This window comes from Proteiniphilum sp. LBM24028 (genome assembly GCF_056629195.1).
Window position 1 is genome coordinate 403700 of the sequence record NZ_CM152817.1, and the last position, 115343, is coordinate 519042.

The following is a 115343-nucleotide window of genomic DNA, read 5'->3' on the forward strand; positions in this document are numbered from 1 at the left end:
GATCATTCAGATGACTGACACCTATATTGTAGGGGTGAAAAATATTACTACCAATGAACCCTATTTCATGGGTCACTTTCCGCAGGAGCCGGTGATGCCGGGCGTTTTACAGGTGGAGGCCATGGCACAGACCGGCGGCTTGCTTGTCCTGGCAGGGCTCGATGAGCCGGAGCGATATTCTACTTATTTCCTGAAAATCGACAACGTGAAGTTTCGCCATAAAGTGGTCCCGGGCGACACGCTTATTTTCAGGGTGGAGCTTACCAGCACAATGCGCAGAGGCATTGCCACCATGCGGGGACTGGCATTCATTGGTGACAGGGTGATCTCTGAAGCAGACTTCACGGCCCAGATTATCAAAAATAAATAATATAACTGATACAAAGAATATGAATAGTGTATCAACCATGGCTTTTGTACATCCTGAAGCCAAGTTGGGAGAAAATGTGATTGTGGAACCTTTTGCATATGTTGACAGGAACACCGAAATTGGTGACGGGTCGAGGATCATGATGCACGCGACGGTACTCGATGGGGCACGTATCGGGAAAAATTGTACCATCTTCCCGCATGCTACCATAGCCGGTATCCCGCAGGACCTTAAGTTTCAGGGAGAGGAGACAACAGCCATTATTGGCGACAATACATCCATTCGTGAATGTGCTACCGTAAACCGCGGTACAGCATCAAAAGGCTTTACCAGCGTGGGCAACAACTGCCTGATTATGGCATACAGCCATGTGGCACATGATTGCGTGTTGCATGACCATGTGATATTGGGAAATGCCACCCAGCTTGCCGGTGAAATAGAGATTGATGATTATGCAATTATCAGCGGTGGCACCCTGGCGCACCAGTTCTCTAAAATTGGCCCTCATGTGATGATTCAGGGAGGATCCAAAATATCGAAGGATATTCCTCCTTATGTGATGGTAGGTCGTGAGCCGATTACCTACGTGGGATTGAATATTGTGGGACTGCGCCGCCGTGGATTTTCTAGCGAGCGGATCAACGCTATACAGGAGATTTACAGGTATCTTTACCTCTCGGGATTTAATATATCCCAGGCAATGGAACGCATTGAACAGGAGCTACCTCCCTCGGAAGACCGCCTGCTAATCCTTGATTTTGTCCGCTCTTCGAACCGTGGAATTGTCAGAGGTAATATGGAAGGATAGCCATATGTGTGGCATTGTATTTCCGGCAGAGTGGTACCCCCAGAGTGGAGTGCTTGTTACGTGGCCGCATGCGGGTACCGACTGGTGTAATATGCTGGAGGAGGTAATAACGTGTTACGTAGCCTTTTCGAAGGAAATACTAAAGCGTGAAAAACTGCTGGTGATAGTTCCTCCTTCGCTCAACGTGAGACAATATTTCTGCGATGAGGAGCAAAAAAACCTGATCTGTGTGGAGGCGGAAAGTAACGACAGCTGGTCACGTGATCATGGTGCCATCTCTGTTTTTATTGATGGCAGACCCACCCTGATCGATTTTGGATTCAACGGCTGGGGATTGAAGTTTGCAGCCAATCTCGATAACCTTATCACCGGAAAATTATTTGATAAGGGAACCTTTAAACCGGAGACAGATTATCAAAACAGACTGGATTTCATCCTGGAGGGAGGTTCCATCGAATCAGACGGTAAGGGCACCATACTCACTACCGCGTGTCTGCTGGCACCCAACCGCAACCAGCCCCTGACACAGGAACAGATCGATGACTACTTAAAAAAAACATTCGGTGCAGAGCGTATTCTCTGGCTTCACCATGGTTATCTGGCGGGAGATGATACCGACAGTCATGTTGATACACTTGCCCGCTTCTGTGATGAGGAAACAATTGCTTACGTGAAATGTGACGATGAGAACGATGAACATTTCGGCGAACTGAAAGCCATGGAAGCCGAGCTGAAGTCGTTTGTTGCATATAACGGCAAACCGTACAAACTGGTTCCACTGCCGATGGCCGATGCGGTATTTGAAGAGGGACAACGTCTTCCTGCCACCTATGCCAACTTTTTGATCATCAACAAGGCCGTGCTACTTCCATACTACGGAACCCCGAAAGATGAAATCGCAACAAAACAGCTACAGGAAGTGTTTCCAGACAGGGAGATCGTGGGAGTCGACTGCCGGGTACTTGTCAGACAACACGGATCGTTGCACTGTGTGACGATGCAGTTCCCGGATGGAATCATCTGAATAACGGCCAGTAATCAGCTTTGGTAGTGGAAGATATCAAGGACAGCGGTTTGGAAAGTAGTAATCAGCTTTGGTAGTGATTTAAAACAAAGGACATCGTTTTGATGTTTAAAAAAGAGAATTATTAAACCATGATACGATGAAGATAGGAATTATTCAGCAAGCCAATTCATTCGACAGGGAAGAAAATATAAAGCGTTTGCAACAAAAGATCAGACAGTTGGCCGCCGGTGGTGCAGAACTAATTGTCCTGCAGGAACTACACAATGGTCTCTATTTTTGTCAGACGGAAGACGTAGCTGTATTTGACCAGGCCGAATCCATTCCCGGCCCTTCCACCAATTCATTTGGTAGTCTGGCAAAGGAGGAAAATGTGGTGATTGTACTCTCTCTCTTCGAAAAGCGTGCCCCCGGTATTTACCATAATACGGCTGTAGTCATTGAAAAGGATGGAACTATTGCAGGCACGTACCGTAAAATGCATATTCCGGATGACCCTGCCTATTACGAGAAATTTTACTTTACGCCGGGAGATCCGGGAATTTATCCGGTTGAAACCTCAGTGGGAAAACTGGGGGTACTGGTATGCTGGGATCAATGGTATCCCGAGGCAGCACGCCTCATGGCGCTGGCCGGTGCCGAAGTGCTGATTTACCCTACTGCCATCGGTTGGGAATCGACCGACAGTGAAGAGGAAAAAATGCGCCAGCAGGATGCATGGATTACCATCCAAAGGGCACATGCTGTGGCAAACGGAATACCGGTTATTTCTGTAAATCGTACAGGTTACGAACCCGATCCTTCAGGTCAGACAAATGGTATTCAGTTCTGGGGAAATAGCTTCGTCTGTGGACCGCAGGGAGAATTTTTATACCGGGCATCTGACGACACTGAAGTGGTGAAAATTGTGGAAATAGACCGTGCACGGACTGAAAATGTGCGTCGTTGGTGGCCTTTTTTCAGAGACAGACGGATAGATGTTTATGCAGATCTGACCAAACGTTGGATCGATTAAAACAAAATAAGACCGCCCATTTGAGCGGTCTTATTTGATACACACTTAATCAATAAATTATCTGCGGGAAGAAGATCTTTCAGATCGGGCACTTTCATTGCTTCTGTTGCTGGATACCGCGCTTCTACTACTTCCTGAACTGCTTTCTGACCTTACTGTCGTACTTCTGTTACTTGAGGTACTGCGTTGCGGACTTACCGATGCACTTCTGCTGCTGCCTCTTGAACCACTTTCTGGTCTTACCGTTGCACTCCTGTTGCTTGAAGTACTACGTTGCGGACTTACCGTCGCACTTCTGTTACTACTTGTGGGGCTGCTTCCCGATCGTACTGTGGCACTTCTGTCATTAGGAGCGCTACGTTGTGGACTTACCGTCGCATTTCTGTTACTGCCGGAGCGTGTTGAGGAAGCATTCCGGTCCACACTTCCGTTACGACTATTGCTCGAGCGATCCGTCGTAGCTGCGCTTCGTTCATTCTGAATACTCCGGTCTCTTGTTGATGTCTTCACTGTGGCGGAGCGCTCTGTGTTGCTTCTGGTGTTGCTGTTCAATATGTTTCTGTCTCCGGCATTCCTTACGTTGGTATTGCTCCTGTCCGTATTCGCACTCCGGCCGGCGGTCGACCTGTTATCAGCAGATCTCACATTCGTACCTCCGTCCCTTGATACGTCAGGACGATAGACACTTACTGTGCTGTTGCTGACTCTGGTCGATCTTCCGGAGCGGTTATTCGTGCTCTCAAGCTTGTGAATAGTGGCTGTTCTGCCGGTGGTACGTTCGTAGTCCCTGGCACTCGGTCCGCTGTAATAACGGTTGTCGTTGTATACGTATGTATTGTTGATGATCGTAGTCCGGTTGTATATGGCCGGGCTATAACGGTTGTAATATCGGTGCATATTACGGTGGTACATATACCTGTTAGGCAGAAACGTCCAGTAAAGTCCGGGAATGTCAATGTTGATATTGATATGGAGTCCGGGACCCATAGGCGCCCATCCGTAGTATCCGCCGCCGCTTCTCCAGCTTACCCAGGCAGGTGCCCATTCATAACCGGGGATCCATGCCCATCCATAGTAATCGTCATAATACCACCTGCCATAATGGAAGGGGGCCCAGCCCCACGAATAATCAGATACCCAGGTGTTGCCGTAATCTGTCATCACCCAATATCCGTTGGTTGCGTACGGATGAAAGTTTCTTCCAGCATTCGGAATCCATACCCTGCCATATCGGCCGTTATTGATCCACCTGCCGTGAGGTCTCAGTTCATTATAGAAAACATTGAAGGAGACGCCTCCGTTATTTCCATAATAATTATCATCGTAATTACCGTTGTAATATTCATTGTCATAATCGCCGTAATCGTCGTATCCCTGAGAATACAGACTTCCCTGTGAGGAAAAGCAAGACGTAAATATTAAAGCAACTATTGTGAGAATGAATGGATGTCTGTAAGCTTTCATATGCGTCCGTTGTTAAAGGGTGAAACTTCTTGTTTTATCATTAAGACCCTCTCTCTACAAAATGGTTTAACACATATGTCTGATATTTCTCAACCATCCAGACAACCGCCGGCCGCCGATCGCTTCTTCCCAAGCCGCTTTCCCTGATAATCTTCTACTATCAAAGCTGAAAGCTGATCACTTACCGCTTTATTTAAATACCTGATCGATCCCGGAGAAACCCATGAAAGCCATGGCGATGATGCCGGCAGTAATCAGTGCGATGGGTATCCCTTCCATAACTTTAGGGATTTTTGTGAGTGCCATTTGCTCGCGTATGCTGGAGAAAATAATCAGCGCCATGGCATAGCCAAGCGCAGTGGCAATGGCGTAGATAACCGATTCGAGCAGGTTGTAATCTTTTTGTATTACCAGAATGGCTACACCCAGGATTACGCAGTTGGTGGTGATGAGCGGCAGGAAGACACCCAGCGCCTGGTAAAGTGCAGGCGATATCTTTTTGAGTACGATCTCCACCATTTGCACCAGAGCTGCAATGACAAGGATGAAAGTGATGGTCTGCAGATATTCCAGTCCATACGGTTCCAGAACACCTTTTTGTAGCAGAAAAGTGACGAGAGTGGCGATAGTTAATACAAAAGTCACTGCCAATCCCATACCTATCGCTGTGTCCACTTTTTTGGATACACCCAGGAATGGGCAGATTCCCAGAAACTGGGAGAAAACGACGTTGTTGACAAATATGGCGACGATGATAATTCCGATAAGTTCCATGGTCATTTGTGTTGAAGCTTATTAAAGATTGCAATGAGGTATCCGAGAACGATGAATGCTCCCGGTGCAAGTACGAACAGCAAGGATCCATACCGCTCGGGGTAAATGTTTGTGGAGAATATTTTTCCCGTACCCATCAATTCGCGTACGGCACCCAGTACCGTGAGGGAGAGGGTGAATCCAAGCCCCATGCCGGCACCGTCAAATATGGAGGCAAACACTCCGTTTTTTGAGGCAAAGGCTTCCGCGCGGCCCAGCACGATACAGTTCACTACGATCAGCGGGATAAAGATGCCGAGGCTGTCGGCCAATGCAGGCACATAGGCATTCATCACCATCTCGATAATGGTTACAAAGGTAGCGATGACTACAATGTAGGCAGGAATACGTACCATGTCGGGAATCACGTTCTTTAGCATGGATATCACCATGTTGGAGCAGATCAGGACAAACATCGTGGCCAGTCCCATGCTCATGCCGTTGATGGCCGAACTGGTGGTAGCCAGCGTGGGACACATTCCCAGTAGCAGCACAAAGGTGGGATTCTCTTTGATGATGCCGTTGATAAGTACTTTCAGGTTGTTATTCATGACTGTTATCCTCCTTTTTTATTTCCCCTGCTTCGTCGTTTGATTTTCCGGCTGCATTTTTGGGTGATGCACCCGAGTAGGCATTCTCCCTGCTTTCCGAATAAGCCTGATAAGCTCTGTTCACAGCTTCCAGAAACGCGCGTGAGGTAATGGTCGATGCAGTGATGGCATCCACCTCGCCACCATCTTTCGAAACGGCCAGCGCTCCTTGTGAGAGGTCTCTACCAATGACCGACTGTGAAGGCTTCTCTTTGTTTTTGAACCAATCCGTCATTTTGGAACCCAATCCCGGAGTTTCGGCATGCTGCAGAACAGCGTAATTGATGAGACGGTCTTCCATATCAAAGCCTATCATGATCTGTATTTCTCCGCTAAATCCGTTGTTGGAAGAGCTATTCACTGCATATCCCACCACTTTGTCACCCTTCTTTGCCGGGTATACAAGCAGTGAATCACCCGTTCCTACAGGCATCCTGTAGGCCTCGGCCACCGGATCGTTGTCAAATGCAGGTACTACCTCACTGATCGCATTCTGCAGCTTCATTGCCTTGGCATCGGCAATGGGCTTTGCGGTCATCTTGTTCACTTGTGCCAGCAACACGGCTACCGTGAGGCAGATGATCGAGAGCGACAGGAACATATTTTTTAAAGTCGATTGTAATTTAGCCATGTTTTACTACCTCCCCGAATCGTTTTGGTGATGTGTAATTATTGATGAGCGGCGTGAGGGCATTCATCAGCAGAATGGCAAATGAAACCCCTTCGGGATAAGCGCCCCAGAGGCGGATGGCCACGGTGACAAAGCCTATCCCGACACCATATATCAGCATTCCTTTCCTGGTCATGGGTGACGTCACGTAGTCGGTCGCCATGAAAATAGCCCCCAGCATCAACCCTCCCGAAAAAAGATGAATAAGCGGGTGGTAGAGCGTTATAGGATCGAAGATATAGAGAATCCCGGTAAATAGGGCTACTGTAGCCATGATAGAAATCGGTATATGCCAGGTAATGGTCTTTTTCCAAAGCAGGTAAAGCAACCCCAGGAGCAGTGCCAATGCACTCATCTCGCCCAGTGATCCTGCTTCCGTTCCCAGGAACATAGCCTGAAGTGAGGGCAGTGATTCCGGGGCAAGCTTCAGATTCCCCAGTACGGTGGCCGAACTGACGGCATCGGTTGTCCCGGCCGCATCGGCAATTACAGGCCATGTGGTCATCTGGGCGGGAAAAGAAATCAGCATAAAAATACGGCCTGCGATGGCCGGATTAAATATGTTATTTCCCAGTCCGCCAAAAGAGAGTTTTACCACGCCAATGGCAAACAGACTACCTAGTGCCAGTATCCACAATGGTAGATCGGAAGGCACGTTGAATGCCAGCAGTACTCCGGTGATAATGGCAGAACCGTCGGTCACTGTGGGCGTTTTCTTCAAGATGTATCTGACGATCAGATACTCAAATCCTACGCAGAATAATACCGCGCAGGCCGTGATAATCAGCGCATCGAGCCGGAAAACATACAATGACACCAGAAAAGCCGGAATGAGTGCTATGAGCACATTGTACATGTTTTTTTCAATGGTGTCCCCACTGTGCACATGCGGTGAGGGGGAGACAATCAGTTTTTGTTCCATATCTTGAAATGCTTCTTGCGTTAATTTTTTCTTGCCCTGATGATCCCGTTTACCTTACCTTTTCCCAGGCGGATGTAATCGAGCAGCGGCCGGTCGGCCGGACAGGTATAACTACAGGAGCCGCATTCGATACAGTCGATGATATGTTCTTTTTCGGCTCTGTCCCATACTTCATACTCGGTAAGGTTCATCAGCAGTGTAGGGTTCAGTCCCATGGGGCAAACGCTTATGCACCTGGCGCAGCGAATACAGTCCTTCATGGTCTTACGCTTGGCTTCAAGGGTGGGTATGATCAGGATTCCCGATGTTCCTTTCGACACGGGTATATCGATACTTGCAAGCGCTTTTCCCATCATGGGGCCGCCGCTGACTACCTTGCCAGTCGTTTCTGGCAGTCCGCCTGCTACATCAATGAGTTTGTTCAGCGGTATTCCCACCCGCGACAGGATGTTGCAGGGTTGTTTTACCTCTTTCCCGGTGACCGTGACCACTCTTTCTATCAGTGGCTTGTTCTTTTGTACAGCTTCATAGATCGCAAATATGGTGCCCACGTTTTGGACGACAGCACCCACCGAGATGGGGAGGGCGCCGCTGGGTATCTGACGGCCGGTAAGGGCATCGATTAGTTGTTTCTCGCCTCCCTGAGGATATTGTACTTTCAGTGGTTGCACGGTGATCCCGTCATATTCTTTCACCTTTTGTGTGAAAAGCCTGATGGCGTCCTGTTTGTTGTTTTCTATACCGATGACTGCTTTTTGAACATTTAACGCCTTCATTACTATGGTAGTGCCGACCAATATTTCATCGCTCTTCTCCATCATCAGCTGATGATCGGAGGTAAGCCATGGTTCACATTCCACCCCATTGATAATGAGTATCTCAGCCTTTGTGCCGGGAGGAGGCGTGAGCTTTACGTGAGATGGAAAGGTAGCACCACCCATACCCACGATGCCTGCCGTAGCGATCTTGTTGAGAATCTCCCCGGGGGCGAGGTCACAGGCCCTTTTTAAGTCTGGTGAACGGTCGACCGATGCCTCCCACTCGTCTCCTTCCACCTTGATAAAAACGGAGTCTCGCTTATATCCGCTGGCGTCGAGTGATTTATCGATTTTCAGTACGGTGCCTGAGACCGGTGAATGGATGTTTGCCGAAACAAACCCTACTGATTTGCCTATGAGGGTGCCAACCTTCACATTGTCACCTTTCTTGACAACAGGCTGACAGGGAGCACCAATGTGCTGCGACAGCGGGATGATCACCTGGTCGGGAATGACAATGGGTTGTATTGCCTTTCCGGCCGATATTTTCTTTTCTTTAGGGTGAATACCGCCGATACGGAATGTTTTTAACATATAATTCTGTTTTCTTACACGATTACGGTAGCCTCTTCCTCTTTGGGTGTCGGTGGGGTTTCCTTGCGGGGTGGGAAGTTCAGCTCCAGGATAGATTTGGTAGGACATACCGGGACGCATTTGCGGCACAGGCGACATTTGTCGTCGATGATAAATGCAAGGTTGTTTTCGATGGTGATGGCCTCAAAGGGACATGCCTGCTGACATTTGCTGCATCCGATACAAGCCACGTCACAAGCCTTTTTGGCAACACCGCCCTTGTCCTTATTGACACAACTCACGTAGATGCGGCGTGATTTGGGTCCCTGTTTACGGAGCTCGATGATATCCTTGGGACATGCCTTCACACAGGCACCGCAGGCGGTACATTTATCTTCCACTACTTCCGGAAGCAGGGTCACGGGATTGATGTGGATCGCATCGAAGGTACAGGAATCCACGCAATCACCCAGCCCCAGGCAGCCGAAAGAACAGCCTGTGTCACCACCATACAGGGCCGAGGCGATGGTGCAGTTTGAAGCACCATCATAGAGGTTAAGACGTGGACGAGAGTCGCACGTACCATTACAGCGGACGACCGCTATCTTTTTCGCTGCCACGGGCGCCTTCCTGCCAAGGAGGGCAGCCACTTTGTCCATCGTATCCTGTCCTCCAACGGGGCAAAAGAGATCTTCCATCGACTCAGCCTTCACACATGCCGAAGCGAATGAGGCGCATCCCGGAAAACCACATCCCCCACAGTTGGCAGCCGGTAAAGAGTCCTGAACCTCTTGTATGCGAGGATCCTCTTCCACCTTGAACTTTTGTCCCACCATGTATAGGATGGCCGCGCTTCCGGCGCCAATGGCGCCCAGTGTAGCAACGGCAGTTAGTAGTACACTCATATTCGATGATTAATTTGTTTTTTTAATACTGAATCTGAAAGTGTTCGCCATCTTATGACGCAACAGATAGAGAATGAAATAATAGGGTACCAGAACCAGGATGGAGCCAAGGGCTGCTTCTGTTTCGTTGAAGTGCCATACCGTGGTGCTCAGCACCAGCATCCCGATCAGCAGAATCAGGGGAAAAACAAAGGCCCACAGCACCGCTTTATAGCCGACAGAATTCCTGCCGGACACAACCACCCGTTCCTGTTCGCGGTAGAGACCGCTGTTATCAGAAATGTCTACCAGCTTCTCTTTCATATCGGCAGCTGTACAGGCACCTTTGGCATGGCAGGCACTGCATGCCGACTGCTGTAAAATACGGACGATGATATGATTTCCGCTGATTTTTTCGATAACTCCCTCGTGTTCAATCATGCAACTGTGGTAAATTGAATCCGACTATTCTCTTCTGTTTTTTCGAACTGCAAAGTTAAGGATTATTTTTGTGATTCGGTAATATTTTATTGAACTAAAAGCAGCCTTGAATGTTGTACACTAATTGAGGTTTTATAAGATCAAAATGTCATAAATCCGGAGGGAAATGTGTAAATATCTTATTTACATAAAGGGTAGTTAAGGCTTTTATTGTGAACAGCTACGGTTTTACACGAACATTTTTCCGTACAAATTTGTTAAAAAGCGGATCGCAGCATTTTGTAGATTCATCAATTATATATTTAATATACCTGAATTGTATGATATTCGATATTGATATGATCCATGATGTGTACGCACATCTGCCGGAAAAGATTAAAGCGGCTAAGAAAGTTTTACAACGACCCCTTACGCTGACTGAAAAGATTCTCTTTGCCCATCTCTCGCCGGGGACCCCGCTAAAGGACTATCAGCGTGCAAATGATTATGTGGATTTTGCTCCCGACAGGGTGGCCATGCAGGACGCTACCGCACAGATGGCGCTGCTGCAATTGATGAATTCAGGTCGCAACACCGTAGCAGTTCCTTCCACCGTGCACTGCGACCACTTGATTCAGGCTTACAGGAATGCGGAAGAAGACCTTCAAACAGCCAATATTACTAACCGGGAGGTGTTTGAATTCCTGCGCGATGTGTCCAACAAGTACGGAATAGGTTTCTGGAAGCCGGGTGCAGGTATCATCCACCAGGTAGTGCTGGAGAACTACGCTTTTCCGGGAGGAATGATGATTGGTACCGATTCGCATACGCCCAATGCGGGAGGGCTGGGTATGATTGCCATTGGTGTGGGCGGTGCCGATGCCGTAGATGTGATGGCGGGCCTGCCATGGGAGTTGAAGATGCCTAAACTGATTGGCGTGAAGCTTACTGGCAAACTATCGGGTTGGAGCGCTCCCAAGGATGTGATACTGAAGGTGGCTGGTATCCTTACCGTGAAAGGAGGTACCAATGCCGTTATTGAATATTTCGGCGAGGGCGCTGCCTCGATTTCTGCAACTGGCAAGGGAACTATCTGCAACATGGGAGCCGAGGTGGGAGCAACAACCTCCATCTTTCCTTTCGACCATAAGTCTGCTGCCTACCTGGAACAGACTGGCAGAAAAGAAGTGGCAGACGCGGCACGCGCAATCATGGAATACCTGCAGCCTGATCCCGAGGTGGAGGCTAACCCGGAAAAGTATTACGATCAATTGATAGAGATCAATCTCTCCGAGCTTGAACCCCATATCAACGGGCCGTTCACGCCTGATGCCGCCTATACTATCTCCGAGTTTGGCGAGGCGGTGAAGAAAAACAATTACCCCCGCAAAATGGAGGTGGGACTCATTGGATCATGTACCAACTCTTCCTATGAAGATCTTACCCGTGCCGTCTCCATCGTAAAGCAGGCGCGTGACAAGCATGTTCCGGTGAGGGCACAGTTCCTTATCAATCCCGGCTCGGAACAAATACGGTATACCGCAGAGCGCGACGGCATCCTGCAGGTGTTTGAGGAGGCAGGTGCCACCATCATTGCCAATGCATGCGGCCCCTGTATTGGTCAATGGAAACGAAGTGAAGAGGCTACGGAGCGCCCCAACTCCATCGTCACCTCATTCAATCGCAATTTCGCCAAGCGCAACGATGGCAATCCTAACACACATGCCTTTGTGACATCGCCCGAGCTGGTGGCTGCGCTGACTATCGCAGGCGATCTCTGTTTCAACCCGCTAACCGACACACTGGAGAATGCTGAAGGGAAACAGGTGAAACTTACCGAACCTACCGGCTATGAGATGCCACCTCTTGGCTATGAAGTGAAAGATGCGGGTTACCTTGCACCGTCGGCTGACGGCAGACAGGTGGCAGTATCCATTGATCCGGATTCAAACAGACTGCAGAAACTGGAACCATTCCCCGCATGGGATGGGAAGGATTTTAGTAACTTGCCACTGCTGATAAAGGTGCAGGGAAAATGTACCACCGACCATATATCGATGGCGGGTCCCTGGCTTCGTTTTCGCGGACACCTCGACAACATCTCCGACAATATGCTCATTGGTGCGGTAAACGCTTTCAATGAAAAGACCAATGCCGTCCTCAATCCCGACACCATGGAACATGAATCGGTGCCTTCGTTGGCACGAAAGTTTAAAGCTTTGGGAGTTGGTTCGGTCGTAGTGGCCGAAGAGAACTATGGCGAGGGATCGAGCCGCGAACATGCCGCCATGGAACCGCGCCACCTGAATGTAAAAGTGATTCTGGTAAAGTCATTTGCCCGTATTCATGAAACCAACCTCAAAAAACAGGGCATGCTTGCCCTCACCTTCGTAAACAAGGACGACTACAACAAGGTGCAGGAGCAGGATAAGATCAGCGTGACGGGTCTTGCCGGGTTCGCTCCCGGAAAGAATCTCACTATTGAACTGTTGCATCCCGATGGATCAAAGGATACCTTTGAGGCAGCCCACACCTACAATAAACAGCAGATAGCATGGTTCAGGGCGGGTAGTGCACTGAATGCAATGAAAAAGTAAACAAAACCTTCATACTGATGGCTCATGCAAATAACCAAACAAGATGACCGGCTCCTCGTACCTGATCATCCCCTGATTCCTTTTATTGAAGGTGACGGGATTGGCAAAGAGATCACTCCCTTTGTTCAGCAGATCATCGATGCAGCAGTCGGAAAAACATACGGAGGTAAACGAAAGATCGCCTGGATAGAGGTGCTGGCGGGAGAGAAGGCTTATAACAAGGTGGGTAGCTGGCTGCCTGCAGAGACAATGGAGATGTTCCGCAACAATTTCGTTGGAATCAAAGGACCGCTTACTACGCCTGTGGGAGAGGGTATCCGTTCTTTGAACGTGGCGCTGCGCCAGGAACTCGATCTCTATGTATGCCTGCGTCCGGTACGCTGGTTCCGGGGTGTAGCCACTCCCCTGTTACATCCCGAGAAAGTGCATGTCACCATTTTTCGTGAAAATACCGAAGATATCTACGCCGGCATAGAGTGGGCTGCCGGTACTCCCGAAGTGAAAAAGGTACTGACCTTCCTGAAAGAGGAGATGGGTGTTGCAAATATCCGTTTTCCGGAGACCACCTCCATCGGAGTGAAGCCGGTGTCGTTGGAGGGTTCCGAGCGACTGGTACGTGCTGCCATTCTCTACGCACTGGAAAATAAGCTGCCTTCCGTCACGTTGGTACACAAGGGTAACATCATGAAGTTTACAGAGGGTGGCTTCAAGAAATGGGGATATGCGCTTGCCGAACGTGATTTTCCGGACCAGACTTTCACCGAGCACCGCTTCAACAGTATAAAAGCCGAAAAAGGACTTGATGTGGCAGTGGCAGCTTACAACCAGGCTCTCTCATCGGGCAGGGTTTTTATCAAGGATGTCATAGCAGATGCATTTCTGCAGAATACCTTGTTGAAACCCGAAGAATACTCTGTCGTAGCTACTCTTAACCTGAATGGTGACTATATTTCGGATCAGTTGGCTGCCATGGTGGGCGGAATAGGCATCGCTCCCGGTGCCAATATCAACTACCGTACCGGTCATGCTATCTTCGAAGCAACCCATGGTACGGCTCCCGATATTGTAGGGAAAGAAAAGGCCAATCCCTGCTCCCTGCTTCTTTCCGGTGTCATGATGCTGGATTATATGGGATGGCGCGATGCAGGAAAACTTATCACCGAGTCGCTCGAAAAGCTTTTCGAAGCGGGTTACGCGACACCTGACCTGGCACGCTTCATGGAACAAGGTAAACCACTGACTACATCACAATTTTCACAAAAGGTAATAGAAAACTTGTAAGAAAAAGAGGAAAAAGTAAACAAAAGAGACTGAATGAATGTTAAAACAAAAGCCATCCTGAAACCGGCTCCACAAAACATTTGTAGTATCACAACAAAACAAACAGACAGAAAATATGGATAATGAACAGTTGACGAAAATTTTATCGGATTCCATCGCTTTCACGAGCAATATAGACAAGGAGCTTTTTCCAAAAATGGGTGTAAAGCGTGGCCTGCGAAATGAAGATCATTCGGGCGTACTCGCGGGTCTCACCCGTGTGGGTGACGTGGTAGGATATGAGAGACAGGAGGATGGAACCCTGAAGCCTATACCCGGAAAACTTTATTACAGGGGTATGGACGTGGAAGAGCTGGTGAAAGGTATTCAATCTGAAAACAGACTTGGTTTTGAAGAGACAACCCATCTTCTTCTTTCCGGAAAACTGCCCACCCTGGAGGAACTGGACGCGGTGAAATCACTCCTTGCGCATACCATGCCACTGAATCATACGGCAACCATGAATATCCTTTCGCTAAAGGGTAAGAATATCATGAATATCCTGGCCCGGAGTGTACTGGAACTGTATGCCTACGATGAAAACCCGGATGATATCTCACCGGAAAACCTTGTACGCCAGTCGGTGAACCTTATTGCAAAGTTTCCCACCATCATTGCCTACGCATATCAGGTGCTGCGTCACGATCAGATGGGGCGTTCGCTGCATATCCGTCATCCCTATGAAGACCGCTCCGTGGCGGAAAACTTCCTCTTTATGATGAAGGGGCGCGATAAATATACCGAATTGGATATTAAAATACTCGATCTCGCGTTGATCCTGCATGCCGAACATGGCGGAGGAAATAACTCCACCTTCTCAGTGCGGGTTACCAGCTCCACGGAAACAGATACCTATTCGGCCATCGCTGCAGGAATAGGTTCCCTCAAGGGACCACTCCATGGTGGTGCCAACATCAAGGTGCAGGGAATGCTCCAGGATATGAAAAAGAATGTGAACGACTGGAAGAGTGTGAGTCAGATCGACAATTATCTGTTAAAGATTCTCCGCAAAGAGGCATTCGACCGTACGGGTCTTATCTATGGTATAGGGCATGCGGTATACACCATCAGCGATCCCCGGGCTGACCTGCTGAAGGCTATGGCGCGCGAACTGGCTATAGAGAAGGGACGTCTCGAAGAATTTGAATTCATGGAGTTGATTGAACAACGTGCAGTGGAAGTGTTTCTCGGTTTCAAGAAGGAAACAGCAAAAGCAAGAACCTGTATCAACGTGGACTTTTATTCGGGTTTCGTGTATGAGGCCATAGGGCTTCCCAGTGAAGTGTTTACACCGCTGTTTGCCATGGCCCGCATTGTGGGCTGGTCTGCACACCGCATCGAGGAACTGAATTTCACAAGCAAGCGTCTTATCCGTCCGGCATACAAGAACGTCCGCGAAAAACAACCCTTTGTTCCCATTAATGAGAGATAAAGTATATGCAAAAGATAAAAGTCCAAAATCCGGTCGTGGAGATCGATGGAGATGAAATGACCAGAATTATCTGGTCATTTATCAAAGAGCAGCTCATATTGCCGTACCTCGACCTGGATGTCAAATATTTCGATCTCAGTATCCAAAACAGGGATGCCACCGACGACCTGGTGACCATTGATGCGGCAGAGGCAATCAAAAAATACAATGTGGGAATCAAATGTGCCACCATCACGCCCGACGAGGCACGTGTAGAGGAGTTTGGCCTGAAGAAGATGTGGAAGTCACCCAATGGCACCATCCGAAATATCGTGGGTGGTACCGTCTTTCGGGAGCCTATCATCTGCAGCAATATCCCCCGCTACGTGCAGGGGTGGACCGAGCCCATCATCATCGGGCGTCATGCTTTTGGAGATCAGTACCGTGCGACTGACACAGTGATCAAAGGAAAGGGTAAACTCACAATGACCTTCACCGGTGAAGATGGCGAGACACGAAGCTGGGACGTTTTCAACTTTCAGGGCGATGGCGTGGCCATGGCGATGTACAATACCGACGAGTCGATATATGGCTTTGCCCGTTCCTCATTTCAGATGGCACTGGCAAAGAAGTATCCGCTCTACATGTCCACAAAAAACACCATTCTCAAAGCATACGACGGACGTTTCAAGGATATCTTCCAGGATGTATATGAAAATGAGTTCAAGGAATTGTTTCAGGAGGCCGGTATCACCTACGAACACCGGCTGATAGACGATATGGTGGCCTCAGCCATGAAATGGAGCGGAGGCTTTGTATGGGCCTGCAAGAACTATGATGGAGATGTGCAGTCCGACACCGTAGCCCAGGGTTTCGGTTCACTGGGCATGATGTCTTCCATCCTGGTTACACCCGATGGCAAGACAGTAGAGGCCGAAGCGGCGCACGGCACCGTCACGCGCCACTTTCGACAGCACGAACAGGGAAGGGAGACCAGCACCAACCCTATCGCCTCTATCTTTGCATGGACGGGCGGACTGGCACACCGGGGAAAGCTCGATCATAACCCGGAACTGATCAATTTCTGTCAAAAACTGGAAGAGATATGCGTGAAAACGGTAGAAGGAGGCGAAATGACAAAGGATCTTGCGTTGCTGGTACATGGTAATGATGCCTCACGTGATACCTGGCTTACCACACAGGAGTTTCTGCAGGCATTGAAAAGAAACCTGGAAAAGAGTTTTTAGCTTTCTGTTTCATGATATAAAGTTGTTTATATTCAATGGTCTACGCATTGGCGTACCAGGCGTGATAAAAATCAGGAGCGGCCAGACGGTCGCTCCTGCTAATAAAATACTGAACCAGTGGTATGACCATTCCCCTTTTGATATTTCAAAAGAGGGAATGATGATTAATCCTCCTTTTCCTGTTCTTCGTAAGCTTTCAGTAACTTATCCTGCACATCGGAAGGCACCAGTTCATAATTGGAGAACTTCATGGTGAAAGAAGCCCTGCCTCCTGTCACGGAGCTCAGTGAGGTGGAGTAGTTGCCCATCTCCTTCAGAGGTACCTTCGCCTTCAGCTTCTCAAACCCTTTTTCACTCTCCATACCCATGATAATGGCACGGCGTCCCTGCAGGTCACTCATTACATCTCCCATATAATCTCCCGGTACAGATACGGTTACGTCGTAAACAGGCTCTAGGATTTTAGGCCCTGCATTTTTGAAGGCGGTACTGAATGCATTTCGCCCGGCAAGCATAAAGGAGATTTCATTGGAGTCTACCGGATGCATTTTGCCGTCGTAGACAATTACCCGCACGTCGCGGGCATAGGATCCGGTGAGCGGTCCCTGTTCCATGCGTCCCATGATCCCTTTCAGAATGGCCGGAAGAAAACGGGCATCGATGGCACCACCCACAATACTGTTGACAAACACCAGTTTGCCACCCCAGTCAAGGTCTATTACCTGCGTGTCGCGATTCTGGATCTTGAATTCCTGCCCGTTGAAGCGGTATATTTCCTGAACAGCCATCCCCTCGGTATATGGTTCCACAATGAGATGCACCTCCCCGAACTGACCGGCACCACCAGACTGCTTCTTGTGGCGATAATCGGCGCGTGCCGACTTGGTGATAGTTTCACGGTAAGGAATTTTTGGTTCCAGAAATTCTATCTCTATCTTGTCGTTGTTCTCGAGGCGCCACTTCAGTGTTCTCAGATGAAACTCGCCCTGTCCCGAGACGATTGTCTGCTTCAGCTCCTTCGATACTTCCACGATCCATGTAGGATCTTCCTCCTTCATGCGTGTGAGTGCTTCGCTCATCTTCTCGGAGTTGGATTCGTTTACCGCTTTGATGGCTCTGCGATAGCGGGGTTCAGGATATTTGATAAAACTGAACAGATGCTCGGCTCCTTTGGCATTGAGCGTATTGCCGGTACGCACATCTTTAAGTTTCACTGCTGCGCCAATGCTGCCTGCCTGCAACTCTTCCGCCTTGTTGCGGATTTGTCCGGCCACGGTATATATCTGTGCCAGGCGTTCTTTGGAACCGCGGTTTATATTGGCAAGATCGTCGCCTTCCTTCACTTTTCCCGACATCACCTTGAAATAGGAAACCTCCCCGATGTGGGGTTCTACTGTTGTCTTGAAGAAGAAGAGGCTTGTGGGTGCCGTAGCATCTGCTTTTACTTCTTTACCCTCACTGTTTACCGGTGCTGTTACATCGGTAGGAGAAGGGGCCACCATACTCAGGAAGTTCATGAGCCGGTGCACCGCCATATTCTTCTCTGCAGAGGCACAGAAGAGTGGAAACAGCATGTGACTCACCATTCCCTTGTGAATACCGTCGCGCATCTCCTCTTCGGTAAGTGAGCCCTGATCGAAATATTTCTCCATCAGTCCCTCGTCGTTCTCGGCTGCTGCTTCGAGGAGAGCTTGATAATATTCACTGGCTCGTTCCTGCTCACTTTCGGGAATTTCAAGCACATCGGGAGCCGTGCTTCCCGGCTTCCAATGGTAGTACTTCTGCTTCAGTACATCCACTATACCATCAAATGCAATTCCGTTACCTGTGGGGTATTGCACCGGCACCACCTTGCTGCCATAGAGCTCCTTGAGGTTAGCCAGTGTATTTTCATAATCTGCTTTCTCATGATCCATGCGGTTTATCAATAGTACAAGCGGTTTCTTCATTTCGTCTACGTAACGGAACTGGTTGATGGTCCCCACGCCCACACCGTTAGCTGCATCAATGAGCATCAGTGCCATGTCGGTGACATTAAGCGCTGAGACCACGCCACCCACAAAATCATCCGACCCGGGGCAGTCGATAAAATTCATCAGTTTTTCTTTCCACTCGTATGAAAAAAGGGTGGAAAAAACAGAATAACCATACTCTTTTTCCACGGGAAAATAATCGCTCACGGTGTTCTTCCCGTCGATGGTACCACGTCGTTTTATAAGACCACACTCGTAAAGCATAGCTTCAGCGAGGGTGGTCTTACCTGAACCCGCATTGCCAATAAGGGCAATGTTTTTAATTTCATTTGTTTTGTAGACTTTCATACGATTTTTTATTTTTATATTGTATATAGTATGGAACTCGCAGTAATAATACTCTTTTTGTGAGAATAATTTTGACAAAGTCGATTACTTCGTAATTCATGCCCGTTTCATGATTAGAAAATTTTTTTAAAAAATGTGTCACATTGATCAGTATCGCGTTGAGAAAACGTTGGGTATTGATCATTTATACTATTCGAAAAAAGGCAATAAAAATGACTTTGCGTCGGCGAAGACTCACAAAGTCATCATGTCTTAATAGCGCTTGCAATTTATAAAAATAGGGTGAGAAAGAAAAATGTTATATTTATGTTATACAACATATATTGATGCATGGATGTTGAAAGGTGTTAATTCAGGAAACATTCCCGGGTCCTCAAATGTTTACCTACAGAATAAAAAACGTATGTAAGCGGTGCCAGGCTGACAAGTGGCACAAAAATAATCAAATAGCGGGAAAGAGATGAACCAACAACCAGCCCGGCATTACAGCCAATCCATCGAAGATATTTTACAGCAGGCGGGTGCCGATCTTCATTCGGGACTCTCCATGGAGACAGCAGAAGAGCGTCTTGCAGAGTACGGACCTAACCGGCTTGAATCGACAAAACTAAAATCACCATACATCATTTTTTTTGAACAATTTAAAAGCAGCATGGTGCTTATCCTGCTGGTGGCAGCCATTATCTCGGCGGTGATTGGTGTGATGGAAGGGGAGGGGCTGGTGGAAACCTTCGTAATACTGGCTATTCTGGTTGTGAATGCGATCATCGGTACCATACAGGAACTGAAGGCGCAGTCGTCGCTTGAAGCGCTTAACAAGATGAGTTCACCCCACTCGAAGGTGTTGCGTGGAGGACAGGTGGAGGAGGTGATTTCCACTGATATTGTCCCGGGCGATATTGTGGTACTTGACACAGGTGATATCATTCCAGCTGATCTGCGGTTGATTGAAACTGCAAACCTGAAAATACAGGAATCCGCCCTTACGGGTGAATCGGTACCGGTAGAGAAGAACAGCGGGACACTTGAAGATATGGAAATTCCGTTGGGAGATCGTAATAACATGGCTTTTTCTACCAGCATGGTCACTTATGGGCGGGGCAAAGGTGTGGTTATTGCTACCGGTATGCGTACTGAGGTGGGCAAGATTGCCCATATGCTACAAAATACGCAGGCAACGGAGACACCCATGGGCAAGCGGCTTGAACAGTTGGGTAAGGTGTTGGGGTATGTGGCGCTGGGTATCTGTGCTTTTATTTTCCTCGTGGGATTGTTGTATGGAAACGACTGGCTGGAGGTGTTGATGATGGCGGTAAGTCTTGCCGTGGCAGCTATCCCCGAAGGACTGCAGATTGTATCAACGATTGTGCTGGCTATTGGTGTGCAACGCCTGGTGAAATTGAATGCCATCGTGCGTACCCTGCCGTCGGTGGAGACGCTGGGAAGCACCACGGTGATCTGTTCCGACAAAACCGGCACACTCACGCAAAACAGGATGACTGTGGTGGAAGGATGGAGCGGAGGCAACCGGATCGATTTTCGTAATGATCCTCCTGCCGGAGAGCTTGACAGCAATGTGAATCTCCTTTTACAGACGGCACTTTTGTGTACTGATGCCCATCTTAAGATACTGGCAGACGGCAAACACGAAACATCCGGAGATCCTACCGAGACAGCAATTGTGGACGTGGCACTCGGAATGAAGAAAAACAAACTCATACTGGAGCAGCAGTTTCCCCGGGTGGAGGAGGTGCCTTTCGATTCTGAAAGAAAACGAATGTCCACCATCAACAGGATGGGAGAAGGATGTTTTCGCATCCATGTGAAGGGAGGACTCGATGAAATACTGGATGTCACTTCGCAAATACTCATACATGGAACAATTCGTCCTATTACCGATGAAGACCGTGAAATCATTCATAAAGAGAATCTCCGGATGGCAAAATCGGCCCTAAGGGTGTTGGGTGTGGCTTATAAGGATATGGATTCCGTTCCCCCAGAGGTGACTGTGGACACGGTTGAAAAAGAACTTGTTTTTGTGGGATTACTTGGAATGATTGATCCGGCCCGGCCCGAGGTAGTGGAGGCGGTCAGAAAATGCCGCACGGCCGGTATACGGCCCGTGATGATTACCGGAGACCATAAGATTACGGCTATAGCCATCGCCTCGGAGATTGGTATTTATAGGGATGGAGATAAGGGTATCACCGGTTCCGACCTTGAGGAAACATCGCAGGATATGCTCAACCGCACGGTACAGGATTATTCGGTCTATGCCAGGGTGGCTCCCGAACATAAAGTACGTATTGTACAGGCATGGCAGTCGCAGGGCGATATTGTGGCCATGACCGGCGATGGTGTGAATGACGCGCCGGCACTCAAGCAGGCCGACATCGGCGTATCTATGGGCATTGTGGGAACGGAAGTAGCTAAAGGTGCTTCAGATGTAATCCTTACTGATGACAATTTTGCCACCATCGTAGGCACTGTGGAAGAGGGACGTCGTATCTACGATAATATTCTGAAAGCCATACAGTTTCTGCTGTCTGCAAATGTGGGAGAGATACTTCTGATCTTTATTGCCTCTATCTTTAATATCGGCAACCCGCTCTCACCCATTCTTATTTTATGGATCAATCTGGTGACCGATAGTCTGCCGGCATTGGCGTTGAGCATGGATCCGGCGGAAAAAGATATTATGACCCGCAAGCCGAGGAATCCCAGGAAGGGTTTTTTTACAAAAGGAATGATTTGGAGAATCTTCTACCAGGGAACAACTATCGGGCTGATTTCACTGGCAGCCTACATTATGGGATATGTAGACGGCGGTCGGCCACTTGGACAAACCATGGCTTTTGCCGTACTGGGTTTCTCCCAGTTGTTACATGTACGTAATTTGCATTCCAACAAGATTTCATCTTTCCAAACCAGCCTGTGGAGCAATAAACCACTGCTGGGAGCTATCTTTCTCTCCACACTGTTATTGTTACTTGTTTTGCTTATTCCCGGAGTTATGTTTGTTTTTGGAGTGGTGGAGATGGACAGTACGCACTGGCTTTACGTGGTCGGTTTGTCGCTGCTTCCCATCGTGATTGTTGAACTGATGAAATTATTCAAAATAAATCATTCCAGAGATGAGTATTAAAAATGGGAAATCCCGTCACTGCAGTGCTCAAAAAAGTGACTTAAATAATCTTAAATTGCGCATTTCGTTAGTTTTCGTGCATAAAACCGAATAATTTTTGTATTTTTGACCTCTAAAAATTGCATTCTTGTGTTAATTCCGTTCATTCTAGCTCAGTCGGGTTATCGGGTTATCCTTGTGCGATAGTAAATTATAACAAATACATATGGAAAATTTAAATGAGGCATTAGGCCTCTTGGCCATTGGTATGATCATGGTGATTATTGTACTTTGGCTGGTGGTGGGACTTGGAAATCTGGTAATCAATTTCACCAACAGATTTATACCGGATGAGAAAAATCATGGAGACGCCAATAAACCTGAGAGGCAAATTCATTCAAAAAAAATGGCTGCCATCGTGGCTGCCGTCGATATGATTACACATGGTCGCGGGAAGGTGGACTCGGTTCAGAAGAAATAAATTAAAACATTATATATGGCAAAAGAGATAAAATTCAGTCTCTTATACAGAGACATGTGGCAGTCATCGGGAAAGTACGTACCTACGGTGGAACAGCTTACAGAAGTAGCTCCCGCAATCATAGAAATGGGATGCTTTGCGCGTGTGGAGACCAATGGTGGCGGGTTTGAACAGATCAACCTGTTGTTCGGCGAAAATCCCAATACGGCTGTCCGTAAGTGGACCAAGCCTTTCCATGAGGCCGGTATTCAGACACATATGCTGGAGCGTGGGCTAAACGGGATTCGGATGACACCGGTACCTGCCGATGTACGCCGGCTGATGTTCCAGGTAAAAAAGAAGCAAGGTACCGATATTGCCCGGTCGTTCGACGGGCTGAACGATCCGCGCAACCTGGAGAACTCCATCCGGTTTGCCAGGGAAGCGGGGATGATCTCCCAGGCGGCCCTGAGTCTCACCGTTTCGCCCGTGCATACGGTCGAATATTATACCTCGCTGGCCGATACGCTAATTGAAATGGGCGCCGACGAAATCTGTGTGAAAGATATGGCAGGCGTAGGTCGCCCGGCAAGCATTGGCATGATCATCAAAAACATCCGGGAACGCCACCCACAGATCCCGGTGCAATATCACGGCCATGCAGGCCCCGGCTTCCAGATGGCATCTATTCTGGAAGCTGCCCGCGCAGGGGCGGAGTACATCGATGTGGGCATGGAACCCCTCTCGTGGGGTACAGGTCATGCCGATGTGCTGGCGGTGCAGTCGATGCTGAAGGATGCCGGTTTCAACGTGCCGGAAATTAATATGCAGGCATACATGAAGGTGCGTTCGTTGACGCAGAAATTCATGGATGACTTTCTGGGCTACTACATCGATCCCAAAAATAGGGTGATGAACTCGCTGCTCATTGGCCCCGGGTTGCCGGGCGGCATGATGGGAAGCCTGATGGCCGATCTCGAGAACAACCTTGCTTCCCTCAACAAGTGGAAAGCAAAGAACGGACAGCCTGAACTCACACAAGACGACCTGTTGATCAAGCTTTTTGACGAGGTTACCTATGTGTGGCCCAAGGTGGGGTATCCCCCGCTGGTCACTCCATACAGCCAGTATGTGAAGAATCTCGCGTTGATGAATGTGCTGCAGCTTGAAAAGGGCAAGGAGCGCTGGTCTATGATCGCCGACAATATCTGGGACATGATCCTGGGCAAGTCCGGCAAGCTTCCGGGGGAACCCTCTACCGGAATCGTGGAGTTGGCAAAGCAGCAGGGACGTGAGTTTTATACCGGCAACCCGCAGGATCTTTATCCCGATCAGCTGGACGAGTTCAGGGCTGAGATGCAAAAGAAGAACTGGGATTTGGGTCAGGACGACGAAGAGTTGTTTGAATTGGCCATGCATCCCGAACAATACAGAGCATACAAATCGGGTGATGCCAAACGCTCTTTCGAGGCAGATCTGGCAAAGCGGAAAGCAGAAAAGGCCGCACAGTCAGCCCCTGCCGTTCCGGTAGACGCGGCAGTCAATGGAAACGGTTTTCAGCCAAAAAGACTGGTGGTGACCATCGACAACGAGGAGTACGTGGTAAATATTTCATACCCCGATGGAGAAAGTAACGGTACCCAAACTGCCGGAGCCTCCGCATCTGCCGTACAGACAGACATGTCACCCTCCGTGCAAAAGCCTGTGGTACCCGTTCCGTCGTCCAGCGGAGAAGTGAAAGAGGTGATTTCGCCGCTTGAGGGAAAATTTTTTCTTACCAAAGATTCGTCGGAGACTCCGCTGAAAGTGGGGGATACCGTGAAAAAAGACGATATCGTCGGATACATTGAATCGATGAAAACATACAATGCTGTCGCTGCCGAAGAAAATGGTGTGGTGACAGAGATCTGTTTCGCCAACGGTGATTCCGTAGATGAAGATGACATACTTATTAAAATGCAATCATGATGGGTGAATTCTTTTCTAACATAGTGGAAGTAACCGGCTTTGGTCTTGTCGACTGGGGCACTGTCCTGATGTGGGTCATCTCCGGGATGCTATTATATATGGGTATTTTTAAACAGTATGAGCCCTTGTTGCTGGTGCCCATTGGGTTTGGCGTACTTCTGGCGAACCTCCCCGGTGCAGGGCTGGCGGTTGTCGAGAGTAACATGGTTGTGAATCCTGACGGAAGCCTGATGAACCTGCCCGAGATAGCATCCAAGTATGGCATCATTAATTTTCTCTATTACTCTCTTATCAAGTCAGGTATTCTCCCTCCCGTCATCTTCATGGGGGTGGGGGCTTTGACCGATTTTGGTCCGATGCTGAGAAACCTGAAACTAGCCTTCTTTGGTGGTGCGGCACAGATTGGTATCTTTACGGTGGTCATCCTTGCGGTACTGATGGACTATTCGTTGCCTGAGGCGGCCTCCATGGGTATTATCGGAGGAGCCGACGGACCTACTGCCATCTACACCACCATCAAGCTGGCGCCACACATGCTGGGTCCCATTGCCATTGCTGCCTATTCCTACATGGCGATGGTTCCGGTAATCATCCCCGCCGTGGCAAAGCTGCTGATGACAAAAGAGGAGTTCGCCATTCACATGAAGAAGATGGACAAGCAATATCCTCCGAAAAACGAGATCAAACATCTGAGGGCAGTCAAGATTATTTTCCCTATTGTACTGACGCTGGTCGTTTCTGTGCTTGTACCTTCTGCCGCTCCTCTCATTGGTATGCTGATGCTGGGTAACCTTTTAAAGGAAATAGGCCCCAATACAGCACGTCTGGCAGATGCCGCTTCCGGCCCGATCATGAATACCGCCACGGTATTCCTGGGGGTGTGCGTGGGGGCGACCATGCCAGCCCTTGTATTTCTCCGTTGGGAGACCATTGGAATTCTTGTATTGGGTTTGTTTGCTTTCGCAATCTCTATAGGTGGAGGTATTTTGGCCGTGAAGCTTTATAACAAGGGAGCGAAGAAGAAGATTAACCCGCTAGTGGGCGCTACCGGCCTGAGTGCTGTACCCATGGCATCGCGTGTAGCCAACGAGCTGGCGCTGAAATATGATAAATCGAATCACATCCTGCAGTACTGTATGTCCAGTAACGTTTCAGGCGTGATTGGCTCGGCTGTAGCTGCTGGCGTGTTGATCGCCTTCTTGGGTTAATAGTGGCAAAATTCGTGAGGTGTGTGTCTTACCTGCCATACACCTCACGAATTGCTTCCGCAATCACCGGAACACCGCGGCGGATGGTTTCCACGTCGGTGTTGCAGAAAGACACCCGCATGTGGTCGTTGCGGATTCCGTCGGGATCGAATGTCTTTCCGGTGACAAAGACCACCCCATTTTCAATCGCTTTTTTCAATACATCGGTTGCATCGCAACCTTCAGGCAGTTGTAGCCATGCATAGAATCCTCCGCGGGGCTTTTCAAATGTCACATACTTCGGCAGGCAGGCTTCCAGTGTCTCAATCATGGCCACTCCTCGTTTTTTGTACTCCTCCCGGACCTGGGCGACATAGGTGTAAATATGTCCCTCACGGATAAATTTGTCCGCAATGACCTGTGAGATGCTGGGCGAGCAGGCGTCGATAGATTGTTTGATCAACTCGCACTTCCGGTAGACCGATTCGGGCACAAGCATCCATCCGAGACGCAGTCCGGGTCCCAGTATCTTCGAGAATGAACCCGTAAAGCAAACATCTATTCCTTCCGGATCCATTGTTTTGATCAGCTGCATCTTTGGCAGGTCCTCCTCGTAAAAATAGAGGTCGCTATATACATCGTCCTCAATGATGGGTATTTCCTTGTTTTTCAGTAGTTTAACCATCTCCTGTTTTACTTCCGGTGAGTAGATGATTCCTGCCGGATTGTGAAAGTTGGGTGCATAGTAGAGAAATTTCGGTTTGATAGATGTGCTTTCCAATCTTTTTTGCAACTGATCTATTTCCATCCCGTCACTCATCAGCGGTACGGTAATCAGTTCGGCCTGGCAGGCACGAAAAGCTGACAGTGCCCCGATAAAGCTGGGTGTCTCCACCAGCACCGGATCTCCCGGGTCTATGAAAGCCTTTGCCAGGATATGAATTGCCTGAAGTGAGCCGGTTGTGATGATCAGTCGGTTATTTTTCATCGGGAGTCCCTTTGTCTCCAGATAGCCCGACAATGACTCAAGAAGAGTAGGAAGGCCGGTTGTCGGACCGTACTGCATGGCGGTCTGCTTCTCTTTTTCTGTGAGCGAGTTGTAAATTTTGTCCATGATCATGAGCGGGAACAACTCGTTGCCCGGCATACCACCGGCGAAGGAGATCATATCGGGAGCCGTGGCAAGACTCATCAGATCGCGGATTTCTGATGAACGGAGATTGGTTGTACTATTTGAAAATCGGGGCATAGTTTTTTTTAGTTGTCAGCAGTTGGCTTTTAAGAGTAAATTTACTTCCTTCAGTGGTTAGGAATTGGCTTACAGTTGGTAAATATCGACTTGAGAGAGAAGTTGCAGATTGTTCTTCTCCAGTACTCCGCTCATTTGTGAGATATCTGCGCCACGAATGACCGCCAGTGCCACATCGTTGTTGGAGAAAGCATACATATAATCCACGTTGATATTTTCTGCAGTCAAGATCTCCAGAATGCGATAAAGTGACCCCGGTTTGTCGGGGATATTCACACAGACTACGTCGGTGAGTCCTATGGAAAAACCAGCCTTCTCCAGTATTTTTTTTGCCAGTTCGGGCCTGCCCACTACCATGCGTACAATACCATAATCGGCCGTTTCTGCGACGCTGAGCGCGGTAATATTCACGTCGTTTTCAGCCAGTATCCGGGTCAGTTCAGTGAGTCTCCCTGAACGGTCTTCCAGAAAAACAGAAAGTTGTTTGATGTGCATTTTATTTTCGGTTTCGGCTTTCAGCTTTCAGCTCTTGAGGAGCAAACATGAAGCTTTCAGCGGTTGGTATGTTAGTTTTAGTCTTTAGCTATCATCAGTCAGCTCTTTGAAACAATGTTGTCTTTAGCGACGGAAGTACATTACATTAATTAGCACTGTCGGTGGTCGATCACCCGTTTGGCTTTCCCTTCCGATCGTTCGATACTGTGCGGTTCCACCAGGCGAACTTTTGCACTGATACCCAACGTTGATTTAATATTGTGGTCAATGCGCTGTCGTATGCCTTCAAGTTCGCGGATACTGTCGGACCAGTTTTTTTCATCTATCTCCACCAGTACCTCCATTGTATCGAGATTGTTCTCCCTTTTGATAATCAGCTGATAGTGAGGCGTAGTTTCGGTCATCTCCATAAGTACCGATTCTATTTGCGAGGGGAAGACGTTTACACCACGAATGATAAGCATGTCGTCGGTACGCCCCAAGCATTTCTCCATGCGTACCAGAGTTCGCCCGCAGTCACATTTCTCCCTGTGAAGCCGGGTGAGGTCGCGTGTACGGTAACGCAGAAGAGGCATGGCCACCTTACTCACCGGTGTGAAGACCAACTCACCCAGTTCACCATCGGGCAACACTTCCAATGTTTCGGGATGGATGATCTCCGGGATAAAGTGATCTTCAAATACATGGTTGCCGCATTGGCAGGCGCATTCCATCGATACACCCGGTCCTATCACTTCACTCAGCCCGTAAATGTCATAGGCTTTGATCTGCAGCAGCTGTTCAATTTCTCTGCGCATCTCGTGAGTCCAGGGTTCCGCACCAAAAACACCAATGCGGAGTTTGATCTCTTCCGGAGCGATTCCTTCTTTACGGATACTTTCACCCAGATGTGCCGCATAGGATGGCGTACAGGCCAGGATGGTTGCCCGAAAGTCGGTCATAAATTGTAGTTGCTTTTTGGTGTTCCCGGTCGATATGGGAATCACGGTGGCGCCCACTTTTTCAGCCCCGTAATGCAGTCCCAGTCCTCCCGTAAATGGCCCGTAGCCATAGGCAATCTGGATGGTATCACCACTGTGTATGCCAGCCATGGTGAGGCTGCGTGCTACCACCTCAGCCCATATCTCCAGATCCTGTTGCGTATAGCCCACCACCGTGGGCTTCCCTGTGGTACCACTTGATGCGTGGATTCGCACAATCTCGCTTTGCGGTACGGTGAACAGTCCAAAGGGATAGTTATCGCGAAGATCGGTTTTTGTGGTAAAGGGCAGATATTTCAGCTGATCCACACTTCTGATGTCGCCGGGTTCTATGCCTGCCTCCTTCAACTTGTTATGATAAAAAGGTACGTTGTCGTAGATTCGGTGAATCATCGCAGTGAGGCGTCCACTTTGTATCTCGTACAGTTGTTGCCTGTCGGCACATTCAATGTCGGAGTTCCAGGTCATCTTATTTTTGTGCATAATCTTTTCCGAGTCTAAAGGCGTTCAGGTTCGTCGCAATGATTTTTTCTCCTTTATCGGCAAAATAAGTGGCGATTGCTTTTTCCAGTTCTGTTGCTTCCATACCGGTGTAAGGTGCTGCGGCACCCAGCATGGCTACGTTGTATGTCTTCACATTCCCGGCCTCCGTGGCGATTGCTCCCGCGTCTATCAACAGACAGGAGGCAGATTCTCGTATATGGTTCAATAGTCCTGTTTTGTCGGGGTAGTTCCGGATATTTTCATAGGATTCCGTTGATGTGACGATGACTCCTCCCGGCGATAGGAAAGGAAGGTATCGTAACGACTCCATTGGTTCAATAGAGAGGATCAGATCTGCTTTCCCGAGAGGAATCAGATCCGAGTAAATTTCTTCAGTGGAGATGCGTAGGTGTGACTCAACGGCGCCGCCGCGTTGACTCATGCCATGTACTTCTGCCTGCTTCACGTGAAGACCCAGATTCATGGCTGCCAGATCTATGATGGATGCGATGGTGAGAATACCTTGTCCACCTACTCCGGCAATAATGATGTTTTTTTGCATTGTTTTTTTTGTTTTTTCAATGTCTGTACACATTCTCGTTGTGAAATGATCACCGAGACGCCTTCGTAATCAAGTTCTTCTTTGAGGATGGCTCTATTCTCATCCAGATTCTTTTTCAATGGAATAATTAACCTGATATGCTCTTCCTCCACGCCCAGCCCTTTACAGATATCGAAGAACCTTCCGGTGCCGGCTGAATTCTGTCCACCAGTCATGGCTGTTGTATCATTGTCGGATATAATGATGGTGACTGGCGAACGGTCGTTCACCGCATCCAGCAGTCCCGTCATCCCCGAGTGGGTGAAGGTGGAGTCGCCAATCACGCAGACTGCCGGTCGAATGCCCGCATCGGCAGCACCTTTGGCCATGGTGATGGAAGCTCCCATATCTACGCAGGTACTGATGACACTATAGGGAGGCATTGCTCCAAGCGTGTAGCAACCTATGTCGCCGAAGACCTGCTTATGTGGATAGGATTCCATTGCCATGTTGAGAGCATCGAACAGGTCGCGGTGACCGCATCCCTGACAGAGCATCGGTGGCCGTGGCACGACAATTGCAGGGATCGTTTTCACTTCCGGAGTCTGTAAACCGAGTGCTTTCGCCAGCAGGGCGGGAGAGAGTTCCCCCGTACGTGGCAATGTCCCGTCGAGTCGTCCCCGGAACTTCCGGTTGCCGAAATAACCTTTCAGCAGTTCCTCATATACCGGGTATCCTTCTTCCACAATCAGGATATCGTCATATTGATTACAAAATGCTTTTATTTTCTCCTCAGGCAACGGATATTGCGATATTTTCAACAGAGGGATTTGCAGTTCGTAGCTGCTGATTATTTCCATGGTGTAGTTGTAACCAATGCCGAATGCGATTACAGCTTTGTTTCCAATTCCTTCTTTTACCTTGTTATAGGGGGAAGATTCCGACAATAAAACCAACTCCTGCTGTTTTTCCAGCAATTGCTGATAGTTTCTTCGGGCATTTGCCGGCAGCAGGATCCATTTTCCTTTTTCTTTCGAAGGATCCAGCCTGTTTTGTGGACGTGTTTCCGTTTTTGTAACCACTGCTCTGGAGTGAGAGAGCCGGGTGGGTATACGTAGCAGTACGGGCAGTGCTGTCTGCTCGGACAGGTCGAAGGCATACCGCGTTATCTGATAAGTTTCCTGCTGATTTGCCGGTTCCAGCACCGGTATCAGGGCAAATTTGCCATATACACGGCTATCCTGTTCGTTCTGGGAGGAGTGCATGGAAGGGTCGTCGGCTACCACGATCACCAATCCGCCATGTATACCTGTGACGGAAGAGTTCATAAATGCATCGGCAGCAACGTTCAGTCCCACATGCTTCATACATACCAGGCTTCGCTTGCCGGCAAACGACATGCCCAGCGCAGCTTCATAAGCCGTTTTTTCATTTGTCGCCCATGCCGAACGAACAAAGGGGTCTCTTGCCTGCGGCGATTTTTGTATGTATTCGGTTATTTCTGTCGAAGGTGTGCCGGGGTAGGCATAGACACCCGATATGCCCGCATCCAGTGCCGCCTGTGCAATGGCTTCAGCACCCAATAGCAATTGTTTGTTCATATTCCGGATAACCCGTTTTTGCGGATATTGCTGGTTGTTGTTTCGTTTTATTGCAAAAACGGTCTTTAAGGTTGCAAAATTACAAAAATAATGAGTTGAAAACTACAGATATTTGTAATTAGAATGATTCTATATTTGTATAAAAAACAAAAGCGGACCAGAAATGTCCGCTTTTGGATAGTGATATGGTTTGAAAGAATATTAATCTTCTGTCCTGCGAGGGCGGTCTTGATGTTCGCCATGCGGATTATCTTCTTTCGGAGGACGCGGAAGCAATACTTTTCGGGAGAGTTTGAATTTTCCCGTCCGCGGGTCAATATCGATCAGTTTTACCTGTATCCTGTCTCCCTCTTTGATGCCTGCATCTTCCACTTTTTCGAGTCTTTTCCAGTCGATTTCGGATATGTGGAGCAGTCCGTCCTTTCCGGGTAGAAATTCACAGAATGCGCCGTAGGGCATCACAGAGCGTACGGTAGCTTCGTATACTTCGCCTACTTCGGGTACGGCCACAATACCTTTGATCTTGTTCATGGCTGCATCGATGGAAGCTTTGTTGGTAGCAGATATTTCCACCCGTCCCTTGTTGTCAATCTCTTCAATGGTGATGACGGCACCGGTCTCTTCCTGAATGCCCTGGATGATCTTTCCACCCGGGCCAATCACGGCGCCTATGTAGTCTTTCGGTATCTCAATCACTTCGATGCGCGGTGCATGTGGTTTCAGATCGGCACGCGGTTCTGAAAGTGTTTCCATCATTTTGCCCATGATATGCTCGCGTCCTGCCTTGGCCTGAGCCAATGCTTTCTCCAGGATCTCGAAAGAGAGTCCGTCCACCTTGATGTCCATCTGTGTGGCAGTAATTCCGTCTTTGGTGCCGCATACCTTGAAGTCCATATCTCCAAGATGATCCTCGTCTCCGAGAATGTCGGAGAGAATGGCATAGTTCTGTCCCTTGTTCTCTGATATCAGTCCCATGGCGATGCCGCTGACCGGTTTTTTGATTTTCACGCCGGCATCCATCAGTGCAAGTGTTCCCGCGCAGACGGTGGCCATGGAGGAAGAACCGTTTGATTCCAGAATGTCAGATACCACGCGAACCACGTAGGGATATCCCTGTGGGATCATCCGTTTGAGTGCACGGTGGGCCAGATTGCCGTGACCGATCTCGCGACGGCCGGTACCGCGTTGCGGACGAGCTTCGCCGGTGGAGAAGGGTGGAAAATTATAGTGGAGCAGGAAACGGTCCGAGCTGTGTACGAGCGCATCATCGATCATCTTTTCGTCGAGCTTCGTTCCCAGTGTAACGGTTGTAAGCGACTGTGTTTCACCGCGGGTAAAGAGTGCCGATCCGTGTGGGCCGGGAATAAAGTCCACTTCGCTCCAGATGGGGCGTATTTCGGTGGTCCGGCGTCCGTCGAGTCGTTTACCCTCGTCGAGGATGCTACGACGCATCGCCTCTTTTTCCACTTCGTGGTAATAGCGGCCTGCAAGTGGTGCTTTTTCTTCGCGCTCATCTTCAGGGAGCGCCTCCATGAAGTCGGCCAGGATGGTCTCAAATGCTTCCATGCGCTGGTGCTTGTTCGGATTTTGTGATGCTGCCACCTCATAAGCACGTCCGTAGCATTTATCCCACACCAGTTTACGCAATTCGTCGTCGTTATCTTCGTGGTTGTAGGTGCGTTTTACTGTTTTGCACACTGCTTCGGTCAGTTCAATTTGAGCCTGGCAGTGTTTTTTGATCTCCTCGTGTGCCACTTTGATGGCTTCGAGCATTTCGGCTTCCGACACTTCATTCATTTCACCTTCCACCATCATGATGTTGTCGAGGGTGGCACCCACCATAATGTCGATATCGGCTTTAGTAAGTTCCTTGAAAGTGGGATTAATCACATATTTTCCCTCGATACGGGCTACACGTACTTCTGAAATTGGTCCGTTGAAAGGTATATCGGATACCGCCAGTGCGGCAGAGGCGGCGAGGCCGGCCAGTGCATCGGGCATATCTTCGCCATTGGAGGAGAAGAGAATCACATTTACAAAAACATCGGCATGGTAATCGTCGGGGAAGAGAGGACGGAGGGCTCGGTCTATTAGCCTGCTGGTCAATATCTCAGAGTCGGAGGGTCTGCCTTCTCTTTTCAGGAATCCACCCGGAAAACGTCCGGCGGAGGCAAACTTCTCCCTGTATTCTACCTGTAAAGGCATAAAGTCGGTTCCCGGGGTTGCATCTTTTGCTGCGCAAACGGTTGCCAATATCATCGTGTCACCCATGCGAAGGGTTACGGATCCGTCGGCCTGTTTTGCCAGTTTCCCTGTTTCCAGCGTGATTTCGCGGCCGTCAGGCAGCATAATACGCTTAACTATTGGATTTGTCATAAATAAAAATTATTTTTCTATACATCTAAAATCCCACAAAGTTACACAAAGTTTTGGTTTATTGAGACATCATCACTTTAAAAATTATCTTCAAGCAGAATCATACAATTCAGCGATCCCTTAAGCGGATAAAAAAGACAGGAACGTCTGTGAAAGACGTTCCTGCTTTCCGGAAGTAGAATTTAAACCTATCGCATTTTTACGATATAAACTGACTAAAGCTGTTATTGTAATCTGTTTAATTCTTTTCTCCGTGTACTCTTTATTTGGCAACCTCCACGCGGCGGGCCTTGATGGTAAGCGCTTCCTCACCCGAAGTTTTGGGATCTTCACCGGCTCCCAAGGTCGAAAGCCTTGAGGCACTGATTCCTTCTCCGGTGAGGTAGTTCTTCACAGATTCGGCTCTGCGGAGCGACAGTTTGTCGTTGTATGCATTGGATCCCTTATGGTCTGTATAGCCGGTAATCACCACGTCGGTATCACCAAATTCCTTCAAAGCAGCAACGATGACACTGAGTTCGGATGCATATTTCTGGGTATCCAGTACGTCGCTGTCGAAAGCAAAGTATACCGGTGGCAATTGCGGGAACTCTTTCATCACTACTGGCGCCGGTGTAGGTTCCGGTGCTGGTTTGGGTGCCGGTGCCGGCGTAGGTGCCGGTGCCGGTTGAGGTTCATAATATACCGGTTCTGTCCGGGTATAGGTTTTCCCCAGATTAATTTTAAACCCTGCCAGGGCATTAAACTGCCAGTCGGGGTTATCTGCCTTTTTGGAATTGAAATGATCATCCAGCAAATTTGCGCTCCCTTCCAGTGTGAGAGCTACCGCCTCGCTCAGACGGAAATTGATGCCCAGTCCGAAGCGTCCACCCAGGAATCCTTTACTGTCTTCCCAAAGATATTCCAGATTATAATCGTTGGTATTCAGTCCGGTGGCGCCATTTTCAAAACCGTAGGCATAGGCACCTCCCACGAAAAGGTAAGGATTGACCGCTCTTTCAGGATTGTAACTGCTCAAAAGAGTGGCCAGATCGAGAACAAGGTCGATATTTCCCTGTACAAATTTGAAATCGTACACTTGAGCCGGAGCCACCCATCCACCTTTGGCCTGCCATCCGGAGGCGCCGATGCGCATCCCGAACATGGGCGTAAACTGATAACCCAGATTGAGTGCCGCAGCCGGCGAGATCAGGTCTGTAAATTTTGCTTCACCCAACGTATGGGCTGCACCACCCTGCAGTTGCAGGGTCGCATGGGATTTGAATACGGTTTTTCCTTCTTCCTTTATTTCTTTTTCCTGTGCTGTAACAAACAGGGGAAGAAGAACCAATGCGAACATATAGATAAAAATCTTTTTCATCAGCTCTTTATTAAATTTTAATAAACTATTTTGTTAATGACAAAACCACATTTGCAGTGTTCAGCTGATCATCCCTGTCCTGTGGAGTTCCAAATAGATAAGGTATTCTTTAAGGCTCCTGGCTCTTTTGCCATGTGCTATACGATATGCCTTCCATCCAGTCATGTTATGTTTTTTTCCCAGTTGCTTATAGAACTCCCGTTTCTCACTAAAGAGATATTGAAAGTAAGCTTTGTTCATTAATTATTGAAAATTAGATAAATAGTGCTGTACAAAAGGGAAAAGACGTCCATACTTTATGGACGTCTTTTCCTTGAATTGATTGATCGACTAATTGGGTGTCATGTCAAATACTTTCGGTACAACGAAGGTATATTGATGACCAAAGTTATCGGTCAATGTTACTTCCAGTTTGGTTGGAACCGGACCTGCAGGTACAGAAGTGATCACTGCAGTGAAATTGATTGTACCAGGAGCACCGGCTGAAGGAACAAAATACTCGTTGGCAACGGTAAAGTTGGCTCCGGTCAGTACTCTCAGACCTGTGATGGTGAACGTTCTGCCGTCTTGTAGTGCAGGTGCTGTATTGGTAAGGTTGATACGTGCACCGGCGGGAGGCATGGCAGTGATGTTGGTCAACGGATAACCTGTCAGATTGGCTCCGTATTTCAATACAGGCGTGTTGGCCTGGTTTGTACCAGCATACAACCAGTCGCTCAGATCCTGTACATAAGAACGGAATTCAACCTTGAGTGCCGGAGTACCGGTCCAGTTCAGGTTATAGTTTACACCAGTTCCTGCAGGTGATGCTGCATTGTATTTCACCGGTCCATAATTCCTCGACAGTGTCAGATTGTAGATCTTGCCATGTCCGGGAGCAGCTGCCGGCAAATAAGGAACGCCGATTTCTGCGACAGGAATATTTGCTGCAGTTATTCCGAAGGCCGGTGTGGTTGCTGCTAAATTCCAATTCGGCAGAGATACAGCCGGGTAGGTGGATCCGTTAGTCACAACCAGGTCGGTCATCGTGGCAGGCACATTGAGAGCGGTTGTTACGTCATAATAAAGAGAAGGCATCGGATAGCCATACACAACCTGTTCACCATTCACATCGTGATGGATATTGGTCTTGTAGGTGATTCCCAGGTCAGCGGTCGGCAATACCTTAGCCAATGTCAGTGTGGAGATGTGTACAGGGATACCCGCACCATTCTTCAATGTCAATGTACCGGTATAGGTCATGTTTTCTTGCAGGTCGGCCGGGATTACTCCGATGATCTGCAGTTTCTTTGTTGCAGCCCAGGTTGCCACTGGATTATTGTTGTTATCCAGTCTCTGGATATTGGCAAATGTCAGTGCCACACTATGGCCGATGGTCATGGTGAACTCTTCACTTGCTATGGCAACGCCTGCAGGAGGTGTAAAGGCAACGATAGTTGACGGAACTGCAACACCCGCACCTATTGGAGCAGTGATTACCTGCTGGAATGCAAGTGTGGTAGAAGCACTGGCGCCTACACCCACGTAGAATGATTTTCCATCGGGGTCAACCAATGTGCCATCCCAGTTCACAGCATATACACGGAAACCGATAATGTCGCCTGCAGCAGCAGCAGCATTGATTTTCAACTTCGCTACTTCGTTGGCCTTCAATACTGTGTTCAGCCCTTCGATGCTGGGTTCATAAGCGTTCCATGCATTAAGCTCGGAAGGAATACTCTCAACAGCATATTTTTTATCCAACGTTACATAGTAAGCATATATCTCACCGGCATTAGCACCGCTTAGTCTGACATCAAATTCTTTGCCCAGTTCCACGTTCAACAACGCTGCACCGGTTCTGTTATCAGCAGCGTCTGCAATCAGGTTGGTACCGGCTGCAGTCCATGCAGTATTCCAAGCCATATCATTAAGGTTCGTGGCTGATACCGGATCAAGAATACCATAACGGTTCCGAATAGCGGTGTGGTTTGTCCATGGAGCCGTTGTGTTACTTCTGGCTTGGAAAACCAAGTCATTAGGTGCATTTTGGCTATTGTAGATTGGAGAGATATCATCCGCTGACAGTGCAATACCGAAATCAGAAACAACAAAACGATCTTCGGCATCGTCACCTTCGTCAATCGTATTTTCTATTGCCAGGGCAAAAAGATACTGTCTGACCGGTGCAGGACTTTGAATCAGGTTTCTGAATGCAGCCAGGTTTGCCGATGTAGGTAATTCGAAAGTGATATCCCAAAGGCCGGTAACGGTAGGAGTAGCGCGGGTCAACAGCGGAGTGGCACGCACGGCTGCTGAGGCGTATACGTAATCGTTAATCTGGGCATTGGCATCGCTGCGGATCAGTTTAATCTTATCCAGCATATTGCTCAGGTTGGCATTTGCAGGACTTACTTTTACAGTGATTTTAACACCTGCTGTAGCTTGTCTCTGTCCTGTTACGAAAGAGATGGGATTTGTCATACCCGCACCAAAGGTGTAAGTCACTCTTGCAGGTGTAGTTGTGAAGTCAAGATCTCTGTCTCTTGTCCAAACGTCGTCACCATCATAATCAAAAGTTATGTCGGTGATCATGCTGTTGATCTTTGCAAAATTCATGATATTCAACGAAGCGTTGATGTCTCCAATTTGGTCATTGATTGCATCAAGGGCGTCCGAAAGACCTTCCACGTCATCAGCGAGCGCATCCAGATCTTCCTGGGTAGCCGCAGCATCTAACTTAGTTTTCACAGTTACCATGTCAGCTTTGATAGCATTGATGGCATCCACTACAAAATCGGGGCTGCCAGGCTTCAGGTATTTATCCAGGATGGCCTGTTGCAGGGCAATAGCAGCTTTGTTGGCAGCTATTTGAAGTTCTGCGGCGGTCATCTTTGTCTTCAAGGAACTCACATCGCCTTGCAGCACCGTGATCAGCCCTGCATTTGCGGCGATCTTATCGTTCAATTCTTTCAACGTGCCGGTGTAACCACCCTTGAGCGCATTGATCTGGGCTGTTGTTTCGGCCTTTGCTGAGTTGATCGCTTCCGTTTTGGCAGCAGCCACGGCAGCGGCAACTTCACTGTCGGTAGCGGCGGCGGCAATTTGCGCCTTCAACGTATTCAACTCTGCCACGGCAGCTGTCAATGAACTTTTGGCAGCAGCAAGATCGGTATCCAATCTGCTGATGTCATCATCATAGTCTTTACATGAGGTAACTGTCACAAATGCGCCAATTACTGCAAAGATAAATAGCTTAAAAAATAACTTTTTTTTCATACACTAAAAAATTTAAAAATGATAAATAAAATATTTCACTAAAGTGTTTATTTGGAAATTGATTTTTTTTTTATTGACTGAAAAAACAAATTGGTCAAGGTGGGTTGGGCTTCGTTGACCGCATGTTTTCCGTTAAATTTGTATATCAGCGTGTCCTCCTTTCGTTTTTTGTCTCTTTCATCAGGTACGTTTACAAACTCGTAGTTCGGAATAAACTGCACTTCTATAGCACCGAATTCAATCATATCATCGGTGTTGGTAAATTCCATGCATATCTTTAGCAGCATGCTTTTTTTTGCAATCACGTGACAGGCAGAGCTGATCACACTGATGGAAGGAATATTTTCCGCTATTTTATCATCGTGGATAACTTCAGCAGTCACCGGTTCCCTTTGTTCCACCAGGCGGATGTGTGATATACGGCTTTGAATACCTGAAAGGTGATAGGCCACTTTTATTTCCGTAAGCAGACTTCCTTTTGGTACCGGTAGCATCAGATAAACCCATTTCGCTTCTCCCGGCTCGGTGACGGTAATCTGTACACCGGGGTGAAACAAGAATGGATAACCGATCCTGATGGTGGGATCGCCCGTTACAAAACCAATCGCATGTAGCATAAGGGTTTGCGGAATCTGGGAAGATCTTTTAAAGAAATGCTTATTGGCCATTTTGTGCTAATTTTTCCATTCAACTTTACGGTTTACCGTAACATCCGATCAGGTTGTTCTGCACCGGTTTACTCCGTTTTTTCGAATGACATATCCAGCAATGTTTTCTTAAACTCGGGCGAGGGGGTAAAAACAACCCGCATATTCTTAATATTGTCGGCAGTGAATTCTGTGGGGGCATTTACTCCCTCACTGGAAAGAGAAAGCCGTAATGTGCCAAAGTTGTTTAAATTCACGCTATATCCTTCAATCAGGTATCGCGGTATTTCATCAACCATATTTTCGATCACATTCATTACAGCGCCCCGTGTGAGAGACGATTTGCCTGCGATACCCTTACTCAGCTGGTAGTTGTTTATGGTACCCGCTTTCACAGGGCTCGCATACCACTTGCGTTTGGTTTCGGGTTCCAGTGGATTCGCTTTTTGTACAAGTCTATACTTCATATATGCATATTTAATTGTTTGTTTCGCTTTTTCTGCCGACGGAGGATTTCCCCTGGATCTGTTGTGCTAAAAGATTGAATGTTACCACTCTTTTACAGTTTATTTCATTTTTATTACGTTTGGAGCATTCTCTTTGTACGCTTATCGTTTATGCTCTGACCGTTTGCCGTTTTTTAAGGGATTTCCTTTTTATCCCGCTCCGTACGTTTGGAAAATGTGAGGTGTCCTTTCGTCCGCTCTTTTATTTCGAACGCAAACATACGCTTTTGTCCTATTAACGGTTAGGACTTATTTTGTTAAATATAGCATAAAACACGCTTTAACATTCCAAGTACTTAGTACCATCTGCGCATATATTTATTAAAATAATTGATATACAGATTATTGAAGATGCTAATGTGTCCTAATTATATAATTAAATCATCCCTTATTTTGTTTATTTGCCTGCTGTTCGAGCTTTTCCACTTCCGCTTTTTAAGATGAATATTTAAATAACATTTCACCCTTTAGAGCATTTGTTTCATAAGCATTTAATGGTTTATATCGTTTAGGCGACAAAGGTAAATAATTCCCTAAGCCGTCTGCAAACAGCATTTTGCACATGGTAAAAATATATTTGCTTTCGATAAAAAAAGAAAAATATTTTTTACGAATGTATTGCTCTACGTAAATTTATGTTAAGCAGAGCATTGCTATATATCTGTTATGCAGATTATTTATGTGTGCCCAGGATAAAAAATATGTTGTGGGTAAAATACAATGCCCAACGATCCTCAGACAAGAGCACCGGTTGTAAAAAATAGAATGACGAATCGTGAATTATAAGTTTACAGGGAGTCGCTTGTACTGTGATGGGGTGACTCCGGTCATTTTTTTAAAAACGCGTGAAAAGTAGTTTACATCATATACGCCGCATTCAGCTGCCACTTCGCCGATCGTTTTATGCTGTGAAGCCAGTATTTTTTTTGCAAATGAAAGCTTAACCTGTAAAATATAGGTGGATGCTGGATACCCTGTGGTGACGTTCAGCTTTTTATTGAGTTGGGAGACACTGATAGCCAGCTCCTGTGCCAGCTTTTTGGAAGAGAAATCGGGATTTTTCATTTCTCTGTAGATGATATCTGTGACATGGCGCAAAAATACTGCGTTAACATTGTCATTGAATTCACCCTTTTCATCTTTGATTACAGTTCTGTGGTATTTATCCTTTAACAGATTGCGCGATTTTAGCAAATTCTCCACAAGAACTAGTATTTCCTCAGCCTGGAACGGTTTCTTGATATAGGCATCAGCGCCACATTTCAGTCCTTCAATATAATCCTGTTCCTCGTTTTTGGCTGATATTATGACGACGGGAATATGGCTGAGCAGGGGAGAATTCTTAATTTCCCGGCATAGTTCAAGCCCGTCCTTTTTGGGCATAATCACATCGGTGATCACAATATCTGGCAAATGCTCGTTGGCCAGATTAAGTGCTTCTACCCCGTCGTGACAGTAGATAATATTGTATCTGTTTTCGCTGAATATCGATCGGGTGTATATCGCAATATCCTTGTTGTCCTCAGCCAGTAAAATAGCAGTACGTGGGTCATTGTCAATGGGTCTTACGGTAAATAACTCCTCTTTTAGCGAAGACTGATTTTTCGGTGGTATCGGTAAATGATTTTTTTTATTGGGAATCCAGTATGGATAAAGTTTTTTTTCATTTCTACGCACTGGCAACTCCACGGTGAATTCGCTACCTTTTCCTTCATTACTTTCCACACGGATAGTCCCATTTAAAATTTCCACCAATTGTTTTGTCAGTGTCAATCCTATTCCTCTGCTCGTTTGCGAATCGCTGTCCGGACTCTTGTAAAACAGCTCGAAGATATGGGGGAGATCCTCTTTTTTGATTCCTTTCCCCTGGTCAATTACTTTGAGAATAATTTTCCTTGGGACTTTCTTACTTCGGGCAAGCATTATATTTATTTTGGAACCGGCCTCGCTATACTTTATCGCATTGGAAAGCAGGTTTTGCAGTATTTTCTGCAGATAGGTGGGTGCAAAATCAGTTTCGATTTCTACTTCTTCGCTAAAAAATTGCAATTCAATACCTTGCTGTCTAGCGTAGATGCTGTGTGTTTCGTAAATCATTTCTATAAAAGAGACAACATTTCCGGTTTTCCATTCAACCGAATCATCTGTTGTATGTAAATTAGTCATATCCAGCAATTGATTCACCAGATCCGATAAAGTCCTTCCCTGCCGCTCTATGGCGGTAAGATAAGTGAGCGTATTGTTGCCAGAAAGATCCTTTTGTTCACGGAGTTGTTTGCTCAATCCCAGAATAATGGTAAGTGGTGTGCGAAACTCATGGGTAATTTTTGTCAAAACATCGTTCCGTAGATGTGCACCGTTTTGTAGAATCCTGTTGCTCTTTGTCCGTTCCCTCAGCGAATATAGCAACAAAGCTACGGAGGCCGCCAGAAAAAGGGCCAGCACTACGTAGGCTGTCGGATCTCCTGAGTCATTCTTATTAACAGAAAAGCTTAACAGATTTAACCTGTAAGAAGGATTCAATATATCCAGTTTTAACTCACTGGAAGGGGAAAGCGAAATGTTTTCGGTGAAAACGGACAAATAACAATACAAACTATTCATATTGTAATATTTAAATCAGTTGACTGTGATTCTCTTGGTTAATGTGTACATGCACCTCTATTGCATGGAACAATTATACGTTTACGCTTTTTCTGATGTTTAATCCAATTAAAACAAGCTGCAATTTAAGACTTTTTTGAATTACAAACAAGTCATTTTTTTTGTATAAAAAAGCAAAATTATCGCCGTAAGGTCGGAGGAAAAAGTTTTAGCAATATTTAACAAGTAGTTTGCTAAAAATGTGCGATATCCAGGGGCAGTTTAGTACTAATTAATCCCTAAAAGGAGGTGTAGTTATTGTTTACTGAACCTGAGTAAAGATTTTGTGTCAGCCGTCGTGTGCTAACGAATACGGTAGGTCAATGAAAAATTCAACATCGGCCACCAGTTTAATGCTTTCTCCGACACAGGCAGATCCAGTTCTTCTGTCATTTTATTCAACCAGTTGTGACCGGCCTCGTTCAGATTGTGGCTGCTTAAAGTGTATTTACCCTGGAATACTATCCCAAGTTCGAATTTAAAACCTACACGATTCTGAGGTATGGTTCTCCCGAGCCCAATGCCGAAATATGGCTTGAGGGTATTACCCATATGGAGCTTGCCATCAAAGCTGCCGTCATCATCGGGAGTGATTACAATATCTTCATAGTGCAATTCCGGTTTCTCTCCCAATGCAGCAGTTAATTCCCGGTAATTTTTGATCAACCCTTTTGTGGAGGCTCTGTTAGTGCCTGCATAAAATCCACCGGTCAGACAAAAAATGGCATTTTGTGCCGGATAGTAGTCCACAAAAGTCTTGAAGTTGGGAAAGGTTATCTCGGTATCTCTTAGTTCAGCCTGCGCATCAGCTTCATGCCCGTCATGTGCTGCGATGACCTCAAATTCTATGGCATCACTATGTCTGTAGGTGAAATAATCGAAACCGGCTCTCCATTTGAAATGAGGGGAAAGCGAGGTCGCTCCTTGGACTCCTGCCCCATACAACCCCGCATTCAAGCCCACACCCCAATTTTCAAAAGGGGCATGCTGGGCTTTGCCGGAAGACACAATTATTTCCGACAAAAAAAACAAAAGGATGATTTTTCGCATCATAACGAGTTAGTTATAAAATATTACAAAAATATGATTCATTGATTTTTTAATATGCGACATATATAACAAATATTTAATTAATTTGTTTGTTATGTGTATGATTATTTTATAATTTTTTGTCCTGAATGTATTGTGGCCTTCATTTTAAATTAACAGATAAAAATAGTCATCCGGCTCATTATTCGTTGAAAAATAGTTAAGTTTGCAATATTATTATTGTAGAAAAAAATGAAAAGCCTGTAGCGGGTTTAACGAAAGGGAGATAACTCATTTATGAATAAGATTACGAAGGGGATTCTGGTGGCCACCTTGATGGTTGGCGGAGCATTGACAGCCTGTAAGCAGGAAAATGTTTTTCACGTGAAAGGAAATATAGATTCTGCAGCCGGAGATACACTTTTTCTGGAACATCGTGCACTTGCCGGAACCGAACTGCTCGACTCGGTAATTCTTAAAAAGGAGGGCGCTTTTTCCTTTGATCAGCCTGCACCAAAAAACCCTGAATTTTATCAGTTGCGTATAAATAATCAGGTAGTGACTTTCGCTGTGGATTCGATGGAAACATTACAGGTTACCGCAGATGCATCAGATTTTTACCGTACCTTTACCGTGTCCGGCTCGCCCGTAAACGATCAGCTAAGAGAGGTGGATGCCCTCGTGCAGCTTACGGCTTCAGAGATTCACGGATTGGAAAACAAACATAAATCGGCATTGATCGATGACATGACTTTTCTTGCACAACTCGACAGTGTCCTGAATGACTACAAAGAGAAAATATCCCGTCTCGTCCTGGGTAATCCGGGCAGCGCTGCTGCATACTATGCGGTATTTCAGAAAATAAATAACTACCTGATCTTCGACCCCTATAATAAGCAGGATTACGCCATGTTCGGTGCAGTGGCCACTTCGTGGAACCGGTACTACCCCGACACAGAACGTACCAGGCACCTCTATGAATTTACCATGAATGCATTGAAAACAAGACGTCGACAGGAGCAGCAGGAGAAATTGTTACAGCGCGCTCCCATGGAAAACGGGACAGGTTTACCCGACATTGTGCTGCAGGAAGTAAACGGATCAAAAGTTGCATTGTCCTCCCTGAAAGGCAAGGTTGTATTGCTCGATTTTGTAGTGTATAACGCCAACTTTTCCCCAAAGCACAATATGGAGTTGAACCGGATCTATCAGCAATATAAATCAAAAGGACTTGAGATATATCAGATTTCTTTCGATTCCGATGAACATTTCTGGAAAATATCGGCCAGTAACCTGCCCTGGATCACGGTGCGTGAACCCGAGTCAGTGAATGCACGGCTACTTTCCATGTACAATGTGAGGGAGATTCCCACAGCTTTTATACTAAACCGAGAAGGGGATGTGATTTCACGCGTGGAGGATTATAACAGGTTGGCAGACGAACTGATGAAGGTGTTCTGATGAAGAGTTTAATCCATGAAATCGACAATCTTCTGTGCAATTTCGGAGAACCGCTCTGCCGACAGTTTCAGTTTAGTATTTGATAAATTCATATCTCCCTCTTTTTGGATGGGAATCAGATGAATGTGTGCATGGGGGACCTCCAGACCGATAACCATCATGCCCACACGCCGGCAGGGAATGACTTTTTCAATCGCTTTGGCGACTTTGCGTGCGAAGAGAATCAGTCCCGACAAGTTGTTGTCATCCAGATCAAAAACATAATCTGTTTCCTGTTTGGGAATAACTAGCGTATGGCCCTCGGCCATAGGATTGATGTCAAGGAAAGCATAAAACCGGTCGTCTTCAGCTATTTTATAGGAAGGAATTTCACCGGCGATGATTTTACTGAATATCGTTGCCATTATTATCAAATAGAAATCTCTATCACTTCAAAAGTCATGGTTCCCGAGGGAACAACAATTTCGGCAATATCGCCCACCTTCTTGCCAAGCAACCCTTGTGCGATGGGCGTATTGACAGCAATCTTGCCACTTTTTAAATCGGCCTCGTTTTCAGACACCAGGGTGTAGGTCATCGTTCTTTTGGTGTGCATATTTTTGATGGTGACCTTATTCATTATCTTTACTTCATCCGTGCCAATGGCGCTCTCGTCGATCAGCCGCGCAGTCGCCATCAGGCTCTTCAGCTGTGCAATCTTTGCTTCCAACAAGCCCTGTGCCTCTTTGGCGGCATCGTATTCGGCATTTTCCGATAAGTCGCCCTTGTCTCTTGCCTCTGCAATCTGTCGCGATATGTCGGGCCGCTGTACAGATTCCATCTCTATCAATTCTTCTTTCAATTTCCGAAGGCCCTCTTCAGTCATGTAAGTTACTGCCATAATTTTTTTGTTTATTGGTTGAAAACATAACATAAAGAAAAAGAATTCCGGCCTCTCTGAATAAGACCGGAACCCCCTTTTCATGATGTAATTGACACAAAGATAAAAACTTTATTTATTAAATGCAATTTTTTCTGAGATATTTTTTTACGAGCAAAACAACAACCGGTGAAAATCAGTGAAGTTGCTGGCCAGGGTGGTGTGGTTAAATTTTCCGTATGCGGACACCTCTGACAAAATGGCATTCCCCCTTTTCCAGGATCAAATCGGCACGAAACCGGGTGGGGAGTATGTTTTCTTCCAGGTTCAACAGGTTGATCTCTTCCCATATTTCGCTGGCAAACTTCATCAGTTCTTTTTCCGGATAAGATGCATATTTGTGAAAGTAGGAGTCCGGATCCTGAAAGGCGGTCTGCTGTAGTTTTTTGAATCGCTCCAGGTACCATTCGCGCAGATTCTTTTCGCTGGCGTCCACGTAGATGGAAAAATCGAAAAAATCGGATACGAAGACACGCCGGCGTGTCTTTTTATTTAAGGAGACCTGCAGTACGTTGATTCCTTCCACGATCAGTATGTCGGGCCGTGTAATAGTCTGTATACTCCCGGGAATCACATCATAATATAAATGAGAATAACAAGGAACCTCCAGCAGCTCTTTACCCGATTTCACACCAGCGAGGAAGGAGAGAAGCCGTTTGGCATCGTAACTTTCCGGAAATCCCTTTCTGTTCAATATTCCCCGTCGCTCCAGTTCTGCATTATGATATAAAAAACCGTCGGTCGTGATAAGTTCTACCTTTGGCTGTCCGGGGGTCATGGAGAGAAGTTTCTGAAGAACACGGGCCGTGGTGCTCTTTCCTGCCGCCACACTCCCTGCAATGCCGATAATGTAGGGAATGGGCTTGCTGGTGTTATCGAAAAACTGATCCCTTTCATTGTGCAGATTCCGATAGTGGGTGAGATGTATCTGCAACAACCGGATCATTGGAATGTATATATCTTCCACCTCCTCAAGCGTGAGTGGCTCGTTGAGTGCCTGTAATGCTGTAAGATCGATGTCTGAAACAGGAAACATGGGATGTTCTTCCAGTTTCCGCCATTCTTCGCGGGTAAATGCACGAAAGGGGGAGTAGGTTACCTCGTAGGCCTTGTTCATTGGGTACTTATCTAATTACTTTCATATTGTCTGGAAACCGCGTTTCACAAAATCGCTCAGTGCCTCACCTTTCAGCAGACCACCGGAGAGCAAGGCCAGATCGACCATCTGTTTGAGTTTGCCGTCGGATGTTACCTGTGCAATAAGTTCCTCCTTTTCCTTGTCCTCACTCTCGTTGATGAGTAGTTTAATCAGTGGATGATCTACATTCAGCACAACCTGATAGGTATCAGGCATCTCACCGTAAAAAGCCATCTGCTGCTGCATTGCAGCCATCTCCTTCATGCGGCGTGAGAATTCATTTTGGGTAATCTGTACGGGTCTTGATGTTTTACCCAGAAACTTGAAGTCTACACCAAATTCGGTTTTTTCCATCACGGGCAGTTGAGATTTCACCGCTTCTGTGACATTCTCCTTCTGTTTGTCCGTGAGTGTAACATTCTCTTTTTCCTCTTTTTCTATCAGATGTTCTACTGTATCGCTATCGACCCGCACAAACCGGATTTTACCCTGCTTCTGTTCCAGTAGCCCCATCCAGTGAATATCCAGCTGACCGTCCATCAGCAGCACATCGTATCCCTTCTCTTTGGCAGCATCGATATGCGCATACTGCATTTCCCTGTCGCCGGCATAGAGACAGATGAGTTCCCCGCTCTTGTCGGTTTGTGCTCCTTCAATCAACGATTTGTATTCGTCGAGGGTAAAATATTTGTCGTCGATATTTTTCAACAGCGCAAATTTGTATGCTCTGTCATAGAATTTCTCCTCAGAGAGCATTCCGTAAGCGATGAATAGTTTCAGACTGTCCCACTTCTGCTCAAATTGGGATCGTTCTTTTTTAAAAAGTTCTTCCAGTTTATCAGCTACTTTTTTAGTGATGTGACCTGATATCTTCTTCACATTCTGATCGCTTTGAAGATATGAGCGGGATACATTCAACGGAATGTCGGGCGAATCGATCACACCATGAAGGAGTGTAAGGAACTCCGGAACAATTCCTTCTACCGAATCGGTCACGAAAACCTGATTGCTGTAAAGCTGGATCTTATTACGCTGCAGATCGAGATTGTTCTTTATTTTCGGGAAGTAGAGGATCCCTGTGAGGTTGAACGGGTAATCCACGTTCAAATGGATCCAGAACATTGGTTCCTCCATCATTGATAAAGGGTAGAGCTCCCGGTAAAATTTCAGGTAATCCTTCTCTTCCAGGCCGGCTGGTTTCTGTTTCCACAGAGGAGTTGTATCGTTTATCACGTTATCTTCCTCTGTGTCGACATATTTGCCATCCTTCCACTCCTGCTTTTTGCCGAAAATAACCGGAATGGGAAGGAACCGGCAGTATTTCTTTAATAGTAAGTCAATCTTGTCTTTTTCCAGAAATTCTTTGTTTTCATCGTCGAGGTAGAGAATAATGTCGGTGCCTCGGTCCGGTTTGTCTACCTCTTCCATGGTGAAATCCGGCGTACCGTTGCACGACCATTTCACGGCGGGAGTCTCCTCTTTGTACGACTTTGTTACGATCTCCACCTTTTTCGATACCATGAAGGAGGAATAGAACCCAAGTCCGAAGTGACCGATGATGGCATTTGTATTATCTTTGTACTGATCCAGAAAATCGTTGGCAGAAGAGAGGGCGATCTGGTTGATGTATTTGTCAACCTCCTCTGATGTCATCCCGATGCCACGGTCAGATATGGTAAGCGTCTTCTTTTTTTTGTCGATGGATACCCTCACTGAAAGGTTTCCCAGGTCACCCTTGAACTCACCCACGTCTGAAAGTGTCCTGATCTTTTGTGTAGCATCGACCGCATTGGATACAATTTCACGCAAAAAAATCTCGTGATCGCTATATAAAAACTTTTTAATGATGGGGAAAATGTTGTCTGTAGTTACCCCAATTTGTCCTTTTTGTATCATATATTATCAATTATATTTTAACATTGTCAGGTTGTTGCCCGGAAAAGGATGTTGCAAATAGTATGCCGTAATTAAATCAATATAATTTATGGCTGATTAATGGGAAATTACGTAAAAAAATAGCTATTTAATATGCTTATAATAAGATGATTGATATATAATATTTTTTTATTAACAATCGTTAGCCGTTTTTTTGTAGAAAACATCTTTTGTTGTAAATTTATCTCTTTATATTTGCATGTAACACAATTTTAAAAGTCATGCTTATGAAGACAAAGATTTCTTTCGAAAAACAGCTCTTAAGCTTGCAGGACAATATGTTCAACTTCGCACTGACATTGACTGCCGATAGAGAAGAAGCAAAGGATTTGTTGCAGGAAACTACACTCCGTGTATTAGACAACAGGGAAAAGTATTATGAAAATGTGAATTTCAAAGGATGGGTATTCACCATTATGCATAATATTTTTGTAAATAATTATCGCAAAATTGTCAGAAGTCAGACCATTATCGACAAAACAGAAAATCTCTATCATCTGAACCTTCCTCAGGACTCCGGTTTTGATACGCCGGACGGAGCTTACACCATCAAGGAGATCAACAAGGCAATAGGCAGTTTTACCGATGAGTATAAAGTGCCTTTCTCCATGCATGTGTCCGGTTTTAAATATGAAGAAATTGCAAAGCACCTTGCACTGCCTATTGGAACAGTAAAGAGCAGGATATTCTTTGCCCGTAAAAGGCTGCAGGAGATGCTGAAAGATTTCAGATTTTATGCTGAATAAACTTGTTTTTTTCTTGATATTAAAAAAACCCCTTTCATCGAAAGGGGTTTTTTAATATATATTTTTACGTTTACGAGCTGAAATTTCTAGCGTTTGTTACTTTTCCTTCCAGCAGTGCCAGATCTATCACCTCCCTGACGTCGCTTACATAATGAAAAGTAAGTCCCTTTACGTACTCGGCTTTAATTTCATCAATATCTTTCCGGTTTTCTTTACAAAGAATAATGTCGGTTATTTCGGCTCGCTTTGCGGCGAGAATCTTTTCTCGTATGCCTCCCACGGGAAGCACTTTACCCCGCAATGTGATCTCACCCGTCATAGCCAGGTTGGGACGTACTTTACGTTGTGTGTAGATGGAAGCCAGCGAAGTGATCATCGTAATGCCGGCAGAGGGCCCGTCTTTTGGAATGGCTCCTTCGGGAACGTGGATGTGTGCATTCCAGTTCTCAAATATATCGGGGTCGATATCCAATTCCTGTGCATGTGAATGGATGTATTCCATAGCCAGCATTGCCGATTCTTTCATCACCTCACCCAGATTGCCGGTAAGGGTTAATTTAGAACCCTTGCCTTTGCTGAGCGAACTTTCCACAAACAGAATCTCGCCACCCACAGCCGTCCAGGCAAGGCCGGTCACCACACCGGCGTATTCATTGCCCTGATACCTTTCCCTGGCAAATTCCTCCGGACCAAGATATTCTTTCAGATCGGATATCTTTAATGTTTTCGGATAAGGCTCCTCGGATGCAATTCTGCGGGCCACCTTACGCATTACTTTGGCAATCTTCTTGTTCAGCTCGCGGACACCTGACTCACGGGTATAATGCTCCACAATTTTTTGCAGCACAGATTTTGGAATGATAAAACTACCTTTCTTTATTCCGTGGTTGTCAAGCTCCTTTGGAACCAAATGCCGGTAAGCAATCTCCACTTTTTCTTCCGTGATATATCCACCCACATTGATCAGTTCCATGCGATCGAGCAGTGGCTGTGGAATAGTATTCAGATTATTTGCAGTGGCAATAAAGAGCACCTTCGACAAATCGTAATCGATGGAGAGATAATTGTCGTGAAAAGCCATGTTTTGTTCAGGATCGAGTACCTCCAGAAGGGCGGACGAGGGATCACCACGGAAATCATTCCCTATTTTATCTACCTCATCCAGCACGAAAACCGGATTTGAAGTGCCCGCTTTCTGAATATTCTGGATGATACGACCGGGGATGGCACCGATGTATGTGCGCCGGTGACCGCGAATTTCGGCTTCATCATGTAATCCCCCCAGCGATACGCGTACATACTTGCGGTTCAGAGCCTGGGCAACGGATTTACCGAGTGAGGTCTTACCAACACCGGGAGGGCCGTACAAACAGAGAATTGGCGACTTTAAATCTCCTTTCAGTTTCAATACAGCCAGATGCTCAATAATACGTTCTTTCACCTTTTCCATGCCGAAATGATCCCTGTCCAGGATTCTCTGTGCATTCTTCAGGTTGAAATTATCTTTGGAGTATTCATTCCAGGGTAAATCCAGAATAGTCTGCAGATAGCCGAACTGTACGGAATAATCGGGCGATTGCGGATTTAACCGTTCCAGCTTTTGTATTTCCTTCTCAAAGGTTTCTGTCACTTCGGCGCTCCATTTCTTGTTTTTCGCCTTCTTCCGGAATTCATCGATCTCTATCTGCTGCGTATTGCCGCCCAGCTCCTCCTGAATGGTTTTAATCTGCTGTTGCAGAAAGTATTCTTTTTGCTGTTGATTCAGATCCTCGCGCGTTTTCAGCTGGATGTTCATCTTCAGTTCCAGTACCTGTGATTCACGATTGAGAATCATGAGCATGCGGTATGCCTGTTCTTTTTCATTGTTTATAGCCAACAGCTCTTGCTTCTCTCTGCTGTCAATGGGGAGGTTCGTACCGCAGTAGCTGATTAGCATATCGGAAAAGGATTCATTGCTGATGGTTTGTATCAATTCCTTTGGCGGCTCACCCAGAAGATGCAGCATATGCAGCATTGCATCACGTATGGAGTCAAGAATTGCTTTGAATTCCTTGTCTTCCTTTGGTACACGCTCGTAATCCCTTAATTTGTAGGTCGCCTTGATGAAAGGTTCAGTTTGCGCCATCTCAAACCATTCAAAACGTTTTTTAGCCTGCACGATAATACTAAAGTTGTTGTCAGCCAGTTCGATCACACGAAGGACCTCGGCAATTACTCCAATGCGGTAAAGATCTTCCTTCTCTGGATTCTCAACACTTGTGTCCTTCTGGCATACCAGGCCGATATAGCGTTGTCTTTTACCTAGCGACTTTATCAGGTCAAGCGATTTTTTTCTGCCCACGGAGATGGGTAGCGTACTTCCGGGGAAAACAATCGTATTGCGCAGGGGAAGTATCGGCAGTAATTCCTTAAGATGTGTTTCATCAACATCTGTATTGCCATCGATGAAGTCGCTGGCAATAAATGAAATAACATTTCCTCCGGAATCTTCGTCGCCTAATGTATCTATTTTGAATGGATTCATTTTCATTTTTCTATTCTTCTTCAAAACGGAAAATTGTTACTTTTGTTTTCCGGTGTGGTATAATATTCAAAATCCATGCCAAAGAGACGACGGTCATTTGAAAGAGACAATGAGTAATCCTTTTTTTCGTTTTAAACAGTTTACCGTATATCACGATCAGTGTGCCATGAAGGTAGGTACTGACGGAGTTCTGTTGGGAGCATGGACTGAGGCAGGTCAAAGTAAACATATTCTGGATGTGGGGACCGGTACAGGACTTATTGCGTTGATGATGGCGCAGCGTAATCCTGGAGCGCGTGTCACGGCAATAGACATAGACCGGAAAGCTGTGGCGCAGGCAAAGAAAAATGCAGACAATTCTACTTTTGCTGACAGAATGACCGTGGAACTGCGTGATTTCCGCGACTATGCCAGCTTGTGGCAGGAGCAGTTCGATCTGATTGTCTCCAATCCTCCGTGGTTCGAAAATTCACTTTTGCCTCCCGATGCAGGACGGACAACGGCAAGACACTCCGTTTCGCTTACATTGCAGGAATTACTGTATACAGCCAAATGCTGTTTAAAACAGGATGGTCTGCTCGCGCTGATTCTGCCCTTCGACAAGAGGGAAGAGTTGAAACAGCTTTCGGATAAACTTGGTTTTTTTTTGAAAAGAGAAACTGTTGTTTTCCCGTTACCAGACTCAGCACCCAAAAGATTGCTGACTGAATGGATGCTTACGCCTGTAGGAAATCCGCTTAGAAACAGACTGACCATTGAACAGTCCCATCATCAGTATTCGCCGGAGTTCGTTGATCTGCTTCATGAATTTTATCTTTATCTGTAATAATGCAGATTAAGATGGCGTGTCGATAAAAATAATACCATATTGTGTCAAAGATATTGATAATCGATGGATTTACATGTGCCTTTGTTACAAACTCGGATCATTATTCAATTGCCTAATGTAACAGATCCATAAGCAATATCGTCACCGCATAACCATCAAGGCAAGCCTTGGCGGGAGCTGAGTCTTCACGAAGAATATCAGGTGATGCCTGAGAAGATTTATAATGGGGATATTCCTGTATTGCCATGATCGACCGGGAGACAATTGGCATCTTATTGAAAGCAGTGTAGTACATCTGACTTTTCAGGCAGTGGAACTGACTGATCTAGTCAAACAATAAGATATCCGGAAACAAAGTCAAAAATCATTTTCTTTGAATCATAAAAAGTAGTAATTTTGGCGTTTTAAAATTCCGGAAAAGTGAAAGAGGCGATCACCATTAAAGACAAACAGTTTGACCTGTTTATTGAACACGAGGTTATTAAACATGAGATCAGACGCGTGGCTCAACAGATAAACATGGAGCTGGTAGACAGAAATCCCATTTTTCTCGCAGTGCTCAACGGAGCTTTCATGTTCGCAGCAGAGCTGATGAAGGAGGTTTCCATTCCTTGTGAAATCACGTTCGTACGGCTTGCTTCGTACCAGGGAACAACTTCTACCAACCAGGTGGAGGAGGTGCTCGGCCTGAACGAAGACATTGAGGGACGTTTGGTTATAATCGTGGAAGATATTGTGGATAGCGGAGCTACCATGGCCTCCTTACTGCAGGAACTGACCCGTTACAAACCCGAAGAGGTAAAAATTGCCACCCTGCTTTTTAAGCCTGCAGCGATGAAGAAAAAGCTTCAGCTCGATTATGTGGCACTTGAAATACCCAATGATTTTATTGTAGGCTTTGGCCTCGATTATAATGGCTATGGGAGAAACCTGAAAGATATTTACAAGGTGAAATGAAAGATATCATACATTGAAAAAGATACTTTTTGGGTATTTTTCTTTCCAAAATGAGAGAGGGTATTAAAAAAATACCTATTTTTGTATGCAAAGGATTTTGATGGCAATAAACAAGAAGTAGATAATAAATTGATTCAAAATGGACAAAGATGAAGTGAAAAAATCGCCAAAAGCGAATTTGGAAGTACACAGGGGCACTTTTATCCTGATGGGTCTTGTGTTGGGAGTATCTGTCCTCTTCTTCGCTTTTGAATGGTCGGCCAAAACGAAAAAACTGGATGAAACCGTGATCGTTCAGGACGTTCTTGCCGAAGAAGAGATTGAAATTACCCGTCGCGATGCCACACCTCCTCCACCTCCACCTCCACCCGAACCGGAGACACCCGAGATCATTGAAGTGGTGGAAGAGAAAGTGGAAACAACACTTAAGATTCAGGTGGAAGACGACCAGTCGCAACGACAGATGCAGACCTATGTTCCACCCCCACCACCAAAACCCAAACAAGAAGAAGTGACAGAAGAAATCTTCGTAGTTGTGGAAAACCAACCTGAATTTCCGGGAGGAAATGCTGCGATGATGAAGTTCCTGAGCGACAATATCAAGTATCCGGTCATTGCACAGGAGAATGGTATTCAGGGACGTGTTATTTGTAACTTCGTGGTGGAGAGAGACGGAAGTATCACAGACGTACAGGTTGTACGTGGTGTGGACCCCTCCCTCGACAGGGAAGCCATACGTGTGATTCAGCAGATGCCCCGCTGGACACCGGGTAAACAGCGCGGCCAGGCAGTACGTGTGCGGTTTACATTGCCGGTGGTATTCCGCTTACAGAATTAATTGTTTGAATAATGGAGGAAAGGCTGCTTTTGAGAACCAAAAGCAGCTTTTTTGCGGATATAACCCATCTTACATCTCATGAATCTCAAAATAACTTTATTTGAAGAAAAGATAGCAAGGGCCATCGATGAGCTATTTACGGAGGATCAACCCCGCACGTTGTTTGCTCCGGCGAGGTATACGCTTTCGCTGGGAGGCAAGCGCCTTCGCCCCTTGTTGACCCTGATGGCTGCCGATCTGTTTGGCAAGGAGCCTGATGATACCATAGATGCTGCGTTGGCCATTGAAATATTTCACAACTTCTCCTTGCTCCACGATGACCTGATGGATAAAGCAGATGTGCGTCGCGGACATCCCACAGTGCATAAAAAGTGGGATGCGAACAGTGCCATTCTTTCAGGAGATGCCATGGTGATAGAAGCATACCGTTATATTGCCAGGGTGCCCGAATCCGTACTTCGTGAAATTATCGACCTGTTCTCAAACACTGCCAGGGAGATTTGCCAGGGGCAACAGTATGATATGGATTTTGAGAAGAGACTGGAGGTGTCTGAATCGGAATATCTCGAGATGATTCGTTTGAAAACTGCTGTATTAATCGGTTGTGCATTAAAAATCGGAGCTGTCATAGCCGGAGCATCCCGCCGCGATGCGGATTACCTCTATGAATATGGTATAAACATCGGACTTGCCTTCCAATTAAAAGATGATCTGCTCGATGTTTATGGCGACCCGGAAACGTTCGGAAAAAAAATCGGGGGAGACATCATATGCAACAAAAAAACGTTTCTATTGATAAAAGCACTGAAAAACTCAGGAAAATCACAAAGAGAGACTCTTGAAAAATGGCTTTCGGCATCCGATTTTGATCCGGAAGCAAAAATCAGATTTGTTAAAAAATTATATGATGAATTAAATTTGAAGCTCATTACCGGGAATCTCATAGAAAAGTATTACCTTGCATCGTTGGATTGTCTATCGTTGATTAGCGTTCCGGAAGAACGGAAAAAAGATTTGATCGAATTGTCGGAAAATCTGATGTACAGAAAAAAGTAAGTTTCACTTAAATAATACATGCCATATCGTCGTTTACCAAATACGGACAGTGCTCGTTTAAAAGCTTTGAAAACAGCTGTTGAAAAAGCTGCAGACACAGATTACCGGGAGTTGTCGGTTTCCCCTCACTTGATTACGGAAGCAAAAAGTGCCTTGATGCACTTTGAGCGTCTTTGTGGCCGTTACCAGCAAATGTATAATACCCAGGTGCAGGCCAACAAATTGTTTATGGTAAAAGCGAAGAATGCCCGCATGTACATTTCCCATTTTGTGCAGGTACTGTACATGAGTATCCAGCGAACGGAAATAAAAGAAGAACATCTTTCCCTTTATGGCTTGGAAGAGTGCAACATGATTGTGCCGGACATATCCACGAACGAGCAGCTGCTGGAGTGGGGTCGGAAAATTATTGAAGGAGAAAATGTCCGCATATCGCGCGGAGCCGTGCCAATATACAATCCCTCTATTGCCAAGGTGAAAGTAATGTACACCTTGTTCAAGGAAGGATACCAAACACAAAAGCTGCACCAGAAGGCTACCACGCGGGTGCAGGACGAAGTGGCCGCATACAGGGAAAAGGTAGATAAGCTGATCCTGGATATTTGGGAAGAGGTGGAAAAAGATAATATGGATCTTGCCACAGATCAGCGGCTGGATAGAAACAGGCAGTATGGAGTAATATATTATTACCGCAAGGGAGAACGGGTCTGATGAAGTTGATTGATACGCACGCTCATTTGTATACGGAAGAATTTCGACACGACCTGGCCCACGTGGTTGCCCGGGCAAAAGAGATAGGAGTAGAGAAGGTGCTGTTGCCCAATATCGACGAAACAACGATTGACAGGGTAAAGGCTGCCGAAGTACAGTATCCCGGTTTTTTCTATTCCATGATGGGGCTTCATCCCACCAGTGTAAGACCTGATTGGAAACAACAATTGGATACGATTTATGAGGCATTCCGGCGTGGCAACTATGTTGCCGTTGGAGAAATCGGTATAGACCTTTATTGGGATACCTCGCTGCAAACGGCCCAGACCGAAGTGTTCGAAGAGCAACTAGCATGGAGCATAGAGAAAGACCTTCCAGTATCCATTCATTTCCGGAATGCTACGAAAGAGGTAATCCGAAGCATCAAACGAACAGGAGAAGAAAAACTGAGAGGAGTATTTCATAGTTTTGGAGGTACGACGGAGGAGCTGGGAGCCATCCTGGAATTGCGGAATTTCCGCATTGGGATAAACGGCGTAATTACCTTTAAGAATTCAGGATTGTCAAAAACTCTCAAAAATTGTCCGCCTGACAGAATAATTCTGGAAACCGATGCCCCTTATCTTGCGCCCGTACCCTTCCGGGGAAAAAGAAACGAAACCTCATATTTATCCTATATTCTTATGAATTTGGCAGATGTTTGGGAGAAAAGCCTGGAAGAAGCTGCACGCATAACCACCAACAATGCCAGGGACTTATTTGGTTTTGGTAGTGATAAATAAAAGTTTTAAAAAAATATTTGACCGGAGAGGGTGCATATAATCGATAAATTCAGTAATTTTGCTCCCCAGATGGAACGCAAATGATTTTTTTTTTGTAATTTGCACCCGTTTTAACGGGAATCTCCATTGGAGAGATGCTCGAGTGGTTGAAGAGGCACGCCTGGAAAGCGTGTATACGCCAAAAGTGTATCGCGGGTTCGAATCCCGCTCTCTCCGCACAAATTGAAAAGTCACATTTTATTTAGAACAACAACACAAGAAATCAATTATAAATACAAAAAAATCAAAGATCATTAATCAAAAAAATTGAACACACAATGAAAAAGTTATTTGCAATTTTAGCAATCTTCGGAATGATGTCCGTTGGATTGTCTTCGGTTCTTTTCGCACAAGACGCAACTCCGGAAGAACAAACAGAACAAGTAGCTGCAACACCTGTAGAAACCGCACCCGCTGCTGTACAGGAAACATCTACCGGTGGATTTCATCAGGCATTGAAGGTGAAATTTATCGAAGGTGGTGCAGGTTTTATGAGTACAATCGCCATCTGTTTGATCCTTGGTCTTGCCTTCTGTCTTGAAAGAATCATCTACCTGAGTCTGGCTGATGTGGATCCCGATACTTTCCTCGGCAAAATCGGCGAAGCTCTTGACAGGGGCGACGTAGAAGCTGCAAAAGATATTGCCCGCGACACGAGAGGCCCGGTAGCTTCCATCGTATATCAGGGATTGCTTCGTTTGGATCAGGGACCCGACGTGGTTGAACGTTCCATTGTATCATACGGTGGTGTACAGTCGGGTTTACTGGAAAGAAACCTTTCATGGATCACGTTGTTCATCGCTATTGCACCGTCACTCGGATTCTTGGGAACGGTAGTAGGTATGGTTATGGCTTTCGATGATATTCAGAGAGCAGGAGACATGAGCCCGACGATTGTGGCCGGTGGTATGAAGGTGGCTTTGATCACGACCGTGGGTGGTTTGATCGTTGCCCTGATCCTCCAGGTTATCTATAACTATATCCTCAGCAAGATGGAAGGCATTTTGAACAAAATGGAAGATGCATCCATCACTTTCCTTGATCAGGTGATCAAATATAACGTTAAATACAAAAACCTGTAATCACTATGGCTGTAACGAAAATTCACAAAACTTCCAAGACAACCCTCCTTATTGGTGTCATCGTTTCGATACTGGTGATGGGTCTGTTTTATTTAGGAGGTCAAACACCGGCACAGGATAAGGTCGTTGCCGACTTAAGTCAGCCCAGGTACACTGATATTGTACTCTACTGGTCCTATATCCTTCTGGCAATCACAGTAGTTGTGCTGGTCGGATTTGCAGTGTCTGCATTCTTAAAACAGTTGAAGGAAAGCCCGAAAAAAGCATTAAGCGGATTCCTTGTCCTGATTGGACTGGCTGCCATGTTGTTTCTCACATTTACAATAGGAAACGGTACGCCACTGAATATCCCAGGATATTCCGGTCCAGACAATGTTGCCGGGGTGTTGAAGATGACGGATATGTGGCTTTTTAGCTGTTATATCATGCTAACACTTACTCTGTTGGCGATATTGGTGATGCCCTTTGTCTCAAGAAAAAAATAATTGCAAGGTTCTTAAAGAGAACATTTAAAAAAGAGGTAAATTTATGCCAAAAACAAATAGAAAAGTTCCGGGAATTAATGCCAGTTCTATGGCTGACGTTTCATTCCTGTTGCTCTGTTTCTTCCTGATGGTTTCGAGCATGGATACCGACTCCGGATTGGCACGCCGTTTGCCACCACCGCCACAAACCGAGGAACAGACCTCAGTGGATGTGCAGCGTAGAAATCTGCTGGTGGTATTGGTGAATGCACAGAACGAAACGTTGGTGCAGAACCAGCTGGCCACACATCTTTATTCAAATGAAGATGAGTTGCGAGGCGATGGCGGCCAGGTATCATTGAAAGACGTAGTGAAAGAATTTGTGTTGAATACCCAAAACAGCCCGGTACTCCCTGAGCTGACCGAGGAGGATTTTGGTGCCCCCATTGGTACAGTTCCAGTGACGGCACAACACGTTATTTCAATTCAGAATGATGCTACAACCAGTTACAAAGCATACATTGCTGTGCAAAACGAGGTAGTGAGAGCATACAATGAATTGAGAGAAGAAGGTGCCCGCAAATACTTCAATACCACATATGGAGAGTTAACGGACGATCAGCAGGAACAGATCAACAACCTGTTTCCACAACGTATTTCCGAAGCTGAACCTAAAAACTATGGAGGAGGACAATAATCATGGGAAAGTTTAATAAGAGTGGTAAAAGAGAGATGCCGGAGCTGAATACAGCTTCCATGCCCGACTTGGTTTTCGCCATCCTGTTTTTCTTTATGGTTACCACCACAATGCGTTCGGAAACGCTGATGGTCAAAATGAAACTGCCTAATGCGTCGGAAGTTCAGAAGCTGGAAAAAAAGTCCCTGGTGACCTATATCAATATTGGTGCTCCCATGGATACAAAACTGGGTACCGGTACCCAAATGCAGTTGAACGATCGGTTTGCACAAGTGTCTGAAATTCAGGACTATATTGCCCAGGAAAAAGCAAGTATGAATGAAGCTGACCAGCCACTGATGACCGTTTCAATAAAAGCAGATGAGGAAACCAGAATGCAATACATTACAGATGTAAAGCAGGCTCTGAGACAGGCTTATGCACTTAAAATCAGTTATTCTGCCCGTCAGGGAGAAAATTGATCCGAGATCAAGGCCGCTGATAAAAAAAACCGGATCCGTAAAGGATCCGGTTTTTTTTGTGCGCCATGCAGGACTATACGTCGGCATGTCAACTAAGTGGTAGGTTATATGTATACATATTGATTTTATTTATACTATAAAGGCAAACAAAAGTTATCGGTTAAGGGTTAAATGAAAGTTGATAAGCATGCAACAGATAAATTCATTTAATAAATCGTATGAAACAAAAAAACAATTTACTGCAAGCCGGTTGGTTTATTTTAAGAGTGGGAATCGGAATTTCCATATTTTTTCACGGATATCCTAAGATAACCGGAGGAGTAGAAACCTGGACAATGATTGGAGGTTCCATGTCTCAATTTGGTGTAGATTTTGCTCCGGCCTTCTGGGGTTTCCTTGCGGCATTCGCAGAATCTGTCGGGGGGCTTCTATTTACCCTGGGATTATTTTTCCGACCTGCAGCATTGCTGCTTGCCGGGAACATGACAGTGGCACTGATCACTCACATTACGGCTGGAGACAATTTCATGGTTTACGGCCATGCAATGGATCTGTTGATTGTATTTGCGGCATCTATACTCATTGGTGCCGGTAGATATTCTCTGGATGCAAAACTTTTTCCGAAGATTGCTTAAATTCAAAATTGCAGAATCGGGGCAATAGTAACCGGTCCATAAATAACAAAACCCCTTCAGTCATTGTAGACGAAGGGGTTTGTTATATCAAAAAAAAGTGGGTAAGCTTACTATATCGCGCCGCTACAACCAAATACCCTTGCTTCGGTCAAGACCTGGGGGATTCAATGGGAGCTGGCCGTATAGGACTTACCCGAGCACAAAGGTACAATAAATAATCCTTGTTACAAAATGATGAAATTGATTTTTACTATTTAGGCCATTTTACCTATCTTTGTACATGCATAATCGCTTTAATTAGGAAAAAATCTAACCCCAAGCAACAAATCATGGATATCGTAGATCGATTTATCAAATATGCACGCATTGACACGCAGTCGGACGAAAACAGTACGCAAACGCCCAGCACTCAACGACAGTTCAATCTTGCCAAAGAGGTGGAGAAGGAAGCATTGGAGATGGGGTTGAGTGATGTGAGCCTCGATAACAATTGTTATTTGATGGCTACCCTGCCTGCCAACACCCGCAAAAAGGTACCTGTCATAGGTTTTATCGCGCATTTCGATACGAGCCCCGATATGAGTGGCGAAAACGTGAATCCGCGGATTATAAAAAAATATGACGGAAATGACATAACGCTGAACGAAGCAAAAAAAATAATCATGTCGCCTGCAGATTTTCCGGAGTTGCTCCGCCACGTAGGAGAAGATATTATCGTAACCGACGGGAATACTCTGCTGGGAGCCGATGATAAGGCGGGGATCGCGGAAATAATGACCGCCATGCAATATCTTTTGGATCATCCCGAAATAGAACATGGCAAGATACGTATCGGTTTTACTCCGGATGAGGAAATCGGGCGGGGAGCCGACAAGTTTGATGTAATCAAGTTCGGAGCCGATTGGGCATACACGATGGATGGCAGTGAGGTGGGTGAGCTGGAGTATGAGAATTTTAACGCAGCTTCGGCCAGGATAGAAATACAAGGTCGTAATGTGCATCCCGGATATGCAAAAGGCAAGATGATTAACGCCCTGCATATGGCCAACGAGTTGATTGCCCTGCTTCCGGAAAATGAACGTCCGGAAACGACGGAAGGGTATGAGGGATTTTTTCATTTGATCTCATTGAACGGTACCGTGGAGGAAGCAAGGCTTTCATATATTATCCGCGACCACGACCGGAAAAAATTTGAAGCACGTAAATGGCAGATGATGAATTCAGTAGATTTCCTGAATGAGAAATATGGAAACCGGCTAAAGCTGGAACTAAAGGATCAGTATTACAATATGCAAGAGAAGGTGGAACCGGTGAAGCACGTGGTGGATTATGCTTTCCGTGCAATGGAGGAAATAGGTGTGAAACCCCATATCAAACCAATCAGGGGAGGTACCGATGGTGCCCGTCTCTCGTTCATGGGGTTACCATGTCCCAACATCTTCGCCGGAGGTATGAACTTTCACGGCAGATATGAATTCCTTCCGGTGCCTTCGCTGCAAAGAGCATCGCAGGTAATTGTAAAAATAGCCGAACTCGTTGCCAGAGATGGTAGTTCTCCCGAAAACTAATTCATAAACTGCTGTCGGTGCAACACATGTTCCTCAGGAGCTACCAGCTGCTCACCGAAGATTAAAAAACTTAATTTCAAACCGCTGTCACTGTAACACCTGCCCCTAAAGAGCCGGAAGCTGAAAGTGAACCGCTTAAAGCTGAAAATATGAAACATACCCCTTTTACCGATTTACACATTGCTCTGGGAGCTAAAATGCACGAATTTGCAGGATATAACATGCCCATTGAATATTCCGGCATCATTGATGAACATCTCACTGTGGTAAACGGTGTGGGAGTCTTTGACGTATCGCACATGGGTGAGTTTTGGGTAAAGGGACCCAAGGCACAGGCGTTTCTGCAGCGAGTAGGTAGCAATGACGTGTCCACACTGCCTCCGGGAAAAGCACAGTACAGTTGTTTTGTGAATGAAAAAGGAGGCATTGTGGATGATTTTATCGTCTATCACTTTGAACCGGAGAAATACCTGCTTGTGGTGAATGCTGCCAATATAGAGAAAGATTGGAATTGGTGTGTGCAGCATAATACCATGGGAGCCGAGCTGGAGAATGCTTCCGGATGGATGGCCCAGCTGGCTGTACAGGGACCGAAAGCAAAAGAACTATTGCAAAAACTGACTCCTGTCGATCTTGACGCCATTCCTTATTATGCATTCACTACAGGACCCTTTGCCAACGTAGAGCATGTGATTATTTCCAATACAGGATATACCGGTGCAGGCGGTTTTGAACTTTATTTTTATCCCGAACATGGACACAGGATATGGAATGCACTTTTTGAGAAGGGTGCCGAGTACGGTATCAGGCCCATTGGCCTGGGTGCACGTGATACCCTCCGCCTGGAGATGGGTTTCTGCCTCTACGGAAACGATCTGGACGAAACAACATCTCCTTTACAGGCCGGTTTGGGATGGATTACCAAATTCTCGGAAAACAAATCTTTTATTGGCCGGGAAATGCTTGAAAAGGAGAAGGCCGAAGGCATATCCCGCAAATTGTGTTGCTTTGAACTTCTGGAAAGAGGAATCCCCCGTCCTGGTTACGAAATAGTGAATGCTAATGGTGAGGAGATCGGCCATGTTACATCTGGCACCATTTCACCAGTACTGAAAACCGGTATCGGTATGGGATATGTGAAACCGGAATATGCAAGGGCAGGTACCGAAATCTACATCAGGATACGTGGCAAAAATCTGAAGGCGCAGGTCGTGAAACCGCCTTTCAGGAAGTAATATTCCATTTATACAGGTGAAGAAGCTGCTCGATATGGTAAAAAAAGCAAAGATTGCGCAAAATATTTTCTTTTTTCTCGGTCTGCTTGCACTGGGAATAATGATCTATAAAATTGGTATCGACAGTATCTGGCGTGATATCAGGCAGACAGGCTGGTGGTTTGTTCCCATCATCGGACTCTGGGGTATTGTCTATCTCCAAAATACAATCTCTTGTAATCTCATTATTCAGGATGGAAGCCCGGAGGCAAAGAATGTGCGGTTCTCTAAGCTGTTTAAGTTGATAGTGAGTGGATTTGCTATCAATTATATTACTCCGTTCGGACTTATGGGAGGAGAACCCTACAAGATCATCGAACTACAACCCACACTGGGTATCCAGAAAGCAACCTCTTCCGTCTTGCTGGCTACGATGATGCATTTTGTCTCTCATTTTATTTTTTGGATGGTTTCCATACCGTTGCTGCTTTTTCTGGTACCGGTTCTTTCTGATACGGTTGAACTGGGAATGATTCTCTCCAGTGCCACATCCTTCCTGTTATTGCTTTGGGCTTATCGTATATATACGCGGGGTGGGGTGAACAGGGCCCTGATTTTGGGTAGCAGGCTGCCCTTTGTGGGCCGGCGGATCAGGAATTACAGAATGAGACATCAGGATAAAATCGATCAGATGGATTACCTGATTGCCGATCTTTACCGGAACCGGAAAAAGGATTTTATAGTTTCTCTTTTACTGGAACTGTTTTCGCGTTTTCTAATCTGTGTCGAAGTACTGCTGATGATGCAGGCAATTGGTTGGCCGGTTACATTCGGAGAAAGTGTGCTGATTGAATCCATTCAGTCGCTGGTGGGTAATCTGCTGTTTTTTATGCCCATGCAGATGGGGTCGCGTGAGGGAGGGATGATGATGGTTTATGGTATTTTGTCGATACCACTCTCTTATGCGGTTTTCGTGAGCCTGTGTAAGCGTATCCGGGAGATCTTCTGGACGGTGGTGGGCATCTTGCTGATCAAAGTGAGCCGTAACTGATCTGTTTTTTTGTTACACGTAGATCATCTTCTTTGTCATTCCTCCATCCACCACAAAATTTTGGGCGGTGACGAAACTATTTTCTGCATCCATCAGAAACAATACCATCCGTGCAATATCCCATGCATTGCCCACACGTCCTGCGGGGTGCTGTAGGTGGTCCTCTTCTGACAACGGTACCTGTCGGGCTATCTTCTTTTTCTTTATTGCAGACACATCTATCCAGCCAGGGCTTATGCTGTTCACCCTTACGTCGGGTGCGAGGCTCACAGCCATGGCGTGGGTGAGTGAAAAGATGCCTCCCTTCGATGCTGAATAAGATTCTGTATTGGCTTCGGATTGAAAGGCTCTGGTGGAACACATGTTTACGATCGACCCCTTTGTCTCCCTCAGGGAAGGAATAAGATACCTGCTACAAAAAAAAGTACCGGTAAGGTTGGTCGCGATGGCTCTGTTCCATTCATCGGGGGTGAGTTCTTCCATAGGCTTGAAGATTTCGTATACGGCATTATTTACAAGTCCGTATGCAGGCCCGAATTTTTTGAGGGCTGCCCTGATGGATGATCGTACGCTTACTTCATTGGAGACATCGGTGATAAAAAAGTCACAGCTTCGCCTGCGGAAATGGGGACGAAGTTCCTCCATTGCCTCGTTATCGATATCGAAAACCGATACGTTGTAGTCATGATTCAACAATTCTTCGGTCACGATCCGTCCGATACCCTGGGCACCACCGGTGACAATCACATGTTTGCATGTTCGTTTCATGCTGATTTTTTTCAGAAATAAATTTCCTTTTTTCCTGCCAGCAGAGTGTTTCTGAGTAGCGAAACAATGGTCATCGGACCCACACCGCCCGGTACAGGCGTAATATATGCACATTTAGGGGCTACCTCGTTGAATTTCACATCACCCGTCAGCTTGAACCCTGATTTTGTCTTGTCGCTCGGCACCCGTGTGGTGCCTACATCAATCACCACTGCCCCCTCTTTCACCATATCTCCCTTCAGAAATTCGGGCACGCCCAGCGCAGCGATGATGATATCGGCCTGCAGACATATTTCCTTTATGTTTGTGGTACGACTATGGCAGACAGTAACGGTGCAGTCGCCCGGATATCCCTTTTGCATCATCAGCATCGATACCGGCTTGCCGACAATGTTGCTGCGTCCCAGTACTACACAATGTTTTCCCTTTGTTTCTATCTCATACCGTTTCAGCAGCTCCACGATGCCGGCAGGGGTGGCGGAGAGGAAGCAGGGCATACCGAGAGACATGCGTCCCACGTTCACCGGATGAAATCCGTCTACATCCTTGCGGTAATCAATAGCTTCAGTGATTTTATCTTCGGAAATGTGTGAGGGGAGGGGGAGTTGCACGATGAAACCGTCTATGTCGGCATCTCTGTTCAAACGATCCACGCAGGCGAGTAGTTCCGCTTCGGTCACATCCACTTCATAACGGATGAGGGTCGACTTGAATCCTACCTCCTCGCAGGAACGTACCTTGTTGGCCACATAAGTCTCGCTTCCTCCGTCGTGACCTATCAATACCGCTGCCAGATGGGGTGTTTTGCCTCCGGCTGCCTTTATTTGTTTTACCTCTGCGGCTATCTCCTGTTTTATTTGTGCGGCTATCTCCTTTCCATCTATTAATTGCATGTTTCTTGGCTTTCAGTTGTCATTTATCAGCGATCAGCTCCCCAGGAGCAGGCTTCATAGCAACATTGGTTTGGAATTAAGTCTTTTATCTTTCGGCGATCTGACCGCAATATATTCTTATATCATCACTTTGTCGGTACATCCATCTACCTTCTCCGCATATTTCGCATGACTTGTTTTCCACTACCCGAGGTCATCATTTTCATCATCTTACGGGTCTCGTCGAATTGTTTGATCAGTTTGTTCACCTCCTGTACGTTGGTACCGCTCCCTTTGGCTATACGGGCTCGACGGCTCCCATTCAGTATCTCGGGATTGCTGCGTTCATCAGGGGTCATGGAGCGGATAATTGCCTCAATATCTTTGAAGGCATCGTCATCGATGTCGAGATCCTTGATTTGTTTACCCACGCCGGGAATCATGGAAGCCAGATCCTTCAGGTTACCCATCTTTTTAATTTGCTGAATCTGGGCTATGAAGTCGTTGAAGTCGAACTGATTCTTTGCGATCTTCTTCTGCAGGCGGCGTGCTTCCTCCTCGTCATATTGTTCCTGTGCTTTTTCTACCAGCGATACGATGTCACCCATCCCCAGAATTCGATCAGCCATACGTTCGGGGTGAAACACATCGATGGCATCGAGCTTCTCTCCGGTACCGACAAACTTGATGGGCTTATCCACTACCGACCGGATGGATAAAGCCGCCCCCCCCCGGGTATCACCGTCGAGTTTGGTGAGTACCACACCATTGAAGTTGAGTCGCTGGTTAAATTCCCTGGCTGTGTTTACGGCATCCTGACCGGTCATTGCATCCACCACGAAGAGGATCTCCTGTGGGTTGACCGCTTTCTTGATCGATTCAATCTCCTGCATCATCTGCTCGTCGATGGCCAGACGACCGGCGGTGTCGATAATCACCAGGTCTTTTCCATACTGGCGGGCATGCTGTATGGCATTTTGGGCAATCTTTACCGGATTCTTGTTCTCTTCCTCGGCGAATACAGAAACACCGATCTGTTCACCCAGTATCTTAAGCTGTTCAATGGCCGCGGGACGGTAGACGTCACAAGCCACTAGCAGTGGATTTTTACCTCTTTTACTCTTGAGCATAAGGGCAAGCTTGCCTGAGAAGGTGGTTTTACCCGATCCCTGGAGGCCGGACATGAGGATGACGGCTGGTGTTCCCTTGGTCTGAATGTCCGTGGCAGTGCCACCCATCAGCGTGGCCAGCTCATCGTGTACGATCTTTACCATCAGCTGCTCCGGCTTCACAGCATTGAGCACATCCTGTCCCATTGCCTTTTGCTTGACCGTTTCGGTAAATTCTTTGGCTGTCTTGTAGTTCACGTCGGCATCGAGCAGGGCACGACGTACCTCTTTCAATGTCTCGGCCACGTTGATCTCGGTAATCTTGCCCTGGCCCTTCAGTATCTTAAACGATCTTTCCAGTCTTTCACTTAAATTTTCAAACATCTTTCTTCTTAAAGCTTGTGGGTTTAACGCTCATCCCTTCACTCTTCTCTGCAAGGGCGCATTTCAAAACACAAATGTACATGAAAAAGGAGCTATTTCCAAACGATAGAGATAAAAAACAAGGCCAACCTGCATTGTACAAGCTTTCTCAAATAGAGGATATTCCATTGTGCAATTTCTGAAAATTATGACTATTTTTGTGTTCTGCATAAATCATTTGCCGAATGAAACAATCGCCACTCTCAAAGTATTTGTACCTCTCTATTGCTGCGGCGATAGTGACAATCGTGCTGAAGTTTTACGCCTATCATGTAACCGGATCGATGGGTTTCCTGTCCGATGCGCTGGAGTCGTTCGTAAACCTTTTTGCAGCCCTGTTTGCGCTACTCATGCTCCATATTTCCCAAAAGCCGGCGGATGAAGGGCACCTATATGGGCACAGCAAAGCGGAATACTTCTCCAGTGCCGCTGAGGGAGCACTTATCCTGCTTGCGGCATTCAGCATTATCCGCACGGCGATACCGCGCCTGACGGAACCGGTATCCCTCGAGCATATCAACACCGGGTTGCTGTTCTCTCTCCTGGCGTCGGTAGTAAATCTGGTGGTGGGCCTCACCCTGATAAGCAAGGGTAAAAAAAGGAAGTCGCTCGTACTCGAGGCAGACGGGCGGCATCTGATGACGGATGTATGGACTTCTGTGGGAGTGATTGCAGGAATTATAGTGGTGAAGCTGACCGGATGGCTTATCATCGACCCCATCATCGCGATACTGGTCGCCCTCAACATCATCTTTACCGGGTACAAGCTGATCAGCCGCTCTGCCAGCGGTCTTATGGATGCGACCATTCCTGCGGAGGATCTGGAGAGAGTGACTTTATACCTCGATTCTCTTAAAGAAAATGAGATTGAATATCACTCCCTGCTGACCCGCACGGCGGGGCAGCGGAAGTTTATTTCAATGCACCTGCTCGTGCCGGGTGAATGGAGCGTGAAGCAGGGGCACGACTGGGCCGATCAGATAGAAGAAACAATTATCGGTCTCTTTGATGAGCCGGTAACTGTTTCTACACACATTGAGCCGGTAGATGATCCAGCGTCGATGGAGGATATCGGTATTGATCGTACTATGCTACGGCAGAACCCATAAGGAATGCAGCAGCAAGCGCCACAATGGCGTAAAGCTCGGGGAATACGGCGAGGATAAGCGTGTTGCTGAAAGCATCATGTCCCTGACCAATGGAAACCACCCCGTTGGCACACACCTGCCCCTGCCGTATGGCCGATAACCATCCAACAAAACCTAATGCAAGACCGGCTGCCAGTGTGGCCATGGCTTGATAAAATGTGATCTCGGGTGTCAGGATATTGAAAATATTCTGAAACATGAAATAGCCGGCAAAACCATAAAGACCTTGTGTGCCTGGGAGGGCTGTCAAAACCAGAAAGTTGCCGAATTTTCCGTCCACCTTCTTTGCCGCCCCAATGGCAGCATTCCCCACAATGGTAACTCCGTAGGCACTCCCAATACCTGAAAGTGCAATCATTACCGCGATGCCTGTGTAGGCAATTAACAAATTTGTTTCCATTTATTTACTGTTTAAATTTATTGTTTGATTGTTTTGTTCATGATTCCCTGAAAGGAGTATATTTCTTTCCACCGCCGCTAAATTCGGCATTCTTGTAAAACTCTACGAAGGTGAGTCGCACCGGATGCACAATGGCACCCAGCACATTCATGAAAATATTGATGGCATGGCCGGCCAAAAAGATCAGAATGGCGATTATTGGACCGGCGATGGCATTGTCGGGACTCATCCCCGCAGCCAGGCTGTTGAAGACACTGGCCAGGATACCACCCGAGAGACCGAGTGCAAATAGTCGCACGTAAGACAACACGTCGCCAAGTAGTCCGGTAGCCATATTGTAGGTATCCCACAGTCCTAGGCCCAGGTTCACCGCCGGATTCTTTCCGGGCGAATTGAAGAAGTAGATGAGTATGGCCGAGAGCCCCATCACTACCAGATGCAGCAGTCCTCCCATCGGCATCAGGGCCGGAAGCAGGTAGGCAACGATGACGCTGGACAGTAAGATGATCCAGCCGATGGTGGATATGGCATGAGCCAGCCCAAACTGTTTGATGCGATTGGCTGCTTTCAGGCACATCCCGAAAAGTATTTGTATAACTCCCAGTACGAGCGATAGCACAAACATCTGGTTATTATCGAAGTATGCTTTCTCCTTCAATGCCTGGGAGACAGGATTATCCAGGTCATAGACCGCAAATCCGAAAAATCCTCCCGTGAGCAGGCCTGCCACCATGGTGGAGGCACCCAATACCTGCACCAGTGAGAGAACGGTTTTTACACTCGCCGACAGCTTTTTTTTCTGAATAAACTTCACAAGGGTAGCCACGATAACCAGGAATAAGCCATACCCGATATCACCTAGCGACAGGCCGAAGAAAAGCATGTAAAAGGGTGCAAAGTAGGGTGTGAGGTCTATTTCATTGTATTTCGGCAACATATATAATTCGGCTACCGGTTCAAATAGCCGGAAGAAGCCGTTGTTGCGAAACTTAATGGGTACATCATCCTCCGGCATCGGATCGGATACCTCGAACCAGGCATCCTTCGATTCCATGTAAGAGACAATCTCAGCTGTATTCTCCGCGGGAGCCCACCCTTGAAGGAGCATCAGCTTCTCATCGGCCAGCGGCGTGGCACTCTGTGATACTTTTTGAAAGATTATCCGTGCTTCCAGCGCATTCAAGGCAGCTTCCACGGAAGGAAGATCGTCCGCGAGCTTTTGCAGTGCTTTCTCCTGCATGTCTATTTTCTCCCGGAGAGAACAGATCAACTGGTCGAGTGCGGAAAGCGACACATCGGGCAGCCTGATCTCTTCCAGGTCAAGCAGATCACTCATCTGCGCGGTGTGGTTGATCGTCATGAAGTAGGTTTTCGACGATTCCTTTTGGAGCACAACTGCGTCGTGGATGGTTTCCCAATCCGGATTGTATTTGTTATCGGGTGAGATGAAAAAGTGTACCTGGTAGCCTGCCCGTCTGAGACGGTGGATATTTTCAGGATCGAAATCACCCCAGGGTCTCAGTGCTTCCCGCTCCTTCACTGCTACCTGCAGCTGTTGGTTAAGGGAGGATTTTTGCTGTTCTATGGCCTCAATGGACATAGGAATCTTCTTCCCGAGTTCCACATCTGGTACATTGCATGCCGTCGTGGTCTTTTTATCCCTGTTTTTCTTTAGTGCCTTTATTGCTTCACCCAGTTTCTTTGCTTCGACCATGAACTGTTGCAGGCTCTCTTCATCGGCTTCGGTACGATCCTGCTCCACCACATGGATCATCCCCAGGTCGCGAAGGTCGTGAAGAAACCGGTCATACTCCTTGTGAAAAGCCAGGAAGGTGAACTTTTTCATTTGTGCTACCATATGTTGTCAGCCTCCTTTCTTCGTTGTTCCTGATGGGTACGCATGATCTTCTGTGATGATTTGGAGAGGTTCTCCTCGTCCTCGAGATAACGTTTTATTTTGAGAATTGCCTCCTGATAACCCGGTATCTGCACCTTCTCGAAGAGGTTTACTTTCTGGGTGGTTTTCTTGCGGGCATGCTCTATGCGGCTCAGGCGGATAAGATGAAAATCGTGGCGTATGCCTGTTTCAGCGAGTCCTTCCAGTGTCTTTACACCGTCGAGAAACCATTTGGGCCGGTTAAACAGGCTGAAGGGTTTCAGCTCGAATTCCACTCCTTCGAGTACAGGGATTACCACACCCGCAATCTTTTTCCTGGAGAGACGCACATCTTTCACGCTAATCAGCGTAGGATCGAACTCCATCCACATTCCCATCATCTTGTCGTATGATCGTACCTGTGCCTCAAGCTCTCTTTCCAGGGATTCTATTTCTTCTTTGGCTTTCCTGACCTCCATGCGTAGCGCAGTCTCCTTGTTTTGCAACGTAGGAAGCGCACGTTCACGCACACTCAGTTGTTTTTCGAGTTGCTGACGGGAAGTTTTGTTATATTGAAATCTGATCGCCATGTTTTATTTCCAGTACTTATCCACCATCTCCTGTTTCATATTTACTTCTGTCGGCTTGAAATGTGCCGAAAGCAGCTCCCACGTTTTATCGAGCATCTCCACGGAATTCAGGTTGACGTCGATAGCCATAAGCTGCCTTGAGTAATCTTTTGCAAACGAAAGCGTACGCTGGTCGTAGTCGGTGAGGTCGAAGCCGTTCTCCTGTTTGGTCTTCGCATTGGCAGCGTCAGCATAGAGGCGCACTGCAGCGTTCATCACCTGAGGGTGATCTTCGCGTGTTTTCTTACCCTGTACCAGCTGCTTCAGGCGGGAGAGCGAACGGAACGGATCCACGATCACCTTGCCCACATCGCTGTCCAGACGCAGGAATAACTGTCCTTCGGTAATATATCCCGTATTGTCGGGTACGGCATGGGTGATGTCACCTCCCGAGAGAGTGGTCACTGCCAGGATGGTGATGGAGCCACCTGAAGGGAACTGGGCCGCCTTCTCGTAAATCTTGGCCAGGTCGGAATAGAGCGACCCTGGCATGGAATCCTTCGAGGGAATCTGATCCATGCGGTTCGATACGATGGAGAGTGCGTCGGCATAGGAGGACATGTCGGTGAGCAGTACCAGCACCTTTTCGTTTTTGTCTACAGCAAAATATTCGGCCGCCGTGAGCGCCATATCAGGCACCAGCAGCCGTTCTACGGCGGGATCCTCGGTAGTGTTCATAAATGAGATGATACGATCGAGTGCACCAGCGTTACTAAAGACGTTCTTGAAGTAGAGGTAATCGTCATTGGTCATTCCCATGCCGCCGAGAATGATCTTGTCGGCCTGGGCACGCAGTGCCACAGTCGCCATCACCTGGTTAAAGGGCTGGTCGGGATCTGCGAAAAAGGGAATCTTCTGACCAGATACAAGCGTGTTGTTAAGGTCGATCCCCGCGATACCAGTGGCGATAAGCTCCGAGGGCTGTTTGCGTCGCACAGGATTGACGGAAGGACCGCCGATGGCCCTTTCTTCTCCTTCGGGAGCCGGTCCTCCGTCGATGGGATCACCATAAGCGTTGAAAAAACGACCCGCCAGCTGATCACTCACCTTGAGGGAGGGCGATTTTCCCATAAATATCACTTCGGCATTGGTGGGGACACCTTCGGTGCCTTCGAAAATCTGCAATGTCACATCATCGTCCATGATCTTTACCACCTGCGCCAACCGCCCTTCCACCGTGGCCAGTTCATCATACCCCACCTGAGTGGCTTTCACCGAACAGGTGGCCTTGGTGATCTGGGTAATTTGCGTATATATTTTTTGAAATGCTTTTGCCATTATACCTTGATTTTATAGTTCACTTCGTTCGTGTTATTACCAAATTACTACCGGACAACCGCCGAGTTTTTTTTTGTCAGTTCTCGTAATTGTGTTTGATATTGGTTGAATTTTTCAGATTTGAACTCGGCATAGTTCATCTGTCGGCCGATGTTAATCAGTTCCTTAAAAAAGGTGGCAACCTGGTTGAAGTTGTCGAATTCAAAATCGGTGCGGCATACATCCACAACCATATCCAGAATATTTTTCTGGCGTTCAATGGGGGTGACCGCATCCACCTCGTCGAAAGCATCCTGCTGTAGTACGATGAAATCGATCAGCTCCGATTTCCAGAAGGTGATATGATATTCCACAGGTACACCGTCGTCGCCCAGGATATTGATCTGTTCGGCGATCTCCTTGCCGCGCAGAAGGCGTGTTTTTATTTCGCTTACCTTCTCTGTCCAGTCCTCGGCGATATGATCTGAAATATATTTTTCAAACTCCGGATATTCGAAATACTTGGAGTATGATTCTATCGGGTTAATGGCGGGATAACGCTTTTTGTCGGCCCGCTCCTGCTCCAGCGCATAAAAGCAACGTGCCACCTTCTTGGTGTTCTCAGTCACCGGCTCCTTGAGGTTTCCTCCGGCAGGTGATACTGTACCAATAAAGGTGATTGAGCCCTCTGCACCATTATTCAGCTTCACATGCCCGGCACGGCCGTAAAAGTTGGAAATGGTCGCCGACAGGTCCATCGGAAAAGCGTCGGGACCCGGTAATTCTTCCAGTCGGTTACTCATCTCACGTAGCGCCTGTGCCCAGCGGGAGGTGGAGTCGGCCATCAGCAATACTTTCAATCCCATGGAACGGTAATACTCACCGATGGTCATTGCCGTATATACAGATGCTTCACGGGCGGCAACCGGCATATTGGAAGTGTTTGCCACGATGATGGTACGTTCCATCAGCTTGCGGCCCGTGTGCGGATCTACCAGTTCAGGGAACTCGGTAAAGATCTCAACCACCTCGTTGGCACGCTCACCGCAGGCAGCGATGATCACGATGTCGGCCTCCGCCTGTTTGGAAATGGCATGTTGTAGTACCGTCTTCCCCGTTCCGAAGGCACCCGGAATAAATCCTGTTCCTCCTTCCACGATGGGATTCAGCGTGTCAATTGAACGTACGCCGGTTTCCAGCAGCTTAAAAGGCCGGGGTTTTTCCTTGTATTCAGTGATTGCCACCTTCACCGGCCAGCGTTGTACCATATTGATTTCGGTCTCATTGCCTTCGCGGTCTGTTACCACAGCCACGGTGGTGAATATATTGTAATCCCCTTCGTCAACGATGCTTTTTATGGTATAGTTGCCCTTCATCGCAAAGGGGACCATAATCTTGTGGGGTTGAAAGTTTTCATCCACCTCACCCAGCCAGGAGCCAGCCGTAACATTGTCTCCCACCTTTGCCAGCGGCTTGAGGTGCCACAATTTCTCCTTATCCAGCGGGAAGGTGTAGTCTCCTCTTTTCAGGAATACCCCCTCCATCTTGTCAAGGTCGTTTTCCAGGCCGTCGAGATTGCGCTGCAGAAGACCCGGACCAAGAATCACCTCAAGCATGTGACCCTGAAATTCCACTTCCGCTCCCACGGTCAGCCCGCGGGTACTTTCAAATACCTGAATGTTGACATTCCGGCCCACCACCTTGATGACCTCTGCCATCAGTTTGGTGCCACCCAGGTCAATGTAAGCGATCTCATTCTGTGCAACAGGTCCATCCACCTCCACAATGACCAGGTTGGATATGATTCCTTTTACTGTTCCTTTTGTTAACATATATAATTTTTTATTCTATCGCTAAAATCGGTCTGATCTGTCACAATTGTCAGAAAGCAGGAATTCTGCTTCATATGGAAGATGTACGACCAGATCGCACTTGTTAAAAATCTTCCGGTAGTTTTGTTTCATTTTTCAGATTTTTGATCAGATCCCGGAAAACACGCTCTCCTTCTTCTGCATTGAGTTGCACCCAGCGCTCCAGTATCTGAAGTTTACAGAGAAAGGCAAAGATGTATTCGATGTTAAAGTAGTCGAAAACGGTATTCTCTTCAAGCCAGTCCCAGCGGAACTTATCAAGCCTGCGTTCACGATCGTATATATCGGGCTCTTCGGAAATCCGGAGTAGCGTATCGAAGTACTCCAGCTCGCGGGAAAGGCCGAAATCACGTGTATGAGCATTTTCGCGAATCGTACGTGCCGGCTTGTTGTTGCCCACGATATATTTTGCCACATCCATCCCATACTTGCGGGCATACACGGCAGTAAGCAAATTCCCAATGTTCAGGTTGAGCTCAAACCACCTCGACATTAGACTATTTTTTATCTCCATGCCGTAGTCCATATAGAGGGAAGAAAGCATGTCTTCCCAAAGATGGCCTCCTTCATGTGGATTTTCCTCTCCCAACCATCTTTTGATATAATCTTCGAAGTAGGGAGGTATTTTTGAACCCTTGAGCGGAAGCTCTTCCTTTACTTTTGAAACTATATCGAGTATTTCCTCACGGGAAAGTCTACCCTTCAGGTTGAAGGACGCGTTTCTGTCTTTCAACAAGTTAAGCAGGTTGTTATTGTCGTACTTCAGAAAATATCTGTTCAAAAGTTTCCTGTCGTCCTGCTTTAATACTTCGTTCAGCATCTCCATAAACTCCTCCGCGGTAAAGGGAAGCTTCATGCTGTCGAATGAGAAATCGGGCAGTCCGGCAACAAAATAATAATATTGGTTTTTGAAGAGCATATGTTAAACCTGAAAAAGCAGTTTTTGGATAGCGGGACGCAGGAACTCCTTGAAGTAGGCGATGAATTCGGCCTCGCCGAACTTTACTTTATAGGAACCATCTGCGGGTGAAAGGATAAAGCCCGTTTCGAGGCCGTTCACCGATTCAATATTTAAGCCCTCATCCAGTAATTTTTTCGCGTTGGAAGCTATGTAAGACTCCAGTGAGGCAGCATCGCTGGTAGCGATTGTTAATTTTCCGTTTTCTGCCCAGTTTTTCACCAGCTCCACAATCAGTTCCTGCATGAATGACTTGTCGGCAGTGGCTGCCTTTACGTTCATGGTGGCCAGCTTGTCGGTTACCAGATTGGTAATTTCCGATTTGAGCGCTTCTGATGATTGGGTTGCATAAAGTTTCAACTCCGCTTCGGTATGTTTCTTTAATTCTGCGGCTTCTTTTTCTGCTGCAGAGATAATTTCTCCTGCTTTTGCCTTTGCCTCGTTCAATATCTGTACTTTCACAGCGTTGGCTTCTGCAATAATTTTACCGGCCTCCTCCCTGCCCTTTTCCACTCCTTCGGAATAGAGTTTGGAGGTGAGTTCCTGAATTTTGTCCATAGTATGTATTATGTTTTTGTCGTTCGGCTTCTGATTGGAAAATCCTGTTGGAAATTTTAAACCCTGTCTGCTGATTTTTAAGTGAGTTTAAACATATACAAAGTTACAAAAAAGAAAGTATATCTTTCCCTTTTTATGCGTTTTTTTGAATAGATGGAGCTCTTCACCTATGGGAGCGGGCAGGAGACTTTTGGAATAATTGATAATGCTCCATTTTTACCTGTTGCTGATGTCATTTTCAAGATATGATATCACATTGCCACTGATCTGGAGAAGTGATATTTCAAATAACTTGGTATTATATTGAGCAGTCAGAAGACGCTGTTCTGCCTCCAGTAGGCTGTTCTGTGCTTCCCTGAGTTCGAGTCCCGACAAATCACCGATTTTATAGCGTTCTATGGCGATTTCGTAGTTTAATTCTGCGTTAATGAGACTTTCCAGCTCCAGGCTGGTCAATTCAATATTATTCTGATAGGCAATCCACATCCCGGCGAAATCGCTTTGCAGTGCCAGTTTGTGCTGCTCTACCCTGAGCCCGCTGTTTTGGATGGATAATCTCGCGTTTTTCTGTTCCCGTTTACGGTTGAAACCGTCGAAGAGGGTAAATCCTAGTGTCATCCCCACTGTAGGTCCCCAGTTGCGTTGTCGTTCGAGTGTGCCGCGGTTGTAGTTATAGTGTGTAAAGCCATAGCCTCCATTCAGACGCAGATAAGGATAGTTACGGCTTTGCAGACTTTTGAGTTCCAGTTCGCTCAACCGCTTGTTCATTTCTGTGAGAAGCAGGCCGGTGTTATGCCGCAAGGTGGCATCGATCAGTTGTTCCTTTGATAGGGACGGGTTGAACCGGATGGTAGTATCACTTGCGGTAAAAAAGCGGTTTACGTCGCCACCCATCATCTCATTCAACAGAATACGGGAACGGTGAAGAGTTTCATATTGTTGAATCAGCAGAGAGCTGTCGGCATTGAAGTAAACACGAGCCTGCTGCAGGTCGAGCCGTGAGAGTGAGCCCACCTGGTAGCGGGCTTCCACAATCCGCAACCGCTCCCTGGAAAGAGCCACTGCATATTTGAGATTGCCCAGGCGCAACTGCTGTTGCACATAATTATAATATTCCGCCGTGAGATCCGCAATGAAATTTTCCACTGCCATACGGATGTTTAGTTCACCGGCCGTTTGCAGCTCCTGCAGACGTTTGTAGTTGGTCTGTACACGAAATCCCTCAAAGAGCGTCCAGTTGAGGTTTACTCCTGCATCGGTAGTGCCCGTGGCTGCATTTCGTGTCTGTACTGTCTCTCCATTTTCAGCGGGAAACTGGTCACTATTGCTGCTGCGCAGGTTGTAACCGGCATTGAGTGACACTTCCGGAAGAAATCCGGCGTTACCCGGTGTGACGTTGTTGTTAGCGATCCTTGCTTCGTTGCGGGTAATCTGCAATCCGTAATTGTTTTCCAATCCTGTTCGCAGACATTCCTGCAGACTCATCACCTCCTGCGACAGCACGAGGGAGGGAAGCAGGAGCCAGACAAATAATCCTGTTTTTATTATTCGTTTATACATTGCGCAATTTTTCTTCTTTTTTCTTCTTTTCTTTGACTTCCCTGTCGGTAGAGAAATAGATGTACATCACCGGAACCACGAAAAGAGTGAGCAGCGTGGATGTCAGCAAACCTCCCACCACGGCAGTACCCATGGCAATGCGGCCATTGGCACCCTCCCCGCTGGCAAACATCAGCGGCAATAGGCCGAGCACCGTGGAGATGCTTGTCATGAGAATGGGTCGTAAGCGTTGCAGGGAGGCTTCAATGATTGCTTTCTGTTTGTTGAGTCCTGCCTGTTGTCGCTGGTTGGCAAACTCTACCATGAGAATGCCATTCTTGGTAACCAGCCCGATCAGCATGATGATACCAATCTGGCTGTAGATGTTCATGGTCACACCGAACATCCACATGAACAGAAGGGCTCCGAAGAGTGCCATGGGCACGGTGAACATGATCACAAAAGGATCTTTGAAGCTTTCAAACTGAGCAGCCATAACCAGAAAGATTAAAATGATTGCAAGTCCGAAGGCAAACAATAGACTCGATGAGCTCTCCCTGAAGTTTCTCGATTCACCTTCAAGCGCTGTCCTGAAACTCTCGTCGAGTACATCTGCCGCAATGCGGTCCATCTCTTCCAGTCCTTCCCCCAACGAATAACCCGGAGCAAGACCCGCGGATATAGTGGCCGAATTGAAACGGTTGTATCGATAAAGCTGTGGAGGTGCTACCGACTCTTCCAGCTTTACCAGATTGTCCATCTGGATCATCTGTCTGTTGTTGTTTTTGATGTAAATGGTTTTCAGGTCTACCGGTGTATTACGCTGCTGACGGTTTATTTCTCCCAGTATCTGATATTGCTTGCCATTCATGTAGAAGTAGCCCATCCGTTGCCCACTCAGGGCATATTGCAGTGTCTGCCCGATGTCGCGGGTGCTTACCCCCAGCAAGGCCGCCTTGTCACGATCAATGATGATTCTGGTTTCGGGCTTTGTGAATTTCAAATCCACATCGGCCATCTGAAAGTAAGGACTTTGATTTACCTTTTCCATAAAGGGAGGAATGAATTCTTGTAACTTCTCTATATTGGGTGCCTGCAGCACATATTGTATTGGCATGCCTGAACGACGTCCGCCGAAGGTGGACTGCTGCTGCACGAATGCACGCGCAGCCGTTTCATCGCGCACACCGCGTGCTAGCTTAGCGGCGATCTCCATCTGGCTTTGTTCTCTGTCACTGATGTCGGGCAGCACCAGACGTACTATGCTGAAGTTACTGCGGGTAAATATAATATTCGATTCTCTCTCGGGAACAATTGAGTCGGCAATGGCCGAGATGCGGTCGGTGTAATCCCGTACAAACTCAAAGGTGGCCCCTTCGGGTGCGGAACTGCGGATTATCACCTGAGAACGGTCCTCAAGTGGTGCCATCTCGGAGGGAAGAATATTCCAGAGCAGTACGATCAACAGGGTCGAGATAATCAGAATGGGCAGGACAAGCCATTTGTGACGGAGAAACGAATGAAGTCCTTTTTCATAAAAACGGTTCATTCCGGAAAAGAAAATCTCGGTTTTTTCGTAGAATCTGTTTTTCTTCCTTCTTCGGTTCAGCAGCTTGGAAGAGAGCATGGGTACGAATGAGAGGGCCACAAAGGAAGATATGATTACTGCTCCCGATATCACAATGCTGAATTCACGGAACAACCTCCCTGTCATCCCTTCAAGGAATACAATCGGAAAGAAAATGGCCACCAGCGTGACGGTGGTTGATATCACAGCAAAGAAGATCTCCTTGGAGCCGGCAATGGATGCTTCCGTGGGATCCATTCCCGACTCTACCTTCTGGAAGATGTTCTCGGTTACTACAATCGCATCGTCCACCACAAGACCCACAGCGAGCACTACGGCGAGCATCGACAAGACGTTGATTGAAAAGCCGGCGAGATACATCACAAAGAAAATACCAATGAGGGATATGGGAATTACTACCGCCGGAATCAGGGTAACCCGCCAGTTTCGCAAAAAGACAAAGATGATGAAGACCACCAGGATAAAAGCAATGATTACTGTTGTCTGTACTTCCGAAATGGAGGCCCGGATGAATTTTGTGTTGTCGAAAGCCACATCGAGAATCACATCTTCCGGGAGGTCTTTTTTCATCTGGTCCATGCGCACCCTTACCTCATCGGCAATGTTGATATGATTGGCTCCCGGTTGTGGGATGATTACACAACTCACCATCGGTACGCCGTTCCTGCGGAGAATGTTTTGCCTGTCGGCCGCATCCAGTTCCGCATAACCCACATCTTTGAAACGAACAATACGGAAATTATCCTCAATCAGAATAAGATTGTTAAAATCTTCAGGTGTCTGCATCAACCCCATGGTACGGATCGATTGCTCTATGTGGTCGCCCTCGATGCTACCCGCAGGCAACTCCACATTTTCCCTGTCGAGGGCGTTCTTGATATCCATGGGTGTGACATTGTAGGCAGCCATTCGAAGCGGATCGAGCCAAAGTCGCATGGCATATCGGTACTCGCCCCATATCTCCACCGCACTTACGTTAGAGATGGTCTGCAGGCGTTCCTTCACGGTGAGGTCGGTGATCTCCGACAGCTCCAGTAGTGATCGGAGCGGACTCTGAACGGTAATCTGCATGATCGGATCGGAGTCGGCATCAGCTTTGGAAACCGTTGGCGGATCAGTGTCGCGCGGCAGGTAACGCTGGGCAATAGATACCTTATCCCGTACGTCATTTGCTGCAGTCTCCATGTCGACGCTCAACTCAAACTCCACAGTGATACGTGAGCTGCCCTGGCTGCTGCGGCTCACAAGTGAACGGATCCCGGGGATGCCGTTGATATTCTGCTCAAGAGGTTCGGTAATCTGGTTCTCGATCACCTCGGCATTTGCACCGGGGTAGGAGACGTATACTGTGATGACGGGATTATCTACGCTGGGAAACTCGCGTACCGGCAGGTTTGTATATCCAATGAGGCCAAAGATGATGATGACCAACACCATCACCGTAGCCAGTACCGGCCGTTTGATGCTAAGTTCAGAAAAATTCATACGATTTAATCTGCATTGTTAGAAACCATTTGGTCTATTCTTACCGGCATACCGCTGCGAAGCTGCATCACGCCGGTAGTCAGCAACGTGTCACCTACGGAGAGTCCGTTTACAACCTCCACCGAGGAAGAGGTGCGCATGCCTGTGATAATCTCCACCTCTTTTGCTCTCCCGCTTTTATAGACATAGGTAATGTCTCGTCCCATCTCCTTCACTGTGGAGATGCTCGGTATCACGATGGCATTGTCAATCTGGTCCAGCTTGATGCGTATACCGGCCGACTGGCCCGGTTTTATTTTTCCGTCGGCATTTGCGTAACGTGCCCGGGCAAACAGGCTGAGTGTCTGTACATCGAGACGTGACTCCACGGCATAGACCGATGCATTGTATACCTCCAGATTATTCTCTACCGTGAAGGTAATCTCTGTTCCCGGTCTGATCATATTCACAAAATTTTGGGTGAGGGAGAACTCGATCTTGAGAGGTGATATCTTAGTTAAGCTGGCCACCACCACGGAAGGTGAAGCATAGGTACCTTCACTCACCTGGCGTAGACCTATCATGCCACTGAAAGGTGCCCGCAGCTCTGTTTGGCGGATACGTGCCTTCACCAGTTCAATCTCGGCTTTGAGGGTTTCCAGCTGGGTGAACACGGACTGATATGTTTCCTGACTGATAGCATCTTTTTCCAGCAGGGTCTGTTGCCGGAACAGACGATCTTGGGCCAGCGGCAACTGCGCTTCCAGCTTTTTGAGTTCAGCCTGCAAGGGAGCATCATTCACCTTTGCCAAGAGGGTGCCCTCCTGTACAAATGTTCCTTCGCTGAAATAAATATGGGTAATCTTTCCGGACGACTCAAATGTCAGGTCTACCTCCTCATCGGGCAGCAGTACACCAGTAATACGAAACAGGTTATTCAATGTCTGGGGTTGCAGAATGGTCGCATTGACAGCCAGCTCTGTCCGTCCGGCTATGCCGGCTGTGGTGCGTTGACCCGAAGCAACCTTACGGTCGTCTGAGGCAAAACGCTGTTTGATTGTCGGAAAAAAGGCCATACCCAGTATCAAAACAGCAATAGAGCTGAAAACAATAATTTTGCTTTTTTTATTCATGTGATAAAAGAAATTTGCCCAAATTTACCCATTTAAACCTGACCTGACAGAATGTTAAGAGACTATTTTAGTTTTTTTAGGGTTACTTATCGACCAATCGAGCGAAAAAACCGATGAACAGTGGCTTCAAAATAGATTTTTATAACTAATTTTGACGATTCAGCTTGATCAGTGAAACGAGCACTATAATCATTTATATTACAAAAACATGATTAAGGCGAGTTCCATGTGATACCTTTGAAAGTAAATAATGAATATTTTCATACGATTATTTTATTTTTTTCTTGTTGGTGTATGGAACTCGCAAATAATCATATTCTTGCGTGTAACGGTTTTGACTACGTCGATTACTTCGTAATTCATGCTCGTTTCATTAAGTAAGTGCAGAACATATTTATTTGTTTTGCCGAATTATGTTATCATGAGAAAAAGTATGAATAAAACAATTAACTTTAGTAAATATGAAAAAAATATTTCTGCTGCTTGCATCGATTATGTGTTGGATAACTATAACTGAAGCCCAGGATTGGGCAAATCTTAATCGTTTCAGGGACGATAACGAAAAGTTAGGCCCTGCCAGAATGTGCGATGACAGGGTAGTGTTTATGGGAAATTCCATTACCCAGGGATGGATAGAGCGTGTTCCCGAATTTTTTGCCGGACGAAACTACATTAACCGGGGTATTGGTGGACAGACTACTCCGCAAATGTTGCTTCGTTTCAGACAGGATGTAGTGAAACTCTTTCCAAAGGTGGTTGTGATTCTTGCCGGTACAAATGATATCGCAGGCAATACTGGCCCCTCCACCCTGGAGATGATTGAGGATAATATTCACTCTATGGCAGAGCTGGCACAGGCTCACGGTATACAGGTTGTAATCTGCTCTGTTCTTCCGGCATACGACTATCCATGGCGTACCGGGCTGGAGCCTGCGCCGAAGATTGTGGAATTGAACAAACGCCTTAAGCAGTATGCCGATACACACGGAGTGGTCTATTGCGATTTCTTTACCGCCATGGCAGACGAGCGTGATGGCCTTCCCAAGGAACTATCTGAAGACGGTGTCCATCCCAACCTTGCCGGTTATGCCGTCATGGGCCCCATCGTGGAGCATGCCATCGCAAGGGCGCTTTTGATGTGGAAAGCGCCTAACCCGGCACCGGCGAAAACTTTTCAATGATTTGCGATCAGAATTTGAAAAGATGCGTGGCACTTTTCATGATTCGCTAACAAGTGTATTTACCTCGTCCACGATATTTTCTGCCCGTTGCTTACGAAGACCGGCTTTATCTGCAACATTTATTGCGTTATTATTCTTGATTACGTAAATAGTCAAAAATATTGATATTTGCAACGAGTAAAATATATTAACCGGCTGAAAAGATGTTCCTGTACGAGAGGTTCTCGACGATTGCGGGGAACCCGTTCAGCAGAAATATATTCCGGTCGTTGGCGAATTTCAAAATTCCGCGCACGTTGTTCGGATGCAGTTTCCCGATCTCATCCATTTAATTTTCCTTTTTTATTTTCTTTGGCTTACAGGCATGTCTTTCCTTCTTCACCGTGGCATCGCACTTCTTACAGGTGAACTGTGCTCCTTCTTTCACGATCAGTTTTTTATTTTTGCAGGCTGTTTTACTCATTTTTGCCGGTTTATAAGCAAACAGCCGTAAGGAACATTTTGTTTACACTTTTAGTCCATAAACAGGTAAGCATCTACATTTTTCATTCCTGCCACGGAATAATAAGTGGCCAGATCACCCCGGATATAGACATGCCTGCTGATGTTTGCCGGGTTATCCACGATGTTCAGGGCGTTTTTAATTGAGGTCAAGGTGAAATTCACCGGGATCATGTTGCTGATCACTGTCTCGTTCATGTTGTCAGCCAGGGCGATATTGGTTTTCACCTGCCCGGTGGTGTCGGTGACAAACTTATTGATGGAGCTGTTAAAGGCTCCCACAATATATCCTTTCACCCAGACATCATTTTTTCCCTGTGCCTCCATAGCCTGCGCTACGGTATAGGGATGACTGATCGACCCTTTTATTGCGGGAGGAGCGCTCTCGGTACGGTCGGCAGTGACCGTTTCGGAAGGCGGTGTAGTCCAGGGTGTAATACTTCCCGGTTCAATGACGGCTCTCTCTTCTTCGGTGTAGAGGGTGACATTCAGGTTGTGCAGGGTAGATGATGCCAATGGATTTGCTGTGATATTCGGAGGCAGTACCGAGTGGTAGACCTGTTCGTTGTCGCCGACCACAAACCACAATTTACTATCCGACAGGTCGCTCCCCGGTAACAGAATGGCCTCTGCCACGGTGCCGTCACTGCTGATAGCCAAGGCGATGTCTTCGGTTTCCGGAAAACTTGCAAGGGTGCCGTCCACCAGGTTAAATGAAGCTTTGGTGGGCACGTTGGTAAGGATAACCGAGAGCTCACTCAAGTCGATATTTCTGTAATGAGCAATCTGCAGTACAATCTTGGAAAGCTGGTGGGAGAAAATCATGTTCACGTTGGGATTGGTCATGTTTTTGGTTTTCACATTGTCTGCATACATGAGGTCGAGAGCAGCCTGTTTCGATTGTACCGTGAGATCTATTGAAAAGATAAAGTCGGTTAACGCTTCCCGATAGGGATAGTAGGCGATAAAATCGACATTCGAACCGTTAAATGGCAGATAAATTGTCTGCGACTCGTTTCTGGGTGTAAAAATACCGGTTTCATCATATCGATAATGCACGTTCTTAGCAAGGGCTGTGCTGCCGAGGGGCATACCCGACTTGATCATATAAATGCCAATACCGTCGCCTTTCTCCCATGTGGAGCCCGAAAGACGCGTCTTCACCCTTTCAATTTCTGCTGTCACCTTGATGCTCTTACTTGCCCGAGCAGGGTCAATAGTTTCTCCTTCGCACGCTAAAAAGAGGAGACAAATCAGCGGCAAAATGAAAAAAATATGTTTCATCATGCTAATAATTAGTTGATTAAAATAAAAATAAAGAAAAAATTTTCCCGATGGTTCTGCCTGGCCTGTGCAGAATGTTTGCCTTCATTACGCGCGTTGCATGCCGATATATTTCGCCTAAATTACCAATCCTCACCAATTACAAGGTGTAGTTAACCACTTTCTGCAAAATTTGGCGATTAAAAGTTAAGAAACAACCTATTTAATATAAAGTAATCAAAAAAAGCAGATTATTTCGTTAATTTATATCGATTATAAATAATATCTTCCGGAAATATGTTTATTTCACGCGATGAAAGATTTAAACAGCTATTCAAGGACAATTACCCAGGATCCCACACAACCTGCTGCGCAGGCCCAATTCTATGCATTGGGCCTGAGTGAGGGGGATCTGAAAAAAGCGCAGGTGGGCATCGTGAGCATGGGTTACGATGGAAATCCCTGTAACATGCATCTGAACAGCCTGGCCCTGGAGATCAAGAAAGGAGTATGGAAGTATGACCTGGCCGGGTTTATCTTTCACACCATCGGTGTGAGTGATGGTATGAGCAACGGAACGGATGGTATGCGTTATTCACTGGTAAGTCGTGAAGTGATTGCCGACTCGATTGAAACAGTCTGTGGCGCGCAATACTACGATGCGCTGATTGCCGTGCCGGGGTGCGACAAGAATATGCCGGGTTCATTGATTGCCATGGGACGTCTGAACCGGCCGGCCATCATGGTATATGGCGGCACCATTGCCCCGGGGCATTACAAGGGGGAGGATCTGAATATTGTTTCCGCTTTTGAGGCATTGGGTCGGAAGATTGCCGGGAAGCTCGACGAGAAGGATTTTAAGGAGATTGTGAAGCGAAGTTGTCCGGGACCGGGCGCCTGCGGTGGCATGTACACAGCCAACACCATGGCCGCCGCCATCGAGGCCATGGGGATGAGCCTACCCTTCAGTAGCAGCAATCCTGCCATCAGCAAGGAGAAGAGGCAGGAGTGTCTGGACGCCGGAAAATATATCCGTTTGCTATTGGAAAGAGATATCAAGCCAAGAGATATCATGACCCGCAAAGCATTTGAGAATGCCATCACCCTTGTAATTGCCCTGGGAGGAAGCACCAATGCCGTACTGCACCTGCTGGCCATGGCACGCGCTGTGGAAGTGGAACTGACACTGGATGATTTCCAGTCTTTTAGCGACAGGGTGCCGCTGATGGCCGATTTCAAGCCGAGTGGCAAATATCTGATGGAAGATCTGCACAAAAAGGATGGGGTACCGGCGGTGATGAAATATTTGTTGCAGAAGGGGATGTTGCATGGGGAATGTATGACGGTGACCGGAGAAACTATCGCAGAGAATCTGGCGAACATTCCCGATCTCGATTTTGAAGAGCAGGATATCATCCATCCGTTGGAGAAGCCGCTAAAGCCTACCGGTCACCTGCAGATCCTTTACGGCAACCTGGCCGAGCGGGGGAGTGTAGCCAAGATCAGCGGCAAGGAAGGGGAACGGTTCGAAGGGCCTGCCCGTGTGTTTGATGGGGAGAAAGACCTTATTGCCGGAATTGCGAATGGTCGTGTCAGAGCGGGTGACGTGGTGGTAATAAAAAATGAAGGACCTCGGGGGGCTCCCGGTATGCCGGAGATGCTCAAGCCCACTTCTGCCATCATTGGCGCCGGGCTGGGCAACTCGGTCGCTCTGATCACCGACGGCCGTTTCAGTGGCGGCACCCATGGGTTTGTGGTGGGACACATTACCCCGGAGGCATTTGAAGGGGGATTGATCGGTCTGGTGGAGGACGATGATCTGATCGTGATCGATGCGGTGAATAACAGCATTGATGTGAAAATACCGGATGAAGTGATTGCACGGCGACGTTCTTCCTGGATACAGCCTCCGCTGCGCGTAACAAAAGGCATCCTCTACAAGTATGCCAAACTGGTAAAGGATGCCTCACAGGGTTGTGTCACCGACGAGGATTGAAAAATCAGGAATCAGGAATCAGGAATCAGGAATCAGGAATTTCCCGTTAAGCGGTATGTTCCCGAACCCAATTCAATCTCAATGCCGGTATCGGTCTGGTTGACGCTTCTCACGCCTTCGCCTTCCGGTGTGGCGATGTGCATTTCCCGGGGCAGTCGGACAATGGCTGATGTGTTGGCGGGGATTGATATCTCCCAGTCAAAGCTATCGCCTGTTTTAGACCATTCACTTCTTATCTCTCCATACACGGAGTCATAGGATGCTTTCACATGCGATAGTCCTTCCGGGAAATGGGGTTCCATCAACAGCTTCTTGTAAGCCACAGTGCCCGGATAGTTTTTAATGCCGGCCAGATCTTCGTAATACCAGATCAGCAGATCGCCCAGTAGCATCACATGGTTCGCCGAGTTCATGGCAGGATCGGCCGTGTCTCCGTTCCAGAGTTCCCAGATGGTGGTGGCGCCTTTTTCAATCATGTAGCCCCAGCTGGGGTAGGTGGTGTTGGTGGCAATCTTGTAAGCAAGGTCCACGTTGCCGTGTTGGGTGAGTCCCCGCATCAGCTGCTGGATGCCTAGCACACCTGTGCTGACGTGGCCGCCGAAATCGACCTCTGTCTTCTGCACGATGTTCTCAAAGAGCGCTGCCTTTGATTCTTCCGGCGCCAGGCCAAGCTGCAACGAGAGAATGTTGGCGGTGACGGTATTGTTGTCGTACCTTGCAGAATCAGCATTGAAATAGGTGCGGTTGTAGGCATCCCTGATTTTTCCGGCCAGCTCAAGAAATCCCGGTACGTCTTCACGATTGTTGGTGAGTTCAGCAAATTCAACCATGAGGTTCAGCAGGCTGTAATACATGGTGGTGCTCAATACGGGTCCCGCCGTTTTCCGTGAGGGATCGGCCGAATGGATCAGCTCCTGCCGTTCGGGAGGCATGCACCAGTCGCCATACGTATCTTTGGTGATGATGTAATCCTGCATCGATACCTGCTGAATACGTTCCAGGTAATGCTTCATGGAAGCATAGTGCCGGAATATGGGTGCCGTGTCGCCATACTGTTGCCACAACATCTTTGCTCCGTAGAACCAGGCTGCCGGCCAGGTCACGTCATCGTTGTAGATGGTCCAGTAGCGGGGTGACACCACCGAGACGCTTCCTTCGGGACTTTGAGAATCTTCGATATCCTGCAACCATTTGGCATAGAGATGTGCATTGTTGAATACAAATGCTTCACCGAAGCAGCCCGTTGCACGGTCGCCCAGCCACCCCTGCCGCTCGTCGCGCTGGGGGCAGTCGGTGGGCATTCCCCTGTAGTTTCCCCGGATGCCCCAATAGGCATTTTTAAATGTCCGGTTGATAATTTCATTGTTTGTCTCGAAACTTCCGGTCGTTTCCATTTGGTCGTAAATGACCCTGCCGGTGAAGTTTTGCAACGCCGGCTTTTCTACCAGTCCGGTGATCTCCACGAAGCGGAATCCGTGGTAAACGAACGAGGGCTCCCAGCTGAATAGGCCATCCACGGAGGGAATATACCGGTCGGTCACCTTGGCACTGCGTATGTTGGCGAGGTAGAGGGTGCTGTCGGGGTTCAGCAGTTCGGCAAAACGAAAAGTCACAGGTTGATCCTTTTTCCCTTTTAGGTTTGTCATCCGCAGCCAGCCCACCATGTTCTGTCCCATGTCGAGAATATATCTGCCGTCGGCAAGTTCGGTGATCCCTGCGGGAGCAATCTCTTCCATAACCCTGATATTGGGATTGGGCTGGGCGGTGAGTTCGCCCCCCGGTTCGGCCATCAGATCTACCGGCTGCCACAGGCTGTCGTCGAATCCTGCCCTGTTCCATTCTTTTATTTCCAGTCGTGCATCATACTCCTCCCCGTCGAACTCGTTGTTGGCAATGATGGGACCTTTGGAGGTCACCTTCCAGGATGCATCGCTCACGATGAGGTCCGATGTACCGTCGCCATATTCCAGTTCCAGCTGTGCCAGCAGACGGGGGAGCCCGAACAATTGTGTGGGCGACTCTCTCATGCCGAAATAGCGACCGTTGCCCAGCTTCACGGCCAGCAGGTTATCGCCTTTTCTTGCCAGCGATGTGACATCGTACACGTTGTAGTAGACCCTTTCAGGATACCAGGAGACTGTGGGCGCAAAAACGTCGTCCGATACCTTGTCCCCGTTCAGGTAGGCTTCGTAGCTGCCCAGCCCCGAAATGTAGAGCATGGCCCGTTTTACCTGTCTTCCGGCAGTGAAAGGTTTGCGCAGGTAACGGGCAGCCAGTCGTGTATTTCCCTTCATTGTTTCTTCCGGGTTGGAGAGCGAGTCTTCTCCAATCCATCGGGCCTGCCACTCGGCCTTATCAAGCAGGGCCATGTTCCAGTGTCCGGTATTGCTCCAGGCTGTCTCTCCCTTGTTGGTGGTCACCTTCACCCGCCAGAAGTAGGATTTACGCGATAGAAGCTTCTCGCCGGCATAGGGGATAAGCACCGACAGATCGCTTTCAACGACACCGGAGTCCCACAGCAGGTTCTGTTCCTTCTTCAGGTCATTTTCAGAAGATGCAACCTGAATTTGATAGCTTAGCTGCACCACATCGGACAAGGCCGATCTGATTTGCCACGAGAAACGGGGGTGGGTGGCTGCCACACCCTGCGGATTTTCCTGCATCTCCACGTTTAAGGAGACTACTTCTGTTTGTGCTTTCCCGCATCCGGCCATCAGAGCGACAGACAGGAGACCGATTAGTAAGTAGATGTTCTTCATACGATTCTTTTCTTGTTTAGATTGTATTTCCTTGAGAATGCTGAATTTTCGTGATTGAATAAATTGGGTAAGACAAAAATATGTTGTGAGAAAAGCAGTTTTCAGTTTGTAAATTGATAAGTCCCTGCCTCGATCTCAAACAAAATGTATCCTTCCTTTTTATCCTTCCGCCTTGACAGGCCGGAATCCTCCTTTACCTCTTTACCTGCTTCATCGGGAAACCACACCGTAGCGCGACAGTTGGGAGGAACGGTCACCTCCAGTGTTAATCTTCCCTTTGTGCGTTTCCATGAGGAGCGGATCAGGCCCGTCGGTGAGTCGAAATCGGCACGTGCCCACGAGACCTGCGATTCGGTCAGCCGGGGTATCCTGATATGCACATTCCGGTAACCCGGAGCCCCGGCATCCTTGCGTATACCTGCCACTCCGTCGATGTACCATGCGCCGGGATAGAGATAGGAACTGTGCAGGAGGGAATGGCCCGGAAGATCTTTCTCCCACATCTCCCAGATGGTGGTGGCACCATGCTCCCGCATATAACCCCAACCCGGATAGGTTGTTTGTGATGCCATGGAGTATATCAGGTCATCACGACCCTCCTCACGCAGCACCTTAAAAAGCATGGCACCACCGGTTATACCCACATCGATATGTCCCTTCCGGTGGACAAGGATCTCTTTTTCCAGTCTCTTCATGACATGGATACGCTCTGCCGGCGGCATGATATCGCCGTAAAGTGCAGCAGCCAGACTTCGCATGGTTCCATCGGCATAATTATGATCATCGGGGAGGTAATATTTTGTGTGGATCGCCTTAGCAGCTGCTTCCGCCTGGTGTTGCCATTTTTGCGCCTCCACGGTTTTGCCGGTCAGGGTGGCGATCCGTGCCGCTGTTTTCAGGTTATGGACCCAATAACAATTATTAAAAAAGAGGTTCTCTTCGGAATAATTATTCATCCCCGCGGCTGTCGCTCCCGGCCAGAGCCAGTCTCCCAGGAAATCCCACTTCCCGCCGTATCGCTTCAGCATATTGTTTTCAACATGTGTGTCCAGAAAAGACAGCCAACTTCTGATCATTTCGAAATTCCCTTTCAGCACCTCCGTGTCGCCGTGATATTGGTAGATAAACCAGGGGAGGGTGACCACGATGCCACCCCAGGCGGGACCCCCGCCCCCGTGATAGGTGGGAGCCGTCTGCGGCAGGATGCCTCCGCCCAGGTAGCGGCCGCTGCCTTCCTGCTTGCGTGCCCAGTCCGGATTGTTCATGTTGCCAACCATTGGCTCGGTACCCTGCACATCGCGCCAGTCTTCCAGCCATTTGCTGTAAAAGGCGCCAAGTTTATAGTTTAGCAGCCCCGTTTCGGAGGTGGCGTGCGCGTCGCCTCCGTAGCCGAATCGTTCCCGCTGGGGACAGTCTACGATATATCCACCGAGCGACAAATTCTCAAAGGTCCATTTTACAGTATTGTAAATCCAGTTCTGCAATGAATCGGAACAGGCAAAGGTGGTTGCATCTCCAAAACCGGTTCGTACCATCCACCCTTTGATATCCTCCTTCCGGGGAGGAGATGAAGCGCCCTTGATGGTGATCCACCGGCCCGACATGTAGTTGAACCGGTTCTGAAAGAGACCTTCCCCCGAGGTGCCCATTACATAGGCACTCTGCAGATTGAAGGTCATCTCCTCCTGTGCTCGTTCAGAGAACGAAAAACGGATCGTATCCCCGGGATTACCCTTCACCCGGATCTCCGTTACTCCGGCGAAATTAACGCCCATATCGATCCTGTAGGAGCCGTCGGGGCGACTTTCTATGTCGACCGGTTTAATTTCATCAATCATCCGGTTGGTTTCGACTTGTTGAGCCGACAATGCGAGAGCGGGTGTAAAAACATGGACATGTTCCCATGTACGATCGTCGTAGCCGGCCAGATTCCATCCCTTCACCTCCTTGCGGGCATCCCAGATCTCACCGCCGTAACCTCCCACACCAAAACCCCAGTTGCCGGTCAGCTTATTGGGACTCGGATAAGTTTTCCAGCTTTCATCGGTTGTAATACGTCTCGATTTTTTCCCTTTTTCATCAAAGAGATCGGCCTGCGCAATCACAATGGGCGCACGTGGCTTGTCGGCGGTGGCGTAGGGGGCATAAATGGACCAGGAGGTCCCCAGCCACAATGCAATGACATTGTTTCCCTGCTCCAGTGCCGGAGCGATTTCATAGGCAATATAGCGGGCCCGTTTGGTATGATCGGTGACGGCAGGAGCAAGCAGGTGATCGCCCATTTTCTGCCCGTTCACATACACCTCGTGATACCCCACCGATGCTACGAAGAGGGTGGCTTTGGAAGGCTTCTCATCCAGGTCGAATGTCTTCCGGAACCAGGGGTCCTGCATCTTATTGCCTCCTTCTGCCGGGTCATAAGCTTCTCCCGTGCCGATCCACTTCGCCGTCCACTCTTGCCGGGTAAACAGGCCGGTACTCCACTCGGCTACCTCACCGAGACCGGATTCGTTTCCCCTTTCATCTTTTACCGACACCTTCCAGAAGTATCGGCGATCAGACTGCAACGGTTTACCGTTGTATTTGATCAGCTGCATGGCATCCGACGGCACCCAGCCTGAGTCCCACATGTCGCCCCTGTGGCTGTCGAGTTGCTGCCGTGAACCGGCGACCAGAATCCTGTAGGCTGTTTGCCGCTGTCCATGGGCAGCCTCGTCTGCAGCCTGCAGCTTCCAGCTAAAACGGGGTTGCTTCACATCCAGCCCGGAAGGGTTCGCCAGATATTCACAGGTGAGTTGTACCGGTGCAATGCTACAGTCGCAACCGCTACCTTGCGCATACGCACCAAGCGTAACGGTAATGATCAGCAGAGGCAGGATACTTTTACTCCGTATTTTCATCGTTTGTCTTTCAAGAGTTGATGGATGTTGCAATTTTTAAACGCGAGTTCTGATTATAAATGTATAAAATCCGGCTGACAGTTCCACTATGTTATTTTCTCTCTTATCTTTCTTTACTTTCCTCTTCTCTTTCGGGTCGATTTCTGTATTTTCCGGAAGATAAAGTGTTGCACTGCTGTTTGCCGGAACAACCACCTCGTAGATTATCCGATCATTTTCCCATTTCCAGTTTGATTTGATCAGTCCATAGGGTGATTTGTATTCTGCGCTGAAATGTTCCAGGTCTTTCTCAAAATGGGGATGCAGGATAATGTGCTTGAAGCCGGGCTTTTCCGTGTCGGGATAGATGCCACCCAGCCCCTTGAAGAACCATGCGCCGATCTCACCGAACATCATGTGGTTATCCGAGATATCCCGTGCCGCATCCAGATTCCAGTTCTCGAGCAGCGTGGTGGCCCCGTTCATAATCCACCAGCCCCAGGAGGGATAGGTGTCCTGCACCGCCACCTTATATGCCACATGGGGGTATCCGTTTTCGCTCAGCGCGTTCAGGAGTGCCTTGGCACCCAACACCCCCACGTCGAGGTGAAAACCGGCCTCTTCCACCTTCGCTGCCAGGTTTGCAGCCACCCTGGCTTTCATGTCTTCCGGCACCACCTTCCACTGTAACGGCACACTCAACTCGGTCTGCGTTCCATTTGCGTAGATTCCCGTCTCACGGTTCAGGAATTTCCCGTTGATTGCATTTCTGATCTTTTTTGCCAGTGCCGAATAATGCAGGTGATCGGCTTCCTTTCCGAAGAGCTTTGCTGCCCGGGCCAGGATGGTGGCATCCACAAAAAAGTAGACAGAAGAGGTCAGCTCCAGGTTTGAGTGAGACTTTACCGGTACCCAGTCGCCCCGTCCCCAGGAGGTGAGTCCCTGAGGACTGATGCGATCCACATAATCCACATAGCGCCGGATGTGATCGTAACTGTCGGCAAGCAGTTTGCTGTCGCCATAGAAACGATATATTTCCCAGGGAATGATGGCAATGGTGCTTGTCCAGTCCAGTCCGTTGGCCGTACCATAACCCCATCCGCCAGTGGGGATGATATCGGGAAGTACTCCGTTGGGTTGTTGTTCGTCCCTGTGGTCGGCCAGCCATTTCTCATAGACGGTGATCCCGTCGAAATTATAGAGGGCGGTCTCTATGGCAAAATGGCCGTCACCGGTCCAGCCGTTCTTTTCCCGCTGCGGGCAGTCGGTGGGGTACCCCATCAGATTCGAGAGGTAGGCATTGTTTGTGGCTCGCCATAATTTGTTTATCAGTTCACTGGAGGTCTCAATCTTTCCAATCGGTGGTACATCGCTGTGCATGAAGTAGGCCGTCAGGCTTTGTTCATCCAGTTCGACAGGTTCACTGCCCGTTACTTCCACGTAACGGAATCCCTTGTAGTTGAATCGGGCCATGAACGCATCCTCTCCCTTCCCGCTCAATGTCAGGATATCTGTCTGGAAAGGATCCTTCTCTTTATCCCCGCGGTAATAGACATCGATATTGGATAAATCGAGGCGGTCATTTTCATCCAACCGTTCCCCGTGTCTGATCCGGAGTTGAGTGCCCTCTTTTCCGGAAACCTTTATTCGGGTCACGCCCGCCATATTCTGACCAAAGTCGTAAAGGTAAGTTCGCTCATCGATCTTTCTGAAGGAGACAGCCGGTAGGGTGCGCACATTGCGAATGGGCCGCAACTGTTGTGCGGTGATGTTTTGTGAGGGAACCGCGCGCAGTGCCACTCCCTGCCAGGCGGTATCATCGAACCCCGGCTTGTTCCAGTCCTCCTGTTCCAGCCTGGCATCGTAATGTTCTCCCGTGTAAATGCTGTTGAAGATGATCGGGCCGTCGGCTTTCTTCCAGCTCAGGTCGGAGGGGATGGTCTCCACGCTTCCATCGGTATAGGTGATGCGCAAGTCGAGACAAAACGCGGGCCGGTTTCGCCAGGGAGCGTTGTCGAAGTTCCATACCGCCAGCGACTGGTGGTTGTACCAGCCATTGCCCAGGATCACACCCACGGCATTCTCTCCCTGCTGCAATTGCGTGGTCACATCGTGGGTGACATAGAGGTTTCTTCTGTCGAAACGGGTGTACATCGGATCAAGACGCTGGTTGCCGATCTTCTCCCCGTTGACATGGAGTTCATACAATCCGGCTGCGGCAATATAGACCCGTGCCGAGGCAATCGCCTTGCGCGCCTCGAATTGTTTGCGGAAATAGGGTGCCGGCTTGTGATGGATATCCCGGCCGTCGCTGATCCAGCTGCCCTGCCAGTTAGCGGCATGCATCATTCCCGTCTCGAAGGAGTGCACGGCGGAGGTGCTTGTATGATCCTTCTCATTCCAGATGATCACCATCCAGTAATATTTGGTAAAGGGCTTGAGTGTGGTACCCGCATAATGAACCAGCTGTCTGTCTGAATAGATCCGACCGGTGTCCCAGAGATCGCTACTGTCTACCATATCTTCCTTTCTCTCCCTTTCTTTTCCGCTTACTCTGTTTCCTGAATACTGTGTAAAGTGACCCAGGGCGACGAGTTGCAGGGAGTCGGTGCAGACAAGCAGCCTGTATGCTTTCTGTGCGCCACTCCTTTTCTTGTCTTCCATTCTCCAGCTTAGCCTGGGAGTGGCGTTATCGATCCCCAACGGATTTTCAAGGTGATCGGTTTGGAGATCAACAGGCTTGAAGGAAGCTTTTGCATCCAAATTGTGGCCGTTCACGAAAACAGTGAGGAGTAATAATATGATGAAGATTGATGTCCTGTTCATTCTCTTGTAGTTATGTGCGGACTATTGAGATGATAGATCTCATCGTTCCACGGTGAAAATCCATTTTCCTGAACCTACATTTTCGATTACCGAAAAATTACCCTTCCGCAGGTATTGTGTAGACTGTTTGTTCATTTGTACATTTTGCTTTTTGGAAAAGAAGGGGAGATACAAATCGGCAGTGGTGTTGGCCGGAATGTGTACTTCGAGCTGAAACGATTGTCCCGGATCATGGGTAAAACTGACCGATACGTCACCCCGTATGGTGGGGTGCTTTATCTCTGCAAATTCCAGTGAACCGGGCTGCGGCCTGATTCTGATTTTCCCGAATCCCGGTTCAAGCGGTTCGATTCCCATGAGTTTTCGGGGAATGATGTTGGCAGGTACTGCACCCCAGGCATGATTCCAATCCTGATTGGGCTTGTATTTGTTATCCCATGCTTCCATGGTGATGGTGGAGCCACTGCGGATCATGTTATACCAGCTTCTTTCTCCGGTGGAGGTAAGCAACTGTAAACCGTAACCGGCATCGTGAGCGTTGTAGACGGCATCGAGCAGAAACTGTGCGCCGTATACACTGCAGGCCATTCCGCGCGACCGGATAAACCCGAGTACGGACTCTACGTTCTTTGCTTCCACAAGGCCGAAAGCAAGGGGAAACATATTGGCGTGCAATGACGCATGTGACGTGCCGATACCATCTACATAATAACCTCTTCCTTTATCGAACAATTCATCATTAAAAACCCGCTTTAATCTTGCGGCCTGTTTTAGGTACATTGTATGATCGTCGTCTTTCCCTAGGAGTTTTGCAATCTGAGCCATCAACGTAAGTGCCCTGTAATGAAATGCATTCACCACGGTGTTGATATCGGTAAAGACAAATCCGTCGGTTTCCCCTCCCTCTTCCTTTTCCAGCCCGAGAATACCGGTGTGGGGCCAGTCGACGATATCCCGCAATTGACCGTCAAAATAAATCGATTTCAATACTTCCGGTGTTACCTTGCCGGTACGGGTACTGATGAACCCCTTTTTATCCGCCAGGGAAGAGAGTGTTTTTGCTTTCAGGTCGTCGTAAAAATATGAAAGGGAGCGACTGTCGCCGGTGTAAAAATAATCTTCCCAGGCCATCAGCACTGATTGCAGGATCCATTCCGTGGGCCAGGTAGGTTTGTGAATCAAATACTCGTGGGTGTATCGCGCCATGTTGTATTCGCGTGTCACGCAATAGTGAGAAAGTTGATTGATCAGTGCGTCAGCTTCATAGGGAATACGCTCCCTGTCGCCGTCGACATATACACCCAGAAAAGAGGTGGCCTTGATGGAATATTTGCTGATCTCCCATACCCGGTTTAGAATCGTGTCGGAGCTGTGAAAGTAGGATTCCGCCTCGTTGAATGGATAGAATGCCGTTTCTCTGACAACATCCTTTTCCTGTAGTGGATGTTTGTAATTCTCTATTTCACAGTAACGGAACGGAGTCACTTCCCCGATATATTCGGGAACCAAAATCGACTGGGGTCCAGTGTTTCGGGCATCGGGGGGTATGGTGACAATATATGTGTTTCTGCCTTTCTCCGGTACAAGGGTGTAGCGGGAGTAGCGGATGGTTCCTCCCGGATTGCGGTCTACCCTGCCATCACGCACTGCTTCACCCAGATGAATGACCACCGTATCGGTACCCCTCTCGGAAAAGAGATTGATCCGTATTCTTCCAAAGGCCGCTTTCCCGAAGTCTGCAAAATACATACCTTCCAGATTGGAGATCTTCCACGGGTATTCATCCCGCTTTTGAACGGGATAGCGGTCGGTGGCATACGCTGCGGATGTGTCTGATGTTTTGAATGCTGATACATCGGAATAGGATGACTCCTTGCCGTGATTGTCCCAGATTTTTACTTTCCAGTAACAGACTGTTCCTGGTTTAAACGGCTTTCCCTTGTAGGTGATGTTTGTCGAGTGGCTGCTGGCAATTTTTCCGCTGTTCCATAAATTGGCAGAATCTGCTGACAATTTTTGCCTGTTATCGGCAACCAGTATCTGATATGCAGTTTGAATCGTGTTGCTTGTTTCCCCTGGAACGATCCACCCAAAAAGGGGATTCCGGGTGGTTATTTCGGTAAACTGAAACGTTTCATTACGCAGGAGCGCCCCTTCGGGTGTCAGATTGACCGGATATCCGTTCAGGAACACTTTCCCGGGTGATGTCAGCAGGTTAACAGTCAGTCCTGTCGGTGCAGGCTGGTTCTGGGCGGTAGCTCCCTTACAGAAGCAAAGGAACAGGGTGATCAGGAAAGTAATCTTTGTAGCATTCATGTTGTTACGGAGAAGTGCAATGGTGAGAAGGTTAAATGCGTCCCATGTTCCGGTATTCCATGGGAGTTAGTCCGACTCTTTTTTTAAAGAAGGAGAGAAAGTATTCATAGGAACTGAAATTTAACTCATAGGAAATCTCCTTGATAGAATGATTTGTTTCGGCCAGCAACTCTTTTGCTTTACGGAGCTTTAATTCCTGAAAATATTGCGCCGGCGCATATCCGGTATATTCTTTAAATACCTTTCTGAACAAGGAATAACTAATACCCAGATTGATAGCAATCTCTTTTATATCAATGTTTTTGTTGATGTTCTCGATCATGATGATTTTGGCACGTTCAATTTTCTGTGCCGATTCTCTCGATTCGAAGTTGATGTTCTGTGCCAGAGATAAGATGGTTCCCAGTATATTGAAAACAATGCCGGCAAGATATTGCTGGGTGGCTCCCTTATCTTCCTTTGCAACCCGTATGGCTGTTGAGAACAGGTTGACCAGATCTTCATTCACTCCCACATTAAGTATCTGATTGTGGGGAGAAATAAATCCGTTGGCAACAATAGTGTCGATGATTTTTCCTTCAAAGCCTATGTAATACTCGTTCCACCCGGTTTCTTTTTGTGGACAGTAAGTATGCCACTGCCCCGGGAAAAGAAGCATTATCTGCCCTTTGGAGATGCCTGTCTTTTTGGTGGAGGTCGAAGAAAAGGACCCCTTGCCTTTACTGATGTATACGATTTGATATTCCGATAAAATGCGCCCTTTCCCAGGTTTGAAATAATAGTTTTTGGGATGGTCGGTAGAGGGATATAAGGTATGCGGAGCAATAGGCTGAAAACCTACCGTATTGACAGTCATCCCGAATTTTTTGTCTTTGTCATTGACGAGAAGGTATTTAAAGTCAATGCCCAAATCGTTGTATCTCATGTTTTTTGTTTTAGGTTGGCATATCTTATTTCATTGAACGTGTAAATATACAAATAATATCAGAAAAAGCGCGATGCGGCTCATTTCATGCGCGGCATGACAGAGGATGCCGCATTGTACTGGAACATAAATCTTAGAATGAGATTGAGTTGTTGTAATATTTAATTAGAACAAATTGGGTATCACCAGTGAAAAAATCAATACGGCCATACCCAGAGCAAGGTAGATAACCGCTTTCTTGCCGGCTCCTTTCCACTCTCTGAGGATGATACCCCATACATTACTGAAAATAACATTCAGTGCCATGAGGATACTCCAGGAGAAGGCCATCATCACACTGTTGGGTTCAAAGAAACTCTGTCCCATTCCCAGTCCGAAGAACTGAGAGTACCAGAGTAACCCGGCCAGGGCGCAAAATAAAAGATTGTTTGTCAGCACAACTTTGGAGGAACGGCCTATTTCATCGCCGGTCTTATTCTTCCGGTTCATGTATAAACAGTAGACCAAGTTGGTGATGAACCCACCCACCGTCACCAGCAAGGTTACCGGATTCTGGGCAAAAAGATCTTTTGCTCCTGCTGTCACGGCTGCTTCTTTCACCGGTATGCCCGCACCCAGTCCCAGACTGAAACAGGCGCTCATCACTCCGGCAAATAAGGCAATCAGGAGTCCTTTCTTCAGGGCAAAATCCTTGATGGCTTTTCGTCGCTCTTCCTCCGACATGTTTTTTGAACGCAGGCTTCCGGCATAACCTACCAGGGCGATGCCAGCCAACGTTACCCCCACAGCGATTAACAGGATCACTCCTTTCGGTGAGAAGAGATCTGTTCCTGCCAGCATCGCAGGGATAAGTGTTCCAAAGGCGGCACAGGTACCCAATGCCACCGACTGCCCCAGTGCGATCCCCAGATAGCGCATGCTCAGTCCGAAGGTGAGCCCTCCTACACCCCAGAGCACACCGTAACCGATGGCTTTCAAGGCAGCTGCCGGATGGGTGGTGTAGATTCCGATCAATTCTGCCGGGGAGTTGGCGACGAGAGCGCCCAGCAAAGGAAAGAGAAGCCATGCGAAAGCTCCCTGGATTAACCAGAAGTTTTCCCAGGACCACTCCTTTATTTTATTGATGGGGACGTACGAGCTCGACTGGCCCATACTTCCCACAGCAATAATCAATAAACCGATAATGGTATTCATCGTTTACACTCTTTTGAAGATTATCTGCTCCCCGTACTCCTGGATCTCTTTGATATAGGCATCTCCCACGGGTACGCCCTGCTGCATGCAGTAGTAGTTGTACAGCGCATTCCAGGGCATTGCCTTCAGTTCCTCCAGATAAGCCATACGTTCGAACTTCTTGTCCTCTTTTTCAAAATCCCGCAGCTTGTCGGTCGGCTCCAGCAAAGCCTGTAACATGGCCTTCTGTGCAGAGCGTATACCCACCACGTAGGCGCCGATGCGGTTGATGGACGCATCGAAATAATCCAGTCCCATATGTATCCGATCCTTCTGTCCGGAGCGGACAATCTCCTGAGCAATAGCCAGCAATTCATCGTTAAGTATCACTACGTGGTCGCTGTCCCAGCGTTCCGGGCGACTTACATGTAAGTTTATTTCCGGAACAAACAACAATATGGAGGATAATTTGTCGGAAATAGTCTCGGTGGGATGGAAGTGTCCTGCATCCAATGTCAGCAGCATATTGTTCTTTACTGCATATCCCATATAAAACTCATGGGAACCCACTACATAGCTTTCACTTCCTATACCGAAAAGTTTACACTCCACACAATCCTTTAAATAGTTTGTGCTTATTTTTTCTGCCAGTACTTCATCAAGCGACTCCTGTAGCAGCTTTCTGTGTTCGTAGCGGGAAACCGTCTTGTCTTTTTCTCCATCCGGAATCCATATATTATGAATGCAGGGATCCCCCTGTTGGCGTCCTATCTCTGCCGCAATCTTTCTACAACGACGTAGATGCTCTTTCCAGAATTGCCGTATCTCCGGATCGAAGTCGGAAAGAGTATAACCGCTGTTTGCCTTGTCGTGTGAGAAGAAGGTGGAATTGAAATCGAGCTTCACTCCCTTCTCTCTGGCCCAGTCGATCCAGCTCTGGAAATGCCCGGGCTCAATCATGTCACGATCCACAAACTCACCACCAAAATTGCCATAGGTAGCATGCAGGCTGATACGGTGTTTTCCGGGAATCAGGGCAATCACCTTTTCAAGGTCTGTCCTTAATTCTTCTATGGTACGTGCTTTACCCGGATAGTTACCGGTAGTCTGTATACCTCCTGTCAGTTCCCCGTCGGGATTTTCAAATCCCGACACGTCATCGGCCTGCCAGCAATGGATCGAAATGGAGAGTTTGTCCAGTTGTTCAATCACCTTCGCTGCATCCACACCCAGTGAAGCATATTGTCCTTTTGCTTCCTCATACCCTTTTTTGATCTGTTCCCCGTTCATACATTTTTATGTTTATGGATTGATTCATCACATTTATTATCGGATATCCCGGAACACCTCCAGGTATCTCTGATATGGTTCCTGCCATTTTTCGGTTTCCAACGGCATGAAGGACTCCAGCTCCACCGAGTTGCGTACCATACGCCGCATGGTGCTTTTTTCGCTGACCAAGCCGGCCGCCTTGGCTTGCATCAGTAGATTTCCAATGGCTGTGGCCTCCGACGGCCCTGCCACGACGGGCAGACCGATGGCATTGGCCGTAAAAGTGTTGAGCATATTATTTTTGGATCCACCACCAATAATATGCAGTTTCTCTATAGGGAAAGTGGCGAGCTCCTGTAGATGTTGTAGTACCTGTTTGTAGCGCAGGGCCAGACTTTCATAGATACAACGTGCAATTTCACCGATTGCTTCAGGTACAAACTGTCCTGTCTGCCTGCAGTATTCCTGTATGGAAGCAATCATGGAGGCAGGACTCGCAAAGCAGGAGGCATCCGGATTGATGAAGCATTGAAATGGAGTAGCCTCCGCGGCTGCTCTCACAATGTCATCATATGTTACCGGGCCGTTCTTTTCCCATTCCTTTTTACATTGTTCAATCAGCCACATGCCGCAGATGTTTTTCAACAGACGGATGGAACCGTCGGCACCTCCCTCATTGGTGAAATTGAGTGCGAAGGTTTCCCCGTTGATCACAGGTTCGGCAGATTCAATACCCATCAGCGACCAGGTGCCGGAGCTCAGATATGCAAAATGGTCATTTACTGCCGGTACGGCTAGCACTGCAGAAGCAGTATCGTGCCCCGCCACGGCAATAACCGAAATGTTCTCCTGACCGGTGAGGCGTTGTACCGAAGGTGATATTTTTCCTATGGTAGTACCGGAGAATATGATGGGAGCAAACTTCTCTTTCGAGAGTTGGGCCACCCCGAGTAGACCGGCATCGAACTCTTTCGTACGCGGATTGACCATCTGGGATGTGGAGGCAATGGTATATTCGGTGACCATCTTTCCAGTCAGCAAATAGGAAAGCGCATCCGGCATAAAAAGTATTTTGTCAATGAGAGGATAAATGGATGAACCCTCCTCATACATCGTATGCAACTGAAACAATGAATTGAAGTTCATGATCTGAATACCCGTCTTCTCATATACCTTTTCTTTGGGTATCCTGGTGAAAAAACGCTCCGGTGCATCCTTTGTGTGGGAATCACGATAGCTGTATGGCATTCTTAGCGGTTCGCCGTCTGCCCCGAAACAGACCATATCCACACCCCAGGTATCAATCCCGATGGAGACAATGGAGTGACCACGCAGTTTGGTCTCCCGAAGGGAAACAACAATCTGATTGTATAAGTAGAACAGATCCCAATATAAACGGCCGTTTACTTCTATCATGGGGTTGGGAAAACGATGAATTTCATCCAACTCCAAACAGTCATTTTGAACTCTGCCCAACATGGCTCTACCGCTGCTGGCACCCAAATCGATTGCCAAAAAAGAGATTAATTTGTTTTCACTCATGACGAGGTTAAATATTTTTTTAAGATTGTTTACAAACATACAGTGTAAATCATGTTCTGCAAATGAAATAAATGATTTAATAACTATACTTTTTGATATTGTTTACAAAAATAATCAGAAATCGATGCGTTCCAACCTCCGCCGTTAGTAAGATATCAAAAATTACAGCTAAAATATCAATTATTAGAACGGGGTTCGTGACAAATTAAATACATTTGTCCATGTGAAAAAATCTGATGTAAGTTTCACAAGTTACAGAAAGACAGGTGATCTGTATGAGAAATCCTGACCATCATATATTGAGAACTTTGGTATGCTTTTGCAAGATATAAGTAAATGGCTCTTTTTTTTGAATTTTTATCAAATAAAAGTATCTTTGCATCAGCATAGTTCAGCACACTATGTATTGTTTCGAAAAAGCTTAAATCATTGATAAATGGCAACAATCATAATCATGCCTAAACAGGGACAATCTGTGGAGAGTTGTATCGTCACAACACTACACAAGAAAGCAGGTGATACCGTGAAAAAGGGAGAGGTCCTGTTCTCCTATGAGACGGACAAGGCCTCCTTTGAGGAGGAATCGCCGGTCGACGGTACGCTGCTGGCCTGTTTTTATGGCGAGGGCGACGAGGTACCGGTACTTGACAACATGATGATCATTGGTGAACCGGGTGAAGATATCTCCGTACTATCCGTTTCCGCCCCTGCAGAAAAAGAGGAGGAGGTTGTAACTGGGGAGCCCCTACCTGCTATTTCCCGTGACCACATTCCTGCCTTGGAAACGCAAACATCGCATGCCGGAAACCTGTTTATCTCACCCCGAGCAAAGAAACTGGCCGAAAAAAATGCGATTCCGCTCTCCCAGCTTACCGGCTCGGGCCCCAAAGGCCGGATTGTAGAGAAAGATATCATGACATATCTGACTGACCGTCCCAGAATGACGCCGCTGGCGAAGAAAGTGGCTGCCGAGGCAGGTCTCCAGCCGGAAACAAAGGGCACCGGGCTGGCGGGCAGAGCCCGTGCGTCCGACCTGTCAGCTCCGGAAAATGCCATTTGTGGTATGGATTATGAGGATAGAAAGCTGTCTCACATGCGCAGGTTGATTGCCAGATCTATGCATGCCTCGTTGCAGAACTCGGCGCAGCTCACCCACCATCTGGGTGCCGATGCACGCCGCATGCTGGAACTTCGGAAAAAGGCAAAGGCTGCACTGGAAGAAGGGCGCATGATGGCAAACATTACCTTGAACGATATGGTCTGTTTTGCGGTGATCAAAGCCTTGAAAAAATTCCCCGAAGTGAACACCCATTTTCTGGGTGATACCAAACGATATTTTCGTAAAGTACACCTCGGCCTGGCCGTGGATACGGAGAGAGGGTTGATGGTACCCGTATTGCGCAATGCCGATGACCTCTCCATTGCGGGACTCTCCGGTCAACTCGGCGAACTTGCGGTAGCCTGCCGCAGTGGCAGCGTGAATCCTGATATTCTCACATCGGAGGCTGCTACATTCACCGTCTCTAATCTAGGCAATTACGGGGTTGAAATGTTCACCCCGGTGATCAACCTGCCACAGTCGGCCATCCTTGGAGTGAACACGATCCTGCCCCGTCCCAAAGATCTGGGCAACGGTGTGTATGCGTTCGTGCCCCATATCGGGTTGAGTCTTACTTATGACCACCGTTCACTGGATGGCGGTGAAGCGACCCGTTTTCTTAAACAGATTGCCACTGAGATTGAAACGCTGGAAATAGAATTCTGAACGAAAAATTAATATTTGCAACTATGATAGATTTGTTGATTATTGGTGGCGGCCCTGCCGGGTATGTAGCGGCAGAGAGAGCCGGACACGCAGGATTGAAAGTGGTTTTATTCGAAAAAAAAGCAATGGGTGGCGTGTGTCTGAATGAAGGATGCATCCCCACGAAAACATTGCTCTATAGTGCCAAGATATATGAGAATGCCCTGCATGGGGATAAGTATGGTGTCTTAGGTGACAACATCCGTTTCGACTACGAGAAGATGATTTCTCGCAAGAAAAAAGTGGTTCGCAAGCTGGTCTCCGGTGTGGAAAGCAAAATGAAGTCGAACCAGGTCACCGTGGTAAAGGGAGAGGCTCTCATCGAAGGTCGTTCAGCGGAAGGCATCGAGGTGAGCTGCAACGGAGAGAAGTACAATGGGAAAAACCTGCTCGTCTGTACGGGATCGGAAGCCTCCGTGCCACCCATCCCGGGTTTACGGGAAGAGGAAGGAGTGGTGCTTACCAACCGGGAGATTCTGGAAATGACGGAGCGACCCGCCTCGCTTGTCGTGATTGGCGGGGGTGTGATCGGAATGGAGTTTGCCAGTTTCTACAATAGCCTGGGGACGAAAGTGACCGTGGTGGAGATGCTTCCGGAAATACTGGGTGGCCTGGACTTTGAAGTGTCGGCCATGCTGCGCGACATTTATACAAAAAAAGGAATTACATTCAACCTGAATGCAAAGGTAGTGCAGATTGCGGGCAACAAGGTTGTTTTTGAAAAAGGGGGTGAAACCCACAGTGTGGAAGGTGAAAAGATCCTGTTGAGCGTGGGCCGTCGTCCGGTTACACAGGGATTCGGTCTGGAAAACCTGGGGGTGGAACTGCTGCGTACCGGTATCAAGGTGGATGAAAAGATGCGTACCAATGTCCCCGGCGTGTTTGCCGCGGGCGATGTGACAGGTTTCTCGCTGCTGGCACATACGGCAAGCCGTGAGGGAGAGGTGGTGGTCAACAACCTCACCGGCCGCAACGACATCATGCGCTACAACGCCATTCCGGGCGTGGTCTATACCAACCCCGAGGTGGCCGGTGTGGGAGAAACCGAAGAGTCGGCCCGGGCAAAGGGCATCGCCTACAAGGTAGCCAGACTGCCCATGGCCTATGCAGGACGCTTCGTGGCCGAGAATGAGGGCGGCAATGGAGTGTGCAAGGTACTGGTAGGTGAAAAGCATGGCGAAGTGATTGGTGTGCATATGCTCGGCAATCCCTCCAGCGAGATCATCTATGGGGCCTGTATCGCCATCGAGCAGGAGATGACCCTGAAGGAGATGCAGGAGGTAGTTTTTCCACATCCTACTGTGAGTGAAATAATCAAAGAGGTAGTTTTTAATTTTTAGCTGCCAGTTATCAGCGATCAGCTTTTTAGGAGCAATGATTGAAACAGCAGCCGCTTGCAAGATAGTTCTTAGCAGTACAGGTAGTAATCGGTAAGTCAAATAATCAACAAATCAATATCCAATGCCCAAAGTTCAAAACATTGATCCGTCCGAAGTCCGTAAGGCGGGATTCGTAGAGTTTCAGCCCATCCCGGTCAACCGGTATCAAAAGAGCGTGAAAGAAGAGAAGGAGAATTTCACGAATGAAGAGTTCAAAGCCATCTATCATGACATGGTGCTGATCCGTGAGTTCGAAACCATGTTGAATCTTATCAAGACCAAGGGGGAGTATCACGGTACGTCATATAACCACCCCGGCCCGGCACACCTGTCCATCGGACAGGAGTCGGCAGCCGTAGGCATGGCCTGGACGCTGACGGTGGATGATTTTATCTTCGGCAGCCACCGTTCACATGGTGAGATCCTGGCCAAGGGTATGTCTGCCATCCACAAACTGGATGATACGCAGCTCACCGAAATCATGGAGACTTTCTTCGACGGCGCGGTTGTTGATATCGTGAAGAAGGATTTCAACGGGTCGGTCAAGGAGCTGGCCGAACGCTTTCTGGTATACGGTACGTTGGCCGAGATCTTTGCCCGCAAGACCGGATTCAACAGGGGCCTCGGCGGCTCCATGCACGCCTTCTTCACCCCCTTCGGTGTCTATCCCAACAATGCCATCGTAGGCGGATCGGGCGACATAGCCGTGGGTGCAGCACTCTACAAGAAGGTGAACCGCAAACCGGGACTGGTGGTGGCCAACATCGGCGACGCCTCCCTGGCATGCGGCCCGGTATGGGAGGGGATCAACTTTGCCGCGATGGACCAGTTCACCGAACTCTGGGAAGGAGAGATGAATGGCGGACTGCCGGTGATCATCAACATCATGAACAACCAATACGGCATGGGCGGCCAGACCGTGGGTGAGACCATGGGTTACGGCATTGCGGCCCGCATCGGTGCCGGCGTGAACGGCGAGCAGATGCATGCCGAACGGGTGGATGGTTACAACCCGCTGGCCGTGATCGATGCCTACAAACGCAAACGCATAGTGATTGAAGAAAAAAGAGGCCCGGTGCTGCTCGATGTGCTCACTTACCGTTACAGCGGCCACTCGCCCTCCGACGCTTCTTCCTACCGCACCAAGGAAGAGGTGGAGGCATGGGAAGCACAGGACTGCATCCGTAGCTACGGCGAGCAACTGCTCGAGGCTGAGGTGGTATCACAAGCCGATCTCGACCTGATATCGGATGATATCCGGAAACTGGTGAACGAGATGTTCCTGCTGGCTATCAATGATGAAATATCCCCACGCATGGACAATGCCGACATCATCGGTGAGATGATGTTCTCCAATGGTTCGGTCGACTCCTTCTCCGATGCAAAGCCGGATGTGCTGATGCCGATGGAGGAAAACCCGCGTGTGAAAAAGATTGCCAACAAGGAACGTTTTGCCTTTGATGCCGAAGGGAAACCTTACAGCAAGATGAAGCAGTACCAGCTGCGCGACGGCATCTTCGAGGCAATCATCGACCGTTTTTATAAAGACGCATCACTTGTCGCCTACGGTGAAGAGAACCGCGACTGGGGCGGGGCTTTTGCCGTGTATGGCGGACTGACCGAGGCGTTGCCTTATCACCGGCTCTTCAACTCACCCATTGCCGAGGCGTCCATCGTGGGTACTGCCATCGGCTACGCCATGTGCGGAGGCCGGGTGATTCCCGAGATCATGTACTGCGACTTCATTGGCAGGGCAGGAGACGAGATCTTCAACCAGCTGCCCAAATGGCAGGCCATGAGCGGCAACGTGTTGAAAATGCCCGTGGTGGTACGCGTTTCGGTGGGTTCCAAATATGGGGCACAGCACTCACAGGACTGGACCTCGCTGGTGGCACATATCCCGGGTATCAAGGTCTGCTTCCCGGTCACACCTTACGATGCCAAAGGTCTGATGAATGCGGCACTGCAGGGTACCGACCCGGTAATATTCTTCGAGAGCCAGCGTATCTATGATGTGGGAGAACAGTTCCACGACGGAGGTGTTCCTACAGGCTATTACGAAATTCCGCTGGGCGAACCCGATGTGAAGAAATCGGGGAAAGACATCACCTTCCTCACCGTCGGACATACACTCTACCCGGCATTAAAGGCAGCAAAAGAACTCGAGGAAAAATATGGTCTCAGCGCCGAGGTGATCGATGCCCGCTCGCTGGTGCCCTTCAACTATGAGCAGGTGATTGCGTCGGTAAAGAAAACCGGAAAGATCATTGTGGCCGGTGAAGCCACCAGCCGGGGATCCTTCCTGAACGACCTAGCTGCAAACATCGGACAGATGGCATTCGACTACCTCGATGCTCCCGTATGCGTACTGGGCTCCCGCAACTGGATCACCCCGGCGCATGAGCTGGAAGATGCCTTCTTCCCGCAACCCTCCTGGTTCCTGGATCTGATTCACGAACGGATTCAGCCGCTGAAAGGGTACATCCCCGGACAAAACTTTACCGACGGGGAGATGGTGAAACGGGCGAAAAAAGGAATTTGATAAAATGATTCGATGATTCGGTGATGTGATGATTAATCAACAAATCTGCTAATCAACTAATCTGCTAATCTGCTAATCAACTTATGATATTGAATGTAAATGCCCACTTACACACACCCTATTCTTTCAGTGCTTTTCGGGATATCGATGAAGCGCTGGACAGGGCAGTGACGGAAAATGTGCGTGTAGTCGGGATCAACGATTTTTACACTGTCAAGGGGTATGAAGCGTGGGCCGACGGCTGTCGCAAACGGAAACTCTATCCGCTGTTCGGGATCGAGTTTATCAGCCTGAATGAAGCGGATCAAAAAGCCGGTTTGCGGGTAAACGATCCTGCCAATCCCGGTCGCACCTACCTCAGCGGGAAAGGGATGTCGCATCCCTTCCGGTTGAGTGAACCGTATGCAACACTCCTCTCTTCGGTGCAGACCGAGTCGAACCGGCAGGTGGAGGCGATGTGTGCGAAGCTGAATGAGCACCTCCGGGAAAAGAAGGCATCCTTCACCCTCGATGTGGAGCAGATCAAACAGGATCTGACCAGTGGCTCACTCCGTGAACGCCATCTGGCCCGGGCACTGCGAATGAAAGTATATGAGACCTGTCACAATGAGGAGGCTGAGATACAATCGCTATTGACGAAGCTTTTCGGCGGAAAAGCAGTGAAGTCGTCGCTGGACGACATGGCAGCAGTGGAAAATGAGATTCGTGGCAACCTGCTGAAAGCCGGCGGTGCTGCGTTTGTACCCGAGCAAGCGACAGCCTTTCTCCCGATGGAGAAGGTGCAGGAACTAATTGTGGCAGCGGGGGGCATTCCCACCTATCCTTTTCTGGCGGACGATGCCCAGGGCAACTACACCGACTTTGAATCGGACCTGGAACGGGTAGCCGAACAGCTGACCGAAAGGGGGTTCCATTCGGTGGAATTTATCACCACCCGCAACAGCGTGGAGTTATTGGAGAGATATGCTGCCTATCTGCATGACCGGGGCTTTGTGGTTACCTTCGGCAGCGAACACAATACCCCCGCCATGGAGCCTGTCGAGCTGTTTGCCCGGCAGGGTGCACCCCTGACCGACAGGCTGAAGCAGATAAACTACGAGGGCGCCTGCCTGATCGCCGCACATCAGCATGTAGTTTCACAGGGACTGGCAGGTTATGTGGATGCCCATGGGAATGCAGACCGTTCAAAAAGAGATGAATTTGTGACGTTGGGTGATGCACTTATCAAGAATGAACTGGGCGTAAACCGGTAAAGAGCATAAAATGAAGGAAATTCAACAACTGATAGAGGTATCGCAATTCTATGGCTGCGACAATCGTTTTGTAATTGCCGGTGGCGGAAACACCTCCTACAAGAACCACGAAAAAATATGGGTGAAGGCAAGCGGTTCATCGCTCGCCACCATCACCGAAGCGGGATTTGCCGTGCTCGACAGGGCAAAACTGAACCCGATGTCGGAAAAAATATATAGCAGTGATCCCGATGAACGCGAAGAACAGGTCAAAAACGATCTGGCCGCGGCCACACTCACGAAAGGAAAACGTCCCTCGGTGGAGACCTCGATGCACAATGTGATCGACTATCCTTTCGTGGTACATCTGCACCCGACAGCGGTGAACGGACTGATGTGCGCGCAGGATGCCGAAGTCCTATTGAAAAGGTTGTTTGGAGACAAAACACTTTACGTGGAATATACCGATCCCGGATATCTGTTGTTCAAAAAGGTGTATGACCGCATCAAAGCCTACCGGGCATCCTACGGAGAGGAGCCGAAGGTGATCTGGCTGCAGAACCACGGTATCTTTGTGGCTGCCGACACCATAGAGGAGATCAAATCAATTTATGCCGATATACTGGATCAACTGGAAGGAGCCGTAACAAACCTGTTATCTTCGGAGAAAGGGGAATCCACCCACAACGTGGCTGAGACGCTCCCCGCAGTGCGGATGATGCTCTCCGGGGACGGATTGAAAACGCTGCGGGTACGCAACAATGCGCTGATTGCGTACTACAACCGTACAGATAATCAGCAGGATATATCCAGACCGTTTACGCCGGATGCAATCGTCTATTGTAAATCAAACTATCTCTTCCTGCAGGAAGAAGCACCCGATAAGATTCTCTCCGAAGCAAGGAAGGAGATTGCCGCCTTTACCAAAAAATTCGGTTATCAACCTAAGGTGTTGCTGATCAAGGGAATCGGATTGGTTGCCGTGGGTGACAATGCCAGCCAGTGCGACATCATCCTCGATGTATTCGAAGATGCGATGAAAGTAGCCTGGTTAACCCGGTCATTTGGCGGCCCGCACCCGATGACCAGGGAGCAGATCGATTTTATCGACAACTGGGAGGTGGAGAACTATCGCCGCAGCGTGGCTGCAGGCGGATCCAAAGGACGTGCCGAGAACAGGACCATCATCATCACAGGTGCCGCACAGGGTTTCGGCGAAGGCATCGGCCGATGCCTCCTGCCGGAAGGGGCCAACATTGTGGTGGCCGACCTGAATGAAGAGGCGGGCAGGGCCACGGCAGCCGACTTTAACCGGAATACGAGAAGCAACCAGACCCTTTTCGTAAAGACAAACGTGGCGGATATCGCCAGCCTGGAGAATCTTGTCCGGGAAACGGTTTGTGCGTTCGGCGCCATCGACTGTTTCATCAGCAATGCGGGTGTGCTGCGGGCAGGCGGACTGGAAGAGATGACACCGGAAAATTTTGATTTTGTCACCCGCATCAATTACAACGCTTACTTTTACGCCACCAAGGTGGTCAGCCGGGTGATGAAGCTGCAAACAAAACATGCCCCGGAGAATTATTTTGCCGACATTATCCAGATCAACTCCAAATCGGGTCTGCAGGGAAGCAAAGCCAATTTTGCCTATGCAGGCGGAAAGTTCGGCGGCATCGGCCTCACACAGTCCTTCGCGCTGGAGCTGGCTCCCTTCCGCATCAAGGTGAATGCCATCTGTCCGGGGAACTTCTATGAAGGGCCCCTCTGGAGCGATCCCGAAAACGGACTCTTCGTGCAGTACCTGAAGGCAGGAAAAGTGCCCGGTGCCAAAACAGTGGAGGATGTGAAAGCGTTCTACCTGTCAAAAGTGCCCATGGGCAAGGGATGTACCCCGTCCGATGTGACCAGGGGGGTGCTCTACCTGATGGAGCAGTGCGGCGAAACAGGGCAGGCACTCCCCATCACGGGTGGACAAGTGATGTTGAATTAATTAATACAGTAAATATGAAAACAAGAGCAGTAAGGTTATACGGGAAGAAAGACCTTCGTTTGGAGGAGTTTGAGTTGCCTCCGATCGGGGAGGATGAGATCCTGGCCAGAGTAGTCTCCGACTCACTCTGTATGTCTTCCTACAAGGCATCGTCTCAAGGCTCGGATCATAAGCGTATTCCTGACGATATAGCGGAAAATCCCATCATCATCGGTCATGAGTTTGCCGGTGAATTGTTGGAGGTGGGTGATAAATGGGCACACAAGTTCAAAGAAGGTGACAAGTTCTCCATCCAGACCGCGTTATATTACGAAGATGGCCCTGTGGGGATACTAAGCGCTCCCGGGTACAGTTATAAATATATTGGAGGTGATGCCACTCATGTGATCATCCCCAACGAGGTGATGGAAAAAGATTGCCTGCTTATCTATCGTGGCGAAGGGTATTACCCCGCTTCGCTGGCCGAACCGCTCTCCTGCGTAATTGGCGCCATGCATGCCAACTACCATACCACACCGGGAAGTTATGTTCACAAGATGGAAATTGTGGATGGCGGAAAAATGGCGATTCTGGCCGGGGTGGGGCCCATGGGACTGGCAGCTATCAATTATGTACTGCACAGGGAGGATCGTAAACCTTCGTTGCTGGTGGTGACCGACGTAGACCAGGCCAGACTCGATCGAGCGGCCTCCATTTATACCGTCGATTTTGCCGTCTCACGGGGAATCGACCTGCATTATGTCAATACCGGCGATGTAGAGGATCCTGTAAAAGAGCTGAGAGCCATCAGTGGCAATACAGGTTACGACGATGTCTTCGTTTTCGCTCCGGTGAGACCGGTGGTGGAGCAGGGGGATGCTATCCTGGCATTTGATGGTTGCCTCAACTTCTTTGCCGGACCCGGCGATCCCCACTTTAGCGCAATGTTCAATTTCTATAACGTACATTATGCCTATACGCACATTGTGGGGACCAGCGGGGGGAATAACGACGACATGGTGGAGGCGCTCAACATCATGGGGAAAGGACTAGACCCGGCCGGACTGATTACTCATATCGGCGGGCTGGATGCAGTGGCGGAAGCGACCAACAACCTGCCTCATATACCGGGTGGTAAGAAACTTATATATACCCATATCGATTTGCCGCTGACACCAATTGCCGACTTTGAAAAACTTGGGGAGTCCAGCGAACTGTTCCGTGAACTGGCACTTATCTGCAACAAGAACAAGGGGTTGTGGAACGTGGAGGCAGAAACGTTTCTGCTGAATTATTATCATAAGTTATAACCAAGAGTAGTTTTCTGATTATAAACATGTTGACTGCCTGATGTTCGTCGATTGCTCCGAAAGAACTGACTGCCGACTGTTGACAACTGATTACTGAAATACAAATCGCTGCCCGTTCAAGCTTGCTCCGAAAGGGCTGGAAGCTGATGATTGACAGATGAATGCTAAAAAATATGAAACAATTGGATGTAAACTTAATGCACCCGGTGGAACAGATCAACGTGATCATCGGACGGATTTATAAAAGCGGTATGACCACCACTTCTGGTGGCAACATTTCCATCAGGGACAAGAACGGCGATATCTGGATCACACCTTCGGGAGTGGACAAAGGATCACTTACCGTGAAGGATATCATGCAGGTGAAAAAAGACGGAACCCTGATTGGACCACACAAACCTTCTTCGGAGTTGCCTTTTCATAAAGCGATCTACGAAGCACGGCCCGAGCTTACGGCTATTATCCACGCCCATCCTCCTGCACTGGTCGCTTTCAGTATTGCTGGCATTGTTCCAGACACAAAGATTGTTCCTCAGGCACACAATATCTGTGGCGACATAGGCTTTGCACCCTATGGAACTCCCGGAAGTGAGGACCTGGGGGAGAAGATAGCCTCTGAGTTCAAAGACAAACGCTATAAGGCCGTGATCATGGAAAATCACGGAGTGGTACTGGGTGGTGCCGACATGATGGATGCCTATCAGCGATTTGAGACACTGGAGTTCTGCTGCCGCACAATCGTCAATGCAAAGCGACTGGGCAATGTGAACTACCTGTCTGACGAACAGGTATCGCAATATGTACATCACCTGCCGACCAATGTGCCTCATTTCATGGATATTGAACATCCTTCAGAGGAGAGAGCCATCCGGACCGGGATGGTTAACATCATTCGCAGGGCATGTGACCAGGGACTGATGATCTCAACCTATGGAACAGTCTCCGTTCGCTGGAAGAACAACGACTTTCTGATTACACCCAGCAATATTGCCCGGTGGGATATTGTGCCCAGCGATATCGTACAGATCAAAAATGGAATGGCGGAAGCCGGTAAAACACCCAGCCGTTCCGTGGCGCTGCATCAACGTATCTATCAGTTAAATCCCCACATCAATTCCATCATCTGTACCCAGCCGGTGAACCTGATGGCACATGCGGTAAGCGGTTCAAAATTCGATGTGCGTACTATTCCCGAAAGTTGGATCTTCCTGCAGGATGTTCCTTCCATTCCTTTCGGATTGATTTACAATGATGTAGATAGTGTGTCAAGAATGTTCCAAAAGAACCGGGTCGTATTGGTGGAGAATGACAGCATTTTTGTGACAGGCGATAAGCTTCTCAATACATTCGATTACCTGGAGGTAGCCGAGTTCTCGGCCAACTCCCTGGTGATGGCAGCCTCCATCGGACCTCTGCAGCCTATTGGCAATGAAGAGATTGAGGACCTGCGTATTGCGTTTAATGTGAAATGATCAAATGAATAATTTGCATAAATTAAGTAATAAAATATACAAAAATAATCGATCTAACTATCAGAGAATATCACTGATTGCGGTGGTCGAGTAATGAAGATCTGTTAAATTCATTCATGTATTCTGTGGGAGAGTATTTCGTTATTTCTTTGAATTGCCGGTTGAAATTCGAAATATTATTGAATCCACATTCATAGCAGATTTCCGTAATTGAAAGCCGTTTTTCCTGTAATAATTTGCAGGCGTAACTGATACGCAACGAATTGATATAACGGGTACAGGTTTTACCGGTTTTTTCATGAAAAAACCGACAGAAAGCACTTTGATTCATTCCTGCAACCCCTGCAATTTCTTTTAAAGTCAATTGTCGATTGTATTCCCTTTTTATAAATGAAAGTACCTTTACAAGTCGCGTATCGGCTTCGATAAATTCCGAAGTAGATTCAGAATCCTCCTGATTCAGAAGCGTATAATGTTGAGAATTGCTCATCAAGGACAAGATATGGAGACACTCCAGCAGCAAGGGAAATCCTTTCAGTTTTAACGCTCTCAGAATATGATTCCTTAAACTCTGATTAAACTGTTTATGGAAATATACACCTCGTTTAGCTCTTATCAACAGATTCTTGATCTTATTTAATTCAGGGTATTGACTGATTCCATGGCTGAAAAATTCTTTGGAAAATTGAATAGTGACAGCATGTACCCTCAGGTCGGGACAGTTCTTGTAATATTCTGGATCGCTACGGTACATATGCGGCACCGAACTCCCCAGAAGTACCAGATCACCTTCGGAATAGGGTTCAATACTATTTCCGACAAACCTTGTGCCAGTGCTTTTTATAATATACACAATTTCATATTCATCATGAAAGTGCAAAGGAAATTTGAAATAATCGTAATCGCACCATTTAATCTTAACTGGCGACCCAGTATCTAGATTCAGGTTTTCATGCATTATTCGATTCATAATATCCGTTCAAATCTATTTCGCAAATATAGTATAAACTATTGCAAAAATACAGTTTGTTCAAATTTAAAAAGTGTATTTAATTTGTAAAAAAAACACAACATCTCAAGCATTAATCATTTATTCTTATTAAAAATGAAAAAAAAGTTTGAAATAACCGATCCTGACTTGGAATTGAGTCCTCTAACAGGTATGACAAGAAAGCATTATATCGAATG

At 47.6% G+C, this 115343-nt stretch carries 91 protein-coding genes, 1 tRNA gene and 1 pseudogene (2 of these 93 running past the window's edge); 40 read left to right on the plus strand and 53 right to left on the minus strand.

The annotated features are described in order from the left end of the window. The 4 genes from AC1HCU_RS01515 to AC1HCU_RS01530 all read left to right on the plus strand — a co-directional run. Positions 1 to 370: the end of a bifunctional UDP-3-O-[3-hydroxymyristoyl] N-acetylglucosamine deacetylase/3-hydroxyacyl-ACP dehydratase gene (locus tag AC1HCU_RS01515; RefSeq protein WP_480370994.1), read on the plus strand. Its footprint begins 1016 nt before the window's first position; 370 of the gene's 1386 nt are visible here — the last part of the coding sequence; the start codon falls outside the window, past its left edge; its stop codon occupies positions 368 to 370. Positions 371 to 389: 19 nt separating this feature from the next. After that, positions 390 to 1178 carry an acyl-ACP--UDP-N-acetylglucosamine O-acyltransferase gene (gene lpxA / locus AC1HCU_RS01520; RefSeq protein WP_480368198.1) on the plus strand — a complete coding sequence of 263 codons (789 nt, stop codon included), beginning with the start codon at positions 390 to 392 and terminating at the stop codon, positions 1176 to 1178. Positions 1179 to 1182: 4 nt separating this feature from the next. Further along, positions 1183 to 2202 (plus strand): agmatine deiminase family protein, encoded by a 1020-nt coding sequence (locus AC1HCU_RS01525; RefSeq protein WP_480368201.1) that lies wholly within the window; start codon positions 1183 to 1185, stop codon positions 2200 to 2202. A 139-nt stretch (positions 2203 to 2341) separates the two neighbouring features. Then, the gene (locus tag AC1HCU_RS01530) at positions 2342 to 3217 is read left to right on the plus strand and encodes a carbon-nitrogen hydrolase (RefSeq protein WP_480368204.1); all 876 of its coding nucleotides are present in this window, start codon (positions 2342 to 2344) and stop codon (positions 3215 to 3217) included. 57 nt (positions 3218 to 3274) lie between these two features. On the opposite strand, the gene AC1HCU_RS01535 is transcribed toward AC1HCU_RS01530, so the two are convergent. The 8 genes from AC1HCU_RS01535 to AC1HCU_RS01570 all read right to left on the minus strand — a co-directional run bounded on the left by AC1HCU_RS01535 (position 3275) and on the right by AC1HCU_RS01570 (position 10332). Next, entirely contained in the window at positions 3275 to 4681 is a 1407-nt protein-coding gene (locus AC1HCU_RS01535) for a DUF6600 domain-containing protein (protein WP_480368207.1), read from the minus strand. Between the two features lie 189 nt (positions 4682 to 4870). Beyond that, a complete protein-coding gene (gene rsxA / locus AC1HCU_RS01540) occupies positions 4871 to 5455 on the minus strand; it encodes an electron transport complex subunit RsxA (protein WP_480368208.1) in 585 nt (194 codons plus the stop codon). Positions 5456 to 5457: 2 nt separating this feature from the next. Further along, the gene (locus tag AC1HCU_RS01545) at positions 5458 to 6045 is read right to left on the minus strand and encodes an RnfABCDGE type electron transport complex subunit E (protein WP_480368211.1); all 588 of its coding nucleotides are present in this window, start codon (positions 6043 to 6045) and stop codon (positions 5458 to 5460) included. Continuing rightward, entirely contained in the window at positions 6038 to 6715 is a 678-nt protein-coding gene (locus AC1HCU_RS01550) for an RnfABCDGE type electron transport complex subunit G (protein ID WP_480368214.1), read from the minus strand. The genes AC1HCU_RS01545 and AC1HCU_RS01550 overlap by 8 nt, the downstream gene beginning before the upstream one ends. Beyond that, positions 6708 to 7676 (minus strand): RnfABCDGE type electron transport complex subunit D, encoded by a 969-nt coding sequence (locus AC1HCU_RS01555; protein ID WP_480368217.1) that lies wholly within the window; start codon positions 7674 to 7676, stop codon positions 6708 to 6710. The genes AC1HCU_RS01550 and AC1HCU_RS01555 overlap by 8 nt, the downstream gene beginning before the upstream one ends. Positions 7677 to 7696: 20 nt before the next feature. Next, on the minus strand, positions 7697 to 9028 hold the full coding sequence (rsxC, locus tag AC1HCU_RS01560; RefSeq protein WP_480370997.1) for an electron transport complex subunit RsxC: 1332 nt from the start codon (positions 9026 to 9028) through the stop codon (positions 7697 to 7699). Positions 9029 to 9042: 14 nt separating this feature from the next. Beyond that, positions 9043 to 9912: a Fe-S cluster domain-containing protein gene (locus AC1HCU_RS01565; protein WP_480368220.1), complete on the minus strand. Its 870-nt coding sequence runs from the start codon at positions 9910 to 9912 to the stop codon at positions 9043 to 9045. A gap of 9 nt (positions 9913 to 9921) precedes the next feature. Continuing rightward, positions 9922 to 10332 carry a SoxR reducing system RseC family protein gene (locus tag AC1HCU_RS01570; RefSeq protein WP_480368223.1) on the minus strand — a complete coding sequence of 137 codons (411 nt, stop codon included), beginning with the start codon at positions 10330 to 10332 and terminating at the stop codon, positions 9922 to 9924. A gap of 320 nt (positions 10333 to 10652) precedes the next feature. Here AC1HCU_RS01570 and AC1HCU_RS01575 point away from each other — a divergent pair, with 320 nt between their 5' ends. The 4 genes from AC1HCU_RS01575 to AC1HCU_RS01590 all read left to right on the plus strand — a co-directional run bounded on the left by AC1HCU_RS01575 (position 10653) and on the right by AC1HCU_RS01590 (position 16886). Continuing rightward, positions 10653 to 12908, plus strand: coding sequence for an aconitate hydratase (locus tag AC1HCU_RS01575; RefSeq protein WP_480368225.1), 2256 nt, complete (start codon positions 10653 to 10655; stop codon positions 12906 to 12908). 24 nt (positions 12909 to 12932) lie between these two features. Beyond that, a complete protein-coding gene (icd, locus tag AC1HCU_RS01580; protein ID WP_480368228.1) occupies positions 12933 to 14189 on the plus strand; it encodes an NADP-dependent isocitrate dehydrogenase in 1257 nt (418 codons plus the stop codon). Positions 14190 to 14304: 115 nt separating this feature from the next. Beyond that, positions 14305 to 15660 carry a citrate synthase gene (locus AC1HCU_RS01585; RefSeq protein ID WP_480368230.1) on the plus strand — a complete coding sequence of 452 codons (1356 nt, stop codon included), beginning with the start codon at positions 14305 to 14307 and terminating at the stop codon, positions 15658 to 15660. Between the two features lie 5 nt (positions 15661 to 15665). Beyond that, positions 15666 to 16886, plus strand: coding sequence for an NADP-dependent isocitrate dehydrogenase (locus AC1HCU_RS01590; RefSeq protein WP_480368232.1), 1221 nt, complete (start codon positions 15666 to 15668; stop codon positions 16884 to 16886). Between the two features lie 164 nt (positions 16887 to 17050). On the opposite strand, the gene AC1HCU_RS01595 is transcribed toward AC1HCU_RS01590, so the two are convergent. Then, positions 17051 to 19207 (minus strand): elongation factor G, encoded by a 2157-nt coding sequence (locus tag AC1HCU_RS01595; RefSeq protein WP_480368236.1) that lies wholly within the window; start codon positions 19205 to 19207, stop codon positions 17051 to 17053. 460 nt (positions 19208 to 19667) lie between these two features. Here AC1HCU_RS01595 and AC1HCU_RS01600 point away from each other — a divergent pair, with 460 nt between their 5' ends. The 4 genes from AC1HCU_RS01600 to AC1HCU_RS01615 all read left to right on the plus strand — a co-directional run bounded on the left by AC1HCU_RS01600 (position 19668) and on the right by AC1HCU_RS01615 (position 25967). After that, a complete protein-coding gene (locus AC1HCU_RS01600; RefSeq protein ID WP_480368237.1) occupies positions 19668 to 22352 on the plus strand; it encodes a calcium-translocating P-type ATPase, PMCA-type in 2685 nt (894 codons plus the stop codon). A 205-nt stretch (positions 22353 to 22557) separates the two neighbouring features. Further along, positions 22558 to 22812 carry an OadG family transporter subunit gene (locus tag AC1HCU_RS01605; protein WP_321722028.1) on the plus strand — a complete coding sequence of 85 codons (255 nt, stop codon included), beginning with the start codon at positions 22558 to 22560 and terminating at the stop codon, positions 22810 to 22812. A 15-nt stretch (positions 22813 to 22827) separates the two neighbouring features. Next, the gene (locus AC1HCU_RS01610) at positions 22828 to 24759 is read left to right on the plus strand and encodes a biotin/lipoyl-containing protein (RefSeq protein ID WP_480368241.1); all 1932 of its coding nucleotides are present in this window, start codon (positions 22828 to 22830) and stop codon (positions 24757 to 24759) included. Then, positions 24759 to 25967 carry a sodium ion-translocating decarboxylase subunit beta gene (locus AC1HCU_RS01615; protein WP_480370999.1) on the plus strand — a complete coding sequence of 403 codons (1209 nt, stop codon included), beginning with the start codon at positions 24759 to 24761 and terminating at the stop codon, positions 25965 to 25967. Before AC1HCU_RS01610 ends, AC1HCU_RS01615 begins: the two co-directional genes overlap by 1 nt. Before the next feature lie 28 nt (positions 25968 to 25995). On the opposite strand, the gene AC1HCU_RS01620 is transcribed toward AC1HCU_RS01615, so the two are convergent. The 13 genes from AC1HCU_RS01620 to AC1HCU_RS01680 all read right to left on the minus strand — a co-directional run bounded on the left by AC1HCU_RS01620 (position 25996) and on the right by AC1HCU_RS01680 (position 43138). Continuing rightward, a complete protein-coding gene (locus tag AC1HCU_RS01620; RefSeq protein WP_294069945.1) occupies positions 25996 to 27195 on the minus strand; it encodes an aminotransferase-like domain-containing protein in 1200 nt (399 codons plus the stop codon). 69 nt (positions 27196 to 27264) lie between these two features. Then, positions 27265 to 27690 (minus strand): ACT domain-containing protein, encoded by a 426-nt coding sequence (locus AC1HCU_RS01625; RefSeq protein WP_294069948.1) that lies wholly within the window; start codon positions 27688 to 27690, stop codon positions 27265 to 27267. 149 nt (positions 27691 to 27839) lie between these two features. Beyond that, positions 27840 to 29138 carry a phenylacetate--CoA ligase family protein gene (locus tag AC1HCU_RS01630; protein WP_294069974.1) on the minus strand — a complete coding sequence of 433 codons (1299 nt, stop codon included), beginning with the start codon at positions 29136 to 29138 and terminating at the stop codon, positions 27840 to 27842. A gap of 1 nt (position 29139) precedes the next feature. Continuing rightward, positions 29140 to 29715 carry an indolepyruvate oxidoreductase subunit beta gene (locus tag AC1HCU_RS01635; protein ID WP_480368244.1) on the minus strand — a complete coding sequence of 192 codons (576 nt, stop codon included), beginning with the start codon at positions 29713 to 29715 and terminating at the stop codon, positions 29140 to 29142. Beyond that, the gene (locus tag AC1HCU_RS01640) at positions 29685 to 31295 is read right to left on the minus strand and encodes a thiamine pyrophosphate-dependent enzyme (protein ID WP_480368247.1); all 1611 of its coding nucleotides are present in this window, start codon (positions 31293 to 31295) and stop codon (positions 29685 to 29687) included. The genes AC1HCU_RS01635 and AC1HCU_RS01640 overlap by 31 nt, the downstream gene beginning before the upstream one ends. 201 nt (positions 31296 to 31496) lie before the next feature. Next, entirely contained in the window at positions 31497 to 33671 is a 2175-nt protein-coding gene (gene pnp / locus AC1HCU_RS01645; protein ID WP_480368250.1) for a polyribonucleotide nucleotidyltransferase, read from the minus strand. Between the two features lie 262 nt (positions 33672 to 33933). Beyond that, complete coding sequence (locus tag AC1HCU_RS01650) at positions 33934 to 35031, minus strand: OmpA family protein (protein WP_480368252.1); 1098 nt, start codon at positions 35029 to 35031, stop codon at positions 33934 to 33936. Between the two features lie 60 nt (positions 35032 to 35091). Further along, a complete protein-coding gene (locus tag AC1HCU_RS01655; RefSeq protein WP_480368254.1) occupies positions 35092 to 35271 on the minus strand; it encodes a hypothetical protein in 180 nt (59 codons plus the stop codon). 90 nt (positions 35272 to 35361) lie between these two features. Further along, positions 35362 to 38289 carry a hypothetical protein gene (locus AC1HCU_RS01660; RefSeq protein WP_480368257.1) on the minus strand — a complete coding sequence of 976 codons (2928 nt, stop codon included), beginning with the start codon at positions 38287 to 38289 and terminating at the stop codon, positions 35362 to 35364. A gap of 47 nt (positions 38290 to 38336) precedes the next feature. Further along, positions 38337 to 38957 (minus strand): hypothetical protein, encoded by a 621-nt coding sequence (locus AC1HCU_RS01665; protein ID WP_286860579.1) that lies wholly within the window; start codon positions 38955 to 38957, stop codon positions 38337 to 38339. Between the two features lie 68 nt (positions 38958 to 39025). Continuing rightward, positions 39026 to 39403, minus strand: coding sequence for an HU family DNA-binding protein (locus AC1HCU_RS01670; protein WP_286860576.1), 378 nt, complete (start codon positions 39401 to 39403; stop codon positions 39026 to 39028). 819 nt (positions 39404 to 40222) lie between these two features. Then, complete coding sequence (locus AC1HCU_RS01675) at positions 40223 to 42046, minus strand: hybrid sensor histidine kinase/response regulator transcription factor (RefSeq protein WP_480368260.1); 1824 nt, start codon at positions 42044 to 42046, stop codon at positions 40223 to 40225. A gap of 342 nt (positions 42047 to 42388) precedes the next feature. Beyond that, positions 42389 to 43138 carry a hypothetical protein gene (locus AC1HCU_RS01680; RefSeq protein ID WP_480368263.1) on the minus strand — a complete coding sequence of 250 codons (750 nt, stop codon included), beginning with the start codon at positions 43136 to 43138 and terminating at the stop codon, positions 42389 to 42391. Positions 43139 to 43411: 273 nt separating this feature from the next. On the opposite strand from AC1HCU_RS01680, the gene AC1HCU_RS01685 reads away from it, so the two are divergent. Continuing rightward, entirely contained in the window at positions 43412 to 44575 is a 1164-nt protein-coding gene (locus AC1HCU_RS01685; RefSeq protein ID WP_480368265.1) for a thioredoxin-like domain-containing protein, read from the plus strand. 8 nt (positions 44576 to 44583) lie between these two features. On the opposite strand, the gene AC1HCU_RS01690 is transcribed toward AC1HCU_RS01685, so the two are convergent. The 4 genes from AC1HCU_RS01690 to htpG all read right to left on the minus strand — a co-directional run bounded on the left by AC1HCU_RS01690 (position 44584) and on the right by htpG (position 48528). After that, complete coding sequence (locus tag AC1HCU_RS01690; RefSeq protein ID WP_286860564.1) at positions 44584 to 44979, minus strand: HIT family protein; 396 nt, start codon at positions 44977 to 44979, stop codon at positions 44584 to 44586. Positions 44980 to 44984: 5 nt separating this feature from the next. Beyond that, entirely contained in the window at positions 44985 to 45455 is a 471-nt protein-coding gene (gene greA, locus AC1HCU_RS01695; protein ID WP_286860561.1) for a transcription elongation factor GreA, read from the minus strand. Positions 45456 to 45660: 205 nt separating this feature from the next. After that, positions 45661 to 46611 (minus strand): type I pantothenate kinase, encoded by a 951-nt coding sequence (gene coaA, locus AC1HCU_RS01700; protein ID WP_286860558.1) that lies wholly within the window; start codon positions 46609 to 46611, stop codon positions 45661 to 45663. Between the two features lie 21 nt (positions 46612 to 46632). Further along, positions 46633 to 48528 carry a molecular chaperone HtpG gene (gene htpG / locus AC1HCU_RS01705; RefSeq protein WP_480368268.1) on the minus strand — a complete coding sequence of 632 codons (1896 nt, stop codon included), beginning with the start codon at positions 48526 to 48528 and terminating at the stop codon, positions 46633 to 46635. 266 nt (positions 48529 to 48794) lie between these two features. Between htpG and AC1HCU_RS01710 the strand changes: the two genes are divergently transcribed. Beyond that, positions 48795 to 49313, plus strand: a complete 519-nt coding sequence (locus AC1HCU_RS01710; protein WP_286860553.1) for an RNA polymerase sigma factor — start codon at positions 48795 to 48797, stop codon at positions 49311 to 49313. Positions 49314 to 49383: 70 nt separating this feature from the next. On the opposite strand, the gene lon is transcribed toward AC1HCU_RS01710, so the two are convergent. Then, positions 49384 to 51837: an endopeptidase La gene (gene lon, locus AC1HCU_RS01715; RefSeq protein ID WP_480371003.1), complete on the minus strand. Its 2454-nt coding sequence runs from the start codon at positions 51835 to 51837 to the stop codon at positions 49384 to 49386. Between the two features lie 109 nt (positions 51838 to 51946). On the opposite strand from lon, the gene AC1HCU_RS01720 reads away from it, so the two are divergent. After that, complete coding sequence (locus AC1HCU_RS01720) at positions 51947 to 52663, plus strand: tRNA1(Val) (adenine(37)-N6)-methyltransferase (protein ID WP_480368271.1); 717 nt, start codon at positions 51947 to 51949, stop codon at positions 52661 to 52663. A 115-nt stretch (positions 52664 to 52778) separates the two neighbouring features. Here the strand turns inward: AC1HCU_RS01720 and AC1HCU_RS01725 are convergent, their stop codons facing one another. Beyond that, on the minus strand, positions 52779 to 52961 hold the full coding sequence (locus AC1HCU_RS01725; protein ID WP_480371289.1) for a hypothetical protein: 183 nt from the start codon (positions 52959 to 52961) through the stop codon (positions 52779 to 52781). Positions 52962 to 53086: 125 nt separating this feature from the next. Here AC1HCU_RS01725 and hpt point away from each other — a divergent pair, with 125 nt between their 5' ends. The 14 genes from hpt (at position 53087) to AC1HCU_RS01795 (ending at position 64221) form a co-directional block, all read left to right on the plus strand. After that, on the plus strand, positions 53087 to 53623 hold the full coding sequence (gene hpt / locus AC1HCU_RS01730) for a hypoxanthine phosphoribosyltransferase (RefSeq protein ID WP_480368273.1): 537 nt from the start codon (positions 53087 to 53089) through the stop codon (positions 53621 to 53623). 139 nt (positions 53624 to 53762) lie between these two features. After that, positions 53763 to 54461, plus strand: coding sequence for an energy transducer TonB (locus AC1HCU_RS01735; protein WP_286860546.1), 699 nt, complete (start codon positions 53763 to 53765; stop codon positions 54459 to 54461). A 78-nt stretch (positions 54462 to 54539) separates the two neighbouring features. Further along, on the plus strand, positions 54540 to 55517 hold the full coding sequence (locus AC1HCU_RS01740; RefSeq protein WP_480368277.1) for a polyprenyl synthetase family protein: 978 nt from the start codon (positions 54540 to 54542) through the stop codon (positions 55515 to 55517). A 66-nt stretch (positions 55518 to 55583) separates the two neighbouring features. Beyond that, positions 55584 to 56228, plus strand: coding sequence for a hypothetical protein (locus tag AC1HCU_RS01745; RefSeq protein WP_480368280.1), 645 nt, complete (start codon positions 55584 to 55586; stop codon positions 56226 to 56228). Continuing rightward, on the plus strand, positions 56228 to 57010 hold the full coding sequence (locus AC1HCU_RS01750; protein WP_480368282.1) for a TatD family hydrolase: 783 nt from the start codon (positions 56228 to 56230) through the stop codon (positions 57008 to 57010). Before AC1HCU_RS01745 ends, AC1HCU_RS01750 begins: the two co-directional genes overlap by 1 nt. Positions 57011 to 57138: 128 nt before the next feature. Then, positions 57139 to 57226 (plus strand) — tRNA-Ser (locus tag AC1HCU_RS01755). A gap of 101 nt (positions 57227 to 57327) precedes the next feature. Next, positions 57328 to 58131, plus strand: a complete 804-nt coding sequence (locus AC1HCU_RS01760; RefSeq protein WP_480368285.1) for a MotA/TolQ/ExbB proton channel family protein — start codon at positions 57328 to 57330, stop codon at positions 58129 to 58131. 5 nt (positions 58132 to 58136) lie between these two features. After that, positions 58137 to 58616, plus strand: a complete 480-nt coding sequence (locus tag AC1HCU_RS01765; protein ID WP_480368287.1) for a hypothetical protein — start codon at positions 58137 to 58139, stop codon at positions 58614 to 58616. 43 nt (positions 58617 to 58659) lie between these two features. Beyond that, on the plus strand, positions 58660 to 59292 hold the full coding sequence (locus AC1HCU_RS01770) for an ExbD/TolR family protein (protein WP_480368289.1): 633 nt from the start codon (positions 58660 to 58662) through the stop codon (positions 59290 to 59292). 2 nt (positions 59293 to 59294) lie between these two features. Then, a complete protein-coding gene (locus AC1HCU_RS01775) occupies positions 59295 to 59753 on the plus strand; it encodes an ExbD/TolR family protein (RefSeq protein ID WP_480368292.1) in 459 nt (152 codons plus the stop codon). Positions 59754 to 59971: 218 nt separating this feature from the next. Continuing rightward, on the plus strand, positions 59972 to 60388 hold the full coding sequence (locus tag AC1HCU_RS01780) for a DoxX family protein (RefSeq protein ID WP_480368294.1): 417 nt from the start codon (positions 59972 to 59974) through the stop codon (positions 60386 to 60388). A 329-nt stretch (positions 60389 to 60717) separates the two neighbouring features. Continuing rightward, positions 60718 to 61956 carry a peptidase T gene (gene pepT, locus AC1HCU_RS01785; RefSeq protein WP_480368297.1) on the plus strand — a complete coding sequence of 413 codons (1239 nt, stop codon included), beginning with the start codon at positions 60718 to 60720 and terminating at the stop codon, positions 61954 to 61956. A gap of 149 nt (positions 61957 to 62105) precedes the next feature. Continuing rightward, on the plus strand, positions 62106 to 63191 hold the full coding sequence (gene gcvT / locus AC1HCU_RS01790; RefSeq protein ID WP_480368300.1) for a glycine cleavage system aminomethyltransferase GcvT: 1086 nt from the start codon (positions 62106 to 62108) through the stop codon (positions 63189 to 63191). Between the two features lie 34 nt (positions 63192 to 63225). Then, positions 63226 to 64221, plus strand: coding sequence for a lysylphosphatidylglycerol synthase transmembrane domain-containing protein (locus AC1HCU_RS01795; protein ID WP_480368303.1), 996 nt, complete (start codon positions 63226 to 63228; stop codon positions 64219 to 64221). A 12-nt stretch (positions 64222 to 64233) separates the two neighbouring features. On the opposite strand, the gene AC1HCU_RS01800 is transcribed toward AC1HCU_RS01795, so the two are convergent. The 3 genes from AC1HCU_RS01800 to ffh all read right to left on the minus strand — a co-directional run bounded on the left by AC1HCU_RS01800 (position 64234) and on the right by ffh (position 67354). Then, positions 64234 to 64989 (minus strand): SDR family oxidoreductase, encoded by a 756-nt coding sequence (locus tag AC1HCU_RS01800; protein WP_480368305.1) that lies wholly within the window; start codon positions 64987 to 64989, stop codon positions 64234 to 64236. 11 nt (positions 64990 to 65000) lie between these two features. Next, entirely contained in the window at positions 65001 to 65882 is an 882-nt protein-coding gene (gene folD / locus AC1HCU_RS01805; RefSeq protein WP_480368308.1) for a bifunctional methylenetetrahydrofolate dehydrogenase/methenyltetrahydrofolate cyclohydrolase FolD, read from the minus strand. A 146-nt stretch (positions 65883 to 66028) separates the two neighbouring features. After that, positions 66029 to 67354: a signal recognition particle protein gene (gene ffh / locus AC1HCU_RS01810; protein WP_480368310.1), complete on the minus strand. Its 1326-nt coding sequence runs from the start codon at positions 67352 to 67354 to the stop codon at positions 66029 to 66031. A gap of 224 nt (positions 67355 to 67578) precedes the next feature. Between ffh and AC1HCU_RS01815 the strand changes: the two genes are divergently transcribed. Beyond that, positions 67579 to 68502, plus strand: a complete 924-nt coding sequence (locus tag AC1HCU_RS01815; RefSeq protein ID WP_480368313.1) for a cation diffusion facilitator family transporter — start codon at positions 67579 to 67581, stop codon at positions 68500 to 68502. On the opposite strand, the gene AC1HCU_RS01820 is transcribed toward AC1HCU_RS01815, so the two are convergent. From AC1HCU_RS01820 to AC1HCU_RS01865, 10 genes are all read right to left on the minus strand, one after another. Then, positions 68480 to 68941 carry a V-type ATP synthase subunit K gene (locus tag AC1HCU_RS01820; protein ID WP_480368316.1) on the minus strand — a complete coding sequence of 154 codons (462 nt, stop codon included), beginning with the start codon at positions 68939 to 68941 and terminating at the stop codon, positions 68480 to 68482. The two genes, AC1HCU_RS01815 and AC1HCU_RS01820, sit on opposite strands and share 23 nt — an antisense overlap. A gap of 37 nt (positions 68942 to 68978) precedes the next feature. Continuing rightward, complete coding sequence (locus tag AC1HCU_RS01825) at positions 68979 to 70799, minus strand: V-type ATP synthase subunit I (RefSeq protein WP_480368319.1); 1821 nt, start codon at positions 70797 to 70799, stop codon at positions 68979 to 68981. Further along, positions 70793 to 71407: a V-type ATP synthase subunit D gene (locus AC1HCU_RS01830; RefSeq protein WP_480368323.1), complete on the minus strand. Its 615-nt coding sequence runs from the start codon at positions 71405 to 71407 to the stop codon at positions 70793 to 70795. Before AC1HCU_RS01830 ends, AC1HCU_RS01825 begins: the two co-directional genes overlap by 7 nt. 3 nt (positions 71408 to 71410) lie before the next feature. Further along, positions 71411 to 72727 carry a V-type ATP synthase subunit B gene (locus AC1HCU_RS01835; RefSeq protein ID WP_480371006.1) on the minus strand — a complete coding sequence of 439 codons (1317 nt, stop codon included), beginning with the start codon at positions 72725 to 72727 and terminating at the stop codon, positions 71411 to 71413. 44 nt (positions 72728 to 72771) lie between these two features. Then, on the minus strand, positions 72772 to 74535 hold the full coding sequence (locus tag AC1HCU_RS01840; RefSeq protein WP_480368326.1) for a V-type ATP synthase subunit A: 1764 nt from the start codon (positions 74533 to 74535) through the stop codon (positions 72772 to 72774). Positions 74536 to 74638: 103 nt separating this feature from the next. Continuing rightward, the gene (locus AC1HCU_RS01845; protein ID WP_480368328.1) at positions 74639 to 75493 is read right to left on the minus strand and encodes a DUF2764 family protein; all 855 of its coding nucleotides are present in this window, start codon (positions 75491 to 75493) and stop codon (positions 74639 to 74641) included. Positions 75494 to 75496: 3 nt separating this feature from the next. Further along, on the minus strand, positions 75497 to 76090 hold the full coding sequence (locus AC1HCU_RS01850) for a hypothetical protein (protein ID WP_480368330.1): 594 nt from the start codon (positions 76088 to 76090) through the stop codon (positions 75497 to 75499). Positions 76091 to 76306: 216 nt separating this feature from the next. Beyond that, positions 76307 to 77650 carry a TolC family protein gene (locus tag AC1HCU_RS01855; protein ID WP_480368333.1) on the minus strand — a complete coding sequence of 448 codons (1344 nt, stop codon included), beginning with the start codon at positions 77648 to 77650 and terminating at the stop codon, positions 76307 to 76309. After that, positions 77643 to 80702, minus strand: coding sequence for an efflux RND transporter permease subunit (locus AC1HCU_RS01860; protein ID WP_480368335.1), 3060 nt, complete (start codon positions 80700 to 80702; stop codon positions 77643 to 77645). The genes AC1HCU_RS01855 and AC1HCU_RS01860 overlap by 8 nt, the downstream gene beginning before the upstream one ends. Positions 80703 to 80707: 5 nt before the next feature. Then, complete coding sequence (locus AC1HCU_RS01865; RefSeq protein WP_480368338.1) at positions 80708 to 81814, minus strand: efflux RND transporter periplasmic adaptor subunit; 1107 nt, start codon at positions 81812 to 81814, stop codon at positions 80708 to 80710. A 461-nt stretch (positions 81815 to 82275) separates the two neighbouring features. On the opposite strand from AC1HCU_RS01865, the gene AC1HCU_RS01870 reads away from it, so the two are divergent. Then, a complete protein-coding gene (locus AC1HCU_RS01870) occupies positions 82276 to 82995 on the plus strand; it encodes an SGNH/GDSL hydrolase family protein (RefSeq protein ID WP_480368341.1) in 720 nt (239 codons plus the stop codon). A 187-nt stretch (positions 82996 to 83182) separates the two neighbouring features. On the opposite strand, the pseudogene AC1HCU_RS01875 reads toward AC1HCU_RS01870, so the two are convergent. The 3 genes and pseudogenes from AC1HCU_RS01875 to AC1HCU_RS01885 form a co-directional block, all read right to left on the minus strand. Continuing rightward, a pseudogene (locus AC1HCU_RS01875) lies at positions 83183 to 83323 on the minus strand (hypothetical protein); the annotation flags it as partial. Beyond that, the gene (locus tag AC1HCU_RS01880) at positions 83324 to 83458 is read right to left on the minus strand and encodes a hypothetical protein (RefSeq protein WP_480368343.1); all 135 of its coding nucleotides are present in this window, start codon (positions 83456 to 83458) and stop codon (positions 83324 to 83326) included. It abuts the pseudogene before it with no gap. A 50-nt stretch (positions 83459 to 83508) separates the two neighbouring features. Beyond that, positions 83509 to 84783, minus strand: a complete 1275-nt coding sequence (locus AC1HCU_RS01885; RefSeq protein WP_480368346.1) for a fimbrillin family protein — start codon at positions 84781 to 84783, stop codon at positions 83509 to 83511. Between the two features lie 289 nt (positions 84784 to 85072). On the opposite strand from AC1HCU_RS01885, the gene ilvD reads away from it, so the two are divergent. Beyond that, positions 85073 to 86755, plus strand: coding sequence for a dihydroxy-acid dehydratase (gene ilvD / locus AC1HCU_RS01890; RefSeq protein WP_480368348.1), 1683 nt, complete (start codon positions 85073 to 85075; stop codon positions 86753 to 86755). A 32-nt stretch (positions 86756 to 86787) separates the two neighbouring features. Here the strand turns inward: ilvD and AC1HCU_RS01895 are convergent, their stop codons facing one another. The 8 genes from AC1HCU_RS01895 to AC1HCU_RS01930 form a co-directional block, all read right to left on the minus strand. Continuing rightward, on the minus strand, positions 86788 to 89514 hold the full coding sequence (locus tag AC1HCU_RS01895; RefSeq protein WP_480368351.1) for an alpha-L-rhamnosidase: 2727 nt from the start codon (positions 89512 to 89514) through the stop codon (positions 86788 to 86790). A 101-nt stretch (positions 89515 to 89615) separates the two neighbouring features. Next, positions 89616 to 92414, minus strand: a complete 2799-nt coding sequence (locus AC1HCU_RS01900; RefSeq protein WP_480368354.1) for a family 78 glycoside hydrolase catalytic domain — start codon at positions 92412 to 92414, stop codon at positions 89616 to 89618. A gap of 36 nt (positions 92415 to 92450) precedes the next feature. Beyond that, complete coding sequence (locus tag AC1HCU_RS01905; protein ID WP_480368356.1) at positions 92451 to 95219, minus strand: alpha-L-rhamnosidase; 2769 nt, start codon at positions 95217 to 95219, stop codon at positions 92451 to 92453. A 39-nt stretch (positions 95220 to 95258) separates the two neighbouring features. Continuing rightward, positions 95259 to 97535 carry an alpha-L-rhamnosidase-related protein gene (locus AC1HCU_RS01910; protein ID WP_480368359.1) on the minus strand — a complete coding sequence of 759 codons (2277 nt, stop codon included), beginning with the start codon at positions 97533 to 97535 and terminating at the stop codon, positions 95259 to 95261. Positions 97536 to 97566: 31 nt separating this feature from the next. Beyond that, on the minus strand, positions 97567 to 98460 hold the full coding sequence (locus tag AC1HCU_RS01915; protein WP_480368362.1) for an AraC family transcriptional regulator: 894 nt from the start codon (positions 98458 to 98460) through the stop codon (positions 97567 to 97569). Positions 98461 to 98625: 165 nt separating this feature from the next. Next, a complete protein-coding gene (rhaT, locus tag AC1HCU_RS01920; protein WP_480368365.1) occupies positions 98626 to 99654 on the minus strand; it encodes an L-rhamnose/proton symporter RhaT in 1029 nt (342 codons plus the stop codon). A 3-nt stretch (positions 99655 to 99657) separates the two neighbouring features. After that, positions 99658 to 100923 carry an L-rhamnose isomerase gene (locus AC1HCU_RS01925; RefSeq protein WP_480368368.1) on the minus strand — a complete coding sequence of 422 codons (1266 nt, stop codon included), beginning with the start codon at positions 100921 to 100923 and terminating at the stop codon, positions 99658 to 99660. Between the two features lie 36 nt (positions 100924 to 100959). Further along, positions 100960 to 102447 carry a rhamnulokinase gene (locus AC1HCU_RS01930; protein ID WP_480368371.1) on the minus strand — a complete coding sequence of 496 codons (1488 nt, stop codon included), beginning with the start codon at positions 102445 to 102447 and terminating at the stop codon, positions 100960 to 100962. Positions 102448 to 102883: 436 nt separating this feature from the next. Between AC1HCU_RS01930 and AC1HCU_RS01935 the strand changes: the two genes are divergently transcribed. The 7 genes from AC1HCU_RS01935 to AC1HCU_RS01965 all read left to right on the plus strand — a co-directional run bounded on the left by AC1HCU_RS01935 (position 102884) and on the right by AC1HCU_RS01965 (position 114155). Next, positions 102884 to 104212, plus strand: a complete 1329-nt coding sequence (locus AC1HCU_RS01935; protein ID WP_480368373.1) for a dihydrolipoamide acetyltransferase family protein — start codon at positions 102884 to 102886, stop codon at positions 104210 to 104212. A gap of 23 nt (positions 104213 to 104235) precedes the next feature. Continuing rightward, positions 104236 to 105591: a dihydrolipoyl dehydrogenase gene (gene lpdA / locus AC1HCU_RS01940; RefSeq protein WP_480368376.1), complete on the plus strand. Its 1356-nt coding sequence runs from the start codon at positions 104236 to 104238 to the stop codon at positions 105589 to 105591. A gap of 121 nt (positions 105592 to 105712) precedes the next feature. Continuing rightward, entirely contained in the window at positions 105713 to 108172 is a 2460-nt protein-coding gene (locus tag AC1HCU_RS01945) for an alpha-ketoacid dehydrogenase subunit alpha/beta (RefSeq protein WP_480368378.1), read from the plus strand. 83 nt (positions 108173 to 108255) lie between these two features. Continuing rightward, entirely contained in the window at positions 108256 to 109425 is a 1170-nt protein-coding gene (locus AC1HCU_RS01950; RefSeq protein ID WP_480368381.1) for a PHP domain-containing protein, read from the plus strand. A 10-nt stretch (positions 109426 to 109435) separates the two neighbouring features. Then, complete coding sequence (locus AC1HCU_RS01955; RefSeq protein ID WP_480368383.1) at positions 109436 to 111394, plus strand: SDR family NAD(P)-dependent oxidoreductase; 1959 nt, start codon at positions 109436 to 109438, stop codon at positions 111392 to 111394. A gap of 14 nt (positions 111395 to 111408) precedes the next feature. Continuing rightward, entirely contained in the window at positions 111409 to 112683 is a 1275-nt protein-coding gene (locus AC1HCU_RS01960; protein ID WP_480368386.1) for a zinc-binding dehydrogenase, read from the plus strand. Positions 112684 to 112856: 173 nt separating this feature from the next. Continuing rightward, complete coding sequence (locus AC1HCU_RS01965) at positions 112857 to 114155, plus strand: class II aldolase/adducin family protein (protein ID WP_480368389.1); 1299 nt, start codon at positions 112857 to 112859, stop codon at positions 114153 to 114155. A gap of 70 nt (positions 114156 to 114225) precedes the next feature. Here the strand turns inward: AC1HCU_RS01965 and AC1HCU_RS01970 are convergent, their stop codons facing one another. Beyond that, a complete protein-coding gene (locus AC1HCU_RS01970; RefSeq protein WP_480368391.1) occupies positions 114226 to 115008 on the minus strand; it encodes an AraC family transcriptional regulator in 783 nt (260 codons plus the stop codon). 252 nt (positions 115009 to 115260) lie between these two features. Here AC1HCU_RS01970 and AC1HCU_RS01975 point away from each other — a divergent pair, with 252 nt between their 5' ends. Further along, on the plus strand, positions 115261 to 115343 hold the start of the coding sequence (locus AC1HCU_RS01975) for a DUF2264 domain-containing protein (protein WP_480368393.1). It continues 1972 nt past the right edge of the window; 83 of the gene's 2055 nt are visible here — the first part of the coding sequence; its start codon is at positions 115261 to 115263; the stop codon falls past the right edge of the window.

Coding starts and splice junctions, on each gene's coding strand:
- lpxA (WP_480368198.1), top strand. CDS start 390: ATGAATAGTGTATCAACCATGGCTTTTGTACATCCTGAAGCCAAGTTG.
- AC1HCU_RS01525 (WP_480368201.1), top strand. CDS start 1,183: ATGTGTGGCATTGTATTTCCGGCAGAGTGGTACCCCCAGAGTGGAGTG.
- AC1HCU_RS01530 (WP_480368204.1), top strand. CDS start 2,342: ATGAAGATAGGAATTATTCAGCAAGCCAATTCATTCGACAGGGAAGAA.
- AC1HCU_RS01535 (WP_480368207.1), bottom strand. CDS start 4,681: ATGAAAGCTTACAGACATCCATTCATTCTCACAATAGTTGCTTTAATA.
- rsxA (WP_480368208.1), bottom strand. CDS start 5,455: ATGGAACTTATCGGAATTATCATCGTCGCCATATTTGTCAACAACGTC.
- AC1HCU_RS01545 (WP_480368211.1), bottom strand. CDS start 6,045: ATGAATAACAACCTGAAAGTACTTATCAACGGCATCATCAAAGAGAAT.
- AC1HCU_RS01550 (WP_480368214.1), bottom strand. CDS start 6,715: ATGGCTAAATTACAATCGACTTTAAAAAATATGTTCCTGTCGCTCTCG.
- AC1HCU_RS01555 (WP_480368217.1), bottom strand. CDS start 7,676: ATGGAACAAAAACTGATTGTCTCCCCCTCACCGCATGTGCACAGTGGG.
- rsxC (WP_480370997.1), bottom strand. CDS start 9,028: ATGTTAAAAACATTCCGTATCGGCGGTATTCACCCTAAAGAAAAGAAA.
- AC1HCU_RS01565 (WP_480368220.1), bottom strand. CDS start 9,912: ATGAGTGTACTACTAACTGCCGTTGCTACACTGGGCGCCATTGGCGCC.
- AC1HCU_RS01570 (WP_480368223.1), bottom strand. CDS start 10,332: ATGATTGAACACGAGGGAGTTATCGAAAAAATCAGCGGAAATCATATC.
- AC1HCU_RS01575 (WP_480368225.1), top strand. CDS start 10,653: ATGATATTCGATATTGATATGATCCATGATGTGTACGCACATCTGCCG.
- icd (WP_480368228.1), top strand. CDS start 12,933: ATGCAAATAACCAAACAAGATGACCGGCTCCTCGTACCTGATCATCCC.
- AC1HCU_RS01585 (WP_480368230.1), top strand. CDS start 14,305: ATGGATAATGAACAGTTGACGAAAATTTTATCGGATTCCATCGCTTTC.
- AC1HCU_RS01590 (WP_480368232.1), top strand. CDS start 15,666: ATGCAAAAGATAAAAGTCCAAAATCCGGTCGTGGAGATCGATGGAGAT.
- AC1HCU_RS01595 (WP_480368236.1), bottom strand. CDS start 19,207: ATGAAAGTCTACAAAACAAATGAAATTAAAAACATTGCCCTTATTGGC.
- AC1HCU_RS01600 (WP_480368237.1), top strand. CDS start 19,668: ATGAACCAACAACCAGCCCGGCATTACAGCCAATCCATCGAAGATATT.
- AC1HCU_RS01605 (WP_321722028.1), top strand. CDS start 22,558: ATGGAAAATTTAAATGAGGCATTAGGCCTCTTGGCCATTGGTATGATC.
- AC1HCU_RS01610 (WP_480368241.1), top strand. CDS start 22,828: ATGGCAAAAGAGATAAAATTCAGTCTCTTATACAGAGACATGTGGCAG.
- AC1HCU_RS01615 (WP_480370999.1), top strand. CDS start 24,759: ATGGGTGAATTCTTTTCTAACATAGTGGAAGTAACCGGCTTTGGTCTT.
- AC1HCU_RS01620 (WP_294069945.1), bottom strand. CDS start 27,195: ATGCCCCGATTTTCAAATAGTACAACCAATCTCCGTTCATCAGAAATC.
- AC1HCU_RS01625 (WP_294069948.1), bottom strand. CDS start 27,690: ATGCACATCAAACAACTTTCTGTTTTTCTGGAAGACCGTTCAGGGAGA.
- AC1HCU_RS01630 (WP_294069974.1), bottom strand. CDS start 29,138: ATGACCTGGAACTCCGACATTGAATGTGCCGACAGGCAACAACTGTAC.
- AC1HCU_RS01635 (WP_480368244.1), bottom strand. CDS start 29,715: ATGCAAAAAAACATCATTATTGCCGGAGTAGGTGGACAAGGTATTCTC.
- AC1HCU_RS01640 (WP_480368247.1), bottom strand. CDS start 31,295: ATGAACAAACAATTGCTATTGGGTGCTGAAGCCATTGCACAGGCGGCA.
- pnp (WP_480368250.1), bottom strand. CDS start 33,671: ATGACAAATCCAATAGTTAAGCGTATTATGCTGCCTGACGGCCGCGAA.
- AC1HCU_RS01650 (WP_480368252.1), bottom strand. CDS start 35,031: ATGAAAAAGATTTTTATCTATATGTTCGCATTGGTTCTTCTTCCCCTG.
- AC1HCU_RS01655 (WP_480368254.1), bottom strand. CDS start 35,271: ATGAACAAAGCTTACTTTCAATATCTCTTTAGTGAGAAACGGGAGTTC.
- AC1HCU_RS01660 (WP_480368257.1), bottom strand. CDS start 38,289: ATGAAAAAAAAGTTATTTTTTAAGCTATTTATCTTTGCAGTAATTGGC.
- AC1HCU_RS01665 (WP_286860579.1), bottom strand. CDS start 38,957: ATGGCCAATAAGCATTTCTTTAAAAGATCTTCCCAGATTCCGCAAACC.
- AC1HCU_RS01670 (WP_286860576.1), bottom strand. CDS start 39,403: ATGAAGTATAGACTTGTACAAAAAGCGAATCCACTGGAACCCGAAACC.
- AC1HCU_RS01675 (WP_480368260.1), bottom strand. CDS start 42,046: ATGAATAGTTTGTATTGTTATTTGTCCGTTTTCACCGAAAACATTTCG.
- AC1HCU_RS01680 (WP_480368263.1), bottom strand. CDS start 43,138: ATGATGCGAAAAATCATCCTTTTGTTTTTTTTGTCGGAAATAATTGTG.
- AC1HCU_RS01685 (WP_480368265.1), top strand. CDS start 43,412: ATGAATAAGATTACGAAGGGGATTCTGGTGGCCACCTTGATGGTTGGC.
- AC1HCU_RS01690 (WP_286860564.1), bottom strand. CDS start 44,979: ATGGCAACGATATTCAGTAAAATCATCGCCGGTGAAATTCCTTCCTAT.
- greA (WP_286860561.1), bottom strand. CDS start 45,455: ATGGCAGTAACTTACATGACTGAAGAGGGCCTTCGGAAATTGAAAGAA.
- coaA (WP_286860558.1), bottom strand. CDS start 46,611: ATGAACAAGGCCTACGAGGTAACCTACTCCCCCTTTCGTGCATTTACC.
- htpG (WP_480368268.1), bottom strand. CDS start 48,528: ATGATACAAAAAGGACAAATTGGGGTAACTACAGACAACATTTTCCCC.
- AC1HCU_RS01710 (WP_286860553.1), top strand. CDS start 48,795: ATGAAGACAAAGATTTCTTTCGAAAAACAGCTCTTAAGCTTGCAGGAC.
- lon (WP_480371003.1), bottom strand. CDS start 51,837: ATGAATCCATTCAAAATAGATACATTAGGCGACGAAGATTCCGGAGGA.
- AC1HCU_RS01720 (WP_480368271.1), top strand. CDS start 51,947: ATGAGTAATCCTTTTTTTCGTTTTAAACAGTTTACCGTATATCACGAT.
- AC1HCU_RS01725 (WP_480371289.1), bottom strand. CDS start 52,961: ATGTACTACACTGCTTTCAATAAGATGCCAATTGTCTCCCGGTCGATC.
- AC1HCU_RS01735 (WP_286860546.1), top strand. CDS start 53,763: ATGGACAAAGATGAAGTGAAAAAATCGCCAAAAGCGAATTTGGAAGTA.
- AC1HCU_RS01740 (WP_480368277.1), top strand. CDS start 54,540: ATGAATCTCAAAATAACTTTATTTGAAGAAAAGATAGCAAGGGCCATC.
- AC1HCU_RS01750 (WP_480368282.1), top strand. CDS start 56,228: ATGAAGTTGATTGATACGCACGCTCATTTGTATACGGAAGAATTTCGA.
- AC1HCU_RS01760 (WP_480368285.1), top strand. CDS start 57,328: ATGAAAAAGTTATTTGCAATTTTAGCAATCTTCGGAATGATGTCCGTT.
- AC1HCU_RS01765 (WP_480368287.1), top strand. CDS start 58,137: ATGGCTGTAACGAAAATTCACAAAACTTCCAAGACAACCCTCCTTATT.
- AC1HCU_RS01770 (WP_480368289.1), top strand. CDS start 58,660: ATGCCAAAAACAAATAGAAAAGTTCCGGGAATTAATGCCAGTTCTATG.
- AC1HCU_RS01775 (WP_480368292.1), top strand. CDS start 59,295: ATGGGAAAGTTTAATAAGAGTGGTAAAAGAGAGATGCCGGAGCTGAAT.
- AC1HCU_RS01780 (WP_480368294.1), top strand. CDS start 59,972: ATGAAACAAAAAAACAATTTACTGCAAGCCGGTTGGTTTATTTTAAGA.
- pepT (WP_480368297.1), top strand. CDS start 60,718: ATGGATATCGTAGATCGATTTATCAAATATGCACGCATTGACACGCAG.
- gcvT (WP_480368300.1), top strand. CDS start 62,106: ATGAAACATACCCCTTTTACCGATTTACACATTGCTCTGGGAGCTAAA.
- AC1HCU_RS01795 (WP_480368303.1), top strand. CDS start 63,226: ATGGTAAAAAAAGCAAAGATTGCGCAAAATATTTTCTTTTTTCTCGGT.
- AC1HCU_RS01800 (WP_480368305.1), bottom strand. CDS start 64,989: ATGAAACGAACATGCAAACATGTGATTGTCACCGGTGGTGCCCAGGGT.
- folD (WP_480368308.1), bottom strand. CDS start 65,882: ATGCAATTAATAGATGGAAAGGAGATAGCCGCACAAATAAAACAGGAG.
- ffh (WP_480368310.1), bottom strand. CDS start 67,354: ATGTTTGAAAATTTAAGTGAAAGACTGGAAAGATCGTTTAAGATACTG.
- AC1HCU_RS01815 (WP_480368313.1), top strand. CDS start 67,579: ATGAAACAATCGCCACTCTCAAAGTATTTGTACCTCTCTATTGCTGCG.
- AC1HCU_RS01820 (WP_480368316.1), bottom strand. CDS start 68,941: ATGGAAACAAATTTGTTAATTGCCTACACAGGCATCGCGGTAATGATT.
- AC1HCU_RS01825 (WP_480368319.1), bottom strand. CDS start 70,799: ATGGTAGCACAAATGAAAAAGTTCACCTTCCTGGCTTTTCACAAGGAG.
- AC1HCU_RS01830 (WP_480368323.1), bottom strand. CDS start 71,407: ATGGCGATCAGATTTCAATATAACAAAACTTCCCGTCAGCAACTCGAA.
- AC1HCU_RS01840 (WP_480368326.1), bottom strand. CDS start 74,535: ATGTTAACAAAAGGAACAGTAAAAGGAATCATATCCAACCTGGTCATT.
- AC1HCU_RS01845 (WP_480368328.1), bottom strand. CDS start 75,493: ATGCTCTTCAAAAACCAATATTATTATTTTGTTGCCGGACTGCCCGAT.
- AC1HCU_RS01850 (WP_480368330.1), bottom strand. CDS start 76,090: ATGGACAAAATTCAGGAACTCACCTCCAAACTCTATTCCGAAGGAGTG.
- AC1HCU_RS01855 (WP_480368333.1), bottom strand. CDS start 77,650: ATGTATAAACGAATAATAAAAACAGGATTATTTGTCTGGCTCCTGCTT.
- AC1HCU_RS01860 (WP_480368335.1), bottom strand. CDS start 80,702: ATGAATTTTTCTGAACTTAGCATCAAACGGCCGGTACTGGCTACGGTG.
- AC1HCU_RS01865 (WP_480368338.1), bottom strand. CDS start 81,814: ATGAATAAAAAAAGCAAAATTATTGTTTTCAGCTCTATTGCTGTTTTG.
- AC1HCU_RS01870 (WP_480368341.1), top strand. CDS start 82,276: ATGAAAAAAATATTTCTGCTGCTTGCATCGATTATGTGTTGGATAACT.
- AC1HCU_RS01880 (WP_480368343.1), bottom strand. CDS start 83,458: ATGAGTAAAACAGCCTGCAAAAATAAAAAACTGATCGTGAAAGAAGGA.
- AC1HCU_RS01885 (WP_480368346.1), bottom strand. CDS start 84,783: ATGATGAAACATATTTTTTTCATTTTGCCGCTGATTTGTCTCCTCTTT.
- ilvD (WP_480368348.1), top strand. CDS start 85,073: ATGAAAGATTTAAACAGCTATTCAAGGACAATTACCCAGGATCCCACA.
- AC1HCU_RS01895 (WP_480368351.1), bottom strand. CDS start 89,514: ATGAAGAACATCTACTTACTAATCGGTCTCCTGTCTGTCGCTCTGATG.
- AC1HCU_RS01900 (WP_480368354.1), bottom strand. CDS start 92,414: ATGAAAATACGGAGTAAAAGTATCCTGCCTCTGCTGATCATTACCGTT.
- AC1HCU_RS01905 (WP_480368356.1), bottom strand. CDS start 95,219: ATGAACAGGACATCAATCTTCATCATATTATTACTCCTCACTGTTTTC.
- AC1HCU_RS01910 (WP_480368359.1), bottom strand. CDS start 97,535: ATGAATGCTACAAAGATTACTTTCCTGATCACCCTGTTCCTTTGCTTC.
- AC1HCU_RS01915 (WP_480368362.1), bottom strand. CDS start 98,460: ATGAGATACAACGATTTGGGCATTGACTTTAAATACCTTCTCGTCAAT.
- rhaT (WP_480368365.1), bottom strand. CDS start 99,654: ATGAATACCATTATCGGTTTATTGATTATTGCTGTGGGAAGTATGGGC.
- AC1HCU_RS01925 (WP_480368368.1), bottom strand. CDS start 100,923: ATGAACGGGGAACAGATCAAAAAAGGGTATGAGGAAGCAAAAGGACAA.
- AC1HCU_RS01930 (WP_480368371.1), bottom strand. CDS start 102,447: ATGAGTGAAAACAAATTAATCTCTTTTTTGGCAATCGATTTGGGTGCC.
- AC1HCU_RS01935 (WP_480368373.1), top strand. CDS start 102,884: ATGGCAACAATCATAATCATGCCTAAACAGGGACAATCTGTGGAGAGT.
- lpdA (WP_480368376.1), top strand. CDS start 104,236: ATGATAGATTTGTTGATTATTGGTGGCGGCCCTGCCGGGTATGTAGCG.
- AC1HCU_RS01945 (WP_480368378.1), top strand. CDS start 105,713: ATGCCCAAAGTTCAAAACATTGATCCGTCCGAAGTCCGTAAGGCGGGA.
- AC1HCU_RS01950 (WP_480368381.1), top strand. CDS start 108,256: ATGATATTGAATGTAAATGCCCACTTACACACACCCTATTCTTTCAGT.
- AC1HCU_RS01955 (WP_480368383.1), top strand. CDS start 109,436: ATGAAGGAAATTCAACAACTGATAGAGGTATCGCAATTCTATGGCTGC.
- AC1HCU_RS01960 (WP_480368386.1), top strand. CDS start 111,409: ATGAAAACAAGAGCAGTAAGGTTATACGGGAAGAAAGACCTTCGTTTG.
- AC1HCU_RS01965 (WP_480368389.1), top strand. CDS start 112,857: ATGAAACAATTGGATGTAAACTTAATGCACCCGGTGGAACAGATCAAC.